The sequence below is a fragment of the Paraburkholderia unamae genome (assembly GCF_003268775.1).
Classification (GTDB): domain Bacteria; phylum Pseudomonadota; class Gammaproteobacteria; order Burkholderiales; family Burkholderiaceae; genus Paraburkholderia; species Paraburkholderia unamae.
Genome location: NZ_QLSU01000037.1, coordinates 1 through 96,818 on the forward strand (window position 1 = coordinate 1; position 96,818 = coordinate 96,818).

The 96,818-nt window shown below is 65.8% G+C and carries 92 protein-coding genes; 46 read left to right on the forward strand and 46 right to left on the reverse strand.

Annotated features, from left to right (window positions below):
- Positions 1–796: 796 nt before the first annotated feature.
- The 14 genes from C7401_RS44660 to C7401_RS37995 form a co-directional block, all read right to left on the reverse strand.
- Entirely contained in the window at positions 797–1,291 is a 495-nt protein-coding gene (locus C7401_RS44660; RefSeq protein WP_220092898.1) for a hypothetical protein, read from the reverse strand.
- 178 nt (positions 1,292–1,469) lie between these two features.
- Entirely contained in the window at positions 1,470–1,751 is a 282-nt protein-coding gene (locus tag C7401_RS37935) for a hypothetical protein (protein WP_146758066.1), read from the reverse strand.
- A gap of 278 nt (positions 1,752–2,029) precedes the next feature.
- Positions 2,030–2,305 (reverse strand): hypothetical protein, encoded by a 276-nt coding sequence (locus C7401_RS37940; protein WP_112177183.1) that lies wholly within the window; start codon positions 2,303–2,305, stop codon positions 2,030–2,032.
- A 12-nt stretch (positions 2,306–2,317) separates the two neighbouring features.
- A complete protein-coding gene (locus C7401_RS37945) occupies positions 2,318–2,587 on the reverse strand; it encodes a hypothetical protein (protein WP_112177184.1) in 270 nt (89 codons plus the stop codon).
- Positions 2,588–2,712: 125 nt separating this feature from the next.
- Positions 2,713–3,141, reverse strand: coding sequence for a P27 family phage terminase small subunit (locus C7401_RS37950; protein ID WP_112177185.1), 429 nt, complete (start codon positions 3,139–3,141; stop codon positions 2,713–2,715).
- A gap of 167 nt (positions 3,142–3,308) precedes the next feature.
- Positions 3,309–3,572 (reverse strand): hypothetical protein, encoded by a 264-nt coding sequence (locus C7401_RS44665; RefSeq protein ID WP_146758067.1) that lies wholly within the window; start codon positions 3,570–3,572, stop codon positions 3,309–3,311.
- Positions 3,573–3,873: 301 nt separating this feature from the next.
- On the reverse strand, positions 3,874–4,197 hold the full coding sequence (locus C7401_RS37960; RefSeq protein WP_146758068.1) for a hypothetical protein: 324 nt from the start codon (positions 4,195–4,197) through the stop codon (positions 3,874–3,876).
- 56 nt (positions 4,198–4,253) lie between these two features.
- On the reverse strand, positions 4,254–5,255 hold the full coding sequence (locus tag C7401_RS37965; protein ID WP_181565799.1) for a phage major capsid protein: 1,002 nt from the start codon (positions 5,253–5,255) through the stop codon (positions 4,254–4,256).
- Positions 5,256–5,373: 118 nt separating this feature from the next.
- The gene (locus tag C7401_RS37970; protein ID WP_112177189.1) at positions 5,374–5,637 is read right to left on the reverse strand and encodes a hypothetical protein; all 264 of its coding nucleotides are present in this window, start codon (positions 5,635–5,637) and stop codon (positions 5,374–5,376) included.
- A 12-nt stretch (positions 5,638–5,649) separates the two neighbouring features.
- Positions 5,650–5,946, reverse strand: coding sequence for a hypothetical protein (locus C7401_RS37975; protein ID WP_112177190.1), 297 nt, complete (start codon positions 5,944–5,946; stop codon positions 5,650–5,652).
- A 160-nt stretch (positions 5,947–6,106) separates the two neighbouring features.
- The gene (locus C7401_RS37980; RefSeq protein WP_112177191.1) at positions 6,107–7,153 is read right to left on the reverse strand and encodes an AAA family ATPase; all 1,047 of its coding nucleotides are present in this window, start codon (positions 7,151–7,153) and stop codon (positions 6,107–6,109) included.
- Positions 7,154–7,386: 233 nt separating this feature from the next.
- The gene (locus C7401_RS37985) at positions 7,387–8,259 is read right to left on the reverse strand and encodes a hypothetical protein (RefSeq protein WP_112177260.1); all 873 of its coding nucleotides are present in this window, start codon (positions 8,257–8,259) and stop codon (positions 7,387–7,389) included.
- An 11-nt stretch (positions 8,260–8,270) separates the two neighbouring features.
- Entirely contained in the window at positions 8,271–8,534 is a 264-nt protein-coding gene (locus tag C7401_RS37990; RefSeq protein WP_146758069.1) for a helix-turn-helix transcriptional regulator, read from the reverse strand.
- 358 nt (positions 8,535–8,892) lie between these two features.
- Positions 8,893–10,191 (reverse strand): site-specific integrase, encoded by a 1,299-nt coding sequence (locus C7401_RS37995; RefSeq protein ID WP_112177193.1) that lies wholly within the window; start codon positions 10,189–10,191, stop codon positions 8,893–8,895.
- 296 nt (positions 10,192–10,487) lie between these two features.
- Here C7401_RS37995 and C7401_RS38000 point away from each other — a divergent pair, with 296 nt between their 5' ends.
- From C7401_RS38000 to C7401_RS38035, 8 genes are all read left to right on the forward strand, one after another.
- On the forward strand, positions 10,488–11,156 hold the full coding sequence (locus C7401_RS38000; RefSeq protein ID WP_112177194.1) for a TetR/AcrR family transcriptional regulator: 669 nt from the start codon (positions 10,488–10,490) through the stop codon (positions 11,154–11,156).
- 295 nt (positions 11,157–11,451) lie between these two features.
- Positions 11,452–13,125: a methyl-accepting chemotaxis protein gene (locus tag C7401_RS38005; protein ID WP_112177195.1), complete on the forward strand. Its 1,674-nt coding sequence runs from the start codon at positions 11,452–11,454 to the stop codon at positions 13,123–13,125.
- A gap of 13 nt (positions 13,126–13,138) precedes the next feature.
- Positions 13,139–13,639 (forward strand): chemotaxis protein CheW, encoded by a 501-nt coding sequence (locus tag C7401_RS38010; protein WP_112177196.1) that lies wholly within the window; start codon positions 13,139–13,141, stop codon positions 13,637–13,639.
- Positions 13,636–15,093 (forward strand): CheR family methyltransferase, encoded by a 1,458-nt coding sequence (locus C7401_RS38015; RefSeq protein ID WP_112177197.1) that lies wholly within the window; start codon positions 13,636–13,638, stop codon positions 15,091–15,093. The genes C7401_RS38010 and C7401_RS38015 overlap by 4 nt, the downstream gene beginning before the upstream one ends.
- Complete coding sequence (locus tag C7401_RS38020; RefSeq protein ID WP_112177261.1) at positions 15,086–15,793, forward strand: chemotaxis protein CheW; 708 nt, start codon at positions 15,086–15,088, stop codon at positions 15,791–15,793. The genes C7401_RS38015 and C7401_RS38020 overlap by 8 nt, the downstream gene beginning before the upstream one ends.
- The gene (locus C7401_RS38025) at positions 15,790–18,084 is read left to right on the forward strand and encodes a hybrid sensor histidine kinase/response regulator (protein ID WP_112177198.1); all 2,295 of its coding nucleotides are present in this window, start codon (positions 15,790–15,792) and stop codon (positions 18,082–18,084) included. The genes C7401_RS38020 and C7401_RS38025 overlap by 4 nt, the downstream gene beginning before the upstream one ends.
- Entirely contained in the window at positions 18,081–19,106 is a 1,026-nt protein-coding gene (locus C7401_RS38030; protein WP_112177199.1) for a chemotaxis response regulator protein-glutamate methylesterase, read from the forward strand. The genes C7401_RS38025 and C7401_RS38030 overlap by 4 nt, the downstream gene beginning before the upstream one ends.
- Positions 19,107–19,136: 30 nt before the next feature.
- Positions 19,137–20,246, forward strand: coding sequence for a diguanylate cyclase domain-containing protein (locus tag C7401_RS38035; RefSeq protein WP_112177200.1), 1,110 nt, complete (start codon positions 19,137–19,139; stop codon positions 20,244–20,246).
- Between the two features lie 102 nt (positions 20,247–20,348).
- Here the strand turns inward: C7401_RS38035 and C7401_RS38040 are convergent, their stop codons facing one another.
- Positions 20,349–22,541 (reverse strand): NHL repeat-containing protein, encoded by a 2,193-nt coding sequence (locus C7401_RS38040; RefSeq protein WP_373864481.1) that lies wholly within the window; start codon positions 22,539–22,541, stop codon positions 20,349–20,351.
- Positions 22,542–22,952: 411 nt separating this feature from the next.
- Between C7401_RS38040 and C7401_RS38045 the strand changes: the two genes are divergently transcribed.
- From C7401_RS38045 to C7401_RS38055, 3 genes are read left to right on the forward strand one after another with little or no spacing between them, the layout of a single operon-like run.
- Positions 22,953–23,666 (forward strand): anti-sigma factor, encoded by a 714-nt coding sequence (locus C7401_RS38045; protein ID WP_112177202.1) that lies wholly within the window; start codon positions 22,953–22,955, stop codon positions 23,664–23,666.
- 43 nt (positions 23,667–23,709) lie between these two features.
- Positions 23,710–24,228 carry a sigma-70 family RNA polymerase sigma factor gene (locus C7401_RS38050; RefSeq protein WP_112177203.1) on the forward strand — a complete coding sequence of 173 codons (519 nt, stop codon included), beginning with the start codon at positions 23,710–23,712 and terminating at the stop codon, positions 24,226–24,228.
- Positions 24,225–25,064, forward strand: a complete 840-nt coding sequence (locus C7401_RS38055; RefSeq protein WP_112177204.1) for an anti-sigma factor family protein — start codon at positions 24,225–24,227, stop codon at positions 25,062–25,064. Before C7401_RS38050 ends, C7401_RS38055 begins: the two co-directional genes overlap by 4 nt.
- A 36-nt stretch (positions 25,065–25,100) precedes the next feature.
- Here the strand turns inward: C7401_RS38055 and C7401_RS38060 are convergent, their stop codons facing one another.
- The 7 genes from C7401_RS38060 to C7401_RS38090 all read right to left on the reverse strand — a co-directional run bounded on the left by C7401_RS38060 (position 25,101) and on the right by C7401_RS38090 (position 30,336).
- Positions 25,101–26,984 carry a trypsin-like peptidase domain-containing protein gene (locus tag C7401_RS38060; RefSeq protein ID WP_258397382.1) on the reverse strand — a complete coding sequence of 628 codons (1,884 nt, stop codon included), beginning with the start codon at positions 26,982–26,984 and terminating at the stop codon, positions 25,101–25,103.
- A gap of 228 nt (positions 26,985–27,212) precedes the next feature.
- Positions 27,213–27,545, reverse strand: a complete 333-nt coding sequence (locus C7401_RS38065; RefSeq protein ID WP_112177205.1) for a DUF4148 domain-containing protein — start codon at positions 27,543–27,545, stop codon at positions 27,213–27,215.
- A gap of 180 nt (positions 27,546–27,725) precedes the next feature.
- Entirely contained in the window at positions 27,726–28,295 is a 570-nt protein-coding gene (locus C7401_RS38070; protein ID WP_112177206.1) for a chromate transporter, read from the reverse strand.
- Positions 28,292–28,864, reverse strand: a complete 573-nt coding sequence (locus tag C7401_RS38075) for a chromate transporter (RefSeq protein ID WP_258397383.1) — start codon at positions 28,862–28,864, stop codon at positions 28,292–28,294. Before C7401_RS38075 ends, C7401_RS38070 begins: the two co-directional genes overlap by 4 nt.
- Positions 28,865–28,995: 131 nt before the next feature.
- The gene (locus C7401_RS38080; protein WP_112177207.1) at positions 28,996–29,448 is read right to left on the reverse strand and encodes a MarR family winged helix-turn-helix transcriptional regulator; all 453 of its coding nucleotides are present in this window, start codon (positions 29,446–29,448) and stop codon (positions 28,996–28,998) included.
- A 119-nt stretch (positions 29,449–29,567) separates the two neighbouring features.
- Positions 29,568–29,837 carry a hypothetical protein gene (locus tag C7401_RS38085; protein WP_112177208.1) on the reverse strand — a complete coding sequence of 90 codons (270 nt, stop codon included), beginning with the start codon at positions 29,835–29,837 and terminating at the stop codon, positions 29,568–29,570.
- A 52-nt stretch (positions 29,838–29,889) separates the two neighbouring features.
- Positions 29,890–30,336 carry an Ohr family peroxiredoxin gene (locus C7401_RS38090; protein ID WP_112177209.1) on the reverse strand — a complete coding sequence of 149 codons (447 nt, stop codon included), beginning with the start codon at positions 30,334–30,336 and terminating at the stop codon, positions 29,890–29,892.
- A gap of 324 nt (positions 30,337–30,660) precedes the next feature.
- Between C7401_RS38090 and C7401_RS38095 the strand changes: the two genes are divergently transcribed.
- Complete coding sequence (locus C7401_RS38095; RefSeq protein WP_112177210.1) at positions 30,661–31,698, forward strand: extracellular catalytic domain type 1 short-chain-length polyhydroxyalkanoate depolymerase; 1,038 nt, start codon at positions 30,661–30,663, stop codon at positions 31,696–31,698.
- Positions 31,699–31,715: 17 nt separating this feature from the next.
- Here C7401_RS38095 and C7401_RS38100 read toward each other — a convergent pair whose 3' ends face one another.
- The 4 genes from C7401_RS38100 to C7401_RS38115 form a co-directional block, all read right to left on the reverse strand.
- Positions 31,716–33,104, reverse strand: a complete 1,389-nt coding sequence (locus C7401_RS38100) for a DHA2 family efflux MFS transporter permease subunit (RefSeq protein WP_112177211.1) — start codon at positions 33,102–33,104, stop codon at positions 31,716–31,718.
- A complete protein-coding gene (locus C7401_RS38105; protein WP_112177212.1) occupies positions 33,101–33,529 on the reverse strand; it encodes a MarR family winged helix-turn-helix transcriptional regulator in 429 nt (142 codons plus the stop codon). The genes C7401_RS38100 and C7401_RS38105 overlap by 4 nt, the downstream gene beginning before the upstream one ends.
- Positions 33,530–33,722: 193 nt before the next feature.
- Complete coding sequence (locus C7401_RS38110; RefSeq protein WP_112177213.1) at positions 33,723–34,259, reverse strand: hypothetical protein; 537 nt, start codon at positions 34,257–34,259, stop codon at positions 33,723–33,725.
- Between the two features lie 6 nt (positions 34,260–34,265).
- The gene (locus C7401_RS38115; RefSeq protein WP_112177214.1) at positions 34,266–36,320 is read right to left on the reverse strand and encodes an alkyl/aryl-sulfatase; all 2,055 of its coding nucleotides are present in this window, start codon (positions 36,318–36,320) and stop codon (positions 34,266–34,268) included.
- 775 nt (positions 36,321–37,095) lie between these two features.
- Here C7401_RS38115 and C7401_RS38120 point away from each other — a divergent pair.
- The 8 genes from C7401_RS38120 (at position 37,096) to C7401_RS38155 (ending at position 48,465) form a co-directional block, all read left to right on the forward strand.
- Positions 37,096–37,455, forward strand: a complete 360-nt coding sequence (locus C7401_RS38120) for a YtcA family lipoprotein (protein WP_258397384.1) — start codon at positions 37,096–37,098, stop codon at positions 37,453–37,455.
- A 27-nt stretch (positions 37,456–37,482) separates the two neighbouring features.
- Positions 37,483–38,526, forward strand: coding sequence for a multidrug transporter subunit MdtN (mdtN, locus tag C7401_RS38125; RefSeq protein WP_112177215.1), 1,044 nt, complete (start codon positions 37,483–37,485; stop codon positions 38,524–38,526).
- Between the two features lie 15 nt (positions 38,527–38,541).
- Positions 38,542–40,680 carry an FUSC family protein gene (locus C7401_RS38130; protein ID WP_181565800.1) on the forward strand — a complete coding sequence of 713 codons (2,139 nt, stop codon included), beginning with the start codon at positions 38,542–38,544 and terminating at the stop codon, positions 40,678–40,680.
- 1 nt (position 40,681) lies between these two features.
- Positions 40,682–42,196 carry an MdtP family multidrug efflux transporter outer membrane subunit gene (locus tag C7401_RS38135; RefSeq protein WP_112177217.1) on the forward strand — a complete coding sequence of 505 codons (1,515 nt, stop codon included), beginning with the start codon at positions 40,682–40,684 and terminating at the stop codon, positions 42,194–42,196.
- 158 nt (positions 42,197–42,354) lie between these two features.
- Positions 42,355–43,431 (forward strand): transporter, encoded by a 1,077-nt coding sequence (locus C7401_RS38140; RefSeq protein WP_372460375.1) that lies wholly within the window; start codon positions 42,355–42,357, stop codon positions 43,429–43,431.
- A 196-nt stretch (positions 43,432–43,627) separates the two neighbouring features.
- Complete coding sequence (locus tag C7401_RS38145; protein ID WP_112177218.1) at positions 43,628–45,463, forward strand: sensor domain-containing diguanylate cyclase; 1,836 nt, start codon at positions 43,628–43,630, stop codon at positions 45,461–45,463.
- A gap of 138 nt (positions 45,464–45,601) precedes the next feature.
- A complete protein-coding gene (locus tag C7401_RS38150) occupies positions 45,602–47,347 on the forward strand; it encodes an EAL domain-containing protein (RefSeq protein WP_181565801.1) in 1,746 nt (581 codons plus the stop codon).
- Between the two features lie 155 nt (positions 47,348–47,502).
- On the forward strand, positions 47,503–48,465 hold the full coding sequence (locus tag C7401_RS38155; RefSeq protein WP_112177220.1) for a sulfonate ABC transporter substrate-binding protein: 963 nt from the start codon (positions 47,503–47,505) through the stop codon (positions 48,463–48,465).
- Between the two features lie 49 nt (positions 48,466–48,514).
- On the opposite strand, the gene C7401_RS38160 is transcribed toward C7401_RS38155, so the two are convergent.
- From C7401_RS38160 to C7401_RS38180, 5 genes are all read right to left on the reverse strand, one after another.
- Positions 48,515–49,459, reverse strand: coding sequence for an ABC transporter substrate-binding protein (locus C7401_RS38160; RefSeq protein WP_112177221.1), 945 nt, complete (start codon positions 49,457–49,459; stop codon positions 48,515–48,517).
- A gap of 96 nt (positions 49,460–49,555) precedes the next feature.
- A complete protein-coding gene (locus C7401_RS38165; protein ID WP_112177222.1) occupies positions 49,556–50,599 on the reverse strand; it encodes an ABC transporter permease subunit in 1,044 nt (347 codons plus the stop codon).
- Between the two features lie 41 nt (positions 50,600–50,640).
- Positions 50,641–52,194, reverse strand: a complete 1,554-nt coding sequence (locus tag C7401_RS38170) for a sugar ABC transporter ATP-binding protein (protein ID WP_112177223.1) — start codon at positions 52,192–52,194, stop codon at positions 50,641–50,643.
- Positions 52,181–53,440 carry an ROK family transcriptional regulator gene (locus tag C7401_RS38175; RefSeq protein WP_112177224.1) on the reverse strand — a complete coding sequence of 420 codons (1,260 nt, stop codon included), beginning with the start codon at positions 53,438–53,440 and terminating at the stop codon, positions 52,181–52,183. The genes C7401_RS38170 and C7401_RS38175 overlap by 14 nt, the downstream gene beginning before the upstream one ends.
- 296 nt (positions 53,441–53,736) lie before the next feature.
- Entirely contained in the window at positions 53,737–54,870 is a 1,134-nt protein-coding gene (locus tag C7401_RS38180) for an MBL fold metallo-hydrolase (RefSeq protein WP_112177225.1), read from the reverse strand.
- 88 nt (positions 54,871–54,958) lie between these two features.
- Here C7401_RS38180 and C7401_RS38185 point away from each other — a divergent pair, with 88 nt between their 5' ends.
- From C7401_RS38185 to C7401_RS38210, 6 genes are all read left to right on the forward strand, one after another.
- On the forward strand, positions 54,959–55,576 hold the full coding sequence (locus C7401_RS38185; RefSeq protein ID WP_112177226.1) for a TetR/AcrR family transcriptional regulator: 618 nt from the start codon (positions 54,959–54,961) through the stop codon (positions 55,574–55,576).
- A gap of 112 nt (positions 55,577–55,688) precedes the next feature.
- A complete protein-coding gene (locus C7401_RS38190) occupies positions 55,689–56,042 on the forward strand; it encodes a YciI family protein (RefSeq protein ID WP_112177227.1) in 354 nt (117 codons plus the stop codon).
- Positions 56,043–56,204: 162 nt separating this feature from the next.
- Positions 56,205–56,627, forward strand: coding sequence for a YciI family protein (locus C7401_RS38195; protein WP_112177228.1), 423 nt, complete (start codon positions 56,205–56,207; stop codon positions 56,625–56,627).
- Between the two features lie 51 nt (positions 56,628–56,678).
- Positions 56,679–57,101, forward strand: coding sequence for a VOC family protein (locus tag C7401_RS38200; RefSeq protein ID WP_112177266.1), 423 nt, complete (start codon positions 56,679–56,681; stop codon positions 57,099–57,101).
- Positions 57,098–58,393 (forward strand): RNA polymerase sigma factor, encoded by a 1,296-nt coding sequence (locus C7401_RS38205; RefSeq protein WP_258397386.1) that lies wholly within the window; start codon positions 57,098–57,100, stop codon positions 58,391–58,393. The genes C7401_RS38200 and C7401_RS38205 overlap by 4 nt, the downstream gene beginning before the upstream one ends.
- Before the next feature lie 146 nt (positions 58,394–58,539).
- Positions 58,540–59,610: a hypothetical protein gene (locus C7401_RS38210; RefSeq protein WP_112177229.1), complete on the forward strand. Its 1,071-nt coding sequence runs from the start codon at positions 58,540–58,542 to the stop codon at positions 59,608–59,610.
- Here the strand turns inward: C7401_RS38210 and C7401_RS38215 are convergent.
- The 3 genes from C7401_RS38215 to C7401_RS38225 form a co-directional block, all read right to left on the reverse strand.
- A complete protein-coding gene (locus tag C7401_RS38215) occupies positions 59,607–60,020 on the reverse strand; it encodes a hypothetical protein (RefSeq protein WP_112177230.1) in 414 nt (137 codons plus the stop codon). The genes C7401_RS38210 and C7401_RS38215 overlap by 4 nt on opposite strands.
- Positions 60,021–60,064: 44 nt before the next feature.
- Positions 60,065–61,222, reverse strand: a complete 1,158-nt coding sequence (gene solA / locus C7401_RS38220) for an N-methyl-L-tryptophan oxidase (RefSeq protein ID WP_112177267.1) — start codon at positions 61,220–61,222, stop codon at positions 60,065–60,067.
- A gap of 143 nt (positions 61,223–61,365) precedes the next feature.
- The gene (locus tag C7401_RS38225) at positions 61,366–61,647 is read right to left on the reverse strand and encodes a hypothetical protein (protein ID WP_112177231.1); all 282 of its coding nucleotides are present in this window, start codon (positions 61,645–61,647) and stop codon (positions 61,366–61,368) included.
- Between the two features lie 563 nt (positions 61,648–62,210).
- Between C7401_RS38225 and C7401_RS38230 the strand changes: the two genes are divergently transcribed.
- From C7401_RS38230 to C7401_RS38290, 13 genes are all read left to right on the forward strand, one after another.
- A complete protein-coding gene (locus tag C7401_RS38230) occupies positions 62,211–63,020 on the forward strand; it encodes an N-acyl homoserine lactonase family protein (RefSeq protein WP_112177232.1) in 810 nt (269 codons plus the stop codon).
- Positions 63,017–63,799, forward strand: coding sequence for an SDR family oxidoreductase (locus C7401_RS38235; protein ID WP_258397388.1), 783 nt, complete (start codon positions 63,017–63,019; stop codon positions 63,797–63,799). Before C7401_RS38230 ends, C7401_RS38235 begins: the two co-directional genes overlap by 4 nt.
- Positions 63,800–63,818: 19 nt before the next feature.
- Positions 63,819–65,177, forward strand: a complete 1,359-nt coding sequence (locus C7401_RS38240) for an MmgE/PrpD family protein (protein WP_112177269.1) — start codon at positions 63,819–63,821, stop codon at positions 65,175–65,177.
- A 39-nt stretch (positions 65,178–65,216) separates the two neighbouring features.
- A complete protein-coding gene (locus C7401_RS38245) occupies positions 65,217–66,140 on the forward strand; it encodes an NAD(P)-dependent oxidoreductase (RefSeq protein ID WP_112177233.1) in 924 nt (307 codons plus the stop codon).
- Positions 66,141–66,197: 57 nt separating this feature from the next.
- Positions 66,198–66,524, forward strand: a complete 327-nt coding sequence (locus C7401_RS38250; RefSeq protein ID WP_112177234.1) for an NIPSNAP family protein — start codon at positions 66,198–66,200, stop codon at positions 66,522–66,524.
- A 12-nt stretch (positions 66,525–66,536) separates the two neighbouring features.
- Entirely contained in the window at positions 66,537–67,436 is a 900-nt protein-coding gene (locus tag C7401_RS38255; protein WP_112177235.1) for an NAD(P)-dependent oxidoreductase, read from the forward strand.
- Between the two features lie 21 nt (positions 67,437–67,457).
- Positions 67,458–68,897 (forward strand): aldehyde dehydrogenase family protein, encoded by a 1,440-nt coding sequence (locus C7401_RS38260; protein WP_112177236.1) that lies wholly within the window; start codon positions 67,458–67,460, stop codon positions 68,895–68,897.
- Between the two features lie 110 nt (positions 68,898–69,007).
- Positions 69,008–69,403: a carboxymuconolactone decarboxylase family protein gene (locus tag C7401_RS38265; protein WP_112177237.1), complete on the forward strand. Its 396-nt coding sequence runs from the start codon at positions 69,008–69,010 to the stop codon at positions 69,401–69,403.
- Between the two features lie 66 nt (positions 69,404–69,469).
- The gene (locus tag C7401_RS38270; RefSeq protein ID WP_112177238.1) at positions 69,470–70,831 is read left to right on the forward strand and encodes an MFS transporter; all 1,362 of its coding nucleotides are present in this window, start codon (positions 69,470–69,472) and stop codon (positions 70,829–70,831) included.
- 33 nt (positions 70,832–70,864) lie between these two features.
- Positions 70,865–71,782, forward strand: coding sequence for an NAD(P)-dependent oxidoreductase (locus C7401_RS38275; RefSeq protein ID WP_112177239.1), 918 nt, complete (start codon positions 70,865–70,867; stop codon positions 71,780–71,782).
- Entirely contained in the window at positions 71,779–72,174 is a 396-nt protein-coding gene (locus tag C7401_RS38280) for a cupin domain-containing protein (RefSeq protein ID WP_112177240.1), read from the forward strand. The genes C7401_RS38275 and C7401_RS38280 overlap by 4 nt, the downstream gene beginning before the upstream one ends.
- A gap of 89 nt (positions 72,175–72,263) precedes the next feature.
- Positions 72,264–73,058 (forward strand): carboxymuconolactone decarboxylase family protein, encoded by a 795-nt coding sequence (locus C7401_RS38285; protein WP_112177241.1) that lies wholly within the window; start codon positions 72,264–72,266, stop codon positions 73,056–73,058.
- Positions 73,059–73,183: 125 nt separating this feature from the next.
- Positions 73,184–73,918, forward strand: coding sequence for a GntR family transcriptional regulator (locus C7401_RS38290; protein ID WP_112177242.1), 735 nt, complete (start codon positions 73,184–73,186; stop codon positions 73,916–73,918).
- Between the two features lie 6 nt (positions 73,919–73,924).
- Here C7401_RS38290 and C7401_RS38295 read toward each other — a convergent pair whose 3' ends face one another.
- Positions 73,925–74,950 (reverse strand): LacI family DNA-binding transcriptional regulator, encoded by a 1,026-nt coding sequence (locus C7401_RS38295; protein WP_112177243.1) that lies wholly within the window; start codon positions 74,948–74,950, stop codon positions 73,925–73,927.
- A gap of 204 nt (positions 74,951–75,154) precedes the next feature.
- On the opposite strand from C7401_RS38295, the gene C7401_RS38300 reads away from it, so the two are divergent.
- The 5 genes from C7401_RS38300 to C7401_RS38320 all read left to right on the forward strand — a co-directional run bounded on the left by C7401_RS38300 (position 75,155) and on the right by C7401_RS38320 (position 81,551).
- Complete coding sequence (locus tag C7401_RS38300; RefSeq protein ID WP_112177244.1) at positions 75,155–76,288, forward strand: ABC transporter ATP-binding protein; 1,134 nt, start codon at positions 75,155–75,157, stop codon at positions 76,286–76,288.
- Between the two features lie 87 nt (positions 76,289–76,375).
- Positions 76,376–77,650, forward strand: coding sequence for an ABC transporter substrate-binding protein (locus C7401_RS38305; RefSeq protein ID WP_112177245.1), 1,275 nt, complete (start codon positions 76,376–76,378; stop codon positions 77,648–77,650).
- A gap of 67 nt (positions 77,651–77,717) precedes the next feature.
- Positions 77,718–78,623 carry a carbohydrate ABC transporter permease gene (locus tag C7401_RS38310; RefSeq protein WP_112177246.1) on the forward strand — a complete coding sequence of 302 codons (906 nt, stop codon included), beginning with the start codon at positions 77,718–77,720 and terminating at the stop codon, positions 78,621–78,623.
- A 32-nt stretch (positions 78,624–78,655) separates the two neighbouring features.
- A complete protein-coding gene (locus C7401_RS38315) occupies positions 78,656–79,507 on the forward strand; it encodes a carbohydrate ABC transporter permease (protein WP_112177247.1) in 852 nt (283 codons plus the stop codon).
- 76 nt (positions 79,508–79,583) lie between these two features.
- On the forward strand, positions 79,584–81,551 hold the full coding sequence (locus C7401_RS38320) for a beta-galactosidase (protein ID WP_112177248.1): 1,968 nt from the start codon (positions 79,584–79,586) through the stop codon (positions 81,549–81,551).
- A 23-nt stretch (positions 81,552–81,574) separates the two neighbouring features.
- On the opposite strand, the gene C7401_RS38325 is transcribed toward C7401_RS38320, so the two are convergent.
- From C7401_RS38325 to C7401_RS38370, 10 genes are all read right to left on the reverse strand, one after another.
- A complete protein-coding gene (locus tag C7401_RS38325; protein ID WP_112177249.1) occupies positions 81,575–82,033 on the reverse strand; it encodes a cupin domain-containing protein in 459 nt (152 codons plus the stop codon).
- Positions 82,034–82,153: 120 nt separating this feature from the next.
- The gene (locus tag C7401_RS38330) at positions 82,154–83,227 is read right to left on the reverse strand and encodes a porin (protein ID WP_112177270.1); all 1,074 of its coding nucleotides are present in this window, start codon (positions 83,225–83,227) and stop codon (positions 82,154–82,156) included.
- Between the two features lie 432 nt (positions 83,228–83,659).
- Positions 83,660–85,150, reverse strand: coding sequence for an SH3 domain-containing C40 family peptidase (locus tag C7401_RS38335; RefSeq protein WP_112177250.1), 1,491 nt, complete (start codon positions 85,148–85,150; stop codon positions 83,660–83,662).
- Positions 85,151–85,307: 157 nt separating this feature from the next.
- Complete coding sequence (locus C7401_RS38340) at positions 85,308–86,378, reverse strand: ABC transporter substrate-binding protein (RefSeq protein ID WP_112177251.1); 1,071 nt, start codon at positions 86,376–86,378, stop codon at positions 85,308–85,310.
- A 12-nt stretch (positions 86,379–86,390) separates the two neighbouring features.
- A complete protein-coding gene (locus C7401_RS38345) occupies positions 86,391–87,527 on the reverse strand; it encodes an NAD(P)/FAD-dependent oxidoreductase (RefSeq protein WP_112177252.1) in 1,137 nt (378 codons plus the stop codon).
- Positions 87,520–88,950 carry an FAD/NAD(P)-dependent oxidoreductase gene (locus C7401_RS38350; RefSeq protein WP_112177253.1) on the reverse strand — a complete coding sequence of 477 codons (1,431 nt, stop codon included), beginning with the start codon at positions 88,948–88,950 and terminating at the stop codon, positions 87,520–87,522. The genes C7401_RS38345 and C7401_RS38350 overlap by 8 nt, the downstream gene beginning before the upstream one ends.
- On the reverse strand, positions 88,947–89,276 hold the full coding sequence (locus C7401_RS38355; protein ID WP_112177254.1) for a (2Fe-2S)-binding protein: 330 nt from the start codon (positions 89,274–89,276) through the stop codon (positions 88,947–88,949). Before C7401_RS38355 ends, C7401_RS38350 begins: the two co-directional genes overlap by 4 nt.
- Positions 89,277–89,334: 58 nt before the next feature.
- Positions 89,335–90,129, reverse strand: a complete 795-nt coding sequence (locus tag C7401_RS38360) for an ABC transporter permease (protein WP_112177255.1) — start codon at positions 90,127–90,129, stop codon at positions 89,335–89,337.
- A gap of 27 nt (positions 90,130–90,156) precedes the next feature.
- On the reverse strand, positions 90,157–91,017 hold the full coding sequence (locus C7401_RS38365) for an ABC transporter permease (RefSeq protein WP_112177271.1): 861 nt from the start codon (positions 91,015–91,017) through the stop codon (positions 90,157–90,159).
- 61 nt (positions 91,018–91,078) lie between these two features.
- Complete coding sequence (locus C7401_RS38370) at positions 91,079–92,170, reverse strand: ABC transporter ATP-binding protein (protein WP_112177256.1); 1,092 nt, start codon at positions 92,168–92,170, stop codon at positions 91,079–91,081.
- Between the two features lie 327 nt (positions 92,171–92,497).
- Here C7401_RS38370 and C7401_RS38375 point away from each other — a divergent pair, with 327 nt between their 5' ends.
- Entirely contained in the window at positions 92,498–93,352 is an 855-nt protein-coding gene (locus C7401_RS38375; RefSeq protein WP_112177257.1) for an IclR family transcriptional regulator, read from the forward strand.
- A gap of 508 nt (positions 93,353–93,860) precedes the next feature.
- A complete protein-coding gene (locus tag C7401_RS38380; protein WP_112177258.1) occupies positions 93,861–94,862 on the forward strand; it encodes a GNAT family N-acetyltransferase in 1,002 nt (333 codons plus the stop codon).
- A 34-nt stretch (positions 94,863–94,896) separates the two neighbouring features.
- On the opposite strand, the gene C7401_RS38385 is transcribed toward C7401_RS38380, so the two are convergent.
- Positions 94,897–96,087 carry a glycosyltransferase family 4 protein gene (locus C7401_RS38385; RefSeq protein ID WP_112177259.1) on the reverse strand — a complete coding sequence of 397 codons (1,191 nt, stop codon included), beginning with the start codon at positions 96,085–96,087 and terminating at the stop codon, positions 94,897–94,899.
- Positions 96,088–96,818: the final 731 nt, after the last annotated feature.

Genomic DNA, 96,818 nt, shown 5'->3' on the forward strand with positions numbered 1-96,818 from the left:
TGCCTGCGAAGCTACCGTGCGTTTCTTCTTCATCGGCATATCCATGATTTTTACCTCTCATGATATGCCTCGCCCACGAAATGACGGATAGGTCCGTCGGTCTGCGAGCGTTGCCCCTGTGCGGGGCGGCACCTACTTTTCTTTGCAGCGGCAAAGAAAAGAGGCAAAAGAAAGCCGCTCAAACCGCCAATGCCCGCCACCGTTCACCCCGCGCCGTATTTGTCTGTGGCTCCGGAGCATCCGTCACCTCGCACCCTTGAACCTGGTGACAAGGCAGTCATACTTCCCGCCGCTCGCTTCGCGCGCTGCGGAAAGGTCTGCAAGGGAAACCCGCCTTGCCTACGCGGGGTTTGTGGTTTTGGTTATGCCCTTCGGGGCGCGTAGCGCCGCCGGAAGGATGAGCCCTTTGTCACTACGTTCAAAGGTGCGAGGTGACAGACGCTCCGGAGCCACTATCTGGGGTGGCGCGGGGTGAACGGTGGCAGGCATTGGCGGTGTGAGCGGCTTTCTTTTGCCTACTTTTCTTTGCCGTTGCAAAGAAAAGTAGGTGCCGCCCCGCACAGGGGAAATTACTAAAAACGATGGCGTATCGCCAGAAGGCTTGTCAGGAAAGGATTTGCGCGAAGTGAACGTGTGCAGGAAAGACGTTTTTATTTGCGTTCAGGACAATCGGCGGACAAGTTCGGCGGGATTCTGGCAAAACCTACGGCCTGTCGGTTTCCCGGGCCTGTAGCGGCTTCGCGGCCGCCTGCGCGTGAACGCATAGGCTAATCGATGCCGGGGAACAGCTTGACATCTAGCTCCGCGTTGCCGCAGTTTGCGCTTCACCTCTCCCTTGCATCAGTCTGCGCTCTACCTCAAAAATTACCAAAAGTGTTCCTGACGCTTTGCGCGTGGTCCAAAGCATGGAAAACCATGACACCAAACCGCCTGCCAGAAAGGAAAAAGCCAACCCGCTAACGAATGCTGAATGAATGTGGCCATTCAAGGTCGTCTGCAAACCCACGGCCATAAGTAGGAAAAATATTGCCATTAGCATGAATCCCGTGCCAAAAGTCCGCATCTCTTGATGTTTGGCGACAAGAAAAGGAATGAGGTCGGGGTTATCCGTATATCGCTGTGTTGCCCATTCGCGTCGCTGCATTTCCGCATTGCTTCTTGCGGCCATCATGGTAGCGAACCGTCTGCCGCTACTGTCGAGAAAACGCGTTAGATAGACACAGACTGTTCCAACCAACATTGCAGCCACGATGACTGTAAAACCACCATTCCGGTGACGCGATGTCGTCAATTATTTTTTGCATCTTCGTTTCTCCGCGGTCGTAACCGCTTTGTTCATTGCGCCCGTCCGCAACTGAGATTTGTTGCCCGATTGTAGTGGGAACCTGTCAGCGCCCCGCACCGTTCCAAACGGACAGCGTGCGATTTAGCGCTAGCGGCGTGGCGGGGCTGCTTCCCGCCTCGTCGCCCTATCGGGCTTCCTTCAGCTTCTTCAGCGCGTATTGGGCATTTTCGATGTCCACAAAGGCGGCTTGTGTGGAATCGCGGGTTTTTGCCACAACGTCTTGCCAATTGTCGCTGTCGAGTCGGTTCAGTTGGTCGCGCGCCGCGTTGATGTCGCTGTAAGCGGCGTCTATGCGGTCTTGTAAGGTTTGCGTTAGTTCGGCTTCGGTAGGTTTGTTTTCACAACCGGAAATCAGAAGCATTAGTGCCGCCGCCAAGCATGGTTGGATGATGCTTTGACGGCTCATGATGGCTCCCAGCGTGTGGATTTCGGGCGATTGTAGCGGGAACGCGTTAGCGGCCCGAAACTAGCGAGCAGACAAAAAAGAGCCCGCATAAGGCGGGCGCAATTCCTTTGGAGACCGAGGGATACGGCGGTACCCTCTAACCCGACTGTAGCGCGCGCCGGGTCGGCGCGCACCTACCCGAGCGGACAGGGTGCGTCAGGGACAGGCGCGAAGGTGAGCATTTGCGGGGGGCCGGATGTTGACGTTGGGGCGAGTTGACAGGTCAACAGCGCGGGCGGTCAGCGGTCGGCGTCGCCGAGCAGTCGCAACAGCAAGGGGGCAACGTGCGGATTCGCGGTCATGGCGTCGTTCCATGCGGCGCGCGTGAACTGCTGAATTTCAGCAGTCGCCGGGGCGGCGTGGGGAGTTTCCCCACGACCGGCGAGACCTTGAACGACCAGCGCGGCGGCAATGTCTTCGCGGGGCACATGGGCGGCGTCGGCGCGGGCGTCGAGTGCGCGCAGCGTGTCACGCGTCACCCATATGCGAAGACCGACACGGCTCGCGTCAGGCATGGCGCGCCCCTGTCAGGCCAAGTGTTCGCCTTCGCGCCAGTCGCGCGCCGTCATGCCCGTCAGCAATTCGGCCTTCGCGCGGTCGAGTGTGGCGCGGTGCGCGGCGTCGGTTTGTCGGGAAAGGTCGGGAAGGTCCGGCGCGGGCAGTCCGCGACGCTGAACGGCTTCGGCCAACAGGTCGCCCGCTATGCGTTCGACCGGGACACCTTGCGAACGGGCGTGTTCTTCGACCGTCGCGCGCACGCTACGGCTACACCACGCAACCAGCGGAATCGCCACCATCGCCCGCCCCATTCAATCGAAGGTCACGCGCGATAGTATGCGCCGACAACCGGCAAAAAAGCGCCGTGCGGCCCGAAGGTGAACCGCACGGCCTAAATCCACACGGGACAGCGCATGGTTCGTTCTCACCCTTCCCACGGGCGACGCGTCCCGTTAGGCGTGCGGCGCGCCAACGCGTGCGCGTCTTCGGAACGCATTCGTGATGACGGATTGATGCGCGCCTTCGTGCCGAGCGTTGCAAGCGTCATTGCCGCCTGTCTCGCGACAGCGACAGCCGGGTTCGCATAGACCTGTCCGTTGTGCGTCATGAACAGACCATCGCGCGCAATCGCCTTCGCCGCTTCGGCGTGCGTCAGCGCGGCTGCGACATAGGCGGTCAGCAACGGTTCGTCGGACGGCCTGAAGAACGAAGCCGGGAAGCTTCCCACGATTGCCCTCCAGACCTTGCGGCCTTCGGGGCGCATCCCGCGCGGCGGGGGGAGCGGACGGGAAGGCGCGAGCGTCAACGGCGGGTTGCGCGTCGCGGCGTCGGGTTCGCGGTCGGGCGTCGTCATGGTGCCTCCGGGTTCATTCGGCGAAAATTACACTTTTGAAAATTTCTGTCTGGGCAATGGGGTGTCCTTTTTGGTCTTGCCAGACCAGACCTCCCGCCCCTAAGCCTTATCCCGCTTGGCTTCGCGCGAATCTCGCACGGGTCACGGCGAAGCGCACGCGCCGCACTTCAACGCCTAACAGTCCACGTCGCCGAGTCGTCACGCAGCAGCAGCGCGGGCGGCGACTCACGCACAAGCCATACACGCAAGCGGTCCGCACGCCCGACCTTTCGGGCGCGCCGCAACGCTGACCACAAGGCAGCGCCAAGCCGTTCGCCGACAACTGCGCACGCGTCTGCTTCGTTGCGCACGCGATGCAACGCGGCGTCTTCAATGGCTTCGGTCTCGCGATACCGTTCGTAAGGCGTGCGGGGGCGGGTCGCGTCGGTCATGTCGGGTGTCCCGTAGGTAGGCGCACCCGCACCCCACAGGGCGCGGGTAGGACGTGGGTAGGTCGCCGTGTTCATCGCGTAGCAGTCGGACCATGTGCGCGGGCGCATAACATCATGCCTTGCGGCGCGCTGACCCATTCGAACCAGCATGTGCCTTGCTTGCTCAGTTTCAGCGCGTCTTGCACCGCTCCATGTGCGCCCAACCCGGCGAAGAATTCATGGCATTGCGCGGCGTCACGTGCGAGCGCTTCGACGGTCGGACGCGACAGACTGAAAAATCCCTTGCTCATTGGCGTCCCCTTCAGGCAATGCCGCGTTCGCGCTTCGGCGGCGTCAGCAGGACATAGCCGTTCGTCAGCATGATTGCGAGTCGCGAACCGGCTTCGTCGTTCGATTCGGTGAACGCGAGCCCCTTTATTGCGGTCCCGCGTTCAGCCGTGTCGATATGGCGGCGGCAAAGCTTCAGCAACCGCTGAAACGTTGCGTCTTCAATCTCCGCTTCGGTCAGCGTAAAGGCCGCGTGCGAAGTGATTTGCGCGGCGATAACCGACCTTGCTTCCTTCTGGGCAATGGCCGGGTCGAGATGAATCAACCTCAGTTCCGTCATTTCCATGCGGCGTGACATGGTGCGTTCTCCGGTAAGTTCAGCATGTGTGAGCGCCTAGCGGCTTTTCGCGCCTTTCACGTCGTGCCCCCGATTACGTTCGTGACCATGCCCGCCGCGTCAGCGCGACCGGCACGCCAGTTCAGGTAATGAACCGCGCGCAAACTCGCTAAATCCTGTTGCCACAGGCTGACAACCGATGAAGTGCCAGTTGCGTCGTCAACGACTTCGACCGTGCTTTGTGTGGACGCTTCGATGTTTGCGCCCGCTTCGGTCATGGCAATCAGCGCGGGGGCAACGAAGCCGATTGCGCCACGCGGCACGGGCGCGGGCACGGCGGGCAATCCGGCCAGAAAGCCGCCGTCAACGGCGTTCAGCGTGCTGTCACCCGCTAGGTGCGACTTCATCAGCGCGGGCGTATCGGCGGCGTTGAAGGTCAGCACGATTTCGCCCAACAGGTCGGGGTCCGCGTTCGCAAGCAACGTGTCAATGTCGTTGCTGATGTCGCCTGACCCGTCTAGCGTGTGCCCGTAAAAAGGGCTTGGGGGCGTGGCGGCGTCGCCGCCGTTCGCCGGGTCGAAAAACGCCTTGTCTTCGACCTTCGCGAGTGCGCGCGACAGGTCGCGCTGAATCGCCGTGTCAACGTTCGGGTCAACGCTTCGCAAGAATTCCTGTGTGTAGACGGCCATGGCGGTTGACTTCAATGCGCCGATTCGATACGTGCTGAAGCCCTGACCGCTTACGGTGATTTTCGCCGCTTCGGCAGTCCAGCCAGCGGACGCGTCCACGTCCAGCGACAGCACCGCCAGAAACGGCGGCACGCGATAGAACGGCATGACGTTGTTCACGCGCTCGATTGCGCTTTTGCGCCGCACCAATTGAACCAAGTGCGACCCAAGGTCTAGCAGCGGGACGGAACCCGCCTGAAGCGAACCCGTGTCGGTAATGCTTCGTTCTATGTAGCTGACAACGGCGTTGCCCCATTGCGCCGCGTAACGCTGCGCGTTGACAGGGTTGCCCTTGCAAACGGCGATAGCGCGGGCGGCGCGGACCTGAACCAGTGCGTTTTCAGTCGGCATGTCTTCTCCCGGTTCGTTAGCGTCCCGAAGCATTCGTTCGGGCTTGCGTCATAGAATCGGTCAGCCGTCCGCGCAACACCAACGCGAATTGCGCGGCCTGCGCGGGTTGCGCGACTTGTCAGGGGTCGTCCGGGTCGCGCTCAAGGTATTCGGCGAGTGCGCGCAAGGAATAGAAGCGCCGACCGCCGATACAGCGACACGGCACGACCGCGCGCCCTTCGTGATACTGCGCACGCAGCGCGGATGGACCGGCATAGCGCAACAGTAATGCCGCCGTGCGTTCGCTGACTTCGCCGAAGGCGTTGACCCGATAGCCGTTCTCCGCGCATATGCGGCGAAGTAATGCTTCAGTCGCGGCAACGATGTTTTCGTAGTCGTTCACGCGCGCCGCCCGTCATTCGGCTTCGTTCGACGGCGCAACACGGTCCGGCGCGGCAACGGGCGGACCATCAAGAAAAATGCTGACGCCGCGCCGCGTGACAATCCAGAAGACCGCAAGCGTTTCACCCCCCTGCGTGACTGAAACGGACAGTTCGCCGTTCGGCCAACCGGACAGTTGCAGCGTGCCGCCGCGCCGTTCAACGTCCTTAATCCAGTCCCGCGCCGCGCCGCCAAGCGCGTCGCGCACGCGGCTTGTCAGAAGTGCGGTCGCGCGTTGGTTCGCTTCAATCGGGTCAAACGCATCGGTCATGATGGGCTCCATAGACATGCTTGACGGGGTTGACAGGATTACCACGTTGACAAGATTGACCTTGCATACAGACCTGTAAGACAGGTCAAGCACGTAAAGTCAGTAAAGCCAATCAATCAAGTTAACTCTGTAAAGCAAGTAAACACTCTCTCTTATATAACTACAGGGATTCGTGCATGGCTTCGACCATCTGGCGGCCTGTCGGCGTGAGGCTTGGCAGTCCACCGGGCAGCGTGATATAGCCGGTCTCGCGAAGCCGCTGCAACATCTGCGAAACCGCCTGTTTCGTGACGCCTAGCGCCTTCACCAGTTCGAACGGCAAGCGCTGACCGTTATAGATTGCGCACAGGTAGCGCATCTGGTCGGCGGTCGCCACGTTGTCCGCGTCGCACATGAACCGAAACTGAAGGTCGTCCCCAAGGCACAACATGAAGCGGTTGTCCGCCACGTCGCGCCCCGTCATGTGAAGCACTCGCCGGTCTTCTTCTTCCTTGCGCAACACGAACAGGGCATCAGCGCCGCCAGCAACGGCGGTTGAACCGCCAATCTGCGAATACACGTCGCCAAGGTCAGATTTCGTCGTGTGCCCGACGCAAAGAATCGTCATCGCGCGTTCGTTCGCTTCGCGCGCCAACCATGCGAGTTCTTCGCCTTCCTGTTCGTACTGGTCCTGTCGGCGGTCGAGCGTCGCGCGGAATTTCGCCCATACGTCAATGACCAGCATCTTCATCGGCATCCTGTCGAGCGCCACCGACAAGGCGTTTCGATTGCCGCGCTTCCATTCGAAGGACCAGACGAGATTCGGCACATGGGAAGTGTCGATTCCGGCACGCGTCAGGCGGTCGTGAACCCGCCAGCGCGCGTTCTCGACGTCCAAATACCAGCACCGTCCGGCGTCCACGTCGCGACCCCACAGCGGCGCGCCGCTTGCAACGGCAACAGCCATTTGCAACGCCAGAAGACTTTTCCCGCCCTTGGGTCTCCCGGCGAGGTACACAAGCCCGGTCGGCAACAGTCCGTCAATGACGAACTTCGGGCGCACGGGCGGCGTCGCCAGCAACGTTTCGGTCGTCACAATCTCAGGCTCCCATATCTCGATTTCGGCCTTGCCGTTCGCCTTACCGTTCACGTGACCAATTGCAGGCGGTACGCGGTCCCAAAACTTCTTTCGCGCGGCATCAAGTTCCGCTTGCGTCGGCTCACTCATGACGACTCCACGGGCCCTCAATCGCTTCGAGAACTACGGATTGCGCAATATCGTTCGGTATCCTATTCTGTGCGTGACCCCAAAAGGTCGTTGGCTTCTGCATGTTGCCCGCCGCTGCGCGGGCTTCTTTTTGCGGGGCGGTCATGCGGCCTCCATGTTCGACCGGTCTATTTTCAGACAGGTCGCAAAATAGATTTGAAGGTTCTATTTGCAGACAGGTCGAAAAATAGAGTTCAGCCTTGACCGGTCATTACACGAGTCCATTCGCCCATTACGGTTTGCATGGACTCGCGTTCAGCACGTTCGATATCAACCATGTGACTCCACGCGGCCGCGTCGATGTATGCCGAGATTGCACCCGTTACCCGCTCGCGCAAATCGTTCGGGTTCATCGCGTCAAGTTCCCAACACTTCCAGCCGTAGTGCTGTGTGAACCACGCGTGCCGCGTGTCGCCATGCTTCGTCGCGGCGTCGAAATTCGGTAGGTCTCCATCTTCAATATCGGCTTGCGTCAATGCGATGCGATGAAGGTCGTAATCAAGTGCGCCGTAGCGGTCGAGCCGTTCAGGAAGGTCAACTTCGCTCATGTAGAGACCTGACGGGTCGTAATCTCCGATGTAAAGCAGCACAGTATTTTTCTGTCGCGTCTTGATGGACTCGGCCATGTCATTTGCGACCGTCGCGGACGCGAAGCCGTGCATGACGCGAAATGGCACGCCGAATTCCTTCAGTACGGCGGCAATCACGCCGCGAACGGTACCTTTCTCGCTGATGACTTCGATGTGATACGGTTGGTCCTGCCAGTAATCCTTACGGTACTGACGAAGCGCGCAGTCAATGAAGCTTGTCCCGTCGGACCATTGTGGAACCCGTTCAACTTCGCGGGTCTCGTCAACAATCCAGTCCCACGGAATTTCGCCGCGCTCGCGGGCAACGGTCAGAAGGCGCGACACCTTCGCCGTTTCGTTCTTGCTCATGTCGGTAATCAGCCCGCGCGTGAATAGCTGATAGCAGACAGACCGAACGGTTGTTGGTTTGATGGTCTCCAGAATTTCAATGGCAGTCTCGATGATTTCGAGCGACTGTCGGTGCATTCCACGTCCCATGGTCGCCCCCCTCATGCCGCGCTGGTTTCTTCGATGGCTTCGCGGCGGACCGTTTTGCTTTCCAGAAAGCGCGCCCACTCGCGCCGGTCGATAAGCACCTTCGAACCGAGCTTCACGAAGGCGGGTCCGCCCGGTTCGTTCAGCAGCTTGTAAATCAGCCCGCGCGATACGTTCATTTCCTTCGCCAGTTGCGCGACCGTCGCCATCATGCCGCGAAGGTCATAGCATTCATTTGTTTCGTTATCCTCATTTACCGATTTATTCAGATTCTTCATTCCTTCCTCGCTGTCCGGTTTATGCATATGCGCGCGCCGCGCATAACGACCATTAAAGCCGGGTTCTTTGTGTGATGCAAATTCGGCTTATATCAGATGAAAGTATTTTTGACGCGCCGATATAAGCGCTTCAACTAAGCAACGCGGAACGATTGTCGAAGGAGAAAGAAGGCGAAAGCCCCGTCTGACGGGGCTTTTCTGGAAGAGAGGCGCGGAGAATGGCGGATTATTCTTTTTGCTATGACTCACTTCGCCATCGCACGTATGAAGTCGCCATAGGCCGCTTGTATTCGCCATACACCGGGGCCGTGATATTAGCCCGCGTAATGACTAATGCGGGTTTTTGTACGGGTTATTCCTAGGCGGCTTTCGTCGTTGCGGCGGTCTGACCGATGGTGTTCGGCGCGTCCAGTGCCGCCATGGTGTCGCGCATGTGTTCGGGCGAAAGGTGGCTGTATCGCGCGGTCATGCGCGTGTCCTTGTGGCCTAGCACCTTCGAAACCGAATAGATATTGACGCCCGCCATGACAAGGCGGCTTGCGGCGTGGTGCCGTAGGTCGTGATAGCGCCAGCGAAGGCGCGAGATTGCAGCCGCGTCACGCACGCGCGGCCAGTTCTTCAGTTCGCGAAGTGGGGCGTCGCCCCGTTCGTTCGGGAACACATACGCGCCGTTGGAGGGACACTGCGCGCGCCACTTCGTCAACACTTCGAGCGCTTCACGGTTCAGGGGCATGACGCGCGACTTCGCGTTTTTGGTGTTGATGCCTGGAAAGGTCACGCGAGCGCCGTCAAGGTCAACATGACGCCATTCGAGTCGCAACAGTTCGCCACGACGGCACGCGAGATTCAGCGCGAGCAAAACAGCGGGTTTTGTGGCGTCGCCATAGGCACGCGGGGGTTCGACACGGCGAAGACGACGCATGACCTTCGCGCGTTCTTCGCGAACGGCTTCGTCGTATGCGTCCAGCGACGCGCGAAGACGCTGTTCTTCATCAGGCAGAAGAAAGCGGTCACCATCTGGTTCCGGCTCGCGTTGCTTCTTCACGGTCGCCATGGGGTGCGCTTCGATAATTTCCCATTCGAGCGCCCGACTGAACGCGCCGCGCAAGGCATTGATGACGCGGTTACAGGTCGCGGGCTTCGTGCCAGTCTTCAGGCGTTCGGCGCGCCACTTTTCAACGTCCCATGACGTGATTGCGGCAAGGTCACGTTCAAGCAGCTGGGCGAACCCCGACTTCGAACGAATCATGTCGGCGTTGCGCGTGCCCGACCGGCCATGTGTCCGAAGATGGTCTTCATACCGGTCGGTCAGGAATGCGCCGAGCGTCATCGTGCCGACTTTCTTTTGCGCGGCGGCGCGGGCTTCGGACTTCGCCAGTCGCACGGCGAGCGTGTCACCCTTTCGGTCAGTCAGCGCGTCGTGACCCTTTGCCTTCTCGCGAGCATCAGCCGCTTCGCTATCGGGCCAACGCCCGACCGTGATGCGCTTCGGCTTGCCTCTGACATCAAGGTAGCGATAGGTGTACGTGACGGTGCCGTTCGGCGCGACGCGGACCCCGAAACCTTTCAATGCGTTGCACGCATATTCGCGGGGAAGCGCCCGGTCGAGTGCGCGCATGAACGCGCGGTCAATCTTGAATTTTTCGTGGTTTGCCATTGCGTATCCCTTTGGACAATTTCAGGACAATGCACGCCATGAACGGCTATGCACTACGCGACGCATCATGAACACTAAACCTTTGATTTTCAACGAGTTTGTGTGTTACATGATACGCCAGCGCACGCTATGAACAAGTAGAATTACCCGCACAGGGGCAACGCTCGCAGACCGACGCGACCACAAGGAAACGCGAAAACCCCGGCCACAAAAGCCCCCCAGCGGCGGCACCGAAGTCCCCCACCCACCATGCTAGAATCGCCCGCATCCCATCCCTGCTGCGGGCCACAAAAAATATGGCAAGACCGGCGGCCTCGGCCGAACGCAACGATGCTCAATCCGAAAGCCGCCGCAAGTACGATCCCGAGCAGACCAAGCGCAATATCCTCGAAGTCGCGACCGCCGAATTCTCGGCCATGGGTCTCGCAGGCGCGCGCGTAGACGCGATCGCCGAGCGCACCAACACGACCAAGCGCATGCTCTATTACTACTTCGGCAGCAAGGAAGGGCTGTACGAAGCGGTGCTCGACAAGGTCTACGGCGACATCCGCGCGCTCGAACTGGACCTGCACATCGACGAACTGGACCCCGTGGAAGGTCTGCGGCGGCTCGTCGAATTCACCTTCGACTATCACGACCGCCATCGCGACTTCGTGCGCCTCGTGACCATCGAGAACATTCACGGCGCGAAGTACATCGAGCGCCTCAAGACTTTCCGCAGCCGCAACGCCAGTGCGATCCGCACGATCGAGGACCTGCTCGCGCGCGGTGTGGCGAGCGGCGCGTTCCGCGAAGACATCGATCCCATCGACCTGCACCTGCTCATCAGCTCGATGTGCTTTCACCGCGTGGGCAACCGCCATACCTTCGGCGCGGCGTTCGGGCGCGATCCGTCGCATCCGCGCCTGCGCGCGCGCCATCGCGAGATGGTCGTCGACGCCACGCTGCGCTTCGTCAAGAAGTAAGCCGGAACCCGCCGCGCAGGCGGCCCGCACGCACGCGCGCCGATGCGCCGTGCATCGGCGCCAGCCGCGCCGCTCCCCGAAAACACTCTTCCAGCACCTTGCCGGCCATTTCAAAATGCCCGGCAAGCCCCGTTTTACGTGGCTGTTCGGCCGTTTGCACTGTCCCAAAAAGTGCGCGAACGCATTACACTACGGCGGTCGAGGCCGCGCGCGCGGCCTCGCCCTGCGCCGCCGCGCCCCGCCTCGCCGGCAGGGGTGGCGCGCGGGTCCCCGCCACCGGAGAGCCCTTAGCGTAATGAGCACCGCCATGCCCCGATCCGGCCAAGCCGGCCTGCCGCGACAGACCCAGGGTCGCTTCACCCTCGGCACGCGCATCGTCCTCAGCTTCGGCCTGCTGTTCGTGCTGATGCTCGCGATGGCCGCCATCTCCTACGACCGCCTGCGCTCCATCGACGGCGAGGCGCTCAGCCTCACGCACGATTCGGTGCCGGGCCTGTTCTACGCGACCTCGCTGCGCGCCGCGGCCAACCAGACCTACAGCCTCGTCGAGCGCGCGGCTTTCGTCGATTCCGATCCGGACACGCTCGCGCGCGACCTCGCCAGCCTGCCGGCGGCCGTGACGCAGGTGGAAGAAACCGCGCGGCTGTACGAGCGCTCGGTGTTTCGCAGCGATGACCGCGAGCGCTTCCAGCGCTTTCGCGACGCCTATGCGCGCTATCTGCCGATGGCGACGGCCGTGGCGCACCAGTTGCCCGGCTCGCGTGCGGCGGCGCAAGCCGCGTTCTTGCAGATCGGCCCGGCGTGGCAGGAAGTGCTCAGCACGGCCAACGCGCTCGTGGCGGAAAACCGTCAGCAGGCCGACGACTCCGCGCAAACCATCCGCAGCTCGGTCACGGGCACCGAGATCACGCTCGCCACGGCGCTCGGCGTGGTGCTGCTCGCGGCGCTCGTCACCGGCTACGCGCTCTATCGCGCGATCACCGTGCCGATGGCGCGCCTCGTGGAAGTGCACGATTCCATGCGCACGGGCAACTTTTCGCAGCGGCTGCAACTGAACCGCAGCGACGAATTCGGCGTGCTGGAAGACGGCTTCAACCGCATGAGCGACGAACTCGCGAGTCTCGTGGCCCAGGCGCAGAAGTCGTCGCTCCAGGTCACGACCTCGGTGGCCGAAGTGGCCGCGACCTCGAAGGAACAGCAGGCCACGGCCAGCGAGACGGCGGCCACCACGACCGAGATCGGCGCGACGTCGCGCGAGATTTTCGCCACCGCGCGCGACCTCGTGCGCACCATGAGCGAAGTCGCCACCGTCGCCGAGCAGTCGGCCGGGCTCGCCAGCACGAGCCAGAGCGGCCTCACGCACATGGAAGACACCATGCGCAGCGTGATGGAGGCGGCGGGCTCGGTGAACGCGAAGCTCGCCATCCTCAACGAGAAGGCGGTGAGCATCAACCAGGTGGTCGCGACGATCACGAAGGTGGCCGATCAGACCAATCTGCTTTCGCTGAACGCCGCGATCGAAGCGGAAAAGGCGGGCGAGTACGGGCGCGGTTTCTCGGTGGTCGCCACCGAGATCCGGCGCCTGGCCGACCAGACAGCGGTCGCGACTTACGACATCGAGCAGACCGTGAAGGAGATCCAGTCGGCGGTGTCGGCGGGCGTGATGGGCATGGACAAGTTCGCGGAGGAGGTGCGGCGCGGCATGCACGACGTGCAGGCCGTGGGCGCGCAGCTTTCGCAGATCATCGGCGCGGTGCAGACGCTCGCGCCGCGCTTCCAGGTGGTGAACGACGGCATGCAGGCGCAGGCCACGAGCGCCGAGCAGATCACCCAGGCGCTCACGCAGCTTTCCGAAGCCGCCCAGCAGACGGCGGAGTCGTTGCGCCAGTCGTCGCAGGCCATCGACAATCTCACGCTCGTCGCCAACGAACTGCGCACCGGCGTGTCGCGGTTCAGGATCGAGGCCTGACGCGGGAGCGGCGATGCTCTTCCTGTTGTTCGAACTGGACGGCGAGCGATACGCGCTCGATGCGCGCGAGATCGCGCACGTGCTGCCGCTCGCGCCCGTGCGCGCGTTTCCGGGCACGCCCGCGTATATCGCCGGTGTGATCGACCACGAGGGCGCGCCCGTGCCCGTGGTCGACCTGTCGATGCTCGCGCTCGGGCGGCCCGCGCGCGCGCTCATGTCCACGCGGCTCGTGCTCGTGTACGACCATGACGGCACGGCGGGCTCCCCGGGTTCGTCCGCGCCGCCGCGCTCGCGCCGTCTCGCGTTGCTGCTCGAATGCGCGACCCGCACGCAGTCCATCGCGCCCGAGCGCTTTGCCGAGGGCGGCATCGCCACGCCCGAGGCGCGCTGGCTCGGGCCGGTCGCGCGCGACGAAAGCGGTTTCGTCCAGTGGGTGAAAGTCGCGCAACTGCTCGATGCACGCGTGCGCGCGCTGCTCTTTCCCGATCCGCCTACGTGGCAAGGTGCGCCATGAGGATGGTCGATCCGCGCTTTGGCGCCTGGCTGCTCGACGAAACCGGCATCGACGCCGAATCGCTCGGCGCGAACGCACTCGCGCGCGCGGTGGGCGCGCGGGCGGCGGCGACCGTGGGCGTGGAAGCGGCCGATGGCTATGGGGTCGCCGCTCACGCCCAGCGCAACGAGTGGGCGAGCGGCGTGGCGTTGCCCGAATGGGCGCGCGAAGCGTACTGGCAACGCCTCACCACCACGCCCGCCGAGCGTCAGGCGCTGATCGACGTGCTCGTCGTGCCCGAGACGTGGTTCTTCCGCGAGCGCGAGGCCTTCGCCGCGCTGGCGCGCCTTGGCGCGAAGCGGCTCGCGGCGCAGCCCGGCGAGGTGCTGCGCGTGCTGAGCGCGCCGTGCTCCAGCGGCGAGGAGCCGTACTCGGCGGCCATGGCGCTGCTCGACGCGGGTCTCGTGCACGAGCAGTTCGCCATCGACGCGATCGACATCAGCGCGCAATCCATCGCGGCGGCGGCGCGCGGCGTGTATGGCCGCAACGCGTTTCGCGGCGACGGCCTCGCGTTTCGCGAGCGCTACTTCGAGGCGGCGCCCGATGGTTGGCGCATTGCGTCGACGGTGCGGCGCGCCGTGACCTTCGAGCGTGCGAACCTGTTCGAATGGCTCGCGCCGCATCCGGTGCGCTATGACTTTATTTTCTGCCGCAACGTGCTGATTTATTTCGACCGCGCCGCGCAGGACCGCGCGATCGGATTGCTGCGCGCGCGGCTTGCCGAAGGCGGCATGATCTTCGTCGGACCGGCGGAAACGGGGCTGATGATGCGGCACGAGATGGCGTCGGCGTATATACCGCTCGCCTTCGGCTTCCGCGTGCCGGCGCCCGAAACGAACGCCGCGCCCGTGCCCGCGCCGCTGCCGGTCATCGCGGCCACGGCCGCCGCGCCCGCGCTCGGCAGCGCGTCGGTGTTCAAGCCGCTCGACGCGCCGGTGGCCGCACCGGCGCGCCGGCCCGCGCCGCCGCCGCTCGCCCTGCGGCCCTTGCATGGCGCGCCCGCGCCGCGCGCGGCGGCCGTCGTGCGGGTGCCGGCCGCGACCGCGCAGACGGATGCCACGCCCGAGGCCGCGCTCGCGCAGGCGCGGCGTCTCGCCGACGCGGGTTCGCTCGCCGACGCCGAACGCCTCGCCGCCGACGCCGCGAAGGCGCTCGCGCACAATGCCGACACCTGGTACCTGCTCGGCCTCATCGCCGACGCCCAGGGCCGCGCGGCCGAAGCGCACGGGCACTATCGCAAGGCCATCTATCTGGAGCCTTCGCACTACGAAGCACTGACGCATCTGGCCGCGCTGCTCGAAGTGCAGGGCGACGCTGACGGCGCGCGCCGCCTGATGCGCCGCGCACAACGCGCCGCCGAGCAGAACGGGGACGATGAACGCAATGAACGCGACGCAGGAGGCGCGCATGCCTGAACGCGACCTGCTGCCCGACACGGCGCTTGCCAGTCCGCCGCCGTCAATGTGCTGGAAGGTGATCGGCACGCTCGGCGACAACTCGTGCCCGCGCCTCGAACAGTGCGTGCGCTGCCTGAATTGCCCGGTTTTCGAAGACGCCGCCGCGCGCATGCTCGACCGGCCCGCGCCGCCCGTGCAGGCGCTTGCGCCCGCCGTCGCCACGCCCGCGCGCGCGCAAGCGGGGCAACAGGCGGGCAAGGAAGGCTCGCTGGTGTTCCGCGTGGGCGCCGAATGGCTCGCGCTGCCGGCCACCGTGCTGCGCCAGGTGGACGAAGCCCGCGCCATCCACACGCTGCCGCATCGGCGCAGCGCCGCCGTGCTCGGCGTGGTGAACGTGCGCGGCGTGCTCACGCTCGCGGCTTCGCTCGCCGCGCTGCTGCATATCGAGCCCGCGGCGTCGGGTGCGTTCGCGGCCGGGCAGCGCGCCGCCACGCCGCGCCTGCTAGTGGCGGAATGGGCGGGCGCGACGACGGCGTTTCCCGTGGACGATGTGGAAGGCGTGGCGAGTTTCAGCGCCGACGAATTGTTGCCCGCGCCCGCCACGCTCGCGCAGTCGGCCGGGCGTCACGTGCGCGGCGTGACGAACTGGCGCGCCCGCTCGGTGGGCGTGCTCGACGCCGATGCGCTATTCGATGCGTTGGCAAGGAGTTTGCGATGAGCGACGACGAACTGAGCCGCCGCTCGCTGCTCGACCTGTTCCGCGAGGAAGCGCAGGCGCAAACGCGCACGCTCTCGGCGGGACTGCTCGCGCTCGAATCCGCGCCCGAACACGCGGCCACGCTCGAAGACTGCATGCGCGCGACGCATTCGCTCAAAGGCGCGGCGCGCATCGTCGGGCTGCCCGAGGCCGTCGAGGTCGCCAGCGCGATGGAGGATTGCTTCGTCGCCGCGCAGCGCGGGGAATTGCGCATCGACGCGGCGCGCATCGACGCGTTGCTCGTCGGCATCGACATGCTGATCGCGGCGGGCGACGCCAGCGCGCCGCCGCTTGCGCACGAGGCTGTGCAGGCGTTCGTCGCGCGGCTCACCGGCTTGGCGTCAACGCCCAACGAGGCGCACGAGGCCGACGCGTTCGCCGCGCTCTCGGCCTCGCTGCGACTGCCCGAGCCGGAACCGGTGCCCGAACTTGAGCCCGAACCCGAACCCGAACCTGCGGCCGTCGAGCCCATCGCGCCGACACAGCCGCAGCAACCGCGTCCGGCCGATGCCGAGCGCATGCTGCGCGTGCGCGCGGGCACGCTCGACCGGCTGCTCGGCCTCGCGGGCGAATCGCTCGTGGAGTCACGCCGCATGCGGCCGTTCGCCGACGGCCTGCTGCGCGTGCGCCGCGCGCAGGGCGATGTGCTCGCGGCGCTTGGTCAGTTCCACGAGCGCCACGTCGACGCGCTCGACGCCGACGCACGCACGGCGCTCGCGGGCATTCGCGAAGCGCTCGTCGGGCTCGATCGTCAGCTTTCCGAACGATTCGACGATCTCGACCGCATCGACCGCCGGGGAACGCAGCTCGCGCAACGCCTTTACGATGAAGCGCTGCAATGCCGCATGCGGCCGTTCGGCGACACCGCGCATGCCTATCCGCGCATTGTGCGCGACCTCGCGCGCTCGCTCGGCAAGCGCGTGCGCTTCGCCATTGTCGGCGAGTGGACCCAGGTCGATCGCGACATCCTCGAAATGCTCGACGCGCCGCTCGGCCACCTGCTGCGCAACGCGCTCGATCACGGTATCGAGGACGCCGAAACAAGGCGGCGCGCGGGCAAGTCCGAGGAAGCGAGCCTCACGCTGGAGGCGCGCCACAGCGCGGGCAAGCTGCTCATCACCGTGGCCGACGACGGCGCGGGCGTGGATCTCGATGCACTGCGCGCGAGCATCGTCGCGCGCGGTCTCGCGCAGGCCGAGGCGGCCGCCGCGATGTCCGATGCCGAGCTGTTCGACTTCCTGCTGCTGCCCGGCTTTTCGATGCGCGACACGGTAACCGACGTGTCAGGGCGCGGTGTGGGCCTCGACGCCGTGCAGAATTTCGCGAAGGCGGTGCGCGGCACCGTGCGCATCGAAAGCACGGCCGGGCAGGGTACGCGTTTCGTGCTGCAACTGCCGCTCACGCTTTCGGTGGTGCGCAGCCTCATCGTCGAAGTCGCGGGCGAAGCCTATGCGTTCCCGCTCGCACATGTGCGCCGCGCGCTCAGCGTGCCGCGCCACGCGATCGAGATGCTCGAAGGTCAGCAGCACATCCCGTTCGAAGGGCGGCCCGTGGGCCTCGTGACCGCGCGCCAGTTGCTCGGCGCGCTCGCCGAGCCGAACGCGACGGGCGACCTGAACGTCGTGCTCGTGGGTGGCGAAACGGGCCTCTATGGCGTGGCCGTGGACCGCTTCGCGGGCGAGCGCACGCTCGCCGTGCAACCGCTCGACGCGCGTCTGGGCAAGGTGCGCAATGTCATGGCCGCGGCGCTGCTCGAAGACGGCGCGGTGGCGCTCATCGTCGACGTGGAGGATATCGTGGCCTCGGTGGGCCGCCTCGTGCGCGACGGACAGCTCGCGGGCGTGGCGCGCGGCGGCCACGATGCGGTGCGCGCGCGCAAGCGGATTCTCGTTGTCGAGGACTCCTTGACGGTGCGGGAGCTGGAGCGCAAGCTGCTCGAAAAGCGCGGCTACGAGGTGACGGTGGCCGTGGACGGCATGGATGGCTGGAACACCTTGCGCAACGCGCGCTTCGACCTCGTGATCACCGACGTGGACATGCCGCGCATGGACGGCATCGAACTCGTCACGATGATCAAGGGCGACGCGCAGCATCGCAACGTGCCGGTGATGATCGTCTCGTACAAGGATCGCGAAGACGACCGGCGGCGCGGCCTCGACGCCGGCGCCGACTACTATTTGACCAAGGGCAGCTTCCACGACGAGGCGCTGCTCGACGCCGTGAACGATTTGATCGGGGAGGCGACGGGATGAAGATCGGTATCGCCAACGACATGCCGCTGGCCGTCGAGGCGCTGCGCCTCGCCATCGCCACGCGGCCGGGCCACCGCGTGCTGTGGGTCGCCGCGAATGGGGAAGAGGCCGTGCAGTTCTGCGCGGCGCAAGTGCCCGACGTGATCCTCATGGATCTCGTCATGCCGAAGGTGGATGGCGTGGAGGCCACGCGCCGGATCATGGCGCACTCGCCGTGCCCGATCCTGATCGTCACGAGCAGCGTGGGCGCGAACGCCTGGCGCGTGTACGAGGCGATGGGCGCGGGCGCGCTCGACGCTGTCGACACGCCCACGCTCGCGGGCCCGGAGGCGCGCCGCACGATGGATTTGCTGCTCGCGAAGATCGAGCAGATCGGCCGCGTGTCCGGCGCGCTCGACGTGGCCGTGCGCGCGCCCGCAATCGCGGCCTTGGGCGCGCAGAACGCGCCGCTCGTTGCGATCGGCGCCTCGGCGGGCGGGCCCAGCGCGCTCGCCGCCGTGCTCGGCGCGTTGCCCGCCGACTTCGGCGCGGGCATCGTGATCGTGCAGCACGTGGATCAATCGTTCGCGGAGGGTATGGCGAACTGGCTCGACGGCCAGACGGCGCTCACGGTGCGCATCGCGCTGGAGGGCGAGCGGCCCGCGCCCGGTTGCGCGCTGCTCGCCGCGACCAACGATCATCTGCGCATGACAGCGCATGGCAAGCTGGCTTACACTCGCGAGCCTGCCGACACGCCTTACCGCCCCTCCGTGGACACGTTCTTTCACAGCCTCGTCGAGCACTGGGCGGGCGAGGCGATCGGCGTGCTGCTCACGGGCATGGGACGCGACGGCGCGATCGGGCTGAAAGCGATGCGTGCCAAGGGCTGGCACACGATCGCCCAGGACGAGGCCACCAGCGCCGTGTACGGCATGCCGAAGGCCGCGGCCGCGCTGTTCGCCGCACGCGCGATCCTGCCGCTCGACGCGATTGCTCCCGAGCTTGCGGGCCGGGTCAAACCACTGAATTCATCTGCCGGCTAGCCGCCATTCATCACGAGACGCACCGACATCATGACTGAGAAGTCCACACTTCCTGCCAACGCCAGCCTCGACACCGGCGGACCCGACGACGCTTCGCTCGCGGTCGCGCTGGAAGCCGTGCACAGCGCGCTCGAGCAAACCCTGCCCGCCGCCGACACGCCGATGATGGTGCTGCTCGTCGACGACCAGGCGATCGTGGCCGAGGCCGTGCGCCGGGCGCTGGCGAGCGAGCGTGAGATCGACTTCCACTACTGTGCGCATCCCGAGCAGGCGGTGCGTACGGCGGAGGAAGTGCGCCCGACCGTGATCTTGCAGGACCTCGTGATGCCGGGCACCGACGGCTTGACGCTCGTGCGCGCCTACCGCGCGAACGAGGCGACGCGCGACGTGCCGATCATTGTGCTTTCCACGAAGGACGAGCCTGCCATCAAGAGCGCGGCGTTCGCCTCGGGTGCGAACGACTATCTGGTGAAGCTGCCCGACAGCGTCGAACTCATCGCGCGAGTGAAATATCATTCGCGATCCTATGTCAACATGCTCCAGCGCGACGAGGCTTATCGCGCGTTGCGCCGCTCGCAGCAGGAACTGCTCAAGGCGAATCTGGAGTTGCGCCGCCTCACGCATTCGGACGGGCTCACGGGACTCTCGAACCGCCGCTATCTGGACGAATTCCTGAGCGCCGAGTGGAAGCGCGCGCTGCGCGAGCATACCGAAGTCTCGCTGCTGATGATCGACGTGGACTATTTCAAGCCGTATAACGACACGTATGGCCACGTGGCAGGCGACAACGTATTGCGCTCGGTGGCGACCACGATCCGCCGCGAGATACGCCAGCCGCGCGACCTCGTGGCGCGCTTTGGCGGCGAGGAATTCGCCGTGGTGCTGCCGGGCAGCGGCAGCGCGGGCGCGCGCCTGCTCGCCGAGAAAATGCGCCGCGACGTGGCGGCGCTGGCGTTGCCGCACGTCGGCTCCGCCGTGAGCGAGCACCTCACCATCAGCGTGGGCGTGGCGACGCTCACGCCCACGCCAGGACTCGCGGAAACGGCGCTCATCGAAGAAGCCGACGCCGCGCTCTACCGCGCCAAGCGCGACGGGCGCAATCGCGTGGCGTTTTCCACGCAGGTTTCGGGCCGTCATTGAAGGGCGTTGCTAGCTGACGGTACGTACGCGCAGGCGCCCGCTCTTCTGGGGTGCGTACGAACTGACCGGCGACGCCGCACGATGAGCTCAGGTGGCTAATTCCTACCCTGGCGTCCACTCGTACATGAGAATCTTGGCCCGGGCGTCGTCCTCAACGAGCACCACATAGTCGCCGTTGTCGCGCTGCGCGGCGCTCATGCCCATATAGATATCCACCCACCCGGTGGTGCTGCCCACGTTCGCTCCCGGTGTCATCGAGCCGACCATCTGGCCGCTGCGCGTGTCGTACACATCCACGCGCGGCGTGTAAAGCTCCGCGATGAACACATAGTTGCCCGCCACCGCTATCCCGACGGTTGTGACCTGCGGATTGCCGCTCGTGTTCCAGGGCAGCGAGGCCTGCCAGGTGAGCGTGGGCGAGCCGCTCGACCAGTTGTCGTAGCGCGCGAGCACCGGCCCGGCCTCCTTCCAGAGCGACGCGTTCCACGGTATGGCGGCGGTGAAGCCGGTGATGTACATCGTATCGGTTTCGGCCACATACACGATGCGCGCAATGCGGTTGAACGGCGCAGGCATCGCGAACATCTTCGACGATGCATAGGTGTACTGCGGATTGCCGTTCGCGTCGAGCCCCTGAAGCGGCATCTCACGAATGCCCGATGCGGGCGTGGCGAGCCACACGTTGCCGGGCGTATCGACCCACCAGTAGCCATTGCCGACTGTCGCGCCCGTCGACGGGTTCGAGGTGATTTCGTCGGCGCTCACCTTGCCGTCGCCATTCGCGTCGCGCCACATCCATTCGCCGTACGTGGGCTGACCCGCGGGCCAGTTGCCCGGCAGCGGATTTTGGGCGAGGAAGCCCGAGGGAATCGCGACTTCGCCATCGGTTGCGGGCGAAAAGCGGTAGACGTTCAGGTAGTGCGCATACTGGTCGAGCGTGTAGAGGAACAACTGCCCGTTGAAGCGGCGCACCATGGGCGAGCCGCGCACGCCGCGCGTGGAGTGCAGCGCGGGATCGTCCGGATAGGCGAAGCGGTTGAGCGTGAAGCCCGCATAGGTCCATTGCTTGCCCGGCGGCTGGCTGTAGTCGAGCGCGAAGCGCTTCGAGCCGGTGTAGACGTTGGCCGCGTTGGCGGGGTCGAAGGCGGCTGCATCGACGAACGTGAGGCCATCGAGGCGCCAGCCCAGTGAGCGCGCGCCCATCGCGTAGCTTTCGAGCACGGCCCCCTGGCCCACGAGCGCGGTGCCGAACGGGCGCAACCCTTGGCCGTTCTGCGCGACGTACAGATTGCCCGCCCGGTCATAGCCGATGCCCGTGATGCCGTTGAAGCGCCAGTCGCCGGGCGTGCCTTCGACGACGTGGAAGATGCCCTGGCGCGTGCCGAGCGCGCCGGCCGCCGCCATCTGCCCGTTCGACGCGCGGCTGTAGAGCAGGATTTGCTGCGAGGGTCCGTTGTCGGCAATCGAAAGCTGGCCCGAGGGCGCAAAGGCGAGGTCGGTGGGCACGGTGCCCGAGGGCAGCGCGGGCGCGTCGTTCAGCGCGGTCCCGTCCGCGCGATAGTGGCTGACGCTCGCGCCGCTCGCGTCCTGCATGCCCTGGATCACCCAGAGCGTGCCGTCGGCGCCAAGCGCGATGCGCCCGGGCGTGGGCACGGTGAACGAGCGCAGTTGGCGCATCGTCTGCGCGTCGTAGACCACGATGCGGTTGTCGGCGGTATCGGCCACATAGAGTTCGGTGTCGGTGGCGGCAAGGCCGCGCACGGCGCCGTCCGTGCTGCTCGATGCCGCGAGCACGCGCAGGAAGCTGTTCTTCGTCGCGTTGGCGCTGTTGCCGATGCCGCTCGTGAACGGCGCGCCTTGCGCCACGTTCGAACGCAACCGGCGCGTCACGCCGAACCACGTCTGGTTAGCGGGCGGATAGTCCGCGCCCACGAGGCCGTTGTTCTGATTGCCGATCGACATCGCGGCGTACACATAGGTGCTGTTCACGGCGATGGCGTCGCCGCCCGCGTTGCCCCAGCCATGCGTGTTGCCGCCCACGGCGAGCTTGTCGCCGCCGCGATAGACGCCGATCTCGCTGCCGCTTTCATCCCAGGGCGCGTTGGCGTAGGCGGTGCCGTCGGGCGCGACCGCGATCGCTTCGACGTCTTGCTGCATCCACTTGCCGTCGCCGAAACCGAAGCTGTTGCCGATCCAGGACGTGGTGTAGTTGAGCGTGCTCTGCGCGACGCATGGCTGAAATGCGAGACCTTGCAGCGCGAACGACAAGGCGGTCAGGCGTGTGGCGAATTTCACTTGTATCCCCGTAATTGCAAAGCTGCCGCAAGGCGCGCGGCAGCAGGGCGTGATGCTCGCACGTGGATGTAAGGAAATAATTCGAACAATATTCAGCGCGGGTAACAGGCAATTTTTTTATGCGGATGCGATGAGCACGCAGCCGTTCACATCGCGTTGACGGGTTCGATGCATGCGAAACGAATTTGCCTGGCAATCCGAATTAATGTCATGACTGTCATGTAGAACGGAGTGTCGCAGAGAGACCAACGCCGCCGCGGGCCGAGCGCTTTCCCGTTTTACTTGTCGCGAGTAATATGGCACTAATTTACTGCCGATTCCGCGTTCGAACCGTTATTTCGAATCACGGCGGGAATAATCGCCGCGGCGGCGTGTTAGTCCGGCATCTCCACCCAGCATTGCGCCACGATCATGAAGTTCCGCGGGCCGCTCGACGAGCCGCCGGTTTCCGAAGCCGATATTCAGGCCTATAGCGATGGCACGCTTGCCGGCGCGCGTGCGGCAAGCGTGCGGCGCTACCTCGCGGGCCGGCCCGGCGAGTGGCGGCGCATTCTGTTTTACCGGCGCCTGAACGCGCAGATCCGCGATGCGTACCCCGCGCAGGCGGCGCAGCCGCACGGCGCGCCCGCCCGGCCGAGGCGCGCATTGCGCTACGCTATGGCTCTCGCGGCGGCGCTCGCGCTGGCCGGTGCGGCGCTGGCGTGGGTCTCGGCGTCGGACCCGTCGCAGCAGATGCTGAACGACGCCGCGGTGATGGCGCTCATGGAGGCGGCGAACGCCGGCCCGGAGGCGGCGGTGGACGCCGCGGTGCAACCGCCGTTCAATTTTGGCCCGGCCGGTCTCACGTACGTGGGCGGCGGCGAGGTGAAGGTCGGCTCGTTCGCGCGGGCGCAGCGCTATGTGTACGAAAACAACGAAGGCGAGCGTGTGGTGCTGCTCGGCGCGCCCGCCTGGCTCGCGGGCGCGGCGCCGCAGTGGAGCGCTCATCGCGCGGGGCCGCTGCGGCTCCTGATGTGGCGCGAGCACGGCACGCGCTGGGTGCTCGCGGGCAACGCGCAAACGCACGGGCTCATGCGCGCGGCGGACCTCGCGACGATGCCGTCGCGCGACGGCGGCGCACCGTGAGCGCATTTGAGGATGCAAACCGGGATGCAACCCAGGATGAAACATGGACATCCGTGACGAGCTGATAGAACACGTGCCGCGCCTGCGACGCTACGCGCGCGCACTGATCAACAACCGCGAGCTGGCCGACGACCTCGTGCAGGACACGCTGGAGCGCGCCATCGCCCGCACGGAGCTGTTTCGCTCGGGCACCGACCTGCGCGCCTGGCTTTTCACGATCATGCACAACATCTTCGTGAACCAGGTGCGCAAGTCGGCGTCGCGCGGCGCGCACGTTTCGGTGGACGACGAGAGCGTGCCCGAGGCCGACTACGCCGTGCCCGCGAGCCAGATGGGCACGCTGGAGGTGCGCGATCTCGACTACGCGCTGCAACGCCTGCCCGTCGAGCAGCGCGAGGTGGTGCTTCTGGTGGGGCTGGAGGAAATGAGTTACGCCGACGTCGCATTGGCGCTCGACATACCGATCGGAACGGTCATGTCGCGTCTGTCGAGGGGACGTGAACGCCTGCGCGCGCTCATGGCCGGTTCCGTCCCGCGTGCGAACCTGAAGGTGGTGCGATGAGCGAGCAACAAAACCCAGTCACGCAAGACGAGATTCACGCCTACGTGGACGGCACGCTTTCCGAGGCGCGCCGCGCCGATGTGGAGCGCGAACTCGAACGCAACCCCGATCTCGCCGCGCGCGCGAGCGACTTCTTCGCGCTCAACAACTTGCTGCACGAGCGCTACGACCGCGTGCTCAACGAGCCGCTGCCCGCGCGCTTGCGCGTGGCCGCGCCGCAGCCCGAGCAAATCAAGGTGCGCCCTGCGGCCAACTGGTCGCGCTTCGCGGGCCTCGCGGCCACGCTCGTGCTGGGCGTGGGGATCGGCTGGGGCATGCACTACGGCATGGGCGGTACAGCGGGCGTCGGCACGCCCGGCGGCGCGGGTGGTGGTGAACTGCATGCGGTGAGCGCGGACGGCACGGAGCGCCTGGCTCAGCAAGCGGCGCTCGCGCACGTCGTCTACATGCCGACGGTGGCGCGCCCCGACACGATGGACGACAGCCAGGAGCAGGACTTCGTGAAGTGGCTCGCCGGCCGTCTCGGCACCAACGTGCGCGCGCCGATGCTCGCGAAGAGCGGCTTCGAACTTTCGGGTGGCCGCTTGCTGCCCGGCGACGATGGCGAAGTCGCACAGTTCATGTATCACAACGCCCAGGGCGAACGCGTGACGCTGTGCATCTCGCACCGCAAGGCGAGCGCCAACACCACCGCGTTCAAGCTCTACGAGGACGGCCCCGTGAACGTCTTCTACTGGGTGGACGGCGACTTCGGCTACGCGCTTTCGGGCGGTATCGACCGCAAGGTGCTGCTGCAACTCGCGCACGATGTCTACGCGCAACTCACGCCGCGCTGAGCGCGTGGCGTGAGTTGAGCTTGTCGCCGAGGCGCGTTACCTGAGCTTCACGGCAACGAAGCTGCGCGCATTGTTACGCTGGATCAGCAGCGACATGCTTTTGCTCGCCTTCGCTTCGAGGGCGGCCGCTTCCTCCTGCGACTCGACCAGGGTGCTGTCGAGCGAGAGCACGACGTCGCCCGGCCGCACGCCCGCACTCGCGGCGGGGCCATTGGACGCTTCCACCATCAAGCCGAGCGGCAGCCCGGTCGAGCGCTTTTCGTCGGCGCTCAGGGCGTGCATGACGAGGCCGAGGCGGTCCGCCGCGCGCCGGGCGGCGGGCGCGGTCGCCACGGCGGCGGGGGTGGCTTGCGCGCTCGTGTCGGTCATCACCGTCTTGACGGCTCGCACGTTGCCTGCGGGCGGCGGGCTCATCGCATCCGTTGCGCCGGGTGCGGCGCGCGCGTCGGTGGCTTGCGCCGCCTGGGCCGCCGGGATTGCCTGGGTTGCCTCGGTTGCAGCGACGGCCTTCGGCTCGAATGCCGTATTCGAGAATCCCGCCTGGGTCGCGTGATGGTTGCGGATCACCTTGAGCGAAGCAGGCGTGGCGGGCGGCACGGCGGCGAGTTCCGCAGCGAGCGTCGAGGCGCGGTCCACCGGCTTGTTGCCCACCTGCACGATCACGTCGCCGGCCCTGATACCCGCGTGGCCGATGGGCGACGCGGGGTCGACGGCATCGACCAGCGCGCCGCCGGTGCCCGGCAAACCGAGCGCCGCGGCGAGGCCGGGACTCACGTCTTCGACCTGCATGCCGAACGTGCGGATAGCGCCTGAACTGGCGGCGGCGTTGGCGGCGTTGGCGGTGGGAGAGGCGCCTGCGGGCGCGGCCTTGCTCGCCGCCTGCAACTGCGCGCGGAACTGGTTGGCCGCTTCGATCGGAATGGCGAAGGTCAGGCCTTCGTAGCGGCCGCCGTCCGCGTAGACCTGCACGTCGATGCCGATCACCTCGCCCGCGCGATTGAATAGCGGCCCGCCCGAGTTGTCGGGATTGACCGCCACATCGGTCTGGAGGAACGGGAACGCGCGGCCGTCGGGCAGCGTGCGCGAGGTCGCGCTCACAATGCCGGTGGTCACGGTGTTCTGGTAGCTGTCCGGCGAGCCGATCGACAGCACCGGTTCGCCCACGTGCACCTTCGAGGCGGCACCGAGCTTCACGAACGGCAAGTCGTGGGCGTCGATCTGGAGCACGGCCACGTCGCTTTGCGGATCGACGGCGACCACCTCCGCCTTGAACTCGCGCTTGTCGGTCAGCCGCACGCTCACTTCCTCCGCGTTGTCGACGATATGCGCGGTGGTTAGCACGACGCCGTCAGGGCTGACGATGAAGCCCGAGCCGGCGCCCATCATCACGCGCGGGCCGCCGGCGTCGGCGCCGGAAGCGGGGCGCGGCGCGCGCTTGAAGAAGGCGAAGAACGGATCGTCGGCGTCGATGGCTTCCTGCTCGGGCGGCGCGGTCTGGTCATCGGCGCCGCGCGCGATCACGTGCACGACGGCGGGCCCGTAGCGCTCGGCAAGCGAGAAAAAGTCGGGCGCCGCCCCGGCGGTGGCGGCCGTGGCCGCTGTGTCCGCAGTATCCGCACTAGTCGCGGTATCCGCATTGTCCGCGTTGTCCGCCGTGGCGGGCGGGGTTGCCGGGGGCTTGCTGGCGGCGGCTTGTTCTGCGGCCGGTTTGGCGGGCGGCCTGGCGGCCGGCGAAGCAGGCGTTGCCGCGTTCGCCTCGAGGCTGAACGCGCCGGCAAGCGCGGGGACTAGCAGAGGTAAAAGCGCGGGTGAAAGCGCGGGTGAAAGCGCGGGTGAAAGCGCGGGTGAAAGCGGAAAGGCAACCGCAAGGGTAAGCGCCGCCGCGGGGCGCGAAGTGCGGGCGAAGATCAGGCGGAGCACAGCACACCTCCCAGTGGTCATCGTGCTGGCGGGCGGTACCCGGTTGCGCATGGCAATCGCGTGCCGACGCACATAGTGTAGTCACGCGGCGAGGCAATTGGGGGGGAGGGTTTGTCCTGTAACGCACGCAAAACGCCCCGCTCGTTTCGGGCGGGGCGCGACGTTTCGTCGAGCGCCTTCGGCTGCGCCGGACGCTTGCGGTTTCGGTGCGGGCGCGGCGACCGCGGCTCAACTCCCCGAATACAGATTGCAGAAGCTCACCGGCCCCACGCACTCCGCGTGCGGAGCGCCGGCGGCGCTCGTGCCTTGCATGGGAGCGCCCATGCCGCTGGGTTCCTGCTGTTGTTGCTGTTGCGCCTTCGCGCGCGCGACTTGCTGTGCGAATACGGGGCTCACGTCGGGATACGAGCTGTCGGTCACGAACTGCGAGCCGTTGGCCTGCGCTTCGATCAACTGCTCGCGCACCTGGGCGCGCGTGAGGCCCTGGGCCGATGCGGTGGAAAGCGCGCCGATGCAAGCGAGCGAGGCGAGCGAGACGATAAGCGGGCGGCGGGTGTTCATTTCGAACTCCTTAAGAAATGGCGTGGTTCGGCAACCGGTGGAGATCCGGTCGATCCGACGGAGACTGCAATGGGTATACCCCGCCAGGTACCGTCCTATTCCCGTGGAGTTGTAACGGCCGCTTTCGCGCGTGGCGAAAAAGCGTTAGCTATCAATCATGCGGAAGGAGGTGGCGATGCGCTACGTGAGCTGCACCTGGAGCCAGTGCGGCAGTGCCGCGCCGGCGAGGCTCGCGCCCAGCAGCGCGAGCGCGCCGGCCAGCAGCAGAACGAGCGGGCTCACCCGCGTTCTGAGCAGCACGCAGAGCGAGACGACGGCAATCGCCTTCGCGGGAAGGCCGCCGTTGAGCGATTTGAGCAGCACCCAGCCCGCCGCGAGCATCATGCCTGCCGCGATCGGGCGCAAGCCGCGTTCGAGCGCCAGTTGCCACGCGGCGCCCTGATAGCGGCCCCATATATGCGTCACGCCGTAGATCAGCAAACCGGTGGGCAGCAAGAGCGCGGCGGTCGCGACGACCGCGCCCCAGAAGCCGGCCACCTGCCAGCCGATGAGCGTGACGAGCAGCGAGCCCGGCCCCGGCGCCATGCGCGAGATCGCGAAGTCGGCGGCGAACTGGGAGTGCGTCATCCACGCGTGCACATCCACGACCTGACGCTGGATCTCCGCGATGATCGCCTGGCCGCCGCCAATCGTGACGAGCGAAAGTGGCGCGAAAATGGCGGCAAGCTGACCGAGCACGCGCGCGTTCATCGCGCGCCCCGGCGAATCGCCACGTATTCGTAGAGCACGCTCAAGCCGCCGCCAGTCACGACCACCCAAACAAGTGGCAGGCGCAGCACGCCGATCGCAACAAATGTGGCGACCATCAACAACAGGGGCAGCACCTGGCGCCGCACGCGCCGCGCGGTCACGACGCCCATCGAGAGCGACAGGCCTGTGGCTGCTGCTGCGGCGCCCGCGATCAGGATCTGGGTCAAGGGGTGCAGGATCAGCGCGCCCACCACGGTGCCGAGCAGGATGATGACGAACGCGGGCGGCACGACAATGCCGGCCACGGCAACCGCGGCGCCGCGCCAGCCCAGCAGCCGGTGGCCGATCCAGATGGCCATGTTCTTGACGTTGATGCCGGGCAGCGCCTGCGAGATGGCGAGCCCGTTGAGGAAGTCTTCTTCGCTGATCCAGTCGCGATCCTGGACGAATTCACGCAGCAGCCAGCCGCTCACGCCGCCGCCGAAACTCGTCAAGCCGATGCGGCTGAAGATCAGAAAAAGCCCGGCCAGCGTGGGGCGCGGCGAGACGTGTGGCGTGGGTGCAGTCACGGAGAGGGCGCAGTGGGTGATGCGGCAAGGGGCGGGGAAATTATAGCGCCGCCGCGCGGGCAACGTTGAGGCGTCAACGAACCCTGCCGACTATCATTGGCCCATGTGATAAATCAATTAGATGGTAATCCTCAGCGATTTTGCACGTGCTTGATGAGGTTCTCGCGCAGCGTGACGATCTGCTGCTGAAGCTTCACGAATTCGTCGGCCCCGAGCGCGGTGGCGTCGGTGAGGTCCATCTTGAAGCACTTTTCGCGCAGCCGCCGGCCGCTCCTGGTGAGGCTCACGCGCACCTGGCGCTCGTCCTCGGGGTCGCGCCGCCGTTCGAGATAGCCCATGGCTTCGAGCTTCTTCAGCATCGGCGTGAGCGTGTTTGATTCCAGGAACAGCTTTTCGCCAAGGCCGCTCACGGTCTGGTCGTCTTCTTCCCAGAGCGCCACGATCGCGATGTATTGCGGGTAGGTGAGACCGAGTTCCTCGAGCATCGGCTTATAGGCCTTGCCGAACGCCAGGTTCGTGGAATAGACCGCGAAGCACAGGAAGTCGGAGAGCGGCATCTCCGTGGGGCGTTCCGTCGATTTCATCGGGATCCTCGTTGGGCTAAGGGTGCGCCGGCAAGCGGCAATCTTATCGCATGCGATTGTATCGCAATGGATTCAATACCGCTTGCGGGTCACGGCTCCGCTCGGCCCGGCGCACGGGCTTAGTGGTGTGCGAACAGCACATCGCGCTGCGCGATGGGGGGGCGGCTGCCGGCTTCGGCGCGGCCAACGACGCTGCCGCCATAAGCCGATCGCGCAGCGTTTTCGTCAGCGCCTTCGGCGGCCAGCGTCTGGACGCTCTGGCCCCGTTGCGACGCCGGGGCGCCGACGGTGGGACGGTAGCCGGGCGCGGGGCCATAGCCGCTGGCGAATGCAGGTGCGGCGGTGGCGGAAAGGACGGCGAACAGGGCGACGATGAGTTGGGTCTTCATGATGGGATCTCGCTAGAAAAGTGACTGGCTGGATAAAAGGTGAGAGTCTGGCTTACGCCGTGACGACGTTCATGGCGACTTCGATGTTTCCGTGCACGGCCTTCGAGTACGGGCAGATCTGATGGGCCGAGCGCGCAAGCGCCTCGGCGAGTTCCTGGGCCACGCCCGGCACGCGCACGGTGAAGTGGGCGCCGAGGAACCAGCCCGGGCCGGTCTGGCCGACGTCGACCTGAATATCGACGGAGGTGTCGGCGGGCAATTCGACTTTTCTCAGCGAAGCGGCGATGCCAAGTGCGCCGATATAACAGGCCGACCAGGCGCCCGCGAAGAACTGCTCGGCGCTCGGGTGGGGCGCGGTGCCGATGAATTCGTGGTTCTCGCCGCCGGGGGCCGACAGCTTGATGTCGACGGCGCCATGCTCGCCGTGCTGGACGGCCGGGTCGCGATTGACGGTCGTGTGGGTCTTGCCGGAGAAGTTGACGGTTTCGACTCGGGTCATGATGGGTTCCTCTGAAACTTGGATGCGTGGCTATTTAGATCGTATGCGATGTAATCGCATGCGTCGAATAGTGGGCGAAGCCTTCGTGTATGTCAAGCGCAAAAGATTAAATCGCATGCGATATATTGATGGGGCGACGGAAGGGCCATATCGAACGCGGGGCAGGGCCGAAGCATGGACGCGCAGAATTCAGCGGGCGACAAGGGCCGCTAAGATGGCTGGGCTCGCAGCGTTTCGGTCGCTGTCTTTCCTCAGTCCCTTCACTTGTCCGCCGCGCGTCGCTCGGGGCGTGACGTGAACCCCACGCCTTGCTGCCCTTTGCTCATGCCCAGGAAAAAGACCAGCGTCTGGTTCAGAGGCCTCGAACTGCTCACGCCCCCTATCGCACCGCGTGCCAGGAAAAAGGCCGCGAACGCCAAGCGAGCGGCTGGTCCGGCCGGCCGCTGGATTCGCTCGTATCATTCCGCGCCGCCACTGGCCGGGCACCTCGTCAACCACCTTGCGTATTCGCTGTATCTGCCTGCGGCGGTAAAAGAGGCGGCCAGCGCCGGGCTGCCACTCGTCGTCTTGCTGCACGGCTGCAAGCAGACTGCTGAGTCGTTCGCGGCAGGCACGCGGGTTTGCCGCCTGGCGGAGCGCTCGGGCTTTGCCGTGCTGCTTCCCGAGCAGGCGAAAACGGCGCACGCGCAACGGTGCTGGCACTGGCATGGCGAGCCGGCGCAGTCCGAGGCGCCGGCCATCGCGTCGCTCGTCGATGCGATCGTGCGACAGCACGGGTTCGACCGCGAGCGGGTCTACCTGGCGGGCATCTCGGCGGGAGCGGGTCTCGCGGCCGTGCTCGCCCTGCGCCATGCGAGCCTGTTTGCCGCCGTCGGCCTGCATTCGGGGCCGGTGTTCGGCGCGGCCACGTCCACGATGAGCGCCATGCACGTCATGCGCCGCGGCAGCCGCGACGACCCGGTGAGCCTGATCGACGCCGCCATCGGCGGCATCGTGCATCCTGGCATGCCGGCCATCATCGTGCACGGCGAACTCGACGCCGTCGTGGCGAAGCACAACGCCGAGCAACTCGGCCTTCAGTTCGCGCACGTGAACCGCCTGATCGACGCGCAGGGTGTCTTGCGTGCGGGCGAGATCCGCACCTATCGTCAGGACGACGTCGATTACACCGACTTTGTGAAGTCGGGGCGGCTCGCGGTGCGGGTCTGCATCGTTCGAGGCCTTGGGCACGCGTGGAGCGGCGGCGACCCGAACGTGGCGTTTCATTCGGCCAGAGGGCCAAATGCCATGTCGATGATGTGGCGGTTTTTCCAGCGCCAGCGCCGCAGCGTGGCGCACGGGGCGGCGCGATCGTCGGCTTGAGCGGCGTCGTGCGGGCCTTAGCGATCGCTTGCGTGGCGCACTCGCACGGGAAGCAGCATGGCCCCGGCGAAGCACAGCAAGTGCAGACCGGCGAGCGCGGCGAATGCCGGCAGAAAGCGTCGCGGCTCCCCGGCCGATGAACTTTGCACTGCCAGGGAAATGGCCATGGAGACGAGCGTCGTTGCGACCGGGCCGCCAATTCTTTGCGCGATATTCAACGCGGTGTTCGCCACGGGCAGTCGCGCCTTCGGCATCGACGCATAAGCGGCCGCAATCGAAGGGATGCTGATGGTTCCCTGGCCCACGCCCGCGAGAAACAGGCTGACCAGCGCCACGCCCGTGGAGAATGAGTGGCCGGTCATCCACAGGAACGGGATCGTGGCGAGCAAGGCCAGCAGTGCGCCGCTGGCGGCGAGCACGCGGCAGCCCAGGCGCTCGGTCAGAAAGCCGATGCATGCAAACGAGGCCATCATGCCCACGCCCGTTGCGGCGAGCAGCGCGCCCGCGTGCGCGGTGGACAGCCCGCAACCGGCTATGAGGTACAGGGGAACGGCCAACTGCCGCCCGTACAGCATGCCGTTGGCGAAAAACTGCGTGACGGCCGGAACGGCGAAGCTGCGCTGCGCAAACATCGTCACATCGATCAACGCCGATTCTCCGTGCCGCTTCGAGTACCACACGAAACCCGCGAGCAAAGCCGCGCCGGCAACGAGCAGCGCCTGGCCCGACGTGTGGGCAGCACTCTGGAAGCCATAGACGAGCGCCACGAGACCCGGCGAGATCAGCGCGAAACCGGCGAAATCGAAGCGCCTGTGCTGCACGAGGCCCGCGTCGGGCGGGAGCAGAAGGATGGCCAACGCAATGCCGCTAGCGCCAACGGGCAAGTTGATGAGAAAGAGCCAGGGCCATGACGCCTTCGCGAGCACCGCGCCCGCAAGCACGGGGCCGAGTATCGGCCCGAGCAGAATGGGCAGGGTGGCGTAGCCCATGACGCGTTCCATGTTCTTGCCCGCCACGCGCCCGATCATCATCTGCGCCATGGGGGCGAGCACACCGGCAACGAGGCCCTGGAAAATGCGCGCGCCGATCAGTTGCTGCATGGTCTGCGCCCCGGCGCACAGCATCGAGGCGAGCGTGAAGGCGGCGAACGAGAACAGATACAGACGCTTCGCGCCCACGCGGTCCACGAGCCAGCCGTTGAGCGGCAGCATCAGCGCCATGGCCAGCAGGTAGCCGCTCACGATCCACTGCGCCGTGGCCACGGGCGAGCCGAGCGCATGGCCGATCGTGGAAAGCGACACGTTGACGAGCGTCGAGTCCATCTGCGCCATGAACGAGCCGATGGAGACGACCGCCGCCACTTTCCAGACCAGCGGATCGATACGCCCGGCGGGGTTGGCGTTCATCGTTCCGCCAGTTTTCTGATGAGCGCACCGGCCTTGAACAGCGTGGCGCGTTCGCCTTCGTCCAGTTCCGCGATGGCGTGCGAGAGCCACATTTGCTTGGCGGCGCGCGTCTCCTTGCGGAGCTGCCGGCCCTTTGACGTCAGGTCGATGAGTATCCTGCGCCCGTCCGTGGCATGCGGCGTGCGGGCGACGAGGCCCAGTTCCTCCAGCGCCGCGATCGTGGCGCCCATCGACTGGGGCCGCATGCCCTCGGCGCGCGCGAGCGCGGCAATCGTGGCTGGCCCGTCGTTGGCGAGGCGCGACATGACGACGGATTCCGTCATCGAAAGGGCGTCGGCGTGGGACTCGTTGCGGGTGCGCCGCACGAGCATGCCGATTGCCTGCATGAAGTCGATGACGGCGGGTTCTATGGTTTTGACGGACATGGTTAGCCACGCGGCTTCGGGTGGGGCATGTCTCGCATCATGAAGATAAACAGGTAAACTTACAAGTTTACCTGTCAAAAAAATAATCGATTGGATGCAGAAGACAGGAAGCAATGAGGAAAAAGAGGGACCGGAAAAACCGGTCCCCCTTGGGTTCTCGCAACCTGGGTCTTGCGTCAGACCGCAATGCCACTCAAACCGGCGGCGCCTCGCAGTTGTCGCAAACGGCAAGCGACTTCCCGATCACGCCGCGCAGCTTCTCGCTGTGCTGCGCGGGCGCGTCGATCAGGAGCAGATTGTCGTCGAGCGCGCTTTGCAGATCGACACGGCCTGCCAGCAACGCCTGAAGTGTGACGTTGGCCACGACCAGCACGACGCTGCGCTTTTCGACGTCTTCCGTGGCGAGGTCGGGCATCTCGGGCACGATGTCGGGATCGAAACCTTCCGGTGTGGCGTGGAAGAAACCCCAGGTCTCGCCTTCGATCAGCAGGACATAGAAGTCGGGCAGTGCCAGCAACTCATCGATGGCAACAGACGTTTCGAGGCGATCCTGAAACACCTTGAGCGTTTCGATGGCGGCCAGGCGTTGCCGCGCGGTGGCCAGCACGCCTTCGGTCTTGTCCTCGGTGAGGAGTCCGCTGTCGATCGCGCCGCGCGTGGCGGTCGCGACGCACAACGCCAACGGGTGACCGATGCCGAATTCGATCTTGAAGTTGCAGATAGCGCACATGGTTCGTCAGGGCGTAACGATATTGAAGAACAGTTCGAAGCTGTCGAGCCAGGTCACGAATTCGCCGAGCTTCTGGCTGTTGCCGTCCACCTTCGCCTTGCCCGCGATCACGAGGCTGTGCATCGTGGTGTCGCCCAGCATGATGTTGTTCAGGTCGTGGCGGCTCATGGTCAGCGATGCGTCGGCGGTGCCGGAGGTCCGGCCCTTCGAGTAGTGCAAGGCCGAATTCTCGACGCCGACGAGGTACTTGTCGTCCGTGTCCGTGAGCACGAGATTGAACGACAGCGACTTGCCGGCGGCCTTTTGCGCGTCGAGCCGGATGCCGAGGTAGTCGAGGAACATGTCGAGCGGCATGGCGCGGATCACGTCTGGGCTCTGCGGCGTGGCCGTGAGTTCCTTGTGAACGCCGTTGCGCAGCTCCATTGCGCCGGTCAGATAGATGTTGCGCCAGCTCGCCGCCTCGGATTGGTAACCCAATTGCTCGTAGGTGTCGGCCAGCAGGTGCTTTGCCGCAACGTTTTCCGGTTCCGCAAACACCACGTGGTTGACGACCTCGGCTACCCAGCGGTAATCGCCCTTGTCGAACGACGCCTGCGCCTTCTTCAGCACGGCGCTGGAGCCGCCCATGAATTCGACATAGCGCTTGCCGACCTCGACAGGCGGCAGACGGTGCAATTCGGCAGGCACGCCGTCGAAAAAGCCGAGACGCAGGTTGTACTGAGCGACGAGGTTGTGATACGTGGCGCCATAGTAGCCGCGGCAGTACCAGTGCTTCGAGAGGTTGTCCGGCAGATGCAGCATGTCGCCGATCTCGCGCGGCGTGTAGCCGCTGTTCGCGAGGCGCATGGTCTGGTCGTGCAGATAGCGGTACATGTCGCGCTGTGCGCTCACGAACGGCACGATGCGCTCGTTGCCCCACGTCGGCCAGTAGTGCGAGGCGAACAGGACTTCCATTTCGCCACCGAACATGTCGAGCGCCATTTGCAGATACTTCGACCAGAGCAGGGCGTCGCGCACCTTGGCGCCGCGCAGCGTGTACAGGTTGTGTTGCGTGTGCGTCGCATCCTCGGCCGCGCAGAATGCCTTGAACTTCGGTAGATAGAACATGAATTCCGTAGGCGCTTCGGATTCCGGCGCCATCAGCACGACGAGTTCAACGCCGTCGAGCACCAGTTTTTGTCCGGTTTTTTCCGCGTATTCGGCGGGGATCGCGAGCGTCATCGTGCCGGTGGAGCCGGTTTTGCCGAGGCCGGCGTCCACCACGCCGACCGCGCTGCGCGGCAGCAGGTTGCCGTACATGTAAAGCGCGCGGCGGCCCATGGCATTGCCCGCGATGATGTTCTCGCTCACGGCGGCCTCGACAAAGCCCGCCGGGGCGACGACCTGGACCTTGCCAGACTTCAGATCGTCGTCGCTCACGATGCCGCGGACGCCGCCGTAGTGATCCGCGTGGCTATGCGTGTAGATCACATGGGTGATGGGGTGATCGCCGAGATGCGGGACGACCAGGTTCTTCCACACGTACGACGAGACTTCGATCGTCACCAGCGGGTCGACGACGATAAAGCCCTTGTCGCCACGAATGATGCTCATGACCGAAAGGTCATAGCCGCGCACCTGCCAGATGCCTTCGGTGACCTTGAACAGTCCGTGATTCATGTTGAGCTTGGCGTTGCGCCAGAGGCTGGGGTTCACGGTGTTCGGCGCGTTGTTTTCCGGGCCGCCGGTGATGAACGCGAACTGCCCGAGGTTCCATGCATCCACCCCTTTGGGGCCCGGAATCTTCACCGGATCGGGCAGCTTGGCGACGAGTCCGCGGCTCGCGTCCTCGAAATCCTGCGTATGCGCGAAGGAGAGGAAATGCGCGTAGGCCGCGTTCGCGTCGAGCGTGGCGCGGGTGGGCGGCTTGGGGGCGATGCCCGTGGGGCTGGCCGGCGTTGCGGCGTCCGCGAAAGATTCACCCATCACCGTGCCGAGGCCCGTGGCCACGCCGGCTACGGCGACGTTCTTCAGGAACTTGCGGCGTGTGCCGGGATGCTCGCGCTCGTTGTTATCGGACATGAGAGATTCTCCAAGTTGCTGCTTTTGCCAGGTTGTCCTTGATTTTCACGAACGTCCTCACGTAAAGCTCTTGTGAGCGAGGATGCGCGGCGCGCACCCGCGTCGACGAAATGGAGTTCCGTGAAAATGATTGGTAAGGAAGAGGAAGCTGAATGGTCAAAAATGCTGATAAAGAATGAATCGCTTTGGCCTTCCTTCATGCGGTGTTATCAGGCGACGTCGGATCCCTATTTTTTCAATGAATCGAGAGACATTTTTCGGCAGAAAAAATACGAATATCGAAAGTCAAAGCTTTCCTCTGCCAGTTGATTTGACAGGCGTATTTAATCGCGGCCGTGCGCGAGTCAAAGCGGAGTATTGGCTAGGCCGTGCTCGATTATTCTATGCTAGACGGCGTGGGGCGCGCTGCGTCTATCCCTTAAGGAAGATATGCGATCCGTCAAAGAAATTTAAAAAATTGACTGTCTGACTGTGGGTGCGGTGTGAGCGAAATGTTCGCGACCTAAAAATGATTCGATATCTCATATGTCGGCGCAATGTGAATTGCGTCACGCGAGATCGTTTTTTTGTAAGTTGAAGTGATTTGAATCGTGAATAGGAAGAATCTTATTTTTATTATCGCTTGTTTGACGTCCAATTATTAATTGATTGAAACGTGGGGCGTGAGTGATCCCGGTAAAGTGCGCAGCACATTCGATTGTCAAACAAGCGCGCGGGCGCGCAACAGCGGCAACAGGCAGAGACCGGCCGCATTTCCGCAACCTCGAAGACGCCTATGAAAGATCAATATTGCGAACGACTTCATGAGTATCGCGAGCGCAAGCGTCGTCGATCGATGCCCGCCGGCCGCGACACATTTCGCTTGCCGCTGTGCGACCTCGTCGCACGAACGCTCTCGTGCCTCGCGGCCGCGGCGCTCGCCGGGTGCTCGGCGTCGCCCTCCATCAGCGTGATGGGCGCCTTCTTCCCCGACTGGATGTTCTGCGTGCTGGGCGCGCTGTTGATCGCGCTGGCCGTGCGCGGCGTGCTCATCCACGTGCAACGAGAGCGTCTCCTGGGGCCGCCGCTGCTGGCCTTTCCCGCGCTATGGCTGCTGTTTTCCCTGCTGATCTGGCTACTCCTCTTCAATTCCTGATATTCCTGACTATGACGGAGCGGGTTCATGGCTAGCACGCCGAATCAAACTTCAAGCAAGATCGTCCCGGCTGTGCTGGCGGTAGTGGTGCTCCTTGTGCTGGCCTATGTGCTCTGGCGAGTCGATACGTCGCCACGTACCGACGACGCCTACGCGTACGCCGACTCGATCGACGTGGTATCCGAAGTCAACGGGCGCATCGTCAACATGGCCGTGCGCGACAACCAGGCGGTCAAGCGCGGCGACGTGCTGTTCGCGATCGACCCGCGCCCCTTCGACGACGAACTGGCCCGCGCCAACGCCGCGCTCGCGGCGCTCGACAGCCAGATCACGCTGATGGAGCGAACCGTGAAGGCGCAGCAATATGGCGCCGACTCCGCGCACGCGGCGGTCGAGCGCGCGCGCGCCGCCGCCGCACAGTCGATCCAGACGCTCAAGCGCACCGAGCCGCTGCTCGCCAAAGGCTATGTCTCGGCCGAGGATGTGGACCGCGCACGCACGGCGCAGCGTGCTGCCGAGTCGGAGCTGGAGGCCGCGCGCCTGCAAGCGCAGCAGGCCTCGGCGGCCGTGACCGGCGTGGATGCGCTGGTCGCACAGCGCGACGTGGCGCGCGCGGAAATCGCGCTCGCGCAGTACCGTCTGGACATGGCGACGGTGCGCGCGCCCTTCGACGGCCGCGTGGTGTCGCTCAAGACAACGACCGGTCAGTTCGCCTCGCCGCTCAAGCCCGTTTTCACGCTCATCGACACGCGGCACTGGTACGTCGTCGCCAATTTTCGCGAGACGGAACTGAAGAACATTCGCGCGGGCACGCCGGCGAAGGTCTATTTGATGTCGGACACAGGGCAGCAGTTTCAGGGCCGCGTGGACTCCATCGGCTACGGCGTGCTGCCGGACGATGGCGGGCTCGTGCTCGAAGGCCTGCCGCGCGTGCAGCGCAGCCTGAACTGGGTGCGCGTGGCGCAGCGCTTTCCCGTGAAGATTCTCGTCGAGCGGCCGAATCCGGAGTTGTTCCGCGTGGGCGCTTCGGCCGTGGTCAAGCTCCAGCCTGGCGCGCGGGCGGCGCGCTGAGACGGGATGCTACCCATGAACGACACCTTTGCGCAACGCCTCGCGCACACCTTGCGCTGGTTTGCCGCCGAACTCGCGCCGTTTCCGGGGCGCGGTCAGTTCGCGCTGCGCCTCACGCTCGCTTCCGCCATCGCCATCGTGATCGGGGAGACGTTCCAGATTCCGTACACGGTGCTGTCGCTGGTCGCCGTCTTCTTCACGGCACAGGCAAATGTCGTCCTCACGCGCGTGATCTTCATCGTGCTGTCGCTCGCCGACTTCATCGCGGTGTGCGTGTTCGTCTTCCTCCTGAAGCTGACCTACGACTACGCGTTGCTGCGCATCATCGCGTCGGGCGTGCTGTTCTTCTGCTTCATGTTTTGCGTGCGCGTGTCGAAGGCCGGCCTCGTACTGCTCGGGCCGGCGCTCGTCGTGCTCTACGCACAGTCGTTCGTCGACCAGACCGGCCAGGCCGACTACCTCGTGCGCCAGGTGTTGTGGTCCGTGGGGGCCATCACGTATGGCAGCGTGCTCGCGCTGATCGTCAATACGGTGTTCGCGTCGACCAATCCGGTGCGACAGTTCGAGGGCGAAGCGCATCGCCAGCTTGGCCGCGCAGCCGCCCGGCTGGGTGCGCTGGCAGCGGGCGAGACCGCTGGGCCGCCGTTGTCGGGCGGCGAACTGCAACGGCAGTCCGCGGCGCTCCAGGGCTTCGCGACGTTCGCCAACATGGCCGACGCGAAAGATCCCGCGCGTCAGCAGTACCGGCAATGCTGCGTGGCTGCCGTGCTGCATGCGCAACATCTGTGCAACACACTACCCGCCGTGCTGCCGCACGCGACACCCGTGCTGCGCCGCGCACTCCAGCGGCTCCAGGCGCAATTGCTCGCGTTCGACGCGGCCATCGCCGCGCACACTTCGTTCCGCCCAGAGTGGACGCCCGACGCGCCGGAGCGCGCAGTGCTCGCCACACTCGCGCAGGCCGACGACCTCTACCGCACCCTGCAAGCACTGGCGCATTTCGACAGCGCCGCCGTGCCCGCGCAGAAGCCGCCCAGGCCACCGCTCGTGCCCCCCGACGTGTTCAGCAATCCCGCCTATGTGCGTTTCGCGGTGAAGGTGCTGATCTGCGGCCTCACGGGCTATTTCGTCTTCAACGTCCTGCAATGGCCGGGCATCCATACCATCCTCATCACGAGCGGCATGGTGGCGCTGCCGGGGCTCGGCACCTCGGTGCGGCAGATGACGCTGCGCTTCTACGGCGCGTTGCTGGGCAGCGTGAGCGCGTTGCTGGTGTTCGTGCTCGTCATGCCGTACATCGACACGATTTTCGGACTCCTGCTCGCCATGCTGCCCGTGATCGCGGCGGGCGCGTGGCTGACCGCTGGTTCCGAGCGGCTCGCCTACGTCGGCACCCAGGGCGCGGCGACCTTCGCGCTCGCGTTGCTCGAACACTTCGGTCCCAGCACCGACCTCACCGAGATTCGCGACCGCATGGTCGGCATTCTGCTTGGGGTGAGCATCTGCTGGGTGGTCTACGCGTTCATCTGGCCGGAAAGCGAAAGCGGCGACACGCGCGTGAAGCTCGCGGCGCTCGTGCGCGCGCTGGCGGAACTCGTGCGCTCGCCCGCCCGGCGCGACGACCCGCAGCAGCAGATCGCCTACGCGAAGCAGCACATGCAGTGCTGGGCGGCGCTCAACGCGTGCAGCATGGACCTCGAAAAAGTGCGCTACGAGCCGCGCTACAAGCGCGGCGCGCCCGCGCGGCTCGCAGCTCAGGCCGAGCGGCTGCTTGCCGTGAGCCGCGGCCTGCTGGTGAGGCAAGACCACGTTCACGGCGAGACGCTCGCCGAGCTCGATCCCGCGCAAGCACGCGTGACGACTGCGCCCGCGCTCGCCACGGCCGCACGGTTGCGCGACGAAACCGCCAGTCTGCTCGACATCTACGCAAAGCGCGTGGTCGAGCAGGGCGAGCCGCCCACGCGGGAGCAGGAGCAACTGCGCGCCCACGCCATGCAGATTGCCGGCCCGGCCGATACACCGCTGCTCGCGCACGTTCAACGCCTCGCGCTGGCGGCGGCGGACCTGCCCGGCTGGGAAACGGCCAACTCCACGACAACTGCCGGCGCGAGCGCGATTGCCACCGCTTCGCGGCCCACCGGAAATCTGCCCTGACATGAACAAGAAACACGTCTTCGCCACGGCCTGCCGCGTTGGTGTTCTGAGTGGCGTCCTTAGCGGCGTCCTGAGTCTGACGCCGGGTTGCGCGCTGATGCGCAACGACGCGCCCGTTCATGCGCAGATTCCGCCCGAGCGTATCCGGCTCGCGAGCGACATCCACCTGGCCCGCGACGGCTGGCCCGACGCGCAATGGTGGACGCGCTATGACGACCCGCAACTCGACGCGCTGATCGAGCGTGCGCTCAAGGGCTCGCCGACCCTTGCCGCCGCACAGTTGCGCGTGGCGCAATCGGGCTCGCAGGTCGATCTGCTCAGCGCGGGCTCCAATCTGCAAGTCTCGGCACTGGGCTTTCTCAACGAGCAGCATGTGTCGTCTAATGGCTTCCTTGGGCCCTATGCGCTGAACGCGCCGAAGCTGGGCTTCAGCGGCCCGTGGTACACGGAAGGGACCGTGGGCCTGTTCGCGGGACTCAACGTCGACATCTGGGGGCGGCAGCGCTCGCTTGTCGAGGCGGCTATCGGGGCGCGCAACGCGCGCGTTGCCGAGGAGGCAGCCGTGGAACTGGCCATTTCCACGGAGGTCGCGCAGCTTTACTTCAGCATGCAGGCCAGCTATCGGCTGCTCGACCTGTTGCGGCAAACGCGCGAGGTGCTCGCCTACGCCGTTCAGGCGCACGAGGGCAAGGCTGCGACCGGCCTCGAAGCGAGGGTGCCCATGCATGGCGCGCGCGGACAACTGCTGGGCGTGGACCGGCAGATCGCGGCGGCGCAGGGTCAGATCACGCAGACACGCGAGATGCTGCGTGCCGTGGACGGCGCGGGCGCGGACAGCCTGCCGGAGATCCGGCCCGTCGCGCTGCCGCAGGCGGCGGCTGGTCTGCCTGCTGTGCTTTCGTACCAGTTGCTGGCGCGCCGTCCCGACCTTCAGGCCATGCGCTGGTATGTGCAATCGTCGCTGAGCGAAGTACAGGCCGCCAAGGCCGCGTTTTATCCGAGCATCGACATCAAGGCGTTTTTCGGGCTCGACACCATCCAGCTCAGCAAGCTCTTTCGCGCCGCGAGCACGCAGTTCAACCTGATTCCGGGGCTCTATCTGCCGATTTTCGATGGCGGGCGCCTGAACGCGAACCTGGGCGGCGCGCGCGCCGCGAGCAATATCCTGATCGAGCAGTACAACCAGGCCGTGCTGGACGCGGTGCGCGACGTGGCCGTGAGCGGCAGCCGGCTGCAAACGCTCGACGAGGAGCGCGGCCTGCAAGCGGACAAGGTGGAAGCCGCGCGTTTCGCGCAGGAGGCGGCCGACGCCGCGTACCGGCGGGGCCTCGCCAGCCGCCTGAGCGCCGAGGAGGCGCGCCTGCCGTTGCTGGCGGAGCAGACCGCGCTGCTCCTGCTGGACGGCGAGCGACTGGGTCAGGACCTCATTCTGACCCGGGCGCTGGGCGGCGGGTACGAGGCGCAGGACGTGGCCCAGCTAGACGATGGCGCTCGCGACGCGCCGAAAACCCCTTGAATCCCGCGAACCCGCGCGCGGCCGGCATTCGCAGGCGCTGGCCGATCCGGTCGCACAGCAAGCCATACATCTCCGCGCGAGTGTCTTAGCACACCCACATGGCCCGCGCGTGTCGCCGCCAGGATTCGCGCGCTTGCCTGCAAAAGCGCCCATGTGGCATGCTGTGCGCCGATCAACCGGCCACGACGACCATGGATTTCGCTTCGTCCGTTGCAACGTATGGCGCCGACCTGTCGGGCCTGGTTTGCGGCTTTCGCTTCACGCCCGGCCAGCCCGGCCAGCCTGTCACGTGCGACGACGTGCTCGACGCGCTGCGTCGCCCCCTCGCCGAAGGCGAGCCGCCTTCAGCGAGCGCCGACACGTTCTACTGGCTCCACTTCAATCTCGCGCACGCCGCGGCGCAACCGTGGATGCGCGCGCATCTCGACCTGCCCGACGCGTTCTTCGAGATGCTCGTGGAAGGCTCGCACTCCACGCGCATCGAGCATGTGGACGGCGCATTGTTCGCCGTCGTCAACGACGTGATGTTCGATTTCGAGCTCTCTCCCTCGCAAATCGCCACGCTCTGGACGTACACGCACGAGCGCATTCTCGTGACGGCGCGCCTCAAGCCGCTGCGCTCCATCGACCGCCTGCGCGGCTATGTCCGCAACGGCGAGACGTTCCGCTCGCCCGCCGAACTGCTGATCCACCTGATGCGCGACCAGGCCGACCTGATGGTCGAGATCGTGCGCCGCACGAGCGTGGACGTCGATCGCGCCGAAGACCAGTTTCTCGCCTCCCGCCGTTTCGGCAGCCGCCACGATCTCGCGGCCATGCGGCGCATACTCGTGCGCCTGCAACGGATGCTCGCGCCCGAGCCCGGCTCGGTATTCCGGCTGCTGGCGCGCCCGCCGCGCTGGCTCCAGGCGCCCGACGTGCAGGACCTGCGCGAAGCGACCGAGGAGTTCTCGCTCGTTCTCGGCGACATGGCTGGGCTCGTCGAGCGCATCAAGCTGTTGCAGGAAGAAATAGGCGCACGGCTCGAAGAGCAGAACAACCGCACGCTGTTCACGCTGACGCTCGTTACCGTGCTCGCGCTGCCGATCAATATCGTGGCGGGTTTTTTCGGTATGAACGTGGGCGGCATTCCGCTCGCGGAAAACCGGCACGGCTTCTGGCTCATGGTGGTGGTGGTCGCCACCTTCACGGCGCTGCTCGGCTGGTGGGTGTTCCGCCGGCGCCGGGATTATTGAGGGGGCAGGGAAAGGCGCGGCACCGCCGCCGATGCACCATGCATGAGCGATATACTAGGTTTTCGTTCCTCCAGTGCGAGCGCACGCCATGACCGTTCCATCGTCGACGCCCGAGGCCGTTCCGCCCTCCCGCGAGGCCGAGCCTGCCTGCGCCGGGGGACGGGAGGCGGGGCGCACGGGCGCGGCACCGTTGCGCATGCAGCGACCTGATCAGGCGCCTGGCGCCGATCCTGGCGTCCACGCGGTTTCCGATCCTCAGCTCGAAGGCTTGCTGCGCCTCGTCGCGGCGCATTTCGGCGTGGCCGCGGCCTGCGTGGTGCCGGGCGGCGCGCCCGCCACGCGCGCGGGCGTGGACGACGCGCTTTGTGAAGCCCTGCGCACGCTCGCGCATGAGGGGGCCGCGAGCGAGGCGCGCGAGCCGCTCGTGGTGCCCGATATCACCGAAGACCCCGCCTGGCGCAGCGCGCTCGCGCATGCGTATGAACTGCCGTTTCGCTTCGTTGCCGCGTGGCCCTTGCATGGTGCGCAGGGCGAGCACGTGGGCAGCCTTTGCCTGATCGATCCGCAGCCGCGCGAGCTGGATGCCGCCGGGCGCGCAAGTCTCGACGACTTTGCGCGCGTGGCGGCGGCGCTGGCGGCGCGCTCTTCGCCTCGCGCGAGTCGCGGCATCGAAGCCGCCGCCGAAGCTGCCACTGAAGACGAAGACTCCGCTGAAAGCGTGGACGCATTGCGCGCGCAACTCGAAGCGCTGTGCGAACGCGAACGTCTCCTCACGCACGCCATCGCGGGCAGCGGCACGGGGGTCTGGGACCGCGACGTGGTGACGGGCGATATCCGCTATTCGCCGGGCTGGAAGGCCATTCTCGGCTACGCGGAGGACGAGCTGACGAGCCGCATCGAGGACAGCTATCAGCGTTTGCATCCCGACGACCTCGAATACGTGAAGGCCGCGATGCAGGCGCATTTCGAAGGGCGCACGCCGAGCTACGAGGTGGAGCACCGTATCCGTTGCAAGGACGGCCGCTACAAATGGATCTGTAGCCGCGGCAAGGTCATGAGCCGCGACGCACAGGGGCGAGCGCTGCGCATGATCGGCACGACCACGGACATCTCCTCGATGCGCGAGATGGCCGAGCGCCTGCGCGAGAGCGCGACGCTCGTCACGAACCTCACGAACGAGGTGCCGGGACTCGTGTTCCAGCGCCGCCAGTTGCCCGATGGCCGCGCGTGGCTCTCCTACGCGAGCGCGGGCATCGCGGAGATCTACGAGCTCACGCCCGAGCAGGCTGCGCATGACGCGGCGTGCGTGGACGCGCTGATCCACCCCGACGACCTCGACGCGTGGCACGCCTCGTTCGAGACATCGGCGGCGAAGCTCACGCCGTGGCATCTGGAATTTCGCGTGCAACTGCCGCAACAGGGTTTGCGCTGGCGTCAGGGCGACGCGCGGCCGCAGCGCCTCGTTGACGGCGCAACGGTCTGGCACGGCGTTATCACCGACGTCACCGAGCGCAAGCGCGTCGAAGCCGAACTCCAGGAGTTCGCGAGCACCGACAGCCTCACGCGGCTGCCCAACCGCCGCCATTTCATGACGCGCATCGAGGCGCAGCTCGCGCAGGTGCGGCGCGGCGGCGTGGGGGCGGCGGTCATGATGTGCGATCTCGATCACTTCAAGTCGATCAACGACCGCTGGGGCCACGCGATCGGCGACGACGTGCTGCGCCATTTCGCCGAAATCCTGCGCACGCAGTTGCGCGCGGGCGATCTGGCGGGCCGCATCGGTGGCGAGGAATTCGCAGTCCTGCTCGGCGCCGCCGATCTCGACGGTGCGTTGAGCGTGGCGCGGCGCATTCAGGAGCGCTTCGCCGGCCAGCCGCTTGCCGCCGAAGGCGTGGCGATCGTGCTCACCGTGAGCATCGGCATCACCATCATGCACGCCGCCGACCCGAGCGCCGAAGCCGCGCTCACGCGCAGCGACTTTGCGCTGTACCGCGCGAAGAAGGGCGGCCGCAATCGTATCGAATGCGCATAACGGGCAGGCACGTTAGCTGACGTTGCCGCGCGCGTGGGGCACCGCGCGCGCCCGGCCTTCACGCCTTGGTGTATGTTGGCGTCATACCGTCGTAGCCATCCAGGGCGGCCGGACTGCTTCGCGCGTGCATGGCGCATCATGCGACGGCCCTCGCGCGACGCGCGGGCGCACAACACCGGCTTCCCGAACTCCCAGCGCCTCGGCGGATCTGGTGAGGAGGACGCCTTGCCCGAAGTGTCGCCGGATGTGGCGCAGGATATGACGTCGGATGTGCCGGCCAGCGTTCGCGCGGCCTGCGCGCGCGCCTCGCGGGTGCTTGCCTTGATCGTCGTCGCTGCGTTGCCGCTCCTGCTGTGCGTGGCGCTCGGGCGTTATGAGGCGCAGCGCATCGCACGGCGCGAGGCGAACCTCGCTTCGACGTTCATCGTCGGGCAAATCGTTTCGATCGTCGAGACTGCGCAAGGTGCGGCCTATGCGTTCACAACGCGCGCGGCGCAGCCGTGCGACGAGTTATCGGCCGATCTCACGCTCAAGGCCGCCACCGTGCCCTACGTGCGCACGCTCAACATCGCGTACAACGGCCGGATCGAATGCTCGTCCGCGCTTGGGCAGCGGTCGGTTTCCGTCAACGCCTTGATCGACGGTCATCTGCCTTCGGTGCAGGGCGAGTGGCTCATGCTCGTGAACAACACCTCGATGGTGCGCAACCGTCCCTCGCTGCTGGTTGGCGTGCCGGGCGAGCAGGGTCGCTTCGTGGTCGTGGCGGTCGACGTGCAATATCTGCTCGATCTCTTGCACGGCGCGGCACCGCTCTCGGTGTTTCGCCAGGCCGAGCTGAACGTGGGCGCAGGCGCGGTGCTGCGTGAAGCGCAGGCGCTCGTGCACGTGCGCGACGCACCGCTGCTGGCCGACGTGAAAAAGCAGATGTCGGGCGCGACGATCGAACTGCGCATTTACGGACTGCCCGAGCGCATTCGCGAAACGTGGGGCGGCCTGCTCGTGCGCTACATGCCTTGGGCAGTCGCGCTTTCCGCGCTGCTCGTATGGCTCGTGCGCCGGCTGCAAAAGAGCGGGCAATCGCGCCGAGACCAGTTGCTGCGCGCCATACGCGCGAGAGAATTCCACGTGGAATATCAACCGCTTTACGGCGTGGCCGAGGGCCGCTGCGACGGCGTCGAGGCGTTGCTGCGCTGGGTGCGGCCGGGCATAGGCGAAGTGCGTCCCGACGAATTCATCCAGGCCGCCGAAGAGGAGCACGTGATCGTGCCGCTCACGCAGCATCTGCTCAAGCTCATTGTTCGCGATGTCGCCACATGGGACGTCGCGCCCGGCTTTCATCTCAGCGTAAATTTCGCGCCCGAGCACCTGTCGGGCGACGCGCTCGTGAGTGACGTGCGTGCGCTGTGCGCCGCCGTGAAGCCGCGCGGCGTGCGGATCGTGCTGGAAGTCACCGAGCGCACGCTGGTGCGCAACACCGAGCAGGCGCGCCACAATGTGGAGGCATTGCGCGGCGACGGCGTGCAGATCGCCATCGACGACTTCGGTACGGGCTTTTGCTCGCTCTCCTATCTGGAGAAGTTTCCCTTCGATATCCTGAAGATCGACCGCGGCTTCGTGCTGACCATCGAACCGGAAGGGCACCGCTCGGTGGTGCTCGACTGTATCGTCGATCTCGCGCACAGCCTGGGCGCCAAGCTCGTGGCCGAAGGCGTGGAGACGCAGACGCATCTCGACTACCTGTGCGCGCGCGGCGTCACGTGGATTCAGGGCTTTGTCTACGCGAAGCCGATGCCGTCCGAGGCGTTCGTGCGCTGGTATCGCGCGAACGGCGCGCGCATGTCGCCAGGCACATCGGGTACGCCGGTCACGGCCGGCACGCCATGACGCCATGACGCGAGGACGTGCGCCGCCGCTTTCCCGCCGGCGTGATTTGCTTAGCGCGAAACATCGGTTCTGCTAAAGCGGATGGCCCGGTAGCATCCTCGCTTCGATCGCCGCGCCCTCTGCGCGCGCCCCATGCCAGAACGGAACCGCTGAAGATGACTCGCCCCACGCCTCAATCCCGCCGCCATTTCCTCGCTACCCTGGGCGCGACGCTCGCCGGCGCGGCGTTGCCCGGCATGGCCTGGGCGAAATTCCAGCCGGACCAGTTCCGCATTGGCTACCAGAAAGCCGCGAGCACGCTCGTGCTGCTCAAGGCGAGTGGTTCGCTCGAAACGCGCCTCGCGCCGCTCGGCATCAAGGTGTCGTGGACCGAATTTCCGGCCGGACCGCAGTTGCTCGAAGGCCTGAACGTGGGCGCGATCGACTTCGGCTACGTGGGCGAAGCGCCTCCGGTGTTCGCGCAGGCGGCCGGCGCGGACTTCGTCTATACGGCCTATGAATTGCCCACGCCGCACGCCGAAGGCGTGGTGGTCGCGAAAAATTCGCCGATACGCGACGTCGCGGGCCTCAAGGGCAAGAAGATCGGCTTGAATCGCGGCTCGGACGTGCACTGGTTCCTCGTCGCACTGCTGCAAAAGCACGGGCTTTCGATCGGCGACGTCCAGCCTGTGTACCTCGCGCCCGCCGACGCACGCGCGGCGCTGCAAAGCGGCGCCATCGACGCCTGGGCGATCTGGGACCCGTTTCTCGCCGCCGTGGAATCGCAGGACGGCGCGCGCCTCATCGCCGACGCGAGCGGCGTGGCGAGCCATCATCAATTCTTCCTGAGCCAGCGCGAGTTCGCGCAGAAGAGCAAGAACGCACTGGCGATCGCGCTCGACGAACTCGGCAAAACGGGGCAGTGGGTGCGCGCCAACACGGCGCAGGCGGCGGCGAAGCTCGCGCCGATCCAGGGGCTCGACGCGGTGACGATCCAGACCGGTCTCACGCATTACGCGCACGAGTACCGGCCCATCGATGCCGCCGTGATCGCGCAGCAGCAGAAGATCGCGGACACGTTCTATGACCTGAAGATCATTCCGCGCCGCGTGGTGACGAAGGACGCCGTGCTCGCATAACCGTGCGAGCACGGGTGCTCCGTGCCCAGGCAAACCTGCTGCCTGGTGCTTAGTGCGGTGACGACCAGCCCTTGTAGCTGCCGACGTTGTCGCGCGTGACGAGTTGCGGCGCCATCTCGATCATCGGGTTGGCGGGCTTCTTGCCGTTCATGATCTCGTAGCCCACCTGCACGGCCGTTTGCGCCATCTTCCACGGGTCCTGGCTCGCCGAGGCCTGCACCAGCGTATCGGTCTTGAGCGCCGTTTCGATATCGGGCGCGCCGTCCACCGACGTAATCACGATGTTGCTGCGATGCAGTTGCTTCGCGGCCAGGTCGCTGCCAATCGCCTGCGGATCGTTGATGGTGAACACACCGGCAATCTTCGGGAAGCGGGTGAGGTAGCCCTGCATCACGTTCATGCCGCCTTCGCGCGAGCCCTTGCCGTCCTGGTCGTCGGAGAGGATCTTGATGCCGGGCGTCTTGGCGAGCACCTGCTTGCAGCCGTTCACACGGTCGATCACGGCGGAGACCTGCGGCCCGTTCTGGATGATCACGTTGCCGGTGTTGTTGATTTTCTTCGCGAGGTATTCGCACGAAATCGCACCGGCCTTCACGTTGTCGGTCTGCACGGTGGCGTTCGCGCCCGAGGCGGCGACGTCCACGGCCATGACCACGATACCGGCCGCCTGGGCCTTTTTCACCGCGGGTTCGATCGCCTTCGGATCGGTCGCGTTCAGGAGGATCATGTCCACGTGCGCCGAAATGAAGTTGTCGATCTGCGTGAACTGCTTGTTGAGGTCATAGTCGGCGGATACGGCCGTGACCTTCGCGTTCGGGTTGATCTGTTTCGCTTTGGCTTCCGCACCCTGCACGATCGTCACGAAGTACGGGTTGCCGAGCGAACCCACGGTAATGCCGATCGACTTGAGCTGCTTGTCGGCGGCGTGCGCGCCTTGCAGCGCGAATCCGAACGTGAGCGCGGCAGCGGCGAGAACGGCTTTCTTCTTGAACATGAGGTTGTCTCCTGAGGGGTCCTGTCTGGGTACTTTCCCGGCGAGCGCAGGAGGACCGCCTGCGCTCGCGCTGGTTGCCAAATATCCGTAACCGGCTTACGTACGCGCCGAGCCACGCTGGCGGTAGCGGTCGAGCGCCACGGCGCCGACGATCACGAGGCCCTTGATGATGTACTGCCAGATGTCGGACACGCCGAGCAGCACGAGGCCATTGGTCAGGACTGCGATGATGAGCGCGCCGATCAGCGTGCCGACGATCGAGCCCACGCCGCCCACGAAGCTCGTGCCGCCCAGAATGACTGCGGCGATGGCATCGAGTTCATACGATTGGCCCAGTTGCAGGCCGTTGGCCGCGTAGAGACGGGCCGCCGACATCACCGCACCGAGACCCGCGAGCAGGCCCGACACGGCATAGACGAACATCTCGATGCCCCACACCTTGATGCCCGAGAGGCGTGCCGCTTCCGGGTTGCCGCCCACCGAGTAGATGCGCAGGCCGAGGACCGTGCGGCGCAGCACGAACCACGAGCCGGCCACCACCACGAGCGCGATGATCACGAGCCAGGGCACGCCGAGCACCGTGCCGTTGCCGATGAACGCGAAGGACAGTTGCGGGTTGAAGATCGTCGTGTCGTGGCCCATGAGGCGGGCGATGCCGCGCACCGCCGTGAGTGAGCCGAGCGTGACGATGAACGGCGGCAGGCGCAGGAGCGCGATGAGCGCGCCGTTGATGAGACCGAAGCCGAGGCCCACCGCGAGCGCCATGGGCACGCCGAGCCAGCCCCAGCCCACGATATTCGAGCCGATCATCGCGGCCATGGCCGCGGCGGCCAGCACCGAGCCCACCGAGAGGTCGATGCCACCCGTGAGAATCACGAAAGTCATGCCGGCGGCGAGCACGATGTTGATCGACGCCTGCTGCGTGACGATCGACAGGTTCTCCAGCGTGAAGAAGCCGTCGTTGAGCAGGCCGAAGCCGATGCACAGCAGCACCAGCACCGGCAGCATGCCGGCCGTGCGCACGAGCGACTTCATGCGCTGGCGGTGGCCGTCAACCGCAACGCTGCGGGTCGCCTGCGCGGGCTGGGTGGACTGCGTGGGCGAGGCCGCGACACCGTGCCGGGGAAGGATGCTTTTCATGTCGTACTCCTGAGGGATGCTTTCAGCGTATGCGGTAAGGGTCAAGCGGCTTCGTCGAGCGGATGCTGCGAGCCGGTGGCGAGTTCGATGATCGCTTCCTGGGTAATGGGCTTGCCGGTATAACCGCCAAGCTCGCCCGCGAACACGCCTTCGCGCATGACGAGCACGCGGTCGGCCACGCCGATGATTTCGGGCAGCTCGCTCGAAATCACGATGATGCCCACGCCGGTCCTGGCGAGGTCGTTGATGATGCGATAGATCTCCGACTTCGCGCCGATATCGACGCCACGTGTGGGCTCGTCGAGAATCAGCACGCGCGGGTGCGTTTCCAGCAGGCGCGAAAGCAGCACCTTCTGCTGATTGCCGCCGGAAAGGGCGCCCACGTTCACACGCGAATTCGGCACCCGGATGGAGAGCGATCGGATGGCTTCCTTCGCGCGCTCGCTGCCGCGAGCGAGGTCGAGCACGCCCATGCGCGCGTCGCGCCCGGCCACGGCCACGTTGATGTTGTCGCGCACGCTCATGTCGAGAAAGAGGCCTTGATGCTTGCGGTCCTCGGTCAGGTAGACGAGACCGGCATTGATCGCGTCGCGCGGCGTGTGCACATGGAGTGTCTTGCCGTCGATGGCGATCTCGCCGCGCACGCGCGGCTCCGCGCCGAAGATGAGGCGCGCAAGCTCGGTGCGCCCTGCGCCAACGAGGCCCGCAATGCCGAGCACTTCGCCCGAGTGCAGGTCGAGGCTGCAACCGCGCACGCGCTTGTCGTCGGCCACGTCGCGCACGGTGAGCACGGCCTTGCCCGGATCGTACGGGGCGTGCGCCTTTTTGTAGAAGCCCGAAATATCGCGGCCGACCATCATGCTCACGAGGCTTTCCGCATTGAGCGCGTCGCGCATGAGCGTGCCCACGTAGCTGCCGTCGCGCAGCACGGAAACGCGGTCGGACAGTTCATACACTTCGGCCATGCGGTGGCTGATGTAAATGATCGCCAGCCCATCGTCGCGCAACTGGTTGATGAGCTTGAACAGGCGCTCCGTTTCACGCGAGGAAAGCGGCGTGGTGGGCTCGTCCATCACGATGATGCGTGCGTCGCTATGCACGGCGCGCGCGATCTCCACGAGCTGGCGCTCCGCGATGGAGAGCGAGCCGACCAGCGTGGTGGGCCCGAACGTCGCGCCAAGGCGCTTGAGCACGTCTTCGCTGCCGCGCTCCATGGCGCGGCGGTCGACCGTGGCGAAGCGGCGGCCGCCCTTGCGCAGCTCGCGGCCCGCGTGAATGTTCTCGGCTACCGAGAGATTCGGCGCGAGGCTCAGCTCCTGATAGATCACGGCCACGCCCAACTCGCGCGCCGCATGCGGGCCGTCGATCACGACCGGCTTGCCCTCGATGAGAATCTCGCCGCCGGGGTCGGCCTGATAGGCGCCCGAGAGGATCTTCATGAGCGTGGACTTGCCCGCGCCGTTTTCGCCCATGAGCGAGTGGACCTCGCCGGGAAACACGGTGAGGCGCACGTTGTCGAGCGCTCGCACGCCGGGGAAGGTCTTGGTGATGCCCCGCATTTCCAGCAGCGGGGGCGTGGACTCAGAGGGCGACATGGCTCTCCTCCTGCGCTTGTGCGTAAGTTTGTGCGCCGGCGCCCATGAGGATGCCCGCGCGCGGCGAAAAATTGAAGAACATGGGCAGCGTGGCCGCGCCAAGCGCGCCCGCATCGGGACCGAAGGTGCCGCGCACGAGCGCGGGCGTGCCGCGCGCCTCGGGCGCGGTGGCCGCCACGGCGATGCGCAGGCGCTGCATGAGTGTGTCGATGAGGCCCGCGTCCACGTCGGCGTCGAGCACCACGGCCGGCACGTCGAGCACGCAGAACGCGGAGCGCAGCGCGGGGGCGAGCGCGTCGATGCAGTCGTCCAGCCATTCCTGCACGCCGGGGTGGCCGCGCGCGATGCACGCTTCGAGATCGGCGCGGCTGTCGATCGTCTCGCCGCAATACTGCAAGTGGCGGCGCAGCGCGATGAGCGAGGCGCGCGAGAGCAGGATGTCCCACTGGCCCGCCGGCTTGTGCGCGGAGGGCAGGCGGCTTGGCGGCACGGGCATCACTGCGAAGTCGCCCGCATTGCCGGTGAGGCCGCGCACGCAGTCGCCGTCGATGGCGATGCCGCCGCCAATGGCCGGGCCGAGAAAGAGGTAGAGGAAGTCGTCGCGCTGGCGTCCGCAGCCGTAGAAAATTTCGGCGATGGCGGCCGCGTTGCCGTCGTTTTCGCTGAACACGGGCAGCGCCGTGGCGCGCGCGAGTTCGCCCGCGAAATCGACATCGTTCCACACGCGGAAGGTGTCGGCGGGCAGGCCCAGTTCGCGCAGCCAGCTACCGAGGTTGTACGGCTGCGCAACGCCGATTCCGGCCAGGCGGCTGCGTTCCTCGCTCGTAAGGAGGCCTAACAGCTCGGCGATGTCGCGCTGCACGATTTCCTGCGCTTCGGACGGTTGCGGCAACAGCATGTCGCGCGAACGGCGCTCGATCATCTGGCCCGCGAAGTTCACGAGCACCGTTTCGATGTTGGTCCGGTCGAGCCGCACGCCGATGGCGAACGCGCCGCGCGGCGCGAGCCGCAGGAGCGAGGCGGGCTGACCGCGCTGGCCGTCGCGGCGGCCGCTCACCTCGATCAGGCCGTTGGCCGTGAGCGACGTGATGATGCTGCCCACCGCCGTGCTCGTGAGATTCGCGAGACGCGCGAGATCGGCCTTCGACGCCTCGCCCGCCCGACGCAACGCCTGAAGCAGCAGGCGCTCGTTGAAGCGGCGGACGTTGGCGGAATTGCTGCCCTGACCGACATGCGGACTTCTCACTGTCTCCTCCAGAAAGAGGGGTCGGCGTTGGATGAACTGCGGTGCCGACTAAATAAATCAAGTTGATTTATTTAATGCCAGAAATCGGGGGCTGTCAGCCTGGGGAAATCCCGTTGAGGGTAGTAGGGCGCGATGAGGCGCACGCAAGCGTTGCGTGCCCCGATGCAAAAGCTTAGGAGACTTTTGCGACTATGGGGAGCAAGCGCGAAAACAAGCAGGGAGCGAGCAGAGGGCGTGCCCGCCCGCGCATGTGTGAGCCATGCGCGGGCGAGTGTAAGGAGGGCGCGGGAGAGGTGTTACGAACGTGCTTCGGTCGTCGCGCGGCAAGCGAACCACCGGCGCGGCGCCTTGCCATCCGTCGCGTCTTCGCTTTGCGCAACCTCACGCCACCAGCGCTCGCCGCGATGCGGCTCATCGAGATCGAGCCGCTCGCCCATACGGGGCGTGGAGAGCGTCACCCCGCGCGCAAGCGCAAGGCCGGTCACGCGCTCGAACGGGTCCTGCCAGCGGTGCATCGCGAGGTCGAACGTGCCGTTGTGAATCGGCACGAGCCAGTTGCCGCGCAAGTCCACGTGCGCCTGCACCGTTTCCTCGGGCTGCATGTGCACGTACGGCCACTGCGGGTCGTACGCACCGGTTTCGATGAAGGTCGCATCGAACGGACCGAGCTTTTCGCCAATCGTGCGAAAGCCGTCGAAGTAGCCCGTGTCGCCGCTGAAAAACACGCGCAGGTCGCCATCGGCGATCACCCACGAGGCCCACAGCGTGCTGTTGCCGTCGAACAGGCTGCGCCCCGAGAAGTGCTGCGCGGGCGTGGCCGTGAATTCGACGCCTTCCACGTTCGTGCCTTGCCACCAGTCGAACTGGCGCACCTTCGCGCCTTCGATGCCCCATTCGATCAGCCGGTCGCCCACGCCGAGCGGCGTGAGAAATACGCCGGTTTGCGCGGCGAGCGCGAGCACGGTTTCCCGGTCGAGATGGTCGTAGTGGTCGTGCGAGAGGATCACGCCGCGCAACGGCGGCAGGTCGGCAAGCGCAATGGGCGGCGCGTGGAAGCGCTTCGGTCCGAGGCTGCGAAACGGCGAGGCGCGCTCCGCGAACACGGGGTCGGTGATCCAGAACTCGCCGCGCAGCTTGAACAGCAACGTGGAGTGGCCGAGGCGGTAGACGCTGCGGTCGGGCGCGGCTTCGAGCTGCGCGCGCGTGAGCGGTTCTACGGGCAGCGCGCCGGCCGGCATCGTGCCGCTCGGCTTGTGGAAGATCATGTTCCACATGATCCTCAGCGTTTTGCCGAGGCCTTCGGCCGGACGCGGGCGCACGTTGCGAAAGCGCTCGCCGTCGTGCTGCGGCGAAGTGTGCGAGAGCGCGCGCCCGCGTTGTGCGGTGCTCAGGCCCAGGGTACGGCTCAGCGATGCGAAAGGCGAGGTCATGGCGGCGGCGGCCTTTGGAAACATGAAGTAGACTGCACAGTGTAGTTTATTCTGGCGAAAAGTAAACTACCTGGTGTAAAATTCTCGAATGGATTGCACCCCAGCCACCCCACAGCGCCTGACCGACCGCAAGCGCGCCGCGATCGTCGCGGCGGCCATCGACGAATTCCTGGCCTCGGGCTTCGACGCCACGAGCATGGACCGTATCGCCGCGCGCGCCAGCGTCTCGAAGCGCACCGTCTACAACCATTTCACGAGCAAGGAGGCGCTGTTCGCGGCGATCCTGTGCCAGCTCTGGGACGCGAGCGCCGCCGGCGACGCGCCCGCCTACCGCGCGGACGCGCCGTTGCGCGACCAGCTCGTCGAACTCCTCATGCGCAAGCTGCGGCTCCTGAACGACGAGTCGTTTCTCTCGCTCGCACGGGTGGCCATCGCGGCCGGCATCCATTCGCCCGAGCGCGCGCGCGACATGGTGGCGCGCATCGGCGAGCGCGAGGAAGACCTCACGGTCTGGGTGCGCAGCGCCGCCGCCGACGCGCGCCTGAAAACGTCCGACCCCGCGTTCGCGGCGCAGCAGTTGCACGGCCTCGTGAAGGCCTTCGCGTTCTGGCCGCAGGTGACGATGGGGCAGCCGCCGCTCGACGTGGCGCAGCAGCGCCAGGTCGCGGAGTCGTCGGCCGATCTCTTTCTCGCGCGCTACGCCTGAACGGGCCACACGCGGTTATCAAGGCGGCGATAAGCAGCCACGCGCGCGCTCAGGTTTTTCTGGACTAGACTCTTGCCTTTCAGGATCGCAGGCCAACTGGAAGGAGAGGTTCATGCCATACATGCTGCTCATCGCCGAGCCACGAGGTCAGCGCGACACGCGCGCACAAGCCGAAGGCGAGGCGCTCTATGCGCGTATGGTCGCGTTCGCCGAACAGCTCGCCGTCGAAGGTCGTCTGATCGACGCGCACGCCCTCACTTCGGACACGAACGGCGCGCGCGTGCAGGTGCGCGAAGGCCGTGCGAGCGTTGTTGACGGTCCGTTCGCCGAGGCGAAGGAGATGATCGGCGGCTTCTTCCTGCTCGATTGCGCGACGCGCGACGAGGCCCTCGCCATCGCGCGGCGCTGCCCAGCGGCCGAATGGGCGAGCGTGGAAGTGCGCGAAACCGGGCCGTGCTTTCGCTGAACGCACGCGCATTGCGCCTGGTGCCTGGTGCTTTCCCTGGGTAACGAGAAAAAAAGCAAAAAAACTTCCGCCCGTTGTCGAGTTGCTCGGGCCTCGCGCGTCGTACCCATGAGCGCGCCAATCGGCGCCGCTTGCTTCGAATGTCATATTCAGGAGAAGACAATGCGATTCATGATCATGGTGCGCGCGAACGCGCTGAGCGAATCGGGCGAGCCCCCCGACGACGTGGAGATATTCGCCCAGATGGCCAGGTATCACGAGGAACTGGCGAAGGCGGGCGTGCTGCTCGACGCCTCGGGCCTGCACCCCAGCTCGCGCGGTTTTCGCGTGCGCTACACGAACGGTAAGCCCGCGATCGTGGACGGCCCGTTTACCGAAACGAAAGAGCTGATTGCGGGCTACACGCTGATCCAGGTGCGCTCGCGCGACGAGGCGCTCGAATGGGCGCGCCGCTTCCCCTCGCCGTTCGGCACGCACGCCGACAGCGAGATCGAGGTGCGCCAGCTCTATGAGCTGGAAGACCTCCCGCAATGCGAAGGCGTCGAGGCATTTCGCCAGCTCGATGTGCAAAATAAGGCATCCTGACTATCTCGCCATCGGCGAATCCCATCAACGGAACTTTGCAGGAAAACGATCATGCACAAGCATATTTTCGTCAATCTGGGCGTGCGCGACCTCAAGCGCTCGATGGACTTCTTCGGCCAAATGGGCTTCAGCTTCGATCCGAAATTCACCAACGAGCAGGCCGCCTGCATGGTGCTGGGCGAGAACATGTACGCCATGCTGCTCACCACGGACTTCATGCGCGGCTTCACCGACAAGGCGCTCGTGGACGCGCGCGAAAGCACCGAAGTGCTCACCTGCCTCTCGTGCGTCTCGCGCGAGGAGGTAGACAGCCTGGTCGACAAGGCGCTCGCGGCGGGTGGCACCTCGAAGCGCCCGCCCATGGAGTGCGGCACCGAGATGTACGGCCGCAGCTTCGAAGACCCCGACGGCCACATCTGGGAGCTGATGTACATGTCGCCGGCGGCCGTGGAAAAGGGCGCGCACGGCTCGTGACGCGCGAGACGGATGCGTTTGCCGCGACGCGCCGCGCGGTCGAAGCCGTGTGGCGCATCGAGTCGGCGCGCGTGATCGCGCATGCGGCGCGCATCGTGCGCGACGTGGGCGTGGCCGAGGAGGTCGCGCAGGACGCGTTCGTCGCCGCGCTGGAGAGCTGGCCCGCGAGCGGCATTCCCGATAACCCCGGAGCGTGGCTCATGACCGCCGCGAAACATCGCGCGCTCGACCGTCTGCGGCGCGCGGCCTCGCATGCGCGCGCGCACGAAGCGATGGGCGCGGACCTCGAAGCGCTCGAAGCGCATTTCGCGCCCGATATCGTCGATGCGCTGGATGCCGCGCGCGAGGATGAGATCGGCGACGATCTGCTGCGGCTCGTGTTCGTGGCGTGTCATCCGGTGCTGCCGAAGGAGGGGCGCGTCGCGCTCACGCTGCGGCTCATCGGCGGGCTCGCCACGGCCGAGATCGCTCGCGCGTTCCTCGTGCCCGAGGCGACCGTGGCGCAACGCATCGTGCGCGCGAAGCGCACGCTCGCGGCGGCGAAGGTGCCGTTCGAAGTGCCGCGGCTCGCGGAACTCGCGCCCCGGCTTGCTTCGGTGTTCGAAGTCATTTACCTGATCTTCAACGAAGGCTACACGGCCACGGCGGGCGAGGACTGGACCCGCCCGGCGCTGTGCGAAGAAGCGTTGCGCCTTGGCCGCATGCTCGCCGAACTCGTGCCGCACGAGGGCGAGGCGCATGGCCTCGTCGCGTTGATGGAGTTGCAGGCTTCGCGTTTGCGCGCCCGCGTGGACGCAGCGGGCCGCGCGGTGCTGCTCGCCGACCAGGACCGCAGCCGCTGGGATGCGCTGCTGATCCGCCGCGGCTTCGCCGCGCTCGCGCGAGGCGCGGCCTGCGGGGGCGCGCCGGGCCGCTATGCGTTGCAGGCCGCGCTCGCGGCATGCCATGCGCGCGCGCCGAGCACGGCGGCGACCGACTGGGCGCAAATCGTCTCGATCTACGACGCGCTGCTGGCGCTCGACGACTCGCCCGTCGTGCGCCTGAATCGCGCCGTGGCGGTGGGCATGGAGCACGGGCCGCAGGCGGCGCTCGATCTCGTCGATGCGCTGTGCGAAGAACCCGCACTGCGCCACTACCCCTGGTTGCCCGCGACGCGCGGCGACCTGCTCGAAAAGCTCGCCCGGCCGGGCGAGGCGCGCGCGGCGTTCGAGCGCGCGGCGGCCCTCACGCAAAACGCGCGCGACCGCGAAGTGCTGCTGGCGCGCGCGCAGGCATGCATGCCGCACGGCTAGCGAAGATTCTCAACGCGGCTTGCAACACGGCCTGCAAAGCGAAAAGAGGACGGTTCCGAAGCGCTTCTGAAATCACGGGGCACGAAGCTTGCTACCTGTGCGCGCGGACCCACTCTTATCGCGGAGTCATCCGCGCAGGCCTTTCGATGATTTCAAAAGCTACGATTCTTGCGGTGTCGTGCTCGGCGTTGCTGGGCACGGCGTGTGTGCATCTCGGCCCAACGCGCTTGCGCGCCGATCAGGTGGACTACGCGAGGGCGCTGGGCGACGCGAAAAAGCGCGAGATTCTCGCGTCGGTCGTCGGCTTGCGTTACGGCGACGCGCCCGCGTTCCTCTCGGTCAGCTCGATCATCGCCGCCTACCAGTTCGATTCGACGGCGGGCGCAACCGGCAATATCGGCTCGGGCTCGCAACCGAATTACGCGCTCGCGACCGGCAGCGTTTCCTGGTCGAACCGCCCGACCTTCACGTTCTCGCCCACGACGGGCGAAGCGTTCGCCGCCGCCTACATCCGGCCGCTCGCGCCAGAACTCGTGCTGCCGCTCGCCGAAGGCGGCATGCCGGTCGATCTGCTGCTGCGGATCGGCGCGCAGTCGATCGGCGGCTTGCAGAACGGCAGTGCGCTCGGCGGCGAGAACAGCGCGGGATCGGCGGGCTTCTTCCAGCTCTTGCAGGCGCTCAGGCGCTTGCAGCTCGCCGGCGAATTGAGCGTGGAGTCGCGCAGCGAGAACGGCAAGAACAGCGTCTACCTCGCGCTGGGCGCGACGAACAGCGCGCAGTCGCCAGAAGTTTCGGCGGATCTCGCGCGCGTGCGTGAACTGCTGCATCTCGCGGCGGACACGCGCACTTACCAGATCGTCTATGGACCGTCGGCGCAAGGGGGCAGCCGTATTCCCATGGTCACGCGCTCGGTGCTCGGCATTCTGACCAATATCGGCGCGCAGGTGCAGGTGCCGCCCGACCAGGTGGCGAGCGGTGCGACCAAGCCCACGGTTGACCTGATCGGCGGTGAAACACGGCCGATCATCATCGTGCGCGCGGGACCGAAAGCGCCTGCCGACGCCTATGTCGCCATCGATTACGACGGCACGGCGTACTGGGTCGATCGCGGCGACTTCGACTCGAAATACGCGTTCACGGTCCTGCAAAATCTCATGGCGCTCGCGGAAGCCGACACGAGCGCCAAGGCGCCGGTCGTGACGATACCGGCCAACTAGGCGACAGGCTTGCCGAAAACCCGCGCCCAGACCGCGCGCACGCGCCGCGCGCGATCTTCGAGCAAATACCACGCGGCGAGCGCGAAGAGGCCCGACATCACGCCCGTCAACAAGTGCTCAAGAACGGGAATGCGGTAATGGCTTTTGTGCGACCACGCGTCGCCGATCGTCGTCAGGCAGCCGACGATGAACGCGTTGCCGTAGCGGTGCGAATAGAGCCTCGACGCGGGCGTGAACGTGAGCAGCACCGCAAGGAGGCCGGTGAGAAGACCCGTTTGAAGCGCAATGCCCCAGTGTGTGAGGCTCAGGATGTTGCCCCAGCTTCCGGGCATGCACGTCATGCACGCACTGGTCGGTTGCCAGAAACGCTGGATGAACAGCCGTGCGCGACGTGTCCAGCCGATCGACATGACGTTTCCCCTTTTGCGCCGCCCGCTTGCCGCGAGCGCGCACGCTACGCAAAACGCTTGCGCGCGAACATCGCGAGATCGATGTGGCTCGTGCCTTGCGTAATGCGCTCGGCGAGCGCTTCGCCTATCGCGCTCGCGAACTTGAAGCCGTGGCCCGAAAAACCGGTGGCGACGTGAACGTTCGGGCAGGCGGGCACGCGGTCGATGATGAAATGCGTGTCGGGCGTCATGTCGTATTCGCACGCGCGGCCCACGCGCAGTTTGCCCGCGCCCGGCAGATAGCGTTGCAGGAAGCCTTGCAGGTCGGCGAGGTCGGTGGGCTCGGCTCCGAACGGCGCGAGTGCGGCGTCCACCGCCACGGGCTCGCCGCCGTCATGGCGGCCAAGCTTCAGACCGCTGCCGTCGAGATCGGGAAAGCCGTAGTACCCGCCGTTCTCCGAGGCGACGAAAAAGCCGGGGAAGCGCTCGGGCGCAAAGAGGCCGGCGGCGGGCTCGAACCACGCGAAGGTCTTGCGCACGCGGGTGACGGGAACGTCGAGGCCCAGCGCTGCGAGCAGAGGCTGCGTCGATTTCCCGGCGCACACGATCAGGTCGCGCGCCGAGAACTGTTCGCCGGCGTCGGTCCAGACGCTCACGCTTTCCCGGCCGTGGCACGCAAGGCGCGTGACGCGTGTGCCGGTGCGCAGCGTTGCGCCAAGCGCGCAGGCCAGCTCGCGATACGCACGAATGGCGCGCTCGCAGTAAAGCACACCCGCGTCGGGCTCGAAGCTGACGATCTGCCCGGCGGTGAGGTGCCATGCGGGCCAGCGCTGGCTGGCCTGCGCACCGTCGAGCGTTTCGAGCGCGAGCCCGTGGCGCTGCGCACTGCGCTGCACCTCGCGCAGGAAGGGATCGTCGGGCGAACCGATATTGACCACGCCGGTGCGTGCGAAGAGGGTCGCGCCGGTTTCCCGCTCCAGGTCTTCCCAAAGCTGCTGCGCGCGCAGCGCGAGCGGCACATACGCCGCGCCTTCGCCGTAGGCGTGGCGGATGAGGCGCGTGCCGCCGTGATGCGCGCCCTGGTCGTGAGGCGGATCGCCCGCGTCGACCAGCAGCACCTTGTTGCCAAGCCGGCTCAGGTAGTAGCCGGCGGCCATACCCATCGAGCCCGCGCCGACGATGAGCGTGTCAAAGGATCGATCGTTGAGATTGGGAGTTTGCATGGATAGCGGGAGCACGCCGACGAATTGCAAGCTCCCGCGCCGGCAACGGGCGGGAGTGGATGCGGGCTTTCATTGTCGGCACTCGCAGCGCTCCTGTCGAGCGCAACGGCGCGTGACTCTCGCGGAAACGGACAAGAAGCGGATCAGGCCCGCTCGGTCGGCGCGACGCTGAGGAGCGCCTCGCGCTCCAGATGGTCGAGCAGGCCGACGATGCGCCTGCGCTGCGTGGCCACCAGATCGTAGGTTTCGGCGACGGCGCGCAGGCGTTTGCGCCAGTAGGCGTAGTCGAAGCCGCTCACGGCGGCGCCTTCATTGCGGGTGAAGTACTGGACCATGCGTTCGACGTGGTCGAGCTGGGTGTCGGCCAGCGCCGCCGGTAGTAGCCCCGTGGTCTTCGGGGGCGCTTCTTTATCCAGAGTGATCATTTTTTTCTCGGTTCTCTCAGGCTGCCTTGCAGGCCGCACGACTCGGATGATGGTGTTCCTGGCATACGGAATGCCGCGCGCTGCTTGCCACGTACCCCCCGGCAGACACCGCAGCGCGGAACGAAAATCCGGACCATCAACACGTCAGCCCTACCGGAGTGCCCCGGCAGATTTGACATAGCGCAAATTTAACGCGCTTTCGGGGCGAGACTTTACCGTACGTCTCAATTTCGTGGCTGTCATGTGGCTTTCACTCGCTTTCGTCCAACTATTGGGATGTGGTGATGGCTTTTTATCTTCTTGACGGATTGTATGACAAGAATATAATCGGTTTCACGCGAGAGCGACCCGGCAACGCAAGGCAACCGGAGCGCCACGATGCAACCCGGTCGAAGCCTGCTCAGGCGCCCGGATAACAGGAGACAGCGCATGCACCGCATGACCGGCAGCATCCCGGCCCCCGATCGAACCTCGGTCATGCGCGCACGCACGCCGCTTCGGCGCTGAACGTCTCCTCGCCCGCGCCTCGACACGGAAAAATTCAACGAAAGGACACCCGAGACATGTCATCGCCCATCGAGAACTACCGCATCTACGCAGTCAAGTACGCGCACTTCGAGCGCCGCTCGTTCCACAACTTCATCGGCGGCGACTCGCACGACGTGCCCATGCCGCTCGATTACTACGTGTGGGCGGTGGTGGGGCGCGAGCGCACATATATCGTCGATACGGGTTTCGATCAGGCCATGGCGGACAAGCGCGGCCGCACGATCACGAATACGGTCGAAGCGGGGCTCGGCAAGATCGGCATACGCGTGGCCGACGTGAAGGACGTGATCATCACGCACATGCACTACGATCACGCGGGCAATCACGCCCTGTTTCCGCATGCCCGTTACCATGTTCAGGACCGCGAAATGGCGTACTGCACCGGGCGCTGCATGTGTCACCACGCGCTCAGCCACCCGTTCGAGCCCGAAGACGTGAAGGCGATGGTGGGGCGTCTTTTCGATGGCCGCGTGCAGTTTCACGAAGGGGCGTCGGAGATCGCGCCGGGGCTGACCGTGCACTGGGTGGGCGGCCATACGAACGGTTTGCAGATCGTGCGTGTGCACACCGAGCACGGCTGGGTCGTGCTGGCCTCGGACGCCTCGCACTTCTACGCCAACATGCAGGAGCACCGGCCGTTTCCGGTCGTCTACAACGTGGGCGACATGCTCGAAGGCTATGAAGCGGCACACCGCCTCGCGAGTTCTCCGGCACAAGTGATACCGGGCCACGATCCGGCCGTGCTCACGCGCTTTCCCGCGCATGATCGCGAAACCGAGGGCTGGATCGTCCGGCTCGACGCGCCCATGCGGAGCGCGCAATGATGCGTGGCAAGGGAGCGCTCGTGACCGGCTCGTCGAACGGGCTCGGCCTCGCGATGGCGTCGGCGCTGGCCCAGGCGGGCTGCGATATCGTGCTGCACGGGCTCGAAGCCCCTGACGAGATGCTAAGCATCACTCATGATATCGCGAGCCGCCACGATGTGCGCGTGAGCTACGTGCAGGCCGATCTCGCAAGCGTGGCCGGTGTCGATGCCCTGATGGCGGCGGCGCACGAGCGGCTCGGCACACTTGACGTGCTCATCAACAACGCGGTCGTGCGGCATTTCGCCGGCATTGGCGCGTTTCCCATGGAGCGCTGGCATGAGGCGATCGCCGTCAATCTCACGGCCGCCTTCCGCGCCATTCAGCTTGCGCTGCCCGGCATGCGCGAGCGCGGCTGGGGCCGCATCTTCAACATGACGTCCGTCTATGGCTCGCGCGCCGTCGCGAACCGCGTGGATTACGTGACGACGAAAACGGCGCTCATGGGCCTCACGCGCTCGGTGGCGCTGGAAACGCTCAAGCAGGGCATTACCTGCAACGCGATTTGTCCGGGCTCGGTGCTCACGCCCAATATCGACGGCCGCATCAACGAGTTGATGGAAGCGCGCTCGCTCGGGCGCACGGCCGCCGTGCGCGCGTTTCTGGAGGGCAAGCAGCCGACCGGCGAATTGATCGAAGCCGCGCACGTGGGCGAACTCGTGGTGTTTCTGTGCGGCCCGGCGGCGGCGCAGATCACGGGCGCGATGATGCCGATCGAAGGAGGCTGGCTTGCAGGTTGATCGACAGGCGGATCCGCAGATGCGCGAACACGCGGGCGTGACGCGCACGTTAGCCGCATTCATTGCGCAGACGCAATGGGCCGATGTGCCCGCGGACGTGCGCCACGAGGCGAAGCGCGCGTTGGTGAACTACTTCGCCGTGGCGCTAGCGGGCGCGCATGATCCCACCATCGAGAAGGCCGTGGGCGTGTATGGTCGCTTCAGCGCGAACGAGCACGCTTCGCTCGTGGGCCGTCGCGAGTGCACCGACATGCTCAACGCAGCGGCGCTCAACGCCATGAGCGCGAACGTGTTCGACTTCGACGACACGCACGTTCCCACCATCATTCATCCGGGCGCGCCCGTTGCCGCCCCCTTGTTCGCTCTGGCGCAAACCGCGCCGTTGAGTGGCGAGCAGTTGTTGCTGGCATTCGTGCTGGGCGTGGAGGTGGCTTGCCGTATCGGCAACGCGGTTTCGCCCGAACACTATCAGCGCGGCTGGCATATCACGTCCACGTGCGGCGTGTTCGGCGCGGCGGCAGCCGTTGCGCGCGCACTGAGTTTGGCTGCGCGCGAGAGCGCCTGGGCGCTCGGCAATGCATCGGCGCAAACGGGCGGCCTCGTGGAGACGCTCGGCACGATGTCGAAAAGCATCGGCGTGGGCAACGCGGCACGCGGCGGCTTGCTGGCGGCGTTGCTCGCGCGGGAGGGCTTCGCCGGTCCCGACGCGCCACTCGAAGGCGAACGCGGTTTTCTGCGCTGCGCGGCGTCACGGCCCGATGTGAATGCGATCACCGAAGGTCTGGGGCGCGAATGGGCGCTGCGCGCGAACACCTATAAGCCGTACCCGTGCGGCGTCGTGCTCAACCCGGTGATCGACGCCTGCCTCGCGCTGCATTGTGAAGCACGCTGCGCGCTCGACGCCATCGAGGCCGTCGAACTTCGCGGTCATCCGCTGCTGCGCGAGCGTACCGATCGGCCCGATGTGCGTAGCGGCCGCGAGGCGCAGGTGAGCGCGCAGCATGCGGTTGCCATTGCGCTCGCACGAGGTCGCGCGGGACTCGCGGAATTTAGCGACGCTGCGGTGGCCGACCCTGTGATTCGCGCATTCGGCAAGCGGTTGCGTTTCTCGGACGCAGCCAGTGGGTCCGTCGAGTCCGCCGAGGTGACGCTCGTGCTGCGTACCGGGGAACGCGTGACGAAGCGCATCGAAGCGGCGCGCGGCAGTCTCGCCGCGCCGCTGGACGACGCGGCGCTAGAAGCGAAATTGCGCGAACTGGCGGCGTACGGCGGCGCTGGCGTGGCGGCCGAGCCGTTGCTCGCGCAACTATGGACGCTCGACGCCGCCACGGACGCGGCGGTCGTGATGCGTCTCGCACAGGCGCCGCAAGCGCAATGACATTGAATTAGCTGACATTTCACTGGAACGAGGATAGTCATGGCGAGTGGGCAAGCAACAAGGGAGCCGGGCGGCGCGCCGCTCGGCTTCATCGGAGTCGGGACGATGGGGCGGCCGATGGCGCGCCGTCTCATCGATGCGGGGCATGCGCTGATCGTGTTCGACCGCGACGAAGCGGCAGTCGCGGAACTCACGGCCATTGGCGCGCTGGCGGCGCAATCGGTGCGCGAAGTGGCCGACCGGGCGCGCGTGGTGTTCACGAGCCTGCCGACGCCCGCGATCTTCCGCGAAGTGGCGCTCGGCGCGGGCGGCCTGCGCGAAGGCGAGACGGTGAAGATCCTCGTCGATCTTTCCACGGTCGGTTCGCGTATCGAAAAGGAAGTGGCCGCGGGTTTGCGCGAGCGCGGCATCGAAACGGTCGATGCGCCCGTGAGCGGTGGCGCGGCCGGTGCGACGAAAGGCTCGCTCGCGATCATGGCGGCGGGCGTGGGCGCCGCGCTGGACGAAGTGCGGCCGCTGTTCGACGTGCTCGGCAAGGTATTCGTCGTGGGCGATCAGCCGGGGCAGGGGCAACTGCTCAAGCTCCTCAACAACATGCTTTCGTCCACGGCGTTTGCGATCACCTCCGAGGCGTTCGTGGCGGGCATGCGCGGCGGCCTCGACCCGGAGGTGATGATGGCCGTGATCAACGCGGGCAGCGGCAAGAACGGCGCGACGCTCGACAAGTTTCCGAAGCATGTGCTGCCGCGCACGTTCGACTTCGGCTTTCCGGTGGGCAGCGTGTGCAAGGACATTGGCCTGGCCGTGGACGAATGCCAGGCGCTGGGCGTGCCCATGTGGGTGGGTAACATCGCGCGCCAGGTCTGGAATCACGCGGCCATGCAGGACGGCGCGGCGCGCGACATGACGGAACTGGTGCGCTATGTCGAGCGCTGGTCATCCACCGAGGGGCTTGACGCCTGATGTGACCGGCGATCGCCATGTAATAAGGAATGCTACAAAATTTACACGGAGAAACCGATGATTGTTGAACTGCGCATTTACCACTGCGCGCCGACGCGTCTGCCGGCGCTGCTCGACCGCTTCTCGACCACCACGCTGGCCTTCTTCGAGAAGTACGGCATTCGCCAGATCGGCTTCTGGACCACGCTCATCGGCCAGAGCAACCACACGCTGACCTATCTGGTGCAGTGGGAGAGCCTCGCGGAGCGCGAGCAAAAGTGGAATGCGTTCCAGGCCGACGCCGAATGGATCGCGAAGCGCGCCGCGAGCGAAGCCGAGCGGCCTATTGTCGAGCGCATCGAGAGCCATATTCTCGCGCCGACTGCATTTTCAGCACTGCGCTAAGGAGACCTTGCGATGAACGAACCTAAGCGGGAACCCCGGAATATCGGTTTCATCGGCCTCGGCATGATGGGCGCACCCATGGTGCAGTGTCTCGTCAACGCCGGTTACACGCTTTATCTCGACGACGCCGACGCCGCGCGCGCCGATGCGCTTGCCGCGCAGATGGGCGCCCGCCGCCTGGGCGCGGACAACGCCGCCGGACTCGACGTGCTGATCACCATGCTGCCGAATTCGGCCATCGTGGAAAGCGTGCTGCTGGGCGACGGCACAGGCGGCTGGGCGAGCCGGCTCGCGCCGGGCGCGGTGGTGATCGACATGAGTTCGTCGGAACCCGAGCGCTCGCGCAAGCTGGGCGCCGTGCTCGAAGAGCGCGGGCTCGCTTATCTCGACGCACCGGTTTCGGGCGGCGTGAAGAAGGCGAAGGAAGGGACGCTCGCCATCCTGATCGGCGGGCGCGAGGAGATCGCTGCGCGCTGCCATGCCCTGCTGGGGGCAATGGGCAAGAGCCTGCTGCATATCGGCGGCGCGGGCGCGGGCCACGCGGCGAAGGCGCTCAACAACTACGTGTCGGCGGCGGGGTTGGCGGCGACGGTGGAAGCGTTGCATGTGGCCGAACGCTTCGGCATCGACCCGGGTGTGATGACCGACGTGCTCAATGCGTCGTCGGGGCGCAGCAACACCTCGGAAAACAAGGTCAAGCAGTTCATGCTGAGCGGCACGTTCGGCTCGGGCTTCGCGTTGCAGTTGATGAACAAGGACATCAAGATTGCGCGCGCGCTCGCGCAGTCGGTCGGTTATCCGATGGTGCTTGGCACGACCTGCGCCACGCTCTGGGACGAGGCCGCGCAACGCTCGACGCCCGCGACCGACCACACCGAGCTGTACCGCTTGCTGCCGGGCAACGCGGACTGAACGAATCGATCTGGAGTGCTTATGTCAATCGAAGTCCAAACGGGCGCGTTCTATATAGACGGAACGTGGGTCGCGCCAGCGGACGCGCGCTGGTTCGACGTGATCGACCCCGCCACGGAGGAGCGCATCGAACGTCTCGCATTGGGCAATGCCGCCGATGTGGATCGCGCGGTGGCTGCCGCGCACCGCGCCTTGCCCGCGTGGTCCGCCACGAGCGTGGCCGAACGCGTGGACCTGCTCAAGCGTGTGGTGCGCATTTACGAGCGCCGCTACGACGCGTTCGCGGAGTTGATGCGCCGCGAGATGGGCGCGCCCATCACGTTTGCGCGCAGCGGCCAGGCCGCGCGCGGCCCCGCGCATCTGAACACGCTGATCGAGGTGCTGGAGCATTTTGCATTCGAGGAGCAGCGCGGCAGCACGCGCGTCGTGCTGGAGCCGATCGGCGTGTGCGGTCTCATCACGCCGTGGAACTGGCCGGTGAACCAGATCGTCGTGAAGATCGCCCCGGCGCTCGCGGCGGGCTGCACGATGGTGCTCAAACCCAGCGAGTATTCGCCGCTGAGCGCGCTGCTGTTCGCTGAAGTGCTCCACGAAGCGGGCTTGCCGCGCGGCGTGTTCAACCTCGTGAACGGCGACGGCCCCGGCGTGGGCGAGGCGATCGCGAGTCACCCCGGCATCGACATGGTGTCGTTCACGGGGTCCACGCGCGCGGGCGTGCTGGTAGCGCAGTCGGCCGCGCCCACGGTCAAGCGGGTGGCGCAGGAGTTGGGCGGCAAGTCGCCGAACATCCTGCTCGACGACGTCGATCTCGAGGAAGCCGTCACGCGCGGCGTGGCGGCGTGCTTCACGAACTCGGGCCAGTCGTGCTCGATTCCCACGCGCATGCTCGTGCCGCGGCGCCTGCTCGCCGACGCAGAGGCCATCGCCCGCCGCGCCGCGCAAGCTTACCGTCTCGGGCCCACCGACGACCCCGCCACGCAACTCGGGCCGCTCGTGAACCGCAACCAGTTCGAGCGCGTGCAAGCGCTGATCCAGAAGGGCATCGACGAAGGCGCGCGGCTCGTCACCGGCGGCGCGGGCAAGCCGGCGGGCCTCGAGCGCGGCTATTACGTGAAGCCCACGGTGTTTTCGCAGGTCACGCCGGAGATGACGATCGCACGCGAAGAGATCTTCGGGCCGGTGCTTTCGATGATGGCTTACGACAGCGAAGAAGAAGCCATCGCCATCGCAAACGGCACTGAGTACGGCCTTGCCGCGTACGTGCAGTCGGGCGATATCGAGCGTGCCCGCAAGGTGGGCCGCGCACTGCGCGCGGGCAGCGTGCATCTGAACTACCCGAGTGCCGACTTTGCCGCGCCGTTCGGCGGCTACAAGCGCTCGGGCAACGGCCGCGAGTGGGGTGAGGCGGGCTTGCGCGAGTACCTGGAAACCAAGGCGATGGTGGGCTACGGCACGCCGTGACCGTGCAGGTCGAAAATTTTTTTTGTCTTGCCGCCTTGTCCGACAATCTTCTGGTAAGACGCGGGCGGTAAATCGATTGAATGAATCAGGAAACAGTGAGGAATCCGAACATGGAAAACAACGAGCGTTTCGAAGCCGGCTTCGAAAACCGCAAGGAAGTGCTGGGCGCGGCGCACGTGGAGAAGTCGTGGGCCAATGCCGACGATTTCAACCGCCCGATGCAGCAATACGTGACCGAGTGCTGCTGGGGCGATATCTGGGGCGACACCACGTTGCCGTTCAAGACGCGCAGCATGCTCAACCTCGGCATGCTCACCGCGATGAGCCAGCATCACGAACTCGCCGTGCACGTGAAGGGTGCGCTGCGCAACGGCGTGACGAAGGAAGAAATTCGCGCGGTGCTCATGCAGGCCGCGATTTACTGCGGCGTGCCGCTCGCGCTGGCTGCGTTTCGCGTGGCGAGCGAGGCGATCAAGGCCTATGAGGCGGAAACCGCCACGGCCTGAGCGAAGCGAGCACCCATCGAATAAACATGCGCGCCGCACGGCGCGCCATATCAGTTGGAGACAAAGATGAAAACCCTGGCTGCAACCGACGTCATAGAGGCCGAGCGCGAGGAGTCGATCGAGGCGAAGCGGCGCAACGCCATCAAGGGCGCGTTCTTCTCCGAATACATCGACATGTTCGACATCTACCTGCCGGTGGTGGTACTTTCGCCGGTGCTCGCGTTCTTCCAGCCGCCGCATCTCACGGCCGGCATGGAGACGATCCTCGCCTCGCTCGTGTTCATCACGACGCTGCTCGGCCGCCCGGTGGGCGCGCTGATCTTCGGCATGGTCGCGGACCGAGTGGGCCGCCGCAAGGCGTCGATCTGGTCGGTGTCGGGCTTTGGCGTGGTGACGCTGCTCATCGCGTTGCTGCCGGGCTATCAGAGCATTGGCGTCGCGTCGTACTGGCTGCTGGTGCTGCTGCGCTTCGTGGACGGCATCTTTCTCGGCGGCGGCTACACCGGGGCCATGCCGCTCGCCATCGAGTATTCGAAGAAGGCGCAGCGCGGCTTCGTGGGCGGCTTCATCATCGCGGGCTTTCCGGCGGCCTACGTGTCCATCAATCTCGTGGCGATGCTGATGTTCGCGCTCTTTCCGCTCAACGGCGTGAATTCGCCCTATGCGCAATGGGGCTGGCGCATTCCGTTCGTGTTGGGTTCGGTGCTGGCCGGCCTGCTCGCGCTCTACTACGTGCACAAGGTGGCCGAGTCGGAAATCTGGAAGAGCGAGACCGCCGATAAAGCGGCGGACAAGGCGGCCGAACCCGAAAAACTGCCGCTCACGGACCTGCTGCGCGGCAAGAGCGGGCGCAGCCTCTTGCAGGTGCTGGTGATGATGACGGGCTTCTGGCTCACGCAGAACATCATCACGATCTTCCTGCCCACGGGGCTGCTCTTCAAGACGCTGCATCTCACGGGCTTCGAGATCACGCTTACGCTGATGATCACGTATTTCGTGCTGTTCTTCAGCTATATCGCCTCGGGCATGATCGGCCAGCGCATCGGGCGGCGGCGTTTCTTCGTGATTCTCGGGCCCGTCATCGCCACGGTGGGCGCGGGGCTGCTCTATGTGCTCGCGAACGTCGAAGGGCTCACGCTGCCGGCCATCATCGCGCTCACCTGCGTACTGGCCGTGATCGTCACCTCGCCCTGGGGCGTGATCGTCACCTACATCAACGAACGATTCGTGACTGATGTGCGGGCCACGGGCTTTGGCGTGGGCTTCAGCCTCTCGGTGATCATCCCGTCGTTCTACGCGTTCTACATGGACGGCCTGAGCGCCTTCATGCCGCTGCGGCTCACGCCGGTCGCGCTGCTTTGCGTGGGCGGACTGATCGGCGCAATTGGCGCGCTGATGGGGCCGGAAACGAAAGATGTGGACTTCTAATGATGTTGTCTCTCTGAACAGGAAAGGAAAGCGATGAACAAGGAGCGCATAGGCTTCATTGGCCTGGGCAATATGGGCGGGCGCATGACGCGGCGTCTCGTGGATGCCGGCATCCAGGTGCTCGGCTACGACACCGTGCGCGAGCGCGTGCAAGCCACGGGTGCGCAGCCCGCCGCCACGGTGGCCGAGGCCGTGAAATTCGCCGACGTCGTGATGATGTCGCTGCCCGATAGCAAGGTGGTCGAGGCCGTGGTGGAAGGCGCGGACGGTGTGCTCGCGCACTGCCGCGCGGGCCAGATCGTGGTGGACCTGAGCACGGCTGCGGCAAGCTCGACGATCCGCCTCGCGCAGCGCTTTGCCGAACGCGGCGTGCAGTACGTGGACGCGGGCATTTCCGGCGGCGCGGCGGCGGCCGAAAAGGGGGCGCTCACGCTCATGGTGGGCGGCGAGACGCAGGCCGTGCAGGCGCTGCAATGGGCGTTCGCACCGATCAGCGCGAAGGTGGCGCATATGGGCGCGAGCGGCGCAGGCCACACGACCAAGCTGCTCAACAACTTCCTCAACGCCGTGAGCCTTGCGGCGAGCGCCGAGGTGATGGTGGCGGGCAAGAAAGCCGGGCTCGACCTGCACCTGCTGCTGGACGTGCTCAACAGCAGCAGCGGCGTGAACTTCGCCACGCTCAACCGCTTTCCGAAGATCGTCGACGGCGATTATCTGGAAGGCGGCCTCACGGGCAAGCTGATGACGAAGGATGTCGTGCTCTACGTCGATCGCGCGCGCGAACTGGGTGTGGTGTCGCTCAATGCCTCGGGTCCGCTCGCGAGCTTCGGTCTCGGCACGGCGCTTGGCTATGGCGATGTGATCAGCAACCGGGTGGTGGACGCCATCGGCGATGTGTCGGGCGGCGTGCGCCTCCATGAAGGACAACGAAACAAGGAGAAAGCAGCATGAAGGTATTTCACGGCAGGGCGGAAGGTGGCATGTCGGAGCAGCGCGGCGCGACGTTTTCGGGCACGGTCTGGGCCGACCCGGTCATGCCGCCCACCGACGGCGTGACCATCAACACCGTGTTTTTCGCGCCGCGCGGGCGCACCTACTGGCATACGCACGAGCACGGCCAGGTGCTTCAGGTCACGGCGGGCAAGGGCTGGATCTGCAAGGAAGGCGAGCCGCCGCAGGAAATCCGCCAGGGCGACATCGTCTTCATCGGGCCGAACGAGCGCCACTGGCACGGCGCGAGCGATGCGAGCTACATGGTGCATGTCGCCACCTCGCTCGGCAAGGCGACCTGGCAGGAAGAAGTGACGGAAGGCGATTATCCGCAGGGGCAGAAGGCGCGTTGATACGCGCTTGATGGGTGCATGAGCGGGGCGCGCAGCGCGACGCGTCCCGTCATCGAATCGAAACGTTCGCGACCGGGAGACAGGGCGCAATGAAACCAGCAGAAGGACCCGCAGGACCCGCACAAGCGCGCGACCCGCAGCAGATCAAGGCGGACTTCGTGCGCGTGCACGGTATGTGGAACGCGGCGTGGGAGAGCCTGTTGCGCCTCGACGCGGGCTTCGTCGATGCCTACGTGGCGTTTTCGGGCGTGCCGCAACGGCGCAATCATCTGGACGCGAAAGTGCGCGCGTTCATCGCGCTCGCCGCCGACGCGTGCGCCACGCAACTCTACGCGCCAGGCGTGGCGCACCATATCGACGAGGCGCTGGCGTGCGGCGCGACGCGCGAGGAGTTGATGGAAGTGCTCGAACTCGTGAGCACGATCGGCATTCACACGAGCAACGTGGGCGTGCCCGTGCTGCTCGAAGTGCTCGAAGAGGAGGGCCTGCGCAATGGGCCGGCCGCGCTCGACGAACGGCAGCGCGCGCTGAAGGCGGCGTTCGAGACCAATCGCGGCTACTGGCATCCCACGTGGGAGGGGTTGCTCGAACTCGATCCCGATCTCTTCGAGGCTTATGTCGCGTTTTCCTCGGTGCCGTGGCGCACGGGTGTGCTGAGCCCGAAGGTCAAGGAGTTCATGTATTGCGCGTTCGATGCCTCCGCCACACACCTCTACGTGCCAGGGCTCAAGCTCCATATGCGCAACGCATTGCGCTATGGGGCGACGGCGCAGGAGTTGATGGAACTGCTGGAGATCGTGAGCACGACCGGCATTCATGGGGCGGAACTGGGCGCGCCGCTGCTCGAAGCGGCATGGGAGCGGCATCGCGAAGGGCGGGCGTGAAGCCGGCCTGAAAAAAAGCCCCGCAAGCGCGCCCCGCCTCGTGTTGCAGGGCGGCGACGGATATCGGAAATGGCCCGCGGTGCAGTATCATAGCGACTGGATTTTTGTCGGACGGGAAGACAATAATGTCGACTGATATCGGATTGGTGCGGCCTGAAACGCTGCGTCATCAGGTCGAAAACGTGCTGCGCCAGGCCATCATGAGCGGGCGCTTTGCGCCAGGGGCGCGCCTGATCGAACGAGAGCTGTGCGAAACGCTGGGCGTGAGCCGCACGTCGGTGCGCGAGGCGCTGCGCAAGCTCGAGGCGGAAAAGCTCGTGCGCAACGTGCCGCACAAGGGGCCCGTGGTGGCGGTCATGTCGCGCGAGGAGGCCGCCGAGCTTTACGCGCTGCGCGCGCTGCTCGAAGGCTATGCCGCCCACGAATTCGCGCGCCTCGCCAGCGACGCCATGATCGAACAATTCGGCGCGGCCGCGAAGGCGTTGCGCACCCAGGCCACGGCGCAAAGCCAGGAAGGGGTGCTCAAGGCCAAAACGGCGCTTTACGACGTGCTGCTCGACAACTGCGGCAACAGCCTCGTGAAGGAGATTCTGAACAGCCTCTATTCGCGCGTGAACCTGTTGCGCGCGACCTCGCTCATGCACCCGGACCGGCTGCCGAGCAGCCTGCGCGAAATCGACAAACTGCATAAGGCGCTCAAGGCGCGCAATGCGGACGAGGCGCAGGAACTCGCGCGCCAGCACGTTCTCAACGCCGAGAAGGCGGCCATGCGCATGCTCGATGCCGATGCGGAAGAGACCGCGCCCGAGGCGGGTGAAGCGGGCCAAACCGGCGAGGCCGACGGCAACGCGCAGGTGTGAGTCTCCTCAGCCGCGCGCGCGCCGCCGGCGCGGCCCCGTGGACATGCGCGTGACGAGTTCGGGCGGCGGTCCGAGCACCATCGGCGGCTGCTTGTCCGGCTCGTCGATCAGACGGATCAGGCTGCGGATCGAAAGCTCGGCCACGGCTTCGGTCTGGATCGCGACCGTGGTGAGGGCGGGGCGCATCTGGTGGGCGAGTTGAATGTCGGTGATGCCGATCACGGACACATCGTCGGGCACGGCGCGGCCCATGCTCACCAGCGCCTGGATCGCGCCGATCGCGAGCAGGTCGTTGGTCGCGAAGATGGCGGTGACGCGCGGGTGCTGCGCGAACAATTGCTGGCAGGCCGCGTAGCCCGAGTCGATCGAGTCGCGCACCTGCAACTGCGCCACAGTGGCGAGATCCACGCCTTCCTCTAGCAGCTTCGCGCGAAACCCGTCCGAACGCGCGTCCTGCAAACCCCCGCAGCCGTCGCCTGTCAACATGGCGATATTTCGGTGTCCCAACTCAAGCAGATGCTGCGCGGCCAGCGCGCCCGCGCGTGCGAAGTCCACGGCAACGCACGGCAGCGCGGGCGGCTTCTCGGGGTGCTCCCACATCGCGAGCAGGATCGGGCCGTTCTGCATCGCGGAGATGCATAGCTCGTTCATGGCGATGTCGGTGTTCATCACGAGCACGCCGTCCGCGAAGGTGCCCGCGATCTGGTTCAGGTAGGCGCGGCCGATTTGCGCATCGTCGTCGGTGTTGCAGACCATCAGGAAATGGCCCGCCTTGCGCGCCGCGCGCTCGGCGGCGAGCACGAACTCGGGGTAGAACGGGTTGGCGATGTTCGAAAGCATGAGCGCGAGCGTGGACGAGCGCCCCTGCGCCAGCGCACGCGCATTGAGATTGGGCCGGTAGCCGAGTTCGGCAATGGCCTGCAACACGCGTTCGGCCGTTTCAGGACGGACCTTTTCGCGGTTGCGCAGCACGTTCGAAACGGTGGCCGCGGTAACGTGCGCGCGCCTCGCGACTTCAGACAAGGTGACCATGACGAACCTTTCCCACATTCAGGGAAGCTAATTCAAATGTTGCAATGCTGCGGCAGGGTTGCTACTTTTCTCGCACAACATCAACGGAGACGACGAATGCGTGACTGTACCGGATTCGAATTTAAGCGGTTAAATGCCCGCCGCGCAAGGGCCTCGGTTCATTTTCGGCGTGAAATTTAAGCGCTTAAATCGCGAGGCTACAGCATGGCGACAATTCAGCTTTCGGGCGTTAGCAAACGCTATGGCGACCACCCGCCGGTGGTCCGAAGCGTCGATCTCGACATCGGGCATCACGAGTTCTGTGTGTTCCTTGGGCCTTCCGGCTGCGGCAAGTCCACGCTGCTGCGCATGATCGCGGGGCTGGAGGAGTTGAGCGAAGGCGAGCTGCGCATCGGTTCGCGCGTCGTGACCGATGTGCCCGCCGCGCAGCGCGGCGTGGCGATGGTGTTCCAGAGTTACGCGCTCTTTCCGCACATGACGGTGTTCGAGAACATCGCGTTCGGCCTGAAGATCGCGAAGCTGCCCAAGGCCGAAATCGAGCGGCGCGTGCGCGATGCGGCGAGCAGCCTGCAACTCGAAGCGCTGCTCGACCGCCACCCCAAGGCGCTCTCGGGCGGGCAGCGTCAGCGCGTTGCCATCGGCCGCGCGATCGTGCGCGAGCCGGGCGTGTTCCTGTTCGACGAGCCGCTTTCCAATCTCGACGCCGCCCTGCGCAGCCATACGCGCGTCGAAATCGCACGGCTGCATCAGCGTTTCGCCGATGCGAGCGTGGTCTACGTGACGCACGACCAGGTCGAGGCGATGACGCTTGCCGACCGCATCGTGCTGCTGCACGCGGGCGCCGACATGGAGCGCCACGGCAGCGTCGCGCAAAGCGGCGCGCCGCTCGATCTCTATCATCACCCGAAGTCGCGCTTCGTGGCGGGCTTCATCGGCTCGCCGCGCATGAACTTCATGGATGCGACCGTGGACGCAGTGGACGAAGACGGCGTGCGCGTCACGCTCGCGCAAGGCGGCGAGTCGATTCTCGCTTGCGTGGAAGGCCGCGGCTTGCAGCGCGGCCAGCCCGTCACACTCGGCGTGCGGCCCGAGCATCTGCGCCTGGGTGGCGACGACCAGTCGATTGCGTGCGCAACGGTATTGGCCGAGCGTCTGGGCGAGCATAGCTATCTGCACGCGGACCATGCGGCGGGTACGCTCGTCGCGAAAGCGCCGGCCGACTCGCCCATCGGCGTGGGCGAGCGCCTGCGCGTGCACGTGCCGCCGCAGGCATGCCACCTGTTCGACGCCGAAGGCGTGGCGCGGCGGCGGCTCGCGCTCGCCCCGGTGCCGGCCTGATTTCGCTATACCCCGCCATCAGAGCGGGTCACCAAGCCTGGCGGCGGGAGCGCCGTCAGCCTACAAAGGCAAAGCAGGAGACAACAGATGTCCTCTAATCGCTCGACAGTTTTCGGTAGCTGGGCCCGCACAACGGCGGTGGTTGCGGCTATTGCGGTCGTTGCCGCAACGGCGTTCACGAGCACGGCCGCCGACGCCGGTACGCTCAACGTCAACGTTTCGGCGCGCGCCAACCAGCGCTCCACATGGCAGGACGCCTTCGACCAGTTCAAGAAGGCCAATCCCGACGTCGACCTCAAGGTCTCCTATATCACCGAGGAAGCCTACAAGGTGCAGATGGGCGGCTGGCTCGCCACCGACCCGCCCGACGTGGTGTCGTGGCATGACGGCGAGCGCATGGCGTACTACGCCGAGCGCGGCCTGCTCGAAGACCTTTCGGCCGACTGGGCGAAGAACGGCTGGAACGAGCAGTACGCGGCCGTCAAGAGCGCGTCCACGTGGAACGGCAAGCAGTACGCCGCGCCGCTGGGCTATGACGCTTATGGCTTCTTCTACCGCAAGGACCTGTTCGAGAAGGCGGGCATCAAGTCGGAGCCCAAGACCTGGGACGAACTGCTCGCCTCCTGCAAGAAGCTCAACGCCATCGGCGTGCAGCCCATTGCCGTCGCCGCGCGAGATAGCTGGACGCTGGCCGCGTGGTTCGACTATCTGGACCTGCGCATCAACGGCAACGAGTTTCATCAGCAGTTGATGGCCGGTCAGATTCCCTATACCGACCCGCGCGTGAAGAAGGTGTACACGACGTGGAAGGCGCTGATGGACAACCACTGCTTCATGGAGAATGCGCTGTCCTACGACGTCGATTCGATCGCGCCCGTGCTCGTGAACGGCAAGGCCGCGATGATGCTGATGGGCACGTTCTTTTCGGCCAGCTTCCCGGCGAACATGAAGCAGAACGTGGGCTTCTTCCGTTTCCCGATCATCGATCCGGCCGTGCCGACGGCCGAGGACGGCCCGGTGAACGTGCTGCTGATTCCCGCGAAGGCCAAAAACAAGGCCGACGCGCGCCGCCTGCTCGCCTTCATGGAAACGCCGAAGATCAACGCCGAACTCGCACAAGGCTGGGGCCAACTGCCTTCGAACAACAAGGCCGCCGAGCCTGACGATCCCATCTCCAAGGTTGGCTTCCAGACGCTCGCGAGCACGCGTGGGGGCATTGCGCAGTTCTACGACCGCGACATGCAAAAGGAAATGGCCGACGAAGGCATGAAGGCCATGCAGCAGTTCTACAGCGATCCGTCGCAGATCGACGCGCTGCTCGCGCGCCTCGAAACGACGCGTCAACGCATCTACCACAAGTAAAGCCGTGGCGCGGCGGGCGCATTGCGCCGCCCGTCGCGCCTCGTTCGAACACCGGCGAGGCTACTCCATGTCCGATACCCTGGCGCGCCCCATCGGGGCCGCGCGGCAGCGTCGCGCCTCCAGCGTGCGACGGCAGCAGAATCGCGCCGCGCTTTTCTTCCTGCTGCCGGGCTGCACGCTCTTTGCACTGTGCGTGGTCTACCCGATCTTCAGCAGCATTACGCTGAGCTTCTATAACTGGGACGGCATGACCGCGAAGACGTTCGTCGGTCTCGCCAACTATGTCGAGCTGTTTCACACCGACACGTTCTACACGGCGCTCAAGAACAACCTGCTGTGGCTCGTGCTGTTCCTGCTCGCGCCGCCGCTCGGGCTCGCGTTCGCGCTGTATCTGAACCAGCACGTGCGTGGCATCCGCATGGTGAAGTCGCTGTTCTTCGCACCGTTCGTGCTTTCGGGCGTGGTGGTCGGTCTCGTGTTTTCGTGGTTCTATGATCCGACCTTCGGGCTCCTGAAGATGATTGTCGGCCACGGCATACCCGTGCTCGGAGACCCCAAGCTTGTGACCTACGGCATCATCTTTGCCGCGCTCTGGCCGCAAACGCCGTTCTGCATGGTGCTTTATCTCACGGGGCTCACGGCCATCAACCCCGAGATCGTCGAGGCCGCGCGCATGGAAGGCGCGAAGGGCTGGCGGCTGTTCTGGCACGTCGTGCTGCCGCAACTTCGCCCGGCCACGTTCATGGCCATCGTGCTCACGGTGATCGGCGCGCTGCGCAGCTTCGACCTGATCGCCGTGATGAGCGGTGGCGGCCCGTTCGACAGCTCAACCGTGCTTGCGTATTTCATGTACGACCAGGCGATCAAATACTACCGCGAAGGCTATTCCGCATCGATTGCCGTCGTGCTGTTCGCCATCATGCTCGTTTATATCGTGTTCCATCTGCGCCGCATGCTGCGCGAAGAACGCTGATCTTCTCGCTGATTTTCACGGAGTCGCCGCTCATGTATCCGCTTCCCGTCGATCGCTGGAAACCCGCGAATCGCGTGCTCTACAAGATCTCCTTGCCCCTCGCGCTCGTTATCTGGCTCTTGCCGATGCTCGCGGTGCTCGTCACCTCCATCCGTTCGACCGACGAATTGCAGCAGGGCGATTACTGGGGCTGGCCGAGGCACTTCGCGCTGCTGGAGAACTACGGCGCGGCGCTCACGCAAACGCCCATGCTCCATTACTTCGCGAACAGCGTGCTGATCACCGTGCCTTCGGTAATCGGCGCCATCGCGCTCGCTTCGATGGCGGGCTTCGCGCTCTCCACCTATCGCTTTCGCGGCAATACGGCCGTGTTGTTCGCGTTCGTCGCGGGCAATTTCGTGCCGATCCAGATTCTCATGATTCCGGTGAGAGACATGGCGCTGCGCTTTGGGCTCTACAACACGGTGTGGGCGCTCATCATCTTTCACGTGTCGTTTCAGGCCGGTTTTTGCACGCTGTTCCTGCGCAACTTCATCAAGCAGTTGCCGTTCGAGTTGATCGAGGCGGCGCGCGTGGAGGGCGCGAGCGAGTGGGCCATCTACTGGCGCATCGTGCTGCCGCTCGTGCGGCCCGCGCTTGCCGCGCTCGGCATTCTCGTATTCACGTTCGTGTGGAACGACTACTTCTGGGCGCTGTGCCTCACGCAAGGCGACGACGCCGCGCCGATCACCGTGGGCGTGGCCGCGCTCAAAGGGCAGTGGACCACGGCGTGGAATCTCGTGGCGGCGGGCTCCGTGCTCGCGGCGCTGCCTTCGGTGCTGATGTTCTTCGCCATGCAGAAACATTTTGTCGCGGGGCTCACCTTCGGCGCCAGCAAGGGATGACCCGGCTGCGCGGCGCCGAAGGTTCTTTTTCCTCTCTTTCGTATTCCTGACGTTATTGCAAGGCGGATTGTCACTCATGCAAATCGGTGTCTGCTACTACCCCGAACAATGGCCGCGCACGATGTGGGCCGACGACGCGCGGCGCATGGCCGAACTCGGCATCACGCATGTGCGCATTGGCGAATTCGCCTGGAGCCGCATGGAGCCGCGCGCGGGCGTGTACACGTGGGACTGGCTCGACGACGCGATCGAAACGCTCGCGGCGCGCGGGCTCAAGGTCGTGCTCGGCACACCGACGGCCGCGCCGCCGCGCTGGCTCGTGGATGCGATTCCCGACATGCTGGCCATGCGTGCGGACGGCACGCGCTGGAATTACGGTTCGCGCCGCCATTACGACATCGCGAGCGAAGCGTATCGCGCGCATTGCGTGCGCATTACCGAGGCGATGGCGCAGCGCTATGGCGCGCATCCCGCCGTGGTCGCATGGCAAACCGACAACGAACTGGGCTGCCACGACACCGTGCCGAGCTGGTCGCCCGCCGCGCAGCAGCGCTTCCAGGTCTGGCTCGCCGAGCGCTACGGCACGATCGAAGCGCTGAACGAGGCTTGGGGCAACGTGTTCTGGAGCATGGAATATCCCTCGTTCGAGGCGGTCGGGCTGCCGCTGCGCACGCCCACCGACGCGAACCCCGCGCATCACCTGGATTTTCGCCGCTACATGTCCGACGAAGTGGCGAGCTTTCATCGCGAGCAGGCGGACGTGCTGCGACGCCACGCGCCGAAAGCGGACATCCTGCACAACTTCATGGGCTTTTTCACGACCTTCGATCACTACCGGTTTGCGGCCGACAAGGCGATCGACGTGGCGACATGGGACAGTTATCCGATCGCCCGCACCGAAGTGATCGGCTTGCCGGAGGCGCAGAAGGCCCGCTATGCGCGCACGGCGCACCCCGATGTGTCGGCGTTCGATCACGACCGCTACCGGGCGATCGGCGGCGGACGCTTCTGGGTCATGGAGCAGCAGGCGGGGCCGGTGAACTGGGCGCCGTTCAATCCGGTGCCGGCGCCGGGCATGGTGCGCTTGTGGGCCTACGAGGCGTTTGCGCATGGGGCCGAGCTCGTGTCGTATTTCCGCTGGCGTCAGTGCCCCTATGCGCAGGAGCAGATGCATTCGGGCCTCAATCTGCCGAATAACGAGCTTTCGCCGGGCGGTCGCGAAGTGGAGCAGGCCGCGCGCGAGATCGCCGGGAGCGCCGCGCTACGCAACCTCGCGCCGGCGGGGCGCGCAAACGTGGCGCTCGTGTTCGACTACGAGACGCAGTGGATGTTCGAGATCCAGCGCCACGGCGCGAGCTTCGATTATCAGACGCTCGCATTCGACTACTACAGTGCGCTGCGCGAGCACGGGCTCGATGTCGATATCGTTTCGCGCCATGCGGATCTGTCCGCGTATCGGCTCGTGGTCGTGCCGTCGCTCGCCGTGATCGACGACGCCTTCGTCGCTCAAATCGAACGCAACGAAGGGCAATGGCTGTTCGGGCCGCGCAGCGGATCGAAAACGGAGCATTTCGCGATTCCCGGCGACTTGCCGCCCGGCGCGTTGCAGCGCGTGCTGCCGTTGCAGGTGCTCGAAGCCGAGTCGTTGCGACCCACGCTCGCGCCGACGGTTGCGATCAACGGCGTGCAGGGCGCGGCGCAGCATTGGCGCGATCACGTGCGCGCCAATGGCGCCACGCGCGTGGAAGCGCAGTTCGATGACGGCTGGCCCGCTCTGCTGGCGCACGGCCGCGTGCGTTACGCCGCGGCATGGCTATCGCATGAACTGCATCTGGCCATGCTCGGCGACGCGGCGCGTGCGGCGGGACTCAAAACGCAGCGCTTGCCCGAGGGGTTGCGCCTGAGCCGTCGCGGCGGACTGTGCTTTGCGTTCAACTTCGGCGAGCAACACGCCCACGCGCCCGCGCCGGAAGGGGTGGATTTCGTGCTGGGCCAGCGCGAACTGGCCAGAGGCGAGGTTTGCGCGTGGCGCGAGAGCGCGTAGCGGCGCGTCTTCTCGCGGCGTAGTCACTTCGGAATTGGCTTCTTGATCGGGTCGTGCTCGCCGGCGATGGCGAACACGACGATCTGCGCAGGCTCCGTCGCGCTCGCGTTGCGCGCGAGGATGTGGTGCGCGCCGGGCGGCTCGTACCACGCCTCGCCCGGGCCGTAGGTGCGCGGCGGCGAGCCTTCGAGTTGCGATTCGATATGGCCGCGCGTGACGTAGGCGAAGATCGAGCCGGGATGCATGTGCGGGTCCGAAGTCTGGCCGGGCGCGAACGTCACGGTTGCGATCAGCACGTTCTTGCCCGCGGCCTCGGGCACCGCCTGTTTCAGCACGGGCTGGATCGTTTCACCTGAGGCATCGTGCGCGAGCGCGGCCTGCGCCGCCAACAGCATGACGCCCGCGCCAATCCAGGCGCGAAGCGATGGCAGGCGGCGCGGCGTCTTCTGGCGCGGGATGTGGAGGTCGTGGCGCGGCGGCATGGTCGTTCCTTCTCGTGAGTGCGCCTTGAAGGCGCGGCGGAACCCATGTTAGGCGCGCGAGCGCCGCGCCGAAATGACCAATCCCCCGGAATTTCAGGTAGCCACCGCGGCGCGGGCGCGTCAGAAGATGTGCCGCATGCCGAGGCTCACGCCCACAGTCGAACCCGCCACTTCATACAGCGCGTTGTTGATCGACAGGCCCGTATCCATGTGCCCGTGATTGTTGACGTAGCCGACCTGGCCGTAAAGCGTCGTGCGCTTGGAAAGAAAGAACTGCACGCCGCTCGACGCCATGATCGAGTGATTGTTGCTGTCGTTGCCGTCGCGCGTGTACCAGACGCCAGCATCGACGTTGAGCCAGGGCATGACCATGTAGCTCAGGCCCCCGGAATACACGCTGTTGTCGAACGACTGCGAGACCTTGTAGAGCGCGTAGGAAGCCGAGATCGTGAGCGAATTCGCAAAGCGATAGCTCGCGCCGATGGTGCGCCCCACGAACTCCACCGTGCTCGGAATCGGCGTGGTCGCCGCACTGCCGCCTGCGTTGCCGCTATAGAGCGCGCCGGTCAGCGTGAAGCCCGCGATGTGGTAGCGCAGGCTCGCCGAATACTGGCGTCCCGCCTGGAAGTCGCCCGCCGCGCCGCCCATGGCGAACATGCCCGCCGCCTGGATGCCGGCGATCTCCGGCGACGTGTAGGTGAGCGCATTGCTGTTGAAGAGGCCGGTGACATAGACGTTGTCCACGTAGCTCACGAGACCGCTGCCGAAGTACGACATGCCGCGCGGGTCTGTCTGGTAGAGCGAGAGGAAAAACGGTGAGTACTGCAAACCGGCCTTGACCGTACCGTAAGGGCTTTCCATGCCCACCCACGCCTGGCGGCCGAAGAAGTTGCCGTTGGAGTTGTTGAACTTGCCGTTGGCCATGCTGATGCCGCTTTCGAGCGCGAACATCGCGTGCAGGCCGCCGCCCAGATCCTCGGTGCCGCGCATGCCGAAGTTCGATCCCGTCATGCCGCTGTCCGTGAAGGAAAACTGATGACCGGCGTTCTGGCCGGTCTGCATGTTCATCGTGTGGCTCGTATAGAGGAGGGAACCGTCCACGATGCCGTACAGGGTGACGCTGCTCTGCGCGCTCGCGACACCCGCCGCGCCCATCAAGCCAGCCGCCGCGAGGCAGCGAGCCAGCCGTTTCATGCCCAGGTTGTCGCGTTGTAACATTTCGTCATCCTTAACGTTTTCTTTGGGTTGAGGTGGATAGTGAAAGTACGTTAGACGTGCGTGCTGCCGCTTCAGGCAATAAGGGGCCGAGGCTCGCTCAGGAGCCGCGTATTTCAGGCACTGGAGGTATGGCGTTCAGGCGCGGCGTGCGCGCCGGGCGGGGCCCGCGCGGGGGCGCAGGAGCGTTGGCGAGCGCGGGGTCATCGTGGGCCTGCAAGGCATGAGCCGGATTGAATGCGCGTTCACCGATCGCTTCTCCACTGACGAGGGGTGTGCAACGTTGAAGGACTGCTACGTTCGATGGAGGGTATTTTGGTACGACCGTGCGGAATCTGTCATCCTGGGAGAAACGATCACATTCGCGCATCGATGCCATGCGTGCGCCGCATGGACGCAAGCGCGCGGCATTCAGCCAGCCGGATTCTCTTCGTCCTGCGACGGCGCGCTGCCCGCGGGCGTGCCCAGTATGCTGACCTGGAAGGTCGGCGTGCCCGCGAGCGATTCGAGGCTCGGGTCTTCGGGGTAACTCAGGAGCAGGGGCAGGATGACCGAGCCGCCAATCACGGCGCGGCGGCTGTTGTCGGCCGGGCGCAGGCCCCACACGTCCTGGTAGACGAGCGGCACGGTCTTGCCGTCGCGCTCGGCGACGCCCAGGTAGAGCATGACGTGGCCGCCTATATAGATGAGCGTGCGCATGGGCGCGCCGTGCTGCACGAGCCAGTCGAGCCGCTCGGCCGGGGTGGACGCCGAGAGGTCGGTCATGACGCCCGCGCTCATCTGCGTGGACGAATGGCGCGGCAGCCACACGCCGAACGCCGTGAAAATGCTTTGCAGTTCGGCCGAGCAGTCGTTGTCGAAGTTCGTATTGCCCCAGCCGTAGGGGCGTCCGATCAGCGCTTTCATCAACTGTGCGAGATGGCGCGGCGTGGCGGTGAGCGGCGCGGGCACGATCGTGTCCGCATCGAGCGGCGCGGTGCGTATTGTGGCGCGGCCGTCCACGTCGCGCACCGGCAGCACGACTTCGCGCGGCCCGCGCAAAGGCAGCAGCGTGCCGGCCGGCGCGTCGAAGCGGAACACGCCGCCGCGGTCGCGCAGCGCGGCGGACGCCACGACCACGACGCCCAGCGACTGCTTCGCCGCCGCACGCCAGGCGGCGACGAATGCGTCGTCCACGCTCGCCACGCCGTCGCTGCGCACCCAGCCCTGCACATCGGGCGTTTGCACGTAGCGCCACGCGCCGTCCGCGCTCGTGCCGAGCACATAAAGCGGCGTGCCGGGCCGCACCGCGCTCACCTGGAGGTTGTCGAAGGGGTAACCCTCGCCCGCAATACGATGCGAGTAGAACGACGGGTCGATGGTGGGCAATTCGCGCACGAGCAGCGGCGTCGTTGCAATCGCGCGGCGCGTGGCGTCATAGGCGTTGGCCTGTTCGAACTGGTTGACGTTGGCGTTGCGCTCGATGGCGTCGATCCATGCCTTCGTGTGCGGCCGGAAATTCATGCCATAGCCGACGCGGCGTGGCGGCTTGCCGGTGTTGTCGAAGAGGGCGAGGCGGCGAGTTTGCAGCGCGGCGATGTCGCTGCCACCGTCCCGATACACATGCTGCTCGATAAACGCGCGATTCCACGGCGAGGGATCATGCGGACCCGCACCGAAATAGCGTGCGAAGAGGGCGTCGAATTGCGCGCGCTGGACTTCAGGGGAAAGGAAGGGCGTGTCGTAGGCCGCGCCGGCCGGATCGATCCAGCGATCGACGTTCTGGTCGTAGTGCTCGATCGGGAACAGCGCGACCGTGTCGGGCGGCAGCGCGTTTGCCGCTTGCGTGTGCGAGGCCGGACCGGTTGCGCAACCCGGCAGCACGCACGCGGCGACGATGGTCAGCGCGGCCAGCGTGCGCATGCGGGCGCGCGGAGCCCGTGTGGAAACCGGAAGGCGAGCGAAAGAATCGAGGGCGGGGCGCATGAACGAGGGTGCGGAGCGACAACCCGTGGATCATACAGGAGCCACCGCCCGCGCCGGTTGCGCCAACGCCCGGTCCTGGCGCGAAGCTGCGCGCTTATTGCTCGATCTGCCGGTTCCAGCGCGAGTCCCATTGCGCGCGGTGCTCGTTGATCACGTCCCAGTCCACCACCGTCACCTTCTTCACGAGCTGGTCGAGGTTGCCGAGGCTCTTTTGCATGTCCGGCGGCATGGTCGCGTTCTGGTTGGTCGGGATCTGCTTGCCCGCTGCCGCCGCCTTGCTTTGCGCAGGCGCCGAGAGGAAGAATTGCGCGAGCTTTTGCGCGAGCTGCGGGTCGGGGTTGTTCTTCACGACGCACAGGTCGACGAGCAGCAGCACGGCGCCTTCCTTCGGGTTCGCATAGGCCACGGGCAGGCCCTTGTCCTTCAGGTCGCCAACGGCCGTGGGCGTGAGCGGGAAGAGGCCGGCCTCACCGGTCTGGATCATCTCCGAAAGCTTGGCCGAGTTCGGAATATATTCGACCACGTTCGGGCCCACCGTGCTGCCCCACTTCGTGAAGCCGGGCTCGACGTTGGTCTCGCTGCCGCCCATCAGGCGGTTGATGGCGAGAAAGCCGTGCAGGCCGAAGGTGCTGCTGGAGGCCGACTGGAACACCACCTTGCCCTTGTACTTGGGATTGGCGAAGTCGAGCCACGAGGTGGGCGGCGCCCAGCCTTTTTCGGCGAACACCTTGGTGTTGTAGCCAATGCCGGTCATGCCGAGCTGCACGCCCGCGCCCATGTCACCCTTCATGCGGGCGAACGGGTAAAGCTCCTTGAGCACCGGCGAATCGTCGAGCTTCTCGCACACCCCCATGCTCACCGCGCGAGCCATTACGCCGTCGTCGAGGAAGGCCACGTGGATCTGCGGGCTGTTGCGGTTGGCGAGCAGCTTCGCGAGCACGTCGGAGGAGGTGCCGGGCACGACCACCACCTTCACGTTGTTGGCCTTTTCGAAGTCGGGCAGGACCTGGCTCGTATAGGCCTTCTCCATCGGGCCGCCGTTCATGCCGACATAGATCGTTTTCGTTTGCGACCAGGCGGCAGTCGAGCAGCCGAAAGCGACGAGTGCAGCCAGCGAGGCGAGTGTGCGTGTGCTTTTGCGTGTGCTTGTGCGTGTGATTCTCATCGTGGGGACTCCTTATTTGATGGGGAGAGCGGCATGAACGGGAGACTGCGTGAAGCGGCCGATCGCGAACGCTTCGATAGGCGTGCTCGTCGCGCCTTCGGTGACGAGTTCGGCCAGCACTTCGCCCACGCCGGGCGCGAGCAGAAAGCCGCCGCCGGAGAAACCGAAGGCGTGCAGCAGGCGCGGCGTGGTCTGACTGAAGCCGATGATGGGGTTGCTGTCCGGCGTTTCGCCTTCCACGCCGCTCCATGTGCGAATGAGGAGTGCGTCGCGCAGGCCGGGCAGCAGCGCGCAGGCGTCGCGCATGACGGCGCGCGTGGTGGCGGTGGAGGGCTGCGCGTATTCGCCGTCGCCGTGTCCGCGCCCGCCGCCGATCACGCAGTTGCCGCGCTCCACCTGGCGCGCGTAGACGCCGCCGCCATACACGCCCAGGTTGTGCTGGATGAAGCGCGGCAGCGGCTCGGTCACCCACATGTTCGGATAGATCGGCTTCATCGGCACGGTTTCGCCGAATGCGCCCGCCACTGTATTGGCCCAGGCGCCCGACGAGTTGATGAGCCAGTCGGCGCTCACGCGCGCGTCGCCCGCGCGCATCTGGAAGCGGCGGCCGTCGAAGCTCAGTTCGCTGAGCGCGGTTTGTTCCTGCACGTGCGCACCCGCGCGCCGTGCCGCCGCAGCGAAGCCGGGCGAAACGAGGCGCGGATTCGCATGGCCGTCGCTCGCGCAGAGCGCCCCGCCAATGGCGGCACGCCCGAGCCATGGGTAGCGGCGGCGAAACGCTTCGCCGCTCATGACCTGCGATTGCACGCCGTAGTCGCTCGCCATTGCGGACCACGCGTGCAGCGCCTCGATGTCGCTGTCGCGGCGTGCGAGGCGCAAGTGCCCTGAAACGACGAATTCACCGTCGATGCCGATCAGTTCGGGCAAGCGGTTCCATACGCGCCGCGCGCGCACCGCGAGCGGCAGTTGCTCGGCGCTGCGGCCGTGAGTGCGCACGCCGCCGTAGTTCACGCCGCTTGCCTGCGCGCCGCAAAAGCGCCGCTCGAACAAGCCGACGCTCACGCCCTGGCGTGCGAGCGCAAGCGCCGCCGACGCGCCCACCAGGCCGCCGCCCGCGATCACCACCTGAAAATGGCGCGTATCACTCATCGTGGGCTTCCTCTTCGACCACCTGCACGCCGTCTTCGAACAACATCGGCGAGATCGGAATGGGTTTGATGGGCGCCTGGCTGCGCAGACGTCCCACTTCGTGCAACGGCTTGCCGGTCTCCGCGCTCAGGAGCGCCACGGCCGATTCGCCGCACATGCGCCCCTGGCACCGCCCCATGCCGATGCGCGTGAGCGCTTTCAGGCGATTGACCTCGGTGGCGAAACCGTTGCGTATGCAACTACGCAGCGTGCCCGTATCGACTTCCTCGCATCGGCAGACGATCATGTTGTCGGGCCAGCTGGCGGCGCAGTTGTCGGGCGGTGCGAAGGCCTGCTCGATGCCTGCGCGAAAGCGCGCAATGCGCTCGAGCTGCTTTTCGAGGGCTGCGGCGTCGGGGGAATGGGGGGCGCGCGGCGGCTCGATGCCCAGGTCTTCCAGTACCGCGAGCGCGGTGCGGCGGCCCGCGAGTTCGGCGGCGTCGGCGCCCGCGATGCCCGCGCCGTCGCCTGCCAGGTAGACGCCTTCAACCGAACTGCGGCCCGCCGCATCGCGCGCGGGCAGCCAGCAGCGATTGAGCGTGTCGAAGGCGAAGTGGCAGCCCGCGAGATCGGCGAGCTGGGTTTCCGGGCGCAAGCCGTAGCCAAGGCCCACGGCGTCGCACGCGATCGCGTGCTCCTTGCCGTCGGCCGAGCGCCAGCGGACGTATTCCACGGCCTGCTCGCCGTCGACGCCCGCGAGGGTGACGCCGTGCTCGATGCGTACGCCATGCGCCTTGAGCCACGCGACGTAATACATGCCCTTGGCCAAGGTGCCCGGCTGGTTGAGCAGCTTCGGCGCGGCGGCGGCCTGGCGCGCGAACGGGCTCGTGTCGAGCACGGCGGCCACTTGTGCGCCCGCTTTCGCGTACTGGTAAGCGACCAGATAGAGCAGCGGCCCGGTGCCCGCGAACACGGTGCGCGCGCCGATGGCGCAGCCCTGCGCCTTGAGCGCGACCTGCGCGCCGCCGGGCGTATACACGCCCGGCAGCGTCCAGCCGGGCAGCGGCACGATGCGGTCGGTCGCGCCGCTCGCGATAAGCAGATGCGACCAGGGCACGCTCGCTTCGCGGCCTTCGCACAAGGTGTCGAGCCGCCCCGGCTCGCACGACCACGCGAGCGTGTCGGGACGGTAGTCGATTTTCGGCAGCAGATCGGCCATGGCGTTGTGCACGGCGTCGGCCTTCTTCGCTTCGAAGCCGTAAAGCGTGGCTTTCGATCGCGCGAAGCCCGCGCCCGCAGCGGGCTGGCGGTAGATCTGGCCGCCCCAGCGCGCGTTTTCGTCGATCACGGTGGGGCGCAGGCCCGCGGCCACGAGCGTTTGCGCGGCGCGGATGCCCGCCGGCCCCGCGCCCACGATGACGATGCGAGTCGGTGTCGCGTTCATTGCGCACCGCCTTCGGCATCCGTGCCGAAGCGCGTACGCACGCGCATGCCTTCGCGTAGCGGCGTCGAGCAGGCGCGCAGGCGCGTGCCGTCCTCGCTGCGCACCCAGCAGTCCTGGCACGCGCCGATCAGGCAGAAGCCCGCGCGCGGCGCGCCGCTGAATTCGCTGCGGCGCACGTGGCGCTGCTGCGTGAGGATGGCGGTGAGTAGCGTGTCGCCCGCGAGCGCCTCGACTTCAACGCCGTCGAGAACGAAGGTGACGCTCGCGCGCGCGGTCTCGGCAACGCGGACGAACTGGGCAAGGGGATGCGGCGTGACGGTGCTCATGAGAAGTCGGTTGCCTGGCAGCGTGATTCGAACTTTCGAAAGGGAGGCGGGGCGGCGTTCAGTGCTGCCCGATCAGGATGCGGTTCAGGCCGTACACGCGATCGAGCAGCAGCATCGCGCCCGCCGTGATGAAGATCACGAGCGCGGAGACGGAGGCCATCATCGGGTCGATCGATTCGGTCGCGTACATGTACATGCGCACGGGCAGCGTGACGGTTTGCGGCGAAGTCACGAAGATCGACATCGTCAGTTCATCGAAGCTGTTGATGAACGCGAGCAGCCAGCCGCCGGTGATGCCGGGCACGATCATCGGCAGCGTGACGCGGCGAAAGGTGGTCCACGCGTTCGCGCCGAGCGAAGCGGCCGCATGCTCGATGCTGCGGTCGAGGCCGCTGACCGAGGCGAGCACGAGCCGCATGACGAACGGCGTGATGATGATCATGTGCGCGAGAATCAGCCACGCGAACGAGCCGGTTGCGCCGATCAGCGCGAAGAATCGCAGCAAGGCGATGCCGAGCACGAGCCCCGGAATCACGAGCGGCGAGAGCAGCAGCGCGCTGAGAAAGCCGCGGCCCGGAAAGCGCGCGCGGCCGATCGCGAGTCCCGCGGGCAGCGCGACGACGAGCGAGAGCGTGGCCGAGGCGAACGCGAGCTTGAGGCTGTTGAAGAACGCGCTGATGAAGTCCGGGTAGTCGAGAATCGCGCGGAACCAGCGCAGCGAGAGGCCGTGCGTGGGCAGCGTCAAGGTTTCGTCGGGCGTGAAGGCCACGAGAATGACGATGACGAGCGGCGCCAGCACGAACAGGATGACGAAGCTGTGGAACGTGAGAGCGAGCGGTCCGTTTTTACGCATGATGTGTTTTCCTGGCGATGCCGCGCATTAGCCCATGCTGCGCGCGTAGCGGCGCTCGAGCACGCGATAGTAGGTGAGCATCACGATCAGATTGGCCACGAGCAGGAGTACGGCGATCGTCGCGCCGAGCGGCCAGTTCATCGAGCTCAGGAACTGGTCGTACACGGCCGTGGCCGCGACTTTCAGGCGGCGGCCGCCCAGCAGGCCCGGAATCGCGAAAGCGCTCGCGGAGAGGCCGAACACCATGAGGCTGCCCGAGAGAATGCCGGGCATGAGTTGCGGCAGCACGATGCGGCGCAGGGTGATGAAGGGCGAGGCCATCAGCGAGAGCGCCGCGTTCTCGGTTTGCGGGTCGAGGCGTTGCAGCGCGGTCCACACCGGAATCACCATGAACGGCAGCATGACGTGCACGAGCGCGATGACGATGGCGAAGGTCGTGTATTCGAGCTTGAAGGGGCCCGCGCCGAACAGGCCGAAGAACTGGTTGACGAGGCCGTTCATGTTGAGCAGCATGCTCCAGCCGAACGCGCGCACCACCACGGAAACGAGCAATGGCGCGAGGATCGCGAGCAGAAAGAGCGAGCGCCACGGGTCGCGCATGCGCGAAAGGATATAGGCCTCGGGCGTGCCGATCACGACGCACAGCAGCGTAGTGAGCGCGGCAATGCCGAAGGTGCGCGCAAAGATCGTATGAAAGTACGACGAGCCCAGCACTTCTATGTAGTTATGCAGATCGAATGCGGCAATCGGTCCGCTCGACGGATCGAAGCGGTAGAACGTGAGCGCGAACGTCATGCCGAGCGGCACGAGCACGAGCGCCGAGAACAGCAGCAGCGCGGGGGCGCTCATGAGCCACAGCGGCAGGTAGGCCTGCCAGCCGGCGCGCATCGCCGTGCGCGCGGCGCGCTGCGGGGCGGGTTGCGGCGAAGGTTTGGAAGCGGGCAGCGAGCTAGACACGGGCGCCCTCCTGCGGGATGAAGCGGATCGCGTCGCTATGCCAGTCGATGCCCACCTGGTCGCCTTCGGCAAGCGGCTCCCGGCCTTCGTTCTGGCAGCACACGAGCATTTCGCCCGCGCGGCTGTCGAGCCGGTAAAGCCACTGGCTGCCGAGGAAGAAGCGGCTCGTCACGCGGCCCGCAAGGCGCCCCGCGCCGTGCGCGCACAGCTTGAGCTTTTCGGGGCGGATGCACAGCGTGATCGCGTCGCCCACATCCACGGCGCGAGCGTGCCCGGACAGTTGCGCCGTCGAGCCCGTTTCCGCGAGATCGTTGCCGAGGTCCACGCGTATCGTGTCGCCCTCGCGCGCGACGATGCGGCCCGCGAGCATGTTGGCCTTGCCGATGAAGCGCGAGACGAAATCGTTTTCGGGCCGCTCGTACGCGCGATACGGCGTGTCGACCTGAGTGATGCGGCCGTTCTCCATCACGACCACGCGGTCGCTGATCGAAAGCGCTTCGGACTGGTCGTGCGTCACCATCAACGTGGTCGTGCCAATCTTGCGCTGAATGGCGCGCAATTCGAACTGCATGTCTTCGCGCAGCTTGGCGTCGAGATTGGACATCGGCTCGTCGAGCAGCAGTACGGGCGGCGCGATCACGATGGCGCGCGCGATCGCCACGCGCTGGCGCTGGCCGCCTGAAAGCTCGCGCGGAAAGCGGTGCGCGTAGGCGTCGAGGCGCACGAGCGCGAGCGCCTCGCGAATGCGCTCCTTGCGCTCGCTCTTGTCGACGCCGCGCATTTCGAGGCCGAAGCTCACGTTCTGCTCCACGCTCATGTGCGGGAACAGCGCATAGCTCTGGAACACGATGCCGAGGCCGCGCTTGTTCGGCGGCATGTGGGTGATGTCGCGGCCGTCGAGCGTGATGCGGCCGCGCGTGGTTTCCACGAAGCCCGCGATCATTTGCAGCGTCGTGGTCTTGCCGCAACCCGAGGGGCCGAGCAGCGAGACGAACTCGCCTTTTTCCACCGAGAGATTGACGCCGGTGACCGCTTGCAGGTCGCCGAACGATTTCGATACATCGGTCAGGGTGAGGAACGACATGGTCTGGTCTTCCAGTGCATTGGGTGCGCTTCGCATCCGTTGAATCGGTTGCATTGCCTGAAAGCGACTCTAGCTAGCCAAATTTTTGGTCGTCAATTTAAAATTCCATCGAGCGATAGAAATCTGGCATATATTCCGATTAATGGAATGTATAGCGGAATCCATGCTTGAACTATTTCATCAGGCGATCCTCGGGAAATCCCTGAATGCGTTGAGCGCCGCATGGGCGGTGCAAACCGGGGCCCGGCTTCAACCCACGCGCCCATCCGTATGAGCTTTCGGCGGGTATTCCGCTGAATGGAATAAATCGAGGGAAACATGGCGGCAATGGAAGAGAAAAGTGGAAGCCACGGCGACGACGCGCGCGGCGCGGGCGTCTTGCAGCGCGCGTTCGCGCTGATCCGCGCGCTCGGTGAAAGCCAGGCGGAAGGCAGCCGCGTGACGGCGCTCGCCAAGGCCGTGGGTCTCACGCAGGCCACCGTGCATCGGCTCTTGCAGGGGTTGATCGCCGAAGGTGTGGTCGAGCAGGACGAAGGCACGAAACGCTATCGCCTGAGCGTGGACTTTTTCGCGCTCGCGGCGCAGGCGGGCAACCCGAGCGGCATGCGCACGTTGTGCCGTCCCGCGCTGCTGCGCCTGTGCGCAAGCCTTGGCGACACGATTTTCCTGCTCGTGAAAAGCAGCTTCGACGCCGTGTGTCTCGACATGTGCGAAGGGCCGTTTCCGATCCGCTCGTTCACGGGCGACATTGGCGGGCGCGTCGCGCTGGGCGTGGGGCAGGGGAGCCTGGCGATTCTGGCGTTCCAGCCCGAGGCGGAGCGCGAGGAGATCATTCGCTTCAACGTGCCGCGCCTGCGCAGCTACGGCGTGCTGGACGAGGTGTACCTGCGCACGGAGATCGAGCGCGTGCGCAAGCTCGGCTACGCCGGGCGCAATACCGGTGTGCTGGAGGGCATGGCGGGCGTGGCCGTGCCGATTCTCGACCGCACCGGCTGCGCGGTGGGCGCGCTGAGCGTGGGCACGCTGGCCGCGCGGCTGACCGAGGACCGGCTGCCCACCATCGTCGAATTGCTCAGGCGCCAGGCGGAACTCATCGGGCCGCAGACGAATCCGTTCGACGTGGCGGTGCGCCGTCCCATGCATGGCCTCACGCGCGCCATGACGACGCAACCGTTGGCGTGAGCCGCGCGCGATCGTGAGGGGCTCGTTAGAACGGATTCCTGACTAAATCGCGGAATCGATGTTGATTCGCGTTCGCAGGGCGCCTGGCGAGTTTCCCGGTTCGTCGCGGGCATGTTGCATTGCGCAATCCACGAGTATGTTCGGACGAAAATCGGCCGTGGGGTGTTGTCATCCGCATACGGCTTGGTTTTGGCGTAAACGGCCGGGACGCTGTTCGTAGACTGGAGTCGGTGTGCTGACGGCAGTTTGCCGAGGTGGACTTTTGCGGTCCATCACAGCGCGAGCGACGAACCCGAAACAAGCGTGGAAGCGCATGCAGCGCCGTGTGACTGCGCAAGCACCCGGCAATCGGGATAACAGGGAATAACACCGCCGCGTGAACTGTCGTATCGGGCACACACGCCGTTGCCATGTCGAAGAGAAGCCATTGAGGAGCGTGGGCGCCGGGGGAAAGTGGGAGCGCGTGCTGGATCCCGCGGCGCTTGCAGTGAGAAAAGACCGGTGACCGATGACGACCATAAACGACCGGACGTTGCCCGTTGTTGAGCGACCGGCAGGCACGTTTGCGCCGGTGCCCGCTCGCGCGGCGCATTCGATCTTCCATGAGCGCTGGTGGCTCGATATCGCCACGCAAGGCGACTGGAAGCTTGCCGCGGTAAGGCAGAACGACGAGATCGTTGGCGAGATGCCGTACGCGATCTGGCGCACGCGCCTATGGCGTATTTCGCATCTGCCGCCGCTCACGCGCACGCTCGGCCCCGTGATCCAGCCGGTGACTGGCAGCGAGGCCCGCCAGCGGCATCACACGCTCGATGTCACCGCGCAGCTCATCGATCAGTTGCCCGAGTGTGACAGCTTTTTCCAGGTGCTCGACCCGAGCGTGGACGATGCGCTCGCCTTCGCGCTGCACGGCTTCACGGTCTCGGCGCGCTACACGTTCCGCATTGACGCGCGCACGACGGCCGACGAAGCGTGGTCTCGTTTGAACAGCAAGACGCGCAATGTGATCCGCAGCGCTTCGCGTGAATTGACGATCCTGCCGGACCTCTCGCCCGACGAATTCCTGGCGTTCTATGACGCGAATCTCGCCGCGCGCTCGCGCACCAATGCCTATGGGGATGCCGTCATGCGCCAGCTCGTCAACGCATTCGTCGAGCGCAATGCGGGCACGCTGATGGGCGCGTACGGGACGGACGGGAAGCTCGTCGCCGCGGTCGGGCTCGTGTGGGACCATCGGGCGATGTATTACCTGCTGTCGTCAAGGGTGCGGGACGCGCACTGCGGCTCCATCAGTCTCTTGCTGTGGACCGCCATTGTCCGCGCGCTGGAGCGCAGGCTCACGTTCGACTTCGACGGCTTTTCGAGCCCATCTACGTTCAGCTTTCTCAACGGCTTCGGCGCGACGCTCACGCAGCGCCTGGGCGTCGAGCGGCAGCGCACCGTGTATCTGTTGACGCGCACGCTCAAACGCCGGCTCGCGCCGGCACGCGTATTCGCCCCCAATCTATAAGACCTTGAAAGCCTGGTGGATTGCGGACTGCGAACTAAACGAGTTCGTGTTGCGCGGGGTCGCGTGCATTGCGCGTCGTGACCTCGGCCAGTTCAAGCGCGCTCGAGGCGAACAGCACCGGCGTCCACCGCCGGATGGCGGATTGCGCGCCCGCCGCGAAGCGCTCGCGCAGCGCCGGTTCGCCGCCCAGTTGGCCGATGCGCTGCGCGAGCGTCGAGACATCGCGCGGCTCCACGACGAAACCGTTCACGCCGTCGATCACCACTTCGCCGGCCACGCCGCAGGTGCGCGTGACGATGGCAGGGCACCCGGCCGCGAACGCTTCGTTCACGCACAGACCCCATTGATCGAATTCGCTCGCCAGCACGATGAACTCGGCTAGCGCGTAGAGATTCGGCATCTCCTGGTTGGCGAGGGAGTTGAGTATCGTCACGTGCGTCGTGAGCCCGAGCGAGGTGATACGCTCGCGCAATTGCGCTTCGAGCGGCCCCTGGCCGACCAGCACGAGGCCGATATTCTGCTTGTACACGCCCGATTTGCGGTAAGCGTCAATCAGCACGTCGACGTTCTTGCGCGCGACGAAGCGGCTCACACACAGCAGGTAGCGCTGCGGCAAGCCGAAGCGCGAGCGCACCGCCGCAGGATTGCTGCACGCGGTTTGCGCCAGGCGCGAGAAGTAGTCGACATCGATCACGTCGAAGCCGATGCGCGAGCGCTCCTGCGGAATGCCGAGCGATTGCGCATAGCGGCGATGCTTCTCTCCCGCGACGAGCGCCCCGTCGAAGCGGCTCACGACGAAGCGTTTGAGACGCTCCTTGGCGCGCTGGCGCAGGCCGTCGTCCGCTTTGGAGTCCGACATGTAGATGAGCTTGAAACGTCGCGTGATGTGCCTGAGCACGCATAACACCGTCGAATAGCCGGTGTTGTAGCCTAGCGTGATGACCACGTCGGGCATGAAGCCGCGTACCTTCGCAATGAGGCGGGCCGTGCCGCGCGCGCCGAGGCCGTCGCTGTCGGCGCCGTCCTCCACCAGCGTTTCCGCGAGGTGCGGGCGGTTCGCGAAGAAGGCGGCGCGGCGCTCCTGCGGGAAGCCGTACACGCCGGAGCGCGCGAAGACTTCGAGCAGCGCCACTTCGTGACCGCGACCGGAGGCCGCGCTGACGAGAGCCTCATAGCGAGGGACGTGATAGTCGCCCAGGTTGCCAATGACGAAGAGGATGCGCATGGACAATGACGGCTCACCGTGGAATGGGCCGCGCACCGCGCCGGTGCGTGACCGCGTTATTCGCGACAGTCGTCGTAACCTGCCGGGCAGCGTTCGCTGCGCCACGCCGCCCGCGCATTCGCGGCGGGGAACCGCAGTCTCGCCATTTGGAGCATGCTAACCCGAGCGTGCCGGGTTTTTACGCATTGTCGGGGATCAGCGAACACTTGTCCGATATGGCGGGAGCCGCCGGAAACCCGAAACTGCCCGGCCAGGTTTTCGTCGGAGGAATGAAAAATGCTTATCCCCGGGCATGGCGGTGTGTTGTGCGGGGTTGTGGGTTGGGTCGAATGCGGCAGTGCACGAAAAATTGTCACATCGACCGTTCAGACTTGAGGGTTCGGATGTTTCGATACGTGGGTAGCGTGGAAAACGCTTAAGCTTTTCATCAGTTTCCAGGCCTATCATCAATAAGATTTACCGGTGCAGCCTTTAGCCTTCAAATCGATAACAAACATGCGAACCAGAATGGCAATCGAATGGAATGCGTAATGGTTCGGAAGTGGGTTTGCAAGCAGATCTGGAAGCTTTGAATGCCGGCAAGGCGCACCACATGGCAACCCATGTTTCACCACACTGCGCGGACAATCGAGCAATATGAAAACGCTGTTTCTACAGGCCCCGTCGTATGACGGCTTCGACGGTGGCGCGGGCTCGCGCTACCAGGCAAAGCGCGAGATCCGCTCGTTCTG

Bases quoted from the DNA above. Each gene is read 5' to 3' on its own strand.
- C7401_RS37935 (WP_146758066.1), bottom strand. From the start codon at position 1,751: ATGAGCCGTCAAAGCATCATCCAACCATGCTTGGCGGCGGCACTAATG.
- C7401_RS37940 (WP_112177183.1), bottom strand. From the start codon at position 2,305: ATGCCTGACGCGAGCCGTGTCGGTCTTCGCATATGGGTGACGCGTGAC.
- C7401_RS37945 (WP_112177184.1), bottom strand. From the start codon at position 2,587: ATGGTGGCGATTCCGCTGGTTGCGTGGTGTAGCCGTAGCGTGCGCGCG.
- C7401_RS37950 (WP_112177185.1), bottom strand. From the start codon at position 3,141: ATGACGACGCCCGACCGCGAACCCGACGCCGCGACGCGCAACCCGCCG.
- C7401_RS44665 (WP_146758067.1), bottom strand. From the start codon at position 3,572: ATGACCGACGCGACCCGCCCCCGCACGCCTTACGAACGGTATCGCGAG.
- C7401_RS37960 (WP_146758068.1), bottom strand. From the start codon at position 4,197: ATGTCACGCCGCATGGAAATGACGGAACTGAGGTTGATTCATCTCGAC.
- C7401_RS37965 (WP_181565799.1), bottom strand. From the start codon at position 5,255: ATGCCGACTGAAAACGCACTGGTTCAGGTCCGCGCCGCCCGCGCTATC.
- C7401_RS37975 (WP_112177190.1), bottom strand. From the start codon at position 5,946: ATGACCGATGCGTTTGACCCGATTGAAGCGAACCAACGCGCGACCGCA.
- C7401_RS37980 (WP_112177191.1), bottom strand. From the start codon at position 7,153: ATGAGTGAGCCGACGCAAGCGGAACTTGATGCCGCGCGAAAGAAGTTT.
- C7401_RS37985 (WP_112177260.1), bottom strand. From the start codon at position 8,259: ATGGGACGTGGAATGCACCGACAGTCGCTCGAAATCATCGAGACTGCC.
- C7401_RS37990 (WP_146758069.1), bottom strand. From the start codon at position 8,534: ATGAAGAATCTGAATAAATCGGTAAATGAGGATAACGAAACAAATGAA.
- C7401_RS37995 (WP_112177193.1), bottom strand. From the start codon at position 10,191: ATGGCAAACCACGAAAAATTCAAGATTGACCGCGCGTTCATGCGCGCA.
- C7401_RS38000 (WP_112177194.1), top strand. From the start codon at position 10,488: ATGGCAAGACCGGCGGCCTCGGCCGAACGCAACGATGCTCAATCCGAA.
- C7401_RS38005 (WP_112177195.1), top strand. From the start codon at position 11,452: ATGAGCACCGCCATGCCCCGATCCGGCCAAGCCGGCCTGCCGCGACAG.
- C7401_RS38010 (WP_112177196.1), top strand. From the start codon at position 13,139: ATGCTCTTCCTGTTGTTCGAACTGGACGGCGAGCGATACGCGCTCGAT.
- C7401_RS38015 (WP_112177197.1), top strand. From the start codon at position 13,636: ATGAGGATGGTCGATCCGCGCTTTGGCGCCTGGCTGCTCGACGAAACC.
- C7401_RS38020 (WP_112177261.1), top strand. From the start codon at position 15,086: ATGCCTGAACGCGACCTGCTGCCCGACACGGCGCTTGCCAGTCCGCCG.
- C7401_RS38025 (WP_112177198.1), top strand. From the start codon at position 15,790: ATGAGCGACGACGAACTGAGCCGCCGCTCGCTGCTCGACCTGTTCCGC.
- C7401_RS38030 (WP_112177199.1), top strand. From the start codon at position 18,081: ATGAAGATCGGTATCGCCAACGACATGCCGCTGGCCGTCGAGGCGCTG.
- C7401_RS38035 (WP_112177200.1), top strand. From the start codon at position 19,137: ATGACTGAGAAGTCCACACTTCCTGCCAACGCCAGCCTCGACACCGGC.
- C7401_RS38045 (WP_112177202.1), top strand. From the start codon at position 22,953: ATGAAGTTCCGCGGGCCGCTCGACGAGCCGCCGGTTTCCGAAGCCGAT.
- C7401_RS38050 (WP_112177203.1), top strand. From the start codon at position 23,710: ATGGACATCCGTGACGAGCTGATAGAACACGTGCCGCGCCTGCGACGC.
- C7401_RS38055 (WP_112177204.1), top strand. From the start codon at position 24,225: ATGAGCGAGCAACAAAACCCAGTCACGCAAGACGAGATTCACGCCTAC.
- C7401_RS38065 (WP_112177205.1), bottom strand. From the start codon at position 27,545: ATGAACACCCGCCGCCCGCTTATCGTCTCGCTCGCCTCGCTCGCTTGC.
- C7401_RS38070 (WP_112177206.1), bottom strand. From the start codon at position 28,295: ATGAACGCGCGCGTGCTCGGTCAGCTTGCCGCCATTTTCGCGCCACTT.
- C7401_RS38080 (WP_112177207.1), bottom strand. From the start codon at position 29,448: ATGAAATCGACGGAACGCCCCACGGAGATGCCGCTCTCCGACTTCCTG.
- C7401_RS38085 (WP_112177208.1), bottom strand. From the start codon at position 29,837: ATGAAGACCCAACTCATCGTCGCCCTGTTCGCCGTCCTTTCCGCCACC.
- C7401_RS38090 (WP_112177209.1), bottom strand. From the start codon at position 30,336: ATGACCCGAGTCGAAACCGTCAACTTCTCCGGCAAGACCCACACGACC.
- C7401_RS38095 (WP_112177210.1), top strand. From the start codon at position 30,661: ATGCCCAGGAAAAAGACCAGCGTCTGGTTCAGAGGCCTCGAACTGCTC.
- C7401_RS38100 (WP_112177211.1), bottom strand. From the start codon at position 33,104: ATGAACGCCAACCCCGCCGGGCGTATCGATCCGCTGGTCTGGAAAGTG.
- C7401_RS38105 (WP_112177212.1), bottom strand. From the start codon at position 33,529: ATGTCCGTCAAAACCATAGAACCCGCCGTCATCGACTTCATGCAGGCA.
- C7401_RS38110 (WP_112177213.1), bottom strand. From the start codon at position 34,259: ATGTGCGCTATCTGCAACTTCAAGATCGAATTCGGCATCGGTCACCCG.
- C7401_RS38115 (WP_112177214.1), bottom strand. From the start codon at position 36,320: ATGTCCGATAACAACGAGCGCGAGCATCCCGGCACACGCCGCAAGTTC.
- C7401_RS38120 (WP_258397384.1), top strand. From the start codon at position 37,096: ATGAAAGATCAATATTGCGAACGACTTCATGAGTATCGCGAGCGCAAG.
- mdtN (WP_112177215.1), top strand. From the start codon at position 37,483: ATGGCTAGCACGCCGAATCAAACTTCAAGCAAGATCGTCCCGGCTGTG.
- C7401_RS38130 (WP_181565800.1), top strand. From the start codon at position 38,542: ATGAACGACACCTTTGCGCAACGCCTCGCGCACACCTTGCGCTGGTTT.
- C7401_RS38135 (WP_112177217.1), top strand. From the start codon at position 40,682: ATGAACAAGAAACACGTCTTCGCCACGGCCTGCCGCGTTGGTGTTCTG.
- C7401_RS38140 (WP_372460375.1), top strand. From the start codon at position 42,355: ATGCTGTGCGCCGATCAACCGGCCACGACGACCATGGATTTCGCTTCG.
- C7401_RS38145 (WP_112177218.1), top strand. From the start codon at position 43,628: ATGCAGCGACCTGATCAGGCGCCTGGCGCCGATCCTGGCGTCCACGCG.
- C7401_RS38150 (WP_181565801.1), top strand. From the start codon at position 45,602: ATGCGACGGCCCTCGCGCGACGCGCGGGCGCACAACACCGGCTTCCCG.
- C7401_RS38155 (WP_112177220.1), top strand. From the start codon at position 47,503: ATGACTCGCCCCACGCCTCAATCCCGCCGCCATTTCCTCGCTACCCTG.
- C7401_RS38160 (WP_112177221.1), bottom strand. From the start codon at position 49,459: ATGTTCAAGAAGAAAGCCGTTCTCGCCGCTGCCGCGCTCACGTTCGGA.
- C7401_RS38165 (WP_112177222.1), bottom strand. From the start codon at position 50,599: ATGAAAAGCATCCTTCCCCGGCACGGTGTCGCGGCCTCGCCCACGCAG.
- C7401_RS38170 (WP_112177223.1), bottom strand. From the start codon at position 52,194: ATGTCGCCCTCTGAGTCCACGCCCCCGCTGCTGGAAATGCGGGGCATC.
- C7401_RS38180 (WP_112177225.1), bottom strand. From the start codon at position 54,870: ATGACCTCGCCTTTCGCATCGCTGAGCCGTACCCTGGGCCTGAGCACC.
- C7401_RS38185 (WP_112177226.1), top strand. From the start codon at position 54,959: ATGGATTGCACCCCAGCCACCCCACAGCGCCTGACCGACCGCAAGCGC.
- C7401_RS38190 (WP_112177227.1), top strand. From the start codon at position 55,689: ATGCCATACATGCTGCTCATCGCCGAGCCACGAGGTCAGCGCGACACG.
- C7401_RS38195 (WP_112177228.1), top strand. From the start codon at position 56,205: ATGCGATTCATGATCATGGTGCGCGCGAACGCGCTGAGCGAATCGGGC.
- C7401_RS38200 (WP_112177266.1), top strand. From the start codon at position 56,679: ATGCACAAGCATATTTTCGTCAATCTGGGCGTGCGCGACCTCAAGCGC.
- C7401_RS38210 (WP_112177229.1), top strand. From the start codon at position 58,540: ATGATTTCAAAAGCTACGATTCTTGCGGTGTCGTGCTCGGCGTTGCTG.
- C7401_RS38215 (WP_112177230.1), bottom strand. From the start codon at position 60,020: ATGTCGATCGGCTGGACACGTCGCGCACGGCTGTTCATCCAGCGTTTC.
- solA (WP_112177267.1), bottom strand. From the start codon at position 61,222: ATGCAAACTCCCAATCTCAACGATCGATCCTTTGACACGCTCATCGTC.
- C7401_RS38225 (WP_112177231.1), bottom strand. From the start codon at position 61,647: ATGATCACTCTGGATAAAGAAGCGCCCCCGAAGACCACGGGGCTACTA.
- C7401_RS38230 (WP_112177232.1), top strand. From the start codon at position 62,211: ATGTCATCGCCCATCGAGAACTACCGCATCTACGCAGTCAAGTACGCG.
- C7401_RS38235 (WP_258397388.1), top strand. From the start codon at position 63,017: ATGATGCGTGGCAAGGGAGCGCTCGTGACCGGCTCGTCGAACGGGCTC.
- C7401_RS38240 (WP_112177269.1), top strand. From the start codon at position 63,819: ATGCGCGAACACGCGGGCGTGACGCGCACGTTAGCCGCATTCATTGCG.
- C7401_RS38245 (WP_112177233.1), top strand. From the start codon at position 65,217: ATGGCGAGTGGGCAAGCAACAAGGGAGCCGGGCGGCGCGCCGCTCGGC.
- C7401_RS38250 (WP_112177234.1), top strand. From the start codon at position 66,198: ATGATTGTTGAACTGCGCATTTACCACTGCGCGCCGACGCGTCTGCCG.
- C7401_RS38255 (WP_112177235.1), top strand. From the start codon at position 66,537: ATGAACGAACCTAAGCGGGAACCCCGGAATATCGGTTTCATCGGCCTC.
- C7401_RS38260 (WP_112177236.1), top strand. From the start codon at position 67,458: ATGTCAATCGAAGTCCAAACGGGCGCGTTCTATATAGACGGAACGTGG.
- C7401_RS38265 (WP_112177237.1), top strand. From the start codon at position 69,008: ATGGAAAACAACGAGCGTTTCGAAGCCGGCTTCGAAAACCGCAAGGAA.
- C7401_RS38270 (WP_112177238.1), top strand. From the start codon at position 69,470: ATGAAAACCCTGGCTGCAACCGACGTCATAGAGGCCGAGCGCGAGGAG.
- C7401_RS38275 (WP_112177239.1), top strand. From the start codon at position 70,865: ATGAACAAGGAGCGCATAGGCTTCATTGGCCTGGGCAATATGGGCGGG.
- C7401_RS38280 (WP_112177240.1), top strand. From the start codon at position 71,779: ATGAAGGTATTTCACGGCAGGGCGGAAGGTGGCATGTCGGAGCAGCGC.
- C7401_RS38285 (WP_112177241.1), top strand. From the start codon at position 72,264: ATGAAACCAGCAGAAGGACCCGCAGGACCCGCACAAGCGCGCGACCCG.
- C7401_RS38290 (WP_112177242.1), top strand. From the start codon at position 73,184: ATGTCGACTGATATCGGATTGGTGCGGCCTGAAACGCTGCGTCATCAG.
- C7401_RS38295 (WP_112177243.1), bottom strand. From the start codon at position 74,950: ATGGTCACCTTGTCTGAAGTCGCGAGGCGCGCGCACGTTACCGCGGCC.
- C7401_RS38300 (WP_112177244.1), top strand. From the start codon at position 75,155: ATGGCGACAATTCAGCTTTCGGGCGTTAGCAAACGCTATGGCGACCAC.
- C7401_RS38305 (WP_112177245.1), top strand. From the start codon at position 76,376: ATGTCCTCTAATCGCTCGACAGTTTTCGGTAGCTGGGCCCGCACAACG.
- C7401_RS38310 (WP_112177246.1), top strand. From the start codon at position 77,718: ATGTCCGATACCCTGGCGCGCCCCATCGGGGCCGCGCGGCAGCGTCGC.
- C7401_RS38315 (WP_112177247.1), top strand. From the start codon at position 78,656: ATGTATCCGCTTCCCGTCGATCGCTGGAAACCCGCGAATCGCGTGCTC.
- C7401_RS38320 (WP_112177248.1), top strand. From the start codon at position 79,584: ATGCAAATCGGTGTCTGCTACTACCCCGAACAATGGCCGCGCACGATG.
- C7401_RS38325 (WP_112177249.1), bottom strand. From the start codon at position 82,033: ATGCCGCCGCGCCACGACCTCCACATCCCGCGCCAGAAGACGCCGCGC.
- C7401_RS38330 (WP_112177270.1), bottom strand. From the start codon at position 83,227: ATGAAACGGCTGGCTCGCTGCCTCGCGGCGGCTGGCTTGATGGGCGCG.
- C7401_RS38335 (WP_112177250.1), bottom strand. From the start codon at position 85,150: ATGCGCACGCTGGCCGCGCTGACCATCGTCGCCGCGTGCGTGCTGCCG.
- C7401_RS38340 (WP_112177251.1), bottom strand. From the start codon at position 86,378: ATGAGAATCACACGCACAAGCACACGCAAAAGCACACGCACACTCGCC.
- C7401_RS38345 (WP_112177252.1), bottom strand. From the start codon at position 87,527: ATGAGTGATACGCGCCATTTTCAGGTGGTGATCGCGGGCGGCGGCCTG.
- C7401_RS38350 (WP_112177253.1), bottom strand. From the start codon at position 88,950: ATGAACGCGACACCGACTCGCATCGTCATCGTGGGCGCGGGGCCGGCG.
- C7401_RS38355 (WP_112177254.1), bottom strand. From the start codon at position 89,276: ATGAGCACCGTCACGCCGCATCCCCTTGCCCAGTTCGTCCGCGTTGCC.
- C7401_RS38360 (WP_112177255.1), bottom strand. From the start codon at position 90,129: ATGCGTAAAAACGGACCGCTCGCTCTCACGTTCCACAGCTTCGTCATC.
- C7401_RS38365 (WP_112177271.1), bottom strand. From the start codon at position 91,017: ATGCGCGCCGGCTGGCAGGCCTACCTGCCGCTGTGGCTCATGAGCGCC.
- C7401_RS38370 (WP_112177256.1), bottom strand. From the start codon at position 92,170: ATGTCGTTCCTCACCCTGACCGATGTATCGAAATCGTTCGGCGACCTG.
- C7401_RS38375 (WP_112177257.1), top strand. From the start codon at position 92,498: ATGGAAGAGAAAAGTGGAAGCCACGGCGACGACGCGCGCGGCGCGGGC.
- C7401_RS38380 (WP_112177258.1), top strand. From the start codon at position 93,861: ATGACGACCATAAACGACCGGACGTTGCCCGTTGTTGAGCGACCGGCA.
- C7401_RS38385 (WP_112177259.1), bottom strand. From the start codon at position 96,087: ATGCGCATCCTCTTCGTCATTGGCAACCTGGGCGACTATCACGTCCCT.